This window comes from Microtetraspora malaysiensis (assembly GCF_050947145.1).
In the GTDB taxonomy this organism is placed as follows: domain Bacteria; phylum Actinomycetota; class Actinomycetes; order Streptosporangiales; family Streptosporangiaceae; genus Microtetraspora_A; species Microtetraspora_A malaysiensis.
The window spans coordinates 3,788,689-3,904,031 of the sequence record NZ_CP191998.1 but is presented as its reverse complement, the minus strand read 5'-3'; the positions used below and the strand labels follow the sequence as shown (position 1 = coordinate 3,904,031).

Genomic DNA, 115,343 nt, shown 5'->3' with positions numbered 1-115,343 from the left:
TGGCCACCCACCTCCGAACCGACCTCCGCCACCTGGCACCTGAGCTGCTGCGCTGGCACATGCCGAGGATCGCCCCCAATGGCCTGATACGTCCGGGCCTGACCCTCTCGCTGGCCCGGTACCACGAGAGGGACAACCCGGTTCACCTCGTGGCCAGGACCCCGCCGGCCTGGGCAGATGCCGGTCAGCGGATCAGCCTGGCGCTCTGGGACGGTTCCCGGTCCGGACCGCATCCGCACCCCCATCCGAACCGACGCTTCCGCCTCGACCTGCATCGCCACTTGTGGGATGCGCGCAGGGCCGGTGAGTTGCGTGCACGTTCCGAAACAGCGCCGCACGCACGGGGCTGGGCCGTCGATCGGTGGCCGGCCGAGGCCCGGTTGCTGCTCTGTGCCGAGGGGCAGGACGGGGGTACGGTCGCCGTCCGGGTCGGCGGGCGGCGTCAGGTGGTCCTCGATGTGGACGCGTCCCGGGTCAGCAACGAAGGACCCGCGCCGCCGCCGATCTTGCCTGATGCGGCGACCTGGGTGCTGCCCGACCTGGCGTTGCTGCGTGCCGGGCTGATCGAGGCCGACAGGCTGCACCCGCTCGTCGCAGCGGCGCTCGTACCCGGCCATTCGCCGGACGCCAAGCCGCACGGCCACCAGAGCGAGAACGGGCCGCGAATGGTCGAGTGCCGCGGCGAACAGCACAGGATCGCGCTCGTGAACGGCGCGCTGGTCGCCCTGGATCACGACGCGACCGAGATCCGGCGCGAGAAACTGCTGGCCGAATTGACCGGCACCCCGTTGCCCTGTTTGCAGCTGATCGAGGAGGCCCACCGCTCCCCGGAGTGCCTCCTCGACGTCCGCGCGCGACTGGAGCACGGCGACGCCGCAGGTGCTCAGGTCACGGTCGACGGTCTCCTGGGACCTGGTGCGCGGCTGCCCGAGGGCGCGCTGCGCGACGTGCTGGAGAAGGCGGCGCGGCGGCGGATCGACCACGGGCTGTTCCGTGCCGGGCTCGGGTCGGGGCCGGGACCGGCCGAGCGACCGGACCGCCGCTCCCGTGAGGGCCGGGCACGCCCTCGCCACGCCAAATTCCGCTGAGCTTTCCTCGACCTCCAAGGTGATTCATCATGCATTCGTCTGTTCACGCCTCGCGCCTTGAAATCGCCGGCGATCTGCTCTCCCTGCTTCGCGACACCACCACGGAGCCACGTACCGACACGCAGTTGGAGGCCCTGACCCTGGCCGTGGCGGCCGACCTGCCCGTCCTGCTGTGGGGGGAGCCGGGGATCGGCAAGACCGCGGCGCTGCAGCAACTCGCCGAGGCGCTCAACCTGCCGCTCACGACGGTGATCGCCAGCGTGCACGAGCCGTCCGACTTCTCCGGCCTGCCGGTGGTCGGTGACGACCCAGCCGTGCAGGGCGTCCCGATGGCGCCGCCGGATTGGGCCGTACGTCTGGCTCGCGCGGGCCGGGGGCTGCTCTTCCTTGACGAGCTGTCCACGGCACCGCCCGCCGTACAGGCCGCCCTGCTCCGCCTGGTTCTGGAACGGCGGGTCGGGACCCTGCGGCTCCCGGCAGGTGTCCGGATCGTGGCGGCCGCCAACCCGCGTTCCTCTGCCGCTGATGGCTGGGAGCTGAGCCCGCCGCTCGCGAACCGGTTCGTCCACCTGCAATGGCGCCACGATCACGATGTCGTCGTACGCGGCCTCGGTGGGACCTGGCCCCGCGCGAGCCTGCCGTGGCTCGACCCGGAGCGGCTGTCCGAGGCGGTGACGTTCGCCCGGCGTGCGGTGTGCGGGCTCCTCACCGCCCGCCCCGATCTCGTGCACCGGCTGCCGAACAACGAGGCGCACCGGGGTGGCCCGTGGCCCTCACCTCGCAGCTGGGAGATGGCGTTGTGCCTGACCGCCTTCGCCACCGCGGCCGACGCGTCCAAGGACGTGCTGTCCATGCTGGTCAGGGGCGCGGTGGGAGACGGGCCTGGGCTGGAGCTGCTTGCCGCCATGGATCGGATGGACCTCCCCGACCCCGAGGCGCTGCTGGCCGACCCGGCGGCGGCCGAGCTGCCCCAGCGGGGTGACCTGCGCCAGGCCGTACTTGACGGTGTGGTCGCGGCCGTGCGGAGGCGGCCGGAGAAGGGCCGGTGGGACGCGGCATGGGAGCTGCTGGTGCGAGCGCTGGAGACCGGCGCCCCGGACCTGGTGGTCGTGCCCGCCTCCACGCTCGCCGCGCTGCGCCGCGCGGACTGGGAGGTCCCAGCCTCGATCGAGAAGCTCGCCGGGGTGGTCTCCTTGGGCAGGAAGGCAGATGAGGTCGCGGCGCGGGTGGCGGGCTGATGGACCTTGAGAAGCTCTTCACCGCCCGGTTGTACGCCGCGCGGGCCCGGCCCTATCTGGCGACGGCGCTGTTCGCGCTGCACCCGGTGGAGTCGCGGTTCGTGCCCACGATGGCCGTGGATCGGCACTGGCGGTGTTACATCTCACCGGCGTTCGTCGCGCGGACCCCCGTTGAGGAACTGGCGAGCGTGTGGGTGCACGAGGTCTCCCACCTGCTGCGCGACCATCACGGCCGCAGCGACCGGATCGCCCGGCAGCGGGAGCTGACCGGACGGGGAGAGCGGCTGCGGATGAACATCGCCGCTGACTTCGAGATCAACGACGACGTGTACGGTGACGGGCTGGCCTGGCCTGCTGGCGCCGTCCAACCGAAGATGCTGGGGCTGCACGAAGGCGAACTCATGGAGGACTATCTGCGCCAGTTCCGGCTCGGGCCGTACACGCAGGATCTGGTCTGGCTGGACTGCGGCAGCGGCGCCGACGGACTCGAGCGGGAGTGGGATCTCGGGCCGGAGGGCGCGAACGGGCTCAGCGACCACGAGCGGGAGGCGGTCCGGTTCCGGGTGGCGCAGGGCATCAACGCCCGTCCGGGGAACGTGCCGAAGGGATGGCGGCGGTGGGCAGAGGAGGCCTTCCACCCGCCGCAGCCGTGGCGGGAACTGCTCGGCACGGCCATCCGCTCGGCGGTGTCAGGACCCGGCGTGGGCGAGGACTACACCTATGGCAGGCCGCCGCGGCGCTCTGCCGGCCTGCCCGGCGTCATCCTGCCAAGCCTGCGGCGCAGGCCGCCGCGGATCAGCGTGGTCATCGACACCTCCGCGTCGGTCAGCGACGCCGAACTGGGGAGCGCGTTGCTGGAGGTCGCCGCGATCCTCCGCGCCGTGGGCGGCCGGCGCGACCTGGTCAGCGTTCTGTCCTGCGACGCGGCGGCCCGGGTCGCGCAACCGCTGTGCCGGGCCGAGGGGATGACGCTGGTGGGTGGCGGCGGCACGGACCTGCGTGCGGGCATCGCCAAGGCGCTGCGAGCGAGCCCGCGGCCGGACGTCATCGTGGTCCTGACCGACGGACAGACCCCGTGGCCGCAGGAACGGCCGGCGTCCCGCATGGTGGTGGGGCTGTTCCCCCGGACCAAGCGGTCGTACGAGAACGATCCCGACTACGTGCCGGACACGCCCCCCTCATGGGCACGGGTGGTCGACATCGGCTAGGCAAGTCGGCCTTGGCGGTCCTACGCTCCGGCTCCGGCGCCACCGAGCTGTGGGGGGGTGCGGGCGCCGATGTGGCTGGGCGCGCTGATCCTGGCGGTGAGCTGGGTGCCGATCCTCTTCTCGCCGCTGCGCCGCGAGCCGTGACCGACCAGACCGGCGGGCCGTGCCGACCCCCGGCGGTGACGAGCGAACCAGTCTGCGGTGTCGCCGCTGTCGCTTGGTGACCGAACCACCGTGGTGACACTGCCCGTGCCTGGGTAGCTTGGGGGTTGTGGCCACCAGTGACGGTCAGGCCCACGTCGGCCCAGGGTCTGTCGCGGACCGGAGCTGACCGGGAACGCCGGCCTCGACCGGAGGGGCGAGGACCAAGGCGTGGTCATGCCACCGGCTCCTTGACTGGTCAACGGCACGAGAGATTCATCGTTGAATCTGACCACCAGTTGCGACAGGACACGACGTCCTCGATGTCTCAAGGGGGTCCGTGGCGATGTTCGATCGATTCGAAGAATTCGACATCTCTACCGCGGGTGCGTCGATCCACGGACGCCGAGGCGGCAACGGACCGCCTCTGCTGCTCCTGCACGGTATTCCGGAAACTCATCTGATGTGGCATCGGGTAGCACCCCACCTCGCCGAGCGCTACACCGTCGTCGCCACCGATTTGCGTGGATACGGCGACAGCGGCAAGCCGCCCAGCACCGCCGATCACGAGCCCTACAGCATGCGCGCGATCGGTCGCGACCAGCTCGAGGTCATGCGACATCTGGGCTACGACCAGTTCGGCATCGTGGGACACGATCGCGGGGCGCGCTGCGCCTACCGTCTCGCACTGGATCACCCGGATGCTGTTCTCCGGCTCGCCGTCATGGACGTCGTTCCCGTCGGCGACGCGTACAAGCGCGCCGACAAAGACTTCAGCCTCCTCTACTGGCAATGGTCCTTCCTCGCCGCGCCGGAACCGACGCCGGAACAGTTCATCAACGCGGCACCGGCCAACCTGGTCGACTTCATGCTCAACACGTGGTCCGAGGTGAAGGACGCGTTCCCAGCCGAGGTACGCGGCGAGTACATCGAGAAATTCACCCACCCCGATACGGTGCACGCCATCTGCGAGGAGTTCCGCGCATCCCCAACTTTGAACTACCAGCAGGACGAGGCGGATCGCGGGAACCGGAAGATCTCCTGCCCCGTGCTCTTCCTGTGGAGCCAGCGCGGTTCGGTCGCGAAACTTTACGATGATCCACTCGCAATATGGCAGGAGTGGGCCGATGACGTTCGCGGCTCCCCGGTACCAGTCGGCCACTTCATTCCAGAAGAAGCACCCGAGGAGACCGCACGCCAACTGCTGGATTTTCTGGAGTAGTGCGAGATCGGCGCGACTGCTCGACGTGTAGATGACTCATCGTCTGTCCGCGACGACCGGCTGAGCTGATCCACGCCGAGCCCGGCATGGGCTTCATTCGTCAAGGCTCCTGAGGGCCGATATCCAGGGCCAGGACTGAGTTAGGCGCAGAGGCCCGTCCCGCCCCAGCAACGCCGAGCCAAATACGTCGAAGCGTGGTCATCGCCCGAGGGTGAGAAGCCTTGGAGCGTGCCCGATGACTTCTACTTCGTCTACGGAAAGGAGCAGGACTGCGTCCATCTAAGAGAGGAGTATCTGCCTGGCACCCTTCTGGTCGGGCATGCGGGGATGGATGGGCTCGGCCTCCGGATTCCGGTTCGAGCGCCGCGCCACTATCGGCCTGGGCGGCACCCACTGCCCTTCCATTTCGCCAGAAACGAGGCCTAACCCTGAACTCCGGATGATCGCGCTACGTTGAACCCGATGATGGTGGGTGGAAAGGGGAGCACGTGGCGCAAACGGGGGCGGTTTCCGGTGCGGAGGGACGGATCGAGCGTGAAGCGGTGGATCGGCTCGTCGCCGCGCTGACCTCGGGGGAAAGCGGGCTGGTGCTGGTGGTGCCGGAGCCGGCGGGGGTTGAGGGGATGGGCGTCACCGCCGTCCTGGCGGCCGCGCTGCGGAGACCCGAGGTGATCGTATGCTTCCCGGAGGGCATCGACTGGGCGACCGTCAGCGCCACGACACACCCGGACCAGTTCGCCCAGGAGCTGACGGAGGTCATGACCGGCCTCTTCGAAGACATGGAGCCGTACTCCGGGCTCGACCCGGACGAGCTCTCCGAGGCCTTCGGGGCGGCCCCACAGGACGAGGAAGCGGTGGCCCGCCTGTTGGAGGAGCGCATCTTCCGGCCGGGCGGGCGGTTGATGGTGCTCGACGGGCCGATTGCCAACGTCGTGGTCGACCTGGCGTTCATGTGGCCGGGCTGCACGTGGCTGGTGGCGGCGGGCACCGTCGAGGAGGCGCCGCCGTTCGCGATCACGGTGCCGGTCGGGCCGATGACCCCGGCTGAGAGCACGGCCCTACTCCGGCACGACCTGCCGGTGCTGGACGAGGGGACGGCCGCGCGGCTGGCGGAGCTGACCTGCGGCTGGCCGTTCGCCATCACGCTGGTGCGCTCGGCGATCATCGCCCAGGGCGACGTGGGGATCGTCGGGCGGCTGCCGGAGGGCGTGGACCTCGCCGACCCCGATTCCCGGGCGGCGCTGATCGGCGCCGCGGTGGATCATTCAGTCGGCTGGCTGCGGACGATCGACCCCGCGGCCGCGGAGCGCTTCCTCGACCTGGGCCTGTTCGACGAGCGCGAGCCCATCCCCATCGGCGTGGCGGCCATGCTGTGGTGCTCGGACGCGGGCATGACGAGTGACGAGATCAACGCGTTGATCGCGCGGCTGGAGAGCCTGTCGCTCCTCAGGCACGACACTGACGAGCAGGTTCTCGTGCTCCCGTCCACGGTCCGCGCCCACGTACGCGGCCTCCTTGGCGAGGCGGGACTGGACCGTGCGCGGCGCAGGCTGATCGACGCCGACCCGGGCGACATCCTGGAGGTCTGGGGCGCCCTTCCGGGCACGGTCACGTGGACGCTCCGGAACATCGTCAGCTACCAGGCGGCGGCCGGCGCCACGGAGGAACTGGCCGCGACGGTGGGCGACGTGACATGGCTCGCCGGCCGGCTGCAGCTGTCCGGCGTCGAGGCCGTCCTTGGCGACCTGGACAAGGCGGGTGAGCGCGAGGTCGAGCTGCTCCGCCGCACCGTCGCCGCCTCCGCCCACCTGCTCGAGACGGCGCGCGATCTTGGGGACGCGTTCCCCACGCTCGCCTGCCGCCTGCACGCTGTACCGGGCATGGCGGAACGCGCCCACGCGTGGCGGCACGAGATCGGCAGGCCCTGGCTGGAGTCGTGCTGGACGCCGCCGGATCTGCCGCACCCCGCCCTGGTGCGTACGCTGCACGGCGACACGGGCGAGCTGACCGACGTCGCCGTCGCCCCCGACGGCACCTGGGTGGCCGCATCGAGCCGGGACAAACGGGTGCTGCGTTGGCAGCCGGACGGCACCCAACTGAACAGCCACTTAGGGCATGAGTTGGTGGTCACCGCTGTGGCCGTCTCCCCGGACGGTACCTGGCTGGCCAGCGCGGGCTGGGACGACAGCGTGCGCCTGTGGCGGGCCGACGGGAAAATGATCAACGTCCTCGATGATCACCCCGATAGCGTGTCCGCCGTCGAGATCGCTCCCGACGGCACCTGGCTGGTCTCGTCCGGTCGTGGCTTCGTCCGGTTCTGGAACGCCGACGGCACGCCGCGCGCGGCTGTGGACGGGCTGGAGGGCCACCGTGAGCGCATCGCCATCGCGCCCGACGGGTCGTGGGTCGCATTCGCCGGCTTCATGGCCGCCGAGCTGCGGAACTCCGACGGAACCCTCAGGGCGGACCTCGGCTCCACCGACGCCGTCGCCATCGCGCCCTCGGGAGAGTGGCTCGCGACGACCGACGTGAACCTCCGGTTGCTGAACCCTGACGGCAGCCTGCGCGCCGAATTCGACGACGTGGAGTGTCACGGCGGTGGCCTGGCCATCTCGCCCGGCGGTTCGTGGCTGGCGGTGGGCGAGCTCCACGACGACGTCGTCCTCCGGGACGTCGACGGCACGATCCTCGCCCGCCTCCACGGCCACGCGGACGACGTCACCGCCGTGGAGATCGCGCCGGACGGCACCTGGCTCGCGTCGTCGGGCGCAGATCGAACGGTCCGGATCTGGGACGTGGGCATCGCCCTGCGTGAAGACGTGCCGGGGCGGGCCGGCGAGCGGCAACTGTACTCCGTCGCGGTCGCCCCGGACGGCTCCTGGCTGGCCACCACCGGCCTGCGCGGCCTCACCCTGTGGAACGCCGATGGCAGCGTGCGGCACCAGGGCCCCGACCTTTTCCGTGGCAGCGTGGCCATCGCGCCTGACGGCACGTACCTGTTCACCGGCGACTGGGACGGGACCGCGCGGCTGCACGACCTCGACGGCACGGTACGCGCGAGCAGATCCATGAGGCGCCGGCCGGAGATCAGAGCGGTGACGATCTCGCCCGACGGCGCCTGGACGGCGATGGCGGTCGGCGACAGGGTGCGCATCGCGACGGCGGGCGGCAGGCACGTCACGACCACGAAGCGGCACGGCGACGACGTGCGTGCCCTCGCCATCGCCCCCGACGCGTCGTGGCTCGCCGTCGCAGCGGGCAGTGACGTGCGCAGATGGGATGCGAAGGGCCATCCGCTGGGGCCGCCCATGACCGCCGAAGCGCTGATCAACGCGCTGGCCATCGCCCCCGACGGCCGGTCCGTGGCCGCGGCGACGTACGGCGGCGTCGAGCTGTTCGATCTGGACGGCGAGCAGGTCTGGGAGGCCGCGTACGACGGGGAGCTGACGGGCGTCGCCTTCTCACCCGACGGCGTCCACCTCGCCACGACCGCGGCGCGGGGACGGCTGCGGGTCTGGGAGGCCGCCACCGGAAGGTGCCTGACCATGGTGTTCGTGGACAGCACGCTCGAGGGCTGCGCGTGGATGCCCGACGGCTCGGGGATCTACGCGGCCGGTACCGCGGGCCTGTTCGCCTTCACGTTCCATCGCTGATCTGTGCGCGTTGTCGATTCCGGGCCGCGGCGCGCAGTGGAGAGCCTCGAGTTCCAGTCACCAGGCTTTCCAAGGCCTGACGCTTGCAACTCCTGGTCGCCGTACGGCGCTGGGCCTGCACCCTCATGACGGTGCAGGCCCAGCGTGGTGGTGTCACTTAGGTGATACCAGGGTCAGTTCACTTGATGACTGCGAGGGCGTCGACGACACCAGCGCCGAAGAAGCTGTTGTCGTCGACGGTGCCGATGCACGCCGCGGTGTTCTGCGGGCACGGCTTGGATTCGGCCCGCGCCTTGAGCTCGCTGATCATCTCAGCCGGCGACCAGGACGGGTGCGCCGACTTCATCTGCGCCATGACGCCGGCGACGTGCGGGCTCGCCATCGACGTACCGCTCTTGGTGCCGTAGCCGTCGGCCCCCGTCCGGGTGTTCCACGTCGTCGAGTAGATCGACGAGCCGGGAGCCGCGACGTCGATCTTGCCAAGGCCGTAGTTGGAGAAGGACGACCGGATGCTGTCCAGCGTGGTGCCCACGCGCTGCAGGGATGCGACCGTCACGACACCGTCGAGCTCAGCCGGGATGTCGTTGCAGCGGTTGTTGATCGTGCGCACGGTCGGCCTCGGCGCGTCGTTGGGGCTGCCCGTGTCCACGGTCTTGTTGGCCATGTCGTAGTTGGAGTTGCCCGCCGCAGCGACGTGGACGACGCCCTGCTTGGTGGACCACTCCACGGCGCGCCGGACGGCCTCCTTGCTGGCGGCCTGGTCGGGCTGGTCGTCACACCAGAACTCGAACGGGTCGACATAGTAGGAGTTGTTCGTGACGTCCATGTGCTTCAGGCCCGCCCACATGAAGCCGCAGATGGCGTACTCCGGGTAGATGAAGCCGTCGTTGTTGACGACCTTGACGGCCGCCATGCGCACGTTCGGCGCGACACCGACGATGCCGATGTTGTTGCGGGCGGCGGCGATGGTGCCGGCGACGTGCGTACCGTGGTCGCTCGACGTCGGGCGCCATGCCAACGGCGTCTGATCCGGGCGGCCGACGTTAGTGCAGTTGACCGAGTTCGCGACGTCGATGTTGGCCTTGAGGTCCGGGTGCGTCGGCGAGATGCCGCTGTCGAGCACCCCGACGAGGACGTTGCGGTTGCCGTCGGAGATCGCCTGCGCCTGCGGGGCCTTGATCATTTGCATGTCCCACTGGACGCCCTCGTTGGGGTCGAGGCCCTCGCCAGGCTGCGGGTCGGACGGGATGTCGCCGTTGTCCGGCTTCTTGGCACCCTTCTTGTACCCGTTGGCGCCGGGGCCCCACGGCGGGGCCAGGTCGGTCGGCGTCCCCTCGGAGACCCCGGCCGTGCGGGTAGCGCCGACGGAGGCGACCGCGTTGGCGCCCTTGGCGGTGACGTTCGCGCGGAAGGCCGCGCGGTCAGAGTGGGCGACGACCACGCCAATCTCGGGCCAGGACTGGACGACGACACCTCCGGCGGCCTCGACCGCGCGCTCAACGAGACGAGTTTGGCCGGGGTTGGCGATCCGGGAGTTGACGACGTAGCTCATGAGCATCCCGTCGGGGATGTCCACGTTGACCGGTGTCGACGTCGGCTCATCGGTGGTGGCCGCGCTGGCCGAGTCGATCGCGCCTCCAAGGAAGGCGGCACCCACCATGGCGAACGCCGCGGCGGTGGCCGCGAGGCGTCGCTTGGGGAGGGCATGCTGCATGCGTTGCTCCTTGAACGGTCAGGCCGCGGCACCCATCGCCGCGGTCTGGCTGGCCCCGATTCCGAAAGCCCGAAATCGCCCCGAATCCAGCCTTTAAGGTTGGTTGGTGAACGTAACAGCTCGATCATGAATTGTTCAAGAGTTCACCAAGGCGCAAGGCTGACCGGATCTACCTGCCGACCGACGATCAAGCGCGCTTCGGGCTTCGTGTGGGTCCGGTGGGGGTGATCAAGCGCCGGGGCGCAGGATCGGGGTATGCGCGACACGGAGCTGTACCACCACCTGCTGGGCCCCGACCGCGGCCCACCCCGGGCACGCTGCTGTACAGCAGCGCGTACAGCAGCGCCACCCTACGCGATCACACCTCGCCGGGCCCGTATCTACCGGTCGAGCAGGGCGGCGAGCCATCTACGAGGGGCCTGCCCTTCCCTACGGATCAGAAGGTCAGGGCTCGATCCTCTCGGCCGCGGCTTTCAGGGATGAGAACACATCCAGTCAACGGCCTGTCTCCACGCCCTGAGATGCTCGGGAGGAAGGCTCCCACCACGTCAACGGCCAAAGGCAGACGGGCGAGTCTGACGGCAACGTCGGCCACCACGCACCCACGACGGGCACCGTCGACCACCCTCGACCCCAGGTCTTCGATGGGCAACAGGGCGACCGCTACAGTCGTTGATCCGGTTGAGGCTGGGAACTAACGCGGACCGGTAGTAGCGCTAACCCGGGCGGATCAGGGGACGCGACCGGGCCGGACGGGCGTCCGGTGAGGAAGGCCCGGCCGCTCAGAGCCGCATGCCCTTCGGCGGAATTCCGGCGTCTACCAGAAGCTGGCGCGCTTCCTCTTCCCGGGAATCGTCGACGAGCACCCTCCGGGGGAAGGCACCGATGCCGCCTTCAAGAATGCTCATGTTCTGGTCCGCGATCTGATAGGGGATCTCGGCTTCCAGCAGCAACGCTTCGACAGCCGAGATCAGTGCCGGATCGTTGGCACGGACCACCTCGCGCACGTTCCCTCCCCTGTTGACGCGGCAATGGAGGCCGACCTGCAAGGAAGAGACCTGGCTCGCCCAGGTCCTTCCCTTGATCCAGCGTACCTCGCGTCGGCGGCAGGGTATCGACCGCTCGCCTACCGAGCGGCCCCGGTGGTGTTCGCACAACCGATGAAAAATCAAGACACAAGATGTCGGGTTTTGAAGCGAACATGGTTCGCTGGTCGGCGCCGATGGAGGACGTGGACCGAGCCCTAGAGATAGACAAGGACCGTAATGCGCGAAACGCGAGAAGATCTCAAAGAGTTGCAGGCCCTGCTGGACGCTTCTCTCTCCCGCTCCACCTCGCATCTCCGCTCGATCATCAATACCGAGAGCACACTGACCGCAGAGGAGCTCACCGGGGTCCTCACCGGGATGTGCACCCTGGCTCTGTCCACCGTGACGGCGAAGGGCGAGCCGCGGATCAGCGGGGTGGACGGGCACTTCCTGCACGGTAAGTGGCACTTCGGCACGGCGCGCACGGCCGCCAAGGCCCGCCACCTGGCCGCCCGCCCCGCCGTCAGCGCCGCGCACATGCGCGGTGAGGACCTGGGCGTGTTCACGCACGGCATGGTGGAGATCCTCAACCCCCAGCACAGCGAGCCGGCCGCAGACTGGCCGGACCTGCTCGCCTACTTCAAGGACTTCTACGGCGACGACTTCTTCGACTGGGACAACGAAGTGGTCTACTACCGGCTGCATCCGCACTGGATGACCGTCCACGCCCCCGGCGTGGACAAGCTCACCGCGGTGTCCTGGTCTTGATCTGCGGCACGGGCCGCGTCGAGACCGGCCACGTGCTGAGAGATCTGGTGAAGCGGCCGCTCAGCGCCATTGTGACGAGCGGCCGCCGCATAGTGGCGTAATCGGTTTGTTCGGCATGGGGGTCTGTCCGCCCATGTTCTGCTGCGTTGTGAGAGGGTGGACGAAGATTGACCGCATTCATACGGGACATCGCGAGTATGGGGCGCGAGACCATCGACGTGGTGGGGGCTCGTACCAACAATCTGCGGGACGTGTCGGTGAGCATCCCCAAAGGGCGACTTGTCGCCTTCACCGGAGTGAGCGGCAGCGGCAAGACCTCGCTGGCCGTCGACACCCTGCACAACGAGGCCCAACTGCGGTATCTGGAGGGGCTTTCGCCGTTCGTACGGCAGTACATTACCCAGCGCAATCGGCCGAAGGTCGACCGCATCTTGGGACTCGGCGCGACGCTCGCGGTCGACCAGCGCCGGCTGAACCGCAACCCCCGCTCCACGGTCGCGACGATCACCGGTATCGACGGGCACCTGGGGCTGCTGTTCTCGCGCCTTCCGGGAATCGGCGCTGACCCGGCGGCGGAGAGTGGAGACGGGCATCTGACGACCACTCACTTCGACCGCAATACGCCGGAAGGGAGCTGCGCGGACTGCCACGGGGTGGGCGGGCGCTGGCAGGCGCAGGAGGACCTGGTCATCACCCATCCGGAGCTTCCGCTCTTCGAGGGGGCCTCGCCCTGGTACGCGAAGTGGCGGTCGGGGGAGCACGCGTTCGTACCGGCGCTTGCCGAGAAGCGCGGCGTGGACCTCGGTCGGCCGTGGCAGTCGCTGCCCGAGGAGTTCCGCCACTGTGTGCTGTACGGCACGGGCGAGGAGAAGGTCGAGGCGACCGTCGACATGTCCAACAAAAAGGAGACGGTTTCGGTGACCTACACCTCGAGCCAGCCGCTGCGGGGCGCGCTCGCCGAGGTGGAGCGGGTGTTCATGAACGCCCAGACCTCCAGCGCCAAGCAGCGCTACCTGCCGTACATGCGCAAGCAGCCGTGCGGCACCTGCGGCGGCAGCGGGTACGGCCAGGTGGCCCGGTCCGTGCGGCTCGGCGGGCTGACCTATCCCGACCTGCTCGAGGTGGACGTTCGGGAGGTGCACAGCTGGGCGGAGCGTGTGGCCGGCGACCTGGGCGCCCGGCAGCGCGAGGTGGGTGAGCCGCTGCTGCAGGACCTGGGCCGCAGGCTCAGGATCCTCGGCCGGCTCGGCCTAGTCCATCTCCAGCTGTCCCGGAGCGCGGCGACGCTGTCCGGGGGTGAGTTGCAGCGAACCCGCCTCGCCGCGCAGCTCAGCACCGAGCTGAGCGGCATCGTCTTCGTCCTGGACGAGCCCGGGACCGGGCTGCACCCGGCGGACAAGGCGCATCTGCTCGACATCGCTCTGGAGCTACGCAAGGCCGGCAACACCGTGCTCCTGGTCGAGCACGACCCTGAACTGATCGCCCGGGCCGACTGGGTGATCGACATGGGGCCCGGCGCGGGCCGCCTCGGCGGTGAGATCCTGGTGTCGGGGCCTCCCGCCGACGCGGCCGCCCACCCGACGTCGCTGACCGGACGCTATCTGGCCGGTGAGGGGCCGAGGCTGCGCCGGACCCGCCGTCCGGCCGGGGATGACATTGGCTGGGTGGAGCTGCACGGCCTGCGTGCGCACAACGTGACCGCAGACCTGGTGCGTTTCCCCGCCGGTCGGCTCACCTGCCTGACCGGGGTGAGCGGCAGCGGCAAGAGCAGCCTGCTCGGCGCGCTCGCGGCGAGCGTGGAGGCCGCCCTGAACGGGACGACGACCGACACGGTGCGACAGGTGACCGGCCTGGAGGGGTTCGACTGGGTCGCCGTCGTCGATCAGGAACCTCTCGGGCGGACGCCGCGGTCGAACCCGGCCACCTACAGCAAGGCGTTCGACATTGTCCGCAAGCTGTTCGCCGAAACCGACGTGGCGCGCGGACGCGGGGTCAACGCCTCCTGGTTCAGCTTCAACACTGCGGGTGGTGGCCGCTGCGAGATCTGCACCGGTTACGGCCGCAAGCTGGTCGATATGCACTTTCTGCCGGATGTGTGGGTGGTCTGCGACGCGTGCGAGGGCCGGCGCTACAAGCCGGAGGCTTTGGAGATCAAGTATCAGGGGCTGGCCATCGATCAGGTGCTGGAGCTGACCGTCGCCGAGGCCGTGGAGCAGTTCTCCGAGCCCCGGCAGCTCGCGGACACCCTGGGAGCCTTGAACCAGGTCGGGCTTGGCTATCTCCAACTCGGCCAGAGCGCCACCGAGCTGTCCGGCGGCGAGGCGCAGCGGCTGAAGCTGGCGTCCGCGATCCAACGCGGTGCGGCGAGCCGCAAGGCCGGGCTCGTCGTTCTCGACGAGCCCGTTTCGGGCCTGCACCCGTCTGACATCCAGCGTGTGGTGGATGCGCTCGATGTGTTGCTCGACTCGGGCAACACCGTCGTTGTGGCCGAACATGACATCCCCGTCGCCGCGTCCGCGGACTGGGTGATCGACCTGGGGCCGGGGGCCGGTCCGGACGGGGGTGCGGTGGTCGCGGAGGGCACTCCGGACGCCGTCGCGACGGCGGACACCCCGACGGCCGGCTTCTTCCGGAGGTACGCGGCGGGCCTGCCACTCTTGGAAGTACGAGAAGACGCGCGCTGCTGAGACGCCGGGGCTCGTGTAGATGATCTATTCCAAGGGGTCAGTGATCGTAGGCGATCAGTGAGCGTAGGACGGTTTGTCCGGTGGCGTCGTTGCGCCAGATCGCGGCGGTCAGCGCGAGGATGCGTTGCATGACGCGGGCTATGACCCCTCCGGGTGTGCGCCCTCGGTGCCGTTCGAGGTCAAGCTGTCCCTTGAAGGTCTCGTTGATCGATTCGATGACCTGCCGCAGTGGCTTGAACAGGGCTGCGCCAGGCCGTTCCCGTTCACCTTTACGGGCCGGCCGCAGCAACTGGACTCCACGCTCGGACAGTTCGCGTTCGAAACCACGGCCGAAGTAGTTCTTGTCGCCGATGAGAGTCTGTCCGTGGCGCTCTCGCAGAAGCTCGCATTCGGCGGCCAGGAGGTCGAGGAGGGTCTCGCGTTCGTTGGCCTTGGCCCCGGGTCAGGGCGAAGGCGATGGGCAGGCCCTGAAGGGTGCAGACCAGGTGCAGGCGCAGGCCCCAGAAGAAGCGCCTGTGGCTGGCGCAGTAGCCGTATTCGGCCCAGCCTGCCAGGTCGGAGCGTTTGACGGTCTCGCGGGAGCGGCCGCATTCCACCGGGGTGGAGCCCACGACCCATACGTCGTCGCTCCACACCGAGGTGGTGGTGGCCAGGATCCGGTTGACGCTTCGCATCAGACCGGCGGCCTTGCGCAGCCGCTTGTTGTAGCCGGGCTGCTGGGGCAGGTAGGGGAAGAGGTGGCGCAGGTGGGCACGGGCATGGCGGAGCCATTTGGCCTCGGAGGTGAAGCCGAGTATGGCCTGCATCATGGCGAGGGTGACCAATTCGGCATCGCTCAGGCGGGGCGTAATGCCGACCGGCGGGCGCCACGGCGCCAGGTCGGGATGCTCTTTCAGCAGGTCGTCGGTCGTCGCATAGGGTGCTGTCGCGAGGGTGTCCACGTCGTTCGCCATAAGGCGATCTTGGACACCCTCGTTCTCGTCTCCGCAGGCACTCCTTGGACCACACCACGTGGAGGAACCAGTGTCATACCCGCAACCGCTCACCCCCGAGGAGAAACTCGCCGACGCGAAGAAGCAGCTGAGCCTCCCGCGTATCGTCGTGATCTGCGGCTCCACCCGTTTCATGACCGAGATGACCGAGGCCGATCTGCTGGAGACCAAAGCCGGAAAGATTGTCGTCAAGCCGGGTTGCGACATGAAGTCGCCGCACGAACTTTGGTCCGATCCTGTCGAGGCCGAGGCGCTGAAGGTTCGACTCGACGATCTGCACCGAGCGAAGATCCGGCTCGCTGATGAGGTGCTCGTAGTCGGCGACTACATCGGAGACAGCACCCGAGCCGAAATCGCCTACGCCCGGTCGCTGGGCAAGCCCGTGCGGTTCACGCACCCCGAAGTCGACCGCGACGCCTGACCGCCCACCCCCACACCCTCCGCAGGCACCCCTTGGAATTGATCATCTGGACCAGGCCAGGGGGAATGCCCACGGGCGTGGTCCCCTCCGGCTGGGCGGTGAAGCGCATGCGGCGGAAGCCCTCGCCGCTGATCGTCAGGTCGCCGCCCGGCTCCACGCGGAGAGTGAAGGGGCCCGCCCGCCAGGCGCCCGCTGGGGCGGGCTCGGTGTCGAGTTCCAGGGTCAGGCCCATGGTGAACCTGCCGTCCTTGAGCACGGCCAGCACGTCGTATTCGTCGCTGAGCCACGCGCCGTCCGGGGCCCTGTCCTCGCCGGGAGCACGGCAGGGAGTGAAGATCATGGGAGGCTCGTCCCGAGGGGTGCTTCCCACGATGAGGGTGCCGTCCTCGACGGCCAGCCAGGTGGTGCGCGCCTCGCCCACGCCGTACCAGCGGCCGTCCGCGCCCGGGGCGAACTCGGCCTCCTGCTGCACGATGGCGACCCGGCCTTCGCCGGCCTCGGCGACGGTGATCGGGGTGTCGGTCGCCTCCTCGTACCAGTGCCCCACGACCGGCGCGGGGGCCCGGCCTCGGGCGACATTTTCGGAATCTTCCCGTTGGCCGGTGAGCTCGAGAGCCAGCCGGCGGCTGAGACCGACCGGGTCCAGGGCGCTCTGGTTGGTCAACACGGCCACGCCGAGATCAGGCCCTGGCAGGTAGAGGAGGTTGGAGACGTACCCGTGCATGCCGCCCGTGTGGCCGAACGCGTCGAGCTCGCCCACCTTCCAATGGAAGATCCCGTGCGCGTAGGACAGCACGGTCCCGTCGGCCAGCACTCCCCGCTCCAGCAGCGCGTCACGCAGCCGCGTCCCCAGCACCCGCCCGTCCGCCAGGAACCCGAACCACGGCGCGAGGTTCAGGCACTGGCCGATCGTGACCTCGCTCTCCAGGGCCAGCTCCGGCACGTGCTTCCTGATGTCGTCGTCCAGGCTCAACTTGCCCTCGTGGGCCAGCATGAGCACGCAGGCCGCGGTGAACTGCTTGGAGGCCGAGGCGATGTCGTCAGCGCGGCGCTCACCGCGTCCGCGTGCGCGAACCGTGGCACCGGAGTCGCAGCGAACCTGTACGGCGAAGGCCCACGGCGACACCGCCACACCGCCCATTGACCCTCATCCCCGCCCGAACTGCCGTACAAGGGACTTTCATGACGTACAAACATCCCAGGGCATGAGCCGACCCGTTTCCGGGGGATTGAGCGGCCACTCCCAAACAAACGGTCAAGGGACCTTCTGGGGAACCTTCGCGCTGTTCCCGCACGGTCGGCGGTTATGCGCGTCCGTCACCGTACGCCACAGCTGTATCGCGTATCCGGCTACCCGGGGGTGATTTCACCGGAGTCGTCATGCGTCCCTCTTTTCTCCCGTCTCGAATCCCGTTTCCAGCATCGCCGGAAACTCCGCCACGCCGCCGCACCCGCCAATCACATGACGGACGCCGTCGGCTCATCGGGTACGGGCAGCGCCGCCGGACCGTGGCCCGTACCTGGCGTCACCAGTTGCCGCGAGACCGACGAGCCGGTACGCGAGCGGCGCGCCCGGGGCCCGGCACGAGGCGACGGAGAACCGCGTCAGAGTCGCTCGCCCGCGTGAGCGAAGTCGGGAAGCGGGATATCGCGGCGTCGCACATTCGGGTCACGGTGACTGGCTTTCTCTCACGTCATCCCGTTGACCGGTTCGGCGCATCCCGTGAATCCGTCAACTCGCCGATGAGTTCGTCGAGAGCGCCATTCGGCCAATAGCGGTCCATCCGCACGCGATCCGTGCCGATCGCGCTCCGAAGCGGGGCCATTCTGCCCGCGAGATTATGAATTCACACCGTCAGACCGAAAGCGAGCAAACGACAAAGCCTGCAATGAATGAAGCAATATCCGATCTGATTCGACCCACTCGACGACATGCGATCGTTCCAGGGCATCTTCTCCGAATACTACGGCCAGGAAACCGTCGTTCACACTGCGGCGTTTCTTCGTGCATATCGGCACGGCGCACGCGATCCGAAATGGACGAGGAGCGACTGCCGGGAAGCCCGATCTCGCGGCGGTTCACCCGGCCTGGGGCCTCCCACGACCACATTGATCTTCCGGGCCTGACAGGAGGCCTGTGACCAGGCTTAACGCGGAGAGTGCGCAGCTCAGCGGCCATACGGCCAACGGCTGGGCCGGCCCGGGACCCACCCTCAGGACACCGGCGCCCGGGCAGCGCCCGGCTCCTCTCCCCGGCCGGAGTCCGGCGCATCCGACGCGTATGCACGGCCGCCCCGCGATCCTGCACCGAGCGGCCCGCGATATCCCCTCCGACCTGGGCGCGCGAGCGACGCCCGGCCGCCGGGACTCACCGGTCCGGTGGCGCACCAATTTGTTTCGGCCCGATCCACCCCCGGGGCCTCGCTGTAAAGCACCCATCACCGTCGACCTTCCGCGCGTGTGCGGAGAAACTGAGGGTTGACAGGTATGCATTCATCGCAGAGACTACCTGAAAATTTGCAGTCAACGGCCGATCGGGGGCGTCCAGGAGCACTCCCCAAAGAGCAGCTCGAATAAATGGACGCGTTTCTGTTTCCAGTTCGTCTGCAGCTAGAAAGGTCCCCCCATGTCTTCACGAGGCTCGCAGCCGCCCACGACTCCAAGCGCCGGGAAACGCGTTTTGACGCTTGCGTTGGGCGTCGGATTGCTCGGAAGTCTCAGCATTCCGGCGGCCACGGCCGGCTTCGCCGAGTCGGCCGACCCCGCGGCGGCCGTCCAGGAACTGGCGGCGCAGGCGGCGGCTCTGCCCAGCGGTCGCACCACCTACCGGGCGATCACGGACTACAACGACGAGATGCTCGCGTTGAGCACCCAGCACCCCGGGCTCGTCAAGCACATCACCTTGCCGCACAAGACCCGCCAGGGCCGCGAGGTGTACGGCATCGAGGTGACGCACGACGTCGACGCCTCCGACGGCAAGCCGGTCCTGTTCATGATGGGCATGCACCACGGGAACGAGTGGCCCTCGGGCGAGCACACGTTGGAGTTCGCCTACGACTTGATCAACAACGACGGGAAGGACCCGCGGATCACGCGCCTGCTCGACCAGGCACGGGTCATCTTCGTCCCGGTCGTCAACGTGGACGGGTTCATGCTCAACCGGCGGACCAGCTGCGGCGTCTCGCCGACGTGCGCCAGCAGCGCCGGGGTCGACATCAACCGCAACTACCCCTTCGGCTGGGGCAGCAACGCGGGTTCCAACGCGACGACCCGCGGCCCCGGGCCGGGCTCCGAGCCGGAGATCCAGAACATCATGGACCTGACCTCGGCCAACCAGGTCACCGTCCTGATCACGAACCACACCTCTGGTCACACCCTCCTCCGTCCGCCGCTGGAGAAGCGCGCGGGCGACGCCCCGGACGAGGCCGCCTACGCCGCCCTGACCGACGCGATGGCGGCCAAGAACGGCTACACGGGCATGAAGTCGGGGTTCGACTACGAGACGACCGGCGAGACCCCGGACTGGTCCTACTACGCCACCCGCGGCCTCGGGTTCACGTTCGAGATCATGAAGACCCAGTCGACCAACAACACCTACCCCGAGGTGATCGAGGACTACCTGGGCACCGGTCGCTACGAGGGCAAGTCGAACCGTGAGGCGTTCATGGTGGCCCTGGAGTACGCGGCGGACCCGGCGGGACACTCCGTGATCACGGGCCAGGGGCCGAAGGGCGCGGTCCTCACGATCACGAAGGACTTCGACCTGTGGACGGCGCCGATCAAGCAGGCGGGCAGCGTCATCGACCCGCCCATCGCGGTTCCGACCCACCTGGAGTCCCGCCTGATCACTCCGACCAACGGCAAGTTCACCTGGCACGTCAACCCGTCGGTGCGGCCGGCCCCGGCCTACACCGAGACCGGCGTCGTCGCCACCGGCCCTGGAAAGTTCCTCAAGGAGAGCTGGACGCTCACCTGCGCCCGGCCGACCGGCGAGGTCCTCGAGACGGTGCACGTCACCGTCGACAGGGGCGAGAAGGTCGATGTGCGACTGCAGGAGTGCAAGACCCGCTTCAACGGCAACGGCCCGAAGGACTAGGCGGACGTCACCACGCACCCGATGAGCCGGGCGGTCCCTCCAGGGGCCGCCCGGCGGCGTATGAGCCGAACGAACGCCGGCGGCTGCCCCGCAGGCACCCTGCGGCGGATGAGCCGGCAGAAATCCGGCGACGTTGTAGGCCCACGGGAACTTCGCGCCCCATGAAGTCACTTGACCATTCCGATGGCGTCGCCCGCCGGGCGGTGAGACCGTCGCTGGGTCTGTCACTCCATGGAGAAGGGAAGTGGTCGAGGATGGGGCACGCCAGGGAGACCGGCCGGCCGTTCGCTGTGCCGGACGCGGCGCGGATCTCCGCGAACCTGCGCTCGCTCTTGGGTGACCACCGGCTCTCCCCGTCGCAGCGCCGGATCGCGCGCTACCTGCTCGACCACGCGCAAGAGGCCGTCTTCTTCACCAGCACCGACATCGCCGAGCGCGTCGGAGTCAGCCAGCCGTCGGTCACCCGCTTCGCCGCCGCGCTCGGGTTCAGGGGGTTCCCCGAGTTCCGGGACGCGCTCCGCTCGTCGGTGTTCGGCGGCCCGCAACGAGCGCTGCCCGCCGAGGGTCTCAACGAGATCCAGGAACTGGTGAACTCCGAGATCCGCGACCTCGAGCGGCTGCGGGACGGTCTCGGGGATCTCAGTAAGCTTCGGCAGGTGGCCGCTCACCTGGCCAGGTCGCGTCCGCTCCTGGTGGTGGGACTGCGGATCTCCGCCCCGCTTGCGCACCTGTTCGGCTACCTCGCCGAAAAAGTGCTCCCGGACGTACGGGTACTGGACGTCGCGGGGTCGCCCATGGAGGACCGGCTGAGTCGGGCGGCCGAAGCCGGAGCCGAGTGGGTGCTTGCCATCGGATTGCCGCGCTACCCGCGCGAGCTGGCCCAGGGGCTCATATGGGCGCGGCGCGTGGGGCTGAAGGTCGCCCTCATCACCGATCAACCGGTCGGCCGGCTCACCGACCACGCGGACGAGGTCCTGCTCGCACCGGTGAGCTCGGATTTCGCGTTCGACTCCCACGCAGGTCCCACGGTTCTGTGCACGGCGCTGCTGCACACCATGCTGGACACCCTCGCCGCCGAAGGGCAGGCCCAGCTCGAAGCCTTCGACGACAGCGCCACGGAACGCCAGATCTTCCTGCCGTACTGAACGTTCCCTTTCTCACACCGGAGCTATGCGGCGGCGGACGGGGGCGGCGAGTTCGACAGTGCGCGGTCAGCGGGTGTAGGTCAACACGCCCAAGTGAGCCCGCGCTCGGCGAGGGGCGCGGCCGGGTTGCACGGCTGCTCGGGCAGAGCCGGGTCCGCGTACCCGCGGTGAACAAGGATGACCAAGGGGACCCGCGGGGAATGCGATCAACGGCTCAGCCGACAGGGACCCAGGTCGATCCAGATCAGCATGCGTCTTCGCAAGCAGGACGTCAGGAGTCTGAGCGCCCCTGGCTTCATCCACGGGTCCGGGGCCGGGAGGACACTCCCGGCCCCGGACCGGAGATCGGCGGTCAGCGCAGCCAGTCGTCCAGGTGGGCGGCGACGAAATCGTCGTCGACCAGCCAGGGGTAGGCGGCGCCTACCCGGGCGAGCTCCTCGGCCTGTCCCGGGGACAGCCCTTCATCCGGGTTGAGGCACCACGTGCCGGCCAGGAGGCCCTGCCCGCGCAGCACCTCGTGGACCCCGGCGATGCAGCCGTGGAAGCCGTTCGCCACGTCGAAGACGGCGCCGTTGGCGTCGGTGAGGTCGGCGGCGCGGGCCAGCAGGGAACGCAGGACCTCGTCGTCCCCGGCCCAGGCCCGCCGTACCTCCTCGAACATGAGCACCGCCGCGCGGGTCCACACCGCCCACTGGCCGAGCAGGCCGCCGACGACGCGGCGTCCCCCGACCGGCGTGAGCAGGTCGGCCAGGATGTTGTCGTCGTTGCCGGTGTAGAGCGCGATGTCGTCACCGCGCCCGGAGGCGGCGACCGCCCTGACCACGTCGACCGTGCGGTACCGGTCGAAGGGCGCCATCTTGATCGCGACCAGGGACTCCTGTTCGCTCAGCGACCGCCAGAAGGACGGGCTCAGCCTGCGGCCGCCCACCGCCTCCTGGAGGTAGAAGCCGATGACGGGCAGCACCTCGCCCACCGCCTTGGCACGCTCCAGCAGCTCCGGCTCGCCGGCGCCGGGCACCTTCGGCGACAGCAGCACGGCGTGGTAGCCGAGCGAGGCGGCCAGTTCCGCCTCCGCGACCGCCTGGGCGGTGTCCCCGCACGCTCCGGCGACCATGACGAAGGGGCGGCCGGCCTCCTTCGCCACCACCTCGGCGGCGAGCTCCAGCACCGGCCTGAGCAGCCCCGCGTCGCGGATCTCGAACTGCGTGGTGTGGACGGCGACGGCCGCCCCGCCCGCGCCCGAGTCGAGGTAGTAGCGGGTGAGCGCGCGCTGGCGGCGTTCGTCCAGCGTGCGCTGCTCGGTCAGCGCCAGCGGGTGGGCGGGGATCACCGTCCCCTCCCTGAGCAGGTCGATCGACATCTCAGAACCTCCCGTCGCGCACCGCGAACTTGGTCGGCTTCCCGGACAGCGGCAGCCCGCGCGAGATCCAGTCGGCCTGCCACGCGATCAGCGTGTCCAGCGGCACGTCCGGATAGCCGAAGAGACCGTGGCAGCGGGAGGCGTCGTTCAGCAGCGCGGTGCCGCTCTCCCGGCCGGTGAAGGTCGCCTCGACGCCGAGCGCGGCGGCCAGGCGGGTCGCCGTGCGCCGCACCGAGGCCGTCTCGGGCCCGGTCAGGTTGAGCGTGAACGCCTCCGGAGCGCGCGCGTGCCGCAGCGCGCGCAGCGCCACCTCGTTCGCGTAGCCCTGCCACACGACGTTGACGTGGCCGGTCGTGACGTCCACCGGCTCGCCCGCCGCCAGGGCGGCGGCGATGTCCGCGACCACGCCGTAGCGCAGGTCCACCGCGTAGTTGAGCCGCAGGATCGCGACCCGGGTGCCGTACGCGGCGGCGGCGTGCTCGAAGACGCGTTCCCTGCCGAGGCAGCTCATCGCGTACTCGCCGACCGGATCGGGCCGGTCCTCCTCCGCGCTGCCGCCGGAGGCGACGTCCACCAGCGGGTAGACGTTGCCGGTGGAGAAGGCCGCGATCGCCGAGTCGCGGTAGCGCCGCGCGACGGCCGCGGGCAGCGCCGCGTTGACCGCCCACGCCTGGTACGGCGCGGCCGACGTGCCGAACTTCGCACCGACCATGAAGACGACGTTGGCCGCGTCGGGCAGCCCGGCGAGGTCGTCGCCGTCCATCAGGTCGTGGCGTACCACGTCGACGCCCTGCTCGGTCAGAGCTTTGGCGGCGGCCTCGTCGGACCACCGCGACACCGCGTACACGCGGGCGGAGCCGCGTCCCGCGGCGTCGAGGGCGCGCCGGGCCAGCCGGACCAGGCTGGGCCCCATCTTGCCGCCGGCGCCGAGCACGACGAGGTCGCCGTCCAGTCGGCCCATGTCGGCTACCAGGTCGGCCGATGGGGTGGCCAGCCGGTCCTCGAGCTGCTGTTCAGAGGTGAACATCTCGCACTCCTTCGTCGTGGGGCCGCCGGTAACGCACGCCCATCTCGTCGAGGAGCGGCAGGTGGGCGGTCAGCCGGCGGGTGAAGTCGCCCAGGTCGCGGCCGGAGGACCAGGCGGCCTCGGCGACGGCGCAGAGGCGGGGGAAGGCGTTGTAGTCGAAGCGTTCCTTCGTGGGGAGGTACTCGCTCCAGAGCTGCGCCTGCATGCCGAGGACGCCCTCCCCCGCGTCGAATTCGTAGGCGGTTTCCAGGGACAGGAGCGGCCCCGTTATGCAGAGCGGCTCCCCCGGAGCGTCCGACTGGGCGTAGTCGAGGTAGGTGTGCGTGTGCGGGGCCGCCACCACGTCGTGCCCGGCCCGCAGGGCGGCCTCGATCCGGTCCACGCCCCGCCACGCCATGATCACCATGTCGTCGGGCGGGTCGTGGTCGAGCATGTCGTCCCAGGCCACGGCGCGGCGGCCGAGCCCACGCAGGTGGTCGGCGAGGAGCCGCCCCCACCAGCCGAGCAGGGCGGCCGGGCCGGTGAGCCCTTCGCTCGCCACGCGCCGCGCCGCCTCGGGGCTGGCGGCCCACTCGCCGCCGCGCACCTCGTCGCCGCCGATGTGGACGTACCGGGACGGGAACACGTCGCATAGCTCGTCGAGCACGTCGCGGGCGAACCCGGCGGCGCGGTCGCTCACGTTGAGGACGCGCGACGAGATGCCCCACGAGGTCCGCACCTCGACGGGCTCCGCGGGCGAGTGGCCGAGCCACGGGTAGGCCGCGAGCGCGGCCGTGGAGTGGCCGGGGAACTCGACCTCGGGGACCACGGTCACGCCGCGGGCGGCCGCGTAATCCACGAGGTCGCGCAACTCCCGCTGGGTGTAGCAGCCACCGTGCGGGGTCCCGTCGAATCTGCCATCCCGCGCCAGGCCGGCCGAGGACTCGGCCCGGTGGGCCCCGACCTCGGTGAGCCGCGGGTGCCCGCGCACCTCGAAGCGCCAGCCCTGGTCGTCGGTGAGGTGCAGGTGCAGGACGTTGAACTTGTGCAGCGCCAGCAGGTCGACGTACGTGCGCAGGAAGGACATCGGCCGCCACCAGCGCGCCACGTCGATCATGACGCCGCGCCAGGCGTACCTCGGCACGTCGCGTACGGCGCAGCACGGGACGCCGCCGGGCCCGTCGAGCTGGCGCAGCGTCTGGACGCCCCAGCGCAGCCCGGCGGCGGTCGCCGCGGCGATCCGGACCTCCTCGGGGGTGACGGTGAGGGTGTATCCCTCCTCCCCGAGGGACGGGTCGTCCACGAGGCCCAGCACGATCTCGCCGGGGCCGTCGCCGTCCGCGGCGGTGCCGAGCAGTTCGCGCGCCGTCTCGGCGTGCGGGCCGCTGACCCGCACGCCGCGATCCAGCGGGAACCGCCCCTCTCCCGGGATGAAGGAGGCGACCTGGGGGATCACCGCCCGAGCACCTCGCGGAAGACGGCGAGCGCGTCGCCGACGGGCGGCGCGTCGGGGTACCACGCGCGCTCCCATTCGAGCGCGAGATATCCGGAGTAGCCGATGCGGTCGAGCTCGGCGAGCACGCCGGCCACGCCCACGGTGCCCTGTCCGGGCAGCACCGGCGCCAGCTCGGTGGGCGTCGCCGCGTCCTTGATCTGCACGTGCCGCAGGTACGGCGCGAGCACGTCCGCGGTGGCCGCGGCGCTCTCCCCCGCCCGCCACGGGTTGACCACGTCCCACAGCGCGCCGACGCGCGGCGAGCCGACACCGGCGAGGACCCCGGCGATCGCCTCGCCGGTGAGGAAGACGTCGTGGGTCTCCAGCAGCACGTCGACGCCGTTGTCCGGCAGCCGCTCCGCCACCTCCGCGAGCCTCCGAGTCGCGGCGGCGGCCGGGTCGTCCTGCCCTTCCACTCCGCCGAAGACCCGTACGAACGGCGAGCCGAGGGCCTCGGCGATCTCCACGTGGCGCAGCACCTCGGCGACCGGGTCGCCGTCCGGTCGCGCCACCCGGGTGTAGGAGCAGACCGCGACGATCTCGACCCCGGCCGCGGCGAACGTGCGGGCGACCTCGCGCAGTTCGGCGGTGGGCGTGTCCGGCGCGATGATCTCGCCGTCGGCGCAGCGCAGTTCCACGCCGGCGCAGCCGTACCGGGAGGCGGTCTCAATGACGTCGGCGGCGGGGGCGCCCGGCATGCCGAGCGTGCTGAACGCGAGCGGGTTCACAGGAGTCCCTTCACTGTGACGGTGGAACCTTGACGGGATGACTCGTAGACCGCGAGGGCGACGTCGAGGACGGACAGCGCGTACTCGGGCGTGACCTCGGGGGTGCTCCCCTCCGCGCAGGCCCGCGCGAAGTCGGAGAGCTGCGCGGCGAACGCGGCGGCCATCTCGCCGGGCTCGGGCGCGGCCACCTGGGTGGCGGCGCCTCTGCGGAAGGACCAGACGCCCTCGCCGCGGCTGATCCGCACCGCGCCCTCGCCGCACACGATCTCGGCCTCGTCGGTGAACGGCAGGCCGGTTCCGGTGACGGAGATCGTCGAGCGGGTGCCGTCGGCGTGCCGGGCGAGCGCGACGGCCTCGGTCTCGACCGGCACGCCCTCGGGCGCGGCCGTGTGGGCGGTCACCTCGACGATCGGCGAGCCGACGAGCATCTGGAGCTTGTCGATGCTGTGGGTGCCGACGTTGAGCACGATGCCGCCGCCGGCCATGCCCGCGTCGAGGAACCAGCGGGGCCGCGCGGGGTCGGCGTAGTCGGCGGTACGCCGCTCCGAGGCCACCACGACGCCGCCCAGCTCGCCGGAGGCCAGGTAGGCGGCCGCGGCGCGCAGCGTCGGGACGAAGCGCAGGACGTGCCCGACCGCGAACACGACGCCGGCCGCGCGGCAGGCGTCGATCATGCGGATCGCGTCCTCGCGCGTGGTGGCGATCGGCTTCTCCAGCAGGACGTGCAGCCCGGCCGCGGCCGCGTCCAGGGTGATCGGGGCGTGCAGGGCGTGCGGGACGGTGATCACGACGGCGTCGAGGCCGCCCGCGTCGATCATCGCCTGGTGGTCGGTGAAGGCACGGGCCCCGGCCTCGGCGGCCAGCTTCTCCGCCGCCTCGGCCCGTACGTCGCACACCGCGACGACGTTGACCCGTCCGGCCGTCCGGCGGGCGGCGGCCACGTGGAACTCCGCGATGGTGCCCGCGCCGATAACGCCCAGGCGCAGCCCGGATGATGTGGTCACGATTTCCTTTCCAGTAGGGATGGGGGGCTTCAGCCCTTGATTCCCGCGGACATGGTTCCGCGGACGAAATAGCGCTGGGCCAGGATGAACACGACCAGCATCGGCAGCAGGCTCATCATCGCGGCGGCCGTCACAAGCTGGTCGTTCCCGACGAACTGGCCCTTCAGGCTCAGCACGCCGACCGGCAGCGTGTAGTTCTCCGGCGAGGTGAGGTAGATGGTCGGCTCCAGCACGGCCTTCCACGAGGTGGTGAACGTGAAGACCGCGAGCGTGGCCAGGGCGGGCTTGGCCAGCGGCAGGTGGATCCGCCAGAACACCTGCCACGGGTTGGCGCCGTCGAGGCCCGCGGCCTCCTCGAAGTCCTTCGGTATGCCGAGGAACGTCTGCCGCATCAGGAAGATCCCGATGGGCGTGGCCAGCCAGTACGGCGCGATGAGCGGCAGCAGGGTGTCCAGCCAGCCCAGCGAGCGGAACAGCAGGAAGTTCGGCACGATCGTGATGACGGTCGGCAGCATCATGGTCCCGAGCGCCATGGTGAGCAGCGCCTGCCTGCCGGGCAGCCGCATGCGGGCCAGGGCGTGGCCGACCATCGCGCTGGTCAGCACGTTGCCGATCACGGCGAGGATCGCGATCACCAGGCTGTTGACCAGGTAGAGCCCGAACGGGGTGCGCCGCCACACCTCCACGTAGTTGTCCCACTGGATCGGGTCGGGGATCCACGTGGGCGGCACCTGGATGTACTGCGCGAAGCTCTTGAGCGAGTTGCTGAGCGCGGCCACGAACGGCACCAGCATGACCAGCGCGCCCGCCGTGACCAGGACATAGGAGACGGTCTTACGCATAGTGGACCCACCTGCGCTGGAGCCGGAACTGCACCATGGTGAGCGCGAGCACCAGCACGAACAGCACCCACGCGATGGCCGAGGCGTAGCCCATCTGGAAGAACTGGAAACCCTGCCGGTAGAGGTGGAGCACGGTCAGCTCGCTCGCCCCGTGCGGGCCGCCGTCGGTCATGACGAAGACCTGCTCGAACGACTGCAACGTCTCGATCGAGGTGAGCACCAGCACCAGGAACGTGGTGCCGGAGATGCCGGGCAGGGTGATGTAGCGGAACCGGTTCCACGCCGACGCGCCGTCGATCTTCGCCGCCTCGTAGCGCTCCTCCGGGATGGCCTGGAGGCCGGCGAGGAAGAGCACCATCATGTAGCCGACGCCCTTCCACACCGCGACCCCCGCGAGCGTGGGGATGACCAGCGCCGGGTCCTGCAGCCAGTTCGCAGCCGGCAGCCCGAAGAAGTCGAGCACCTGATTGGCGAGGCCGGTCTGCGGGTTGAAGACGGCGTCGGCGACGTACGCGACGACCACCCACGACGAGACGACCGGGACGAAGTAGGCCGCGCGGAACAGGGCCATGCCGCGCAGCCGCTGGTTGAGCGCGATCGCCAGGCCCAGGGCCAGGGCGGTCTGGGTCGGCACGAACAGCACGGCGAAGTACGCCGTGTTGCCGAGCGTCCGCCAGAAGAGGCCGTCGCTGAACATCCGGGCGAAGTTGTCGAACCCGACGAACTTCGGCGAGGAGACCAGGTCGTAGTCGGTCATGCTGAAGTACAGCGAGGCGAGCAGCGGCCAGGCGGCCAGCGCGACCAGGTGGAGCAGGTAGGGCGAGGCGAAGGCGACCGCCCAGGCCCGCTCCCCCGCGTTCCGCTTCCGGGAAGATGGCCGCCGGTCGGCGGCCATCTTCCCGGCTCTTCCGGTGAGCACGGTCACTGCGTCTGCCCCGCGTAGAAGCGGTCGATGACCTCCTGGGCCTCCTTCTGCCCGGACGTGAGCGCCGTGTCCACGGGCGTGGCGCCGGACAGCGCCTCGTTGACCCGCTTCGCCAGGGCCTCGGTGTACTCCGACCACACGGCGTTGGCGCCGAGGTCGGTGGCCGCGTCGAGCGACTCGAGGAAGGCATGGCGGTCGGCGGGCAGGGCCGTGGAGGCGACCTTCTTGTTGATGGGGATCGCCTCGCCCAGCTCGGCCCACTTGCGCTGCGGGCCCTCGCCGGAGAAGAAGGTGATCCACTTCCACGCCGCGTCGGCCTGCGCCGCCGAGGCCTTCTTGTTGACCACCCACGAGTTGACGATCGCGACGTTGCCGCGGCCGGACGGGCCCTTCGGCAGCGGCGCCACCCCGAAGTCGACGCCCGCGCTCGTCGCGGGCAGGGTGCGGGCGTAGATGCCGTACGACATGGCGACCCGGCCGGTGGCGAACAGCGTGTGCACGACACCCTTGCCGAGGCCCTCGGTGGTCGCGAAGTCGGGGGCGAACCCGTCCTTGCCCATCGCGCCGAGCATCCAGTCGAGCGCGGCCTTCGACTGCGGGCTGTCCACGACCACCTTGCGGTTGTCGTCGGTGACGATGTCGCCGCCGTACGCCTTGATGATCGGCCACCAGCTCTCGGTGAAGCCCGGCGAGTAGGCGCGGAAGCCGTACGTGTCCGGCTTGCCGTCGCCGTTGGTGTCCTTGGTCAGCTGCTTCGCCGCCGCGGCCAGGTCGTCGTACGTCCAGTCGGCCGTCGGCTCGGAAACCTTGGCGTCGGCGAACAGCTTCTTGTTGTAGAACAGCACCGGCGTCTGGGCGCCCTGCGGGAAGCCGTAGATCCGGCCCTTGGCGTCCCGGTTCAGCTCGATGCCGGAGTAGTCGGCGGCGTTCACGGTCTTGACCCGGTCGGTCAGGTCGGCGAGGGCGCCGCGCGCGGCGAACTCCTGCACGAGCACGCCGTCCGACAGCCACACCTGCGGCGCCTGGCCGCCGGCGATCTGGGTGCGCAGCCGCTCGAAGAACTTCACGTACGGCGCGACGTCGAGCTCCACCTTGATCGTCGGGTTGGCGGCCGTGAACTCCTTGACGAGCTCGCGCATGGTCGTGTCGGCCGGGTCTCCGGCGGCGGCGTAGAAGCCGAGCCGCAGCGTGACCGCTCCCGAGTCGTCGGCGGAGCCGCCGCACGCGGCCGTGCCGGCCACGGTCAGGACGGCCACCGCGGCGGCGGCGAGCATACGCACTCTCATGAGGACCTCCAGCAGAAGGGGGGCAGGAAGGGGGTGAGGGGGTGAGGAAGACGCGGCCGGCGTCACAGGGGGACGCGGACCTCCACGAGGCTGCCGGAGGCGGCGCCGCAGGAGGCCCGTACGGCCAGGCGGGGCTGCAGCACGACGCGGCAGACGGGGGCGACCGAGCCGAGCTCGATCCGGCGGAGCAGGAGCTCCGTGGCCATGCGGCCGACCTCCGCCTTGGGCGGGGAGACGGCGGTGAGCGGCACCTCGGACAGGTCGGCGACCTCGTCGTCGTAGGCGACGATGGCGACGTCGTCCGGGACGTTCAGGCCGACCCGGCGCAGGTAGGGCAGGAGCGCGGTCGCCTCGCGGTCGCCGAGGCACACCACCGCGCGGACCTTGTGGGTGACGCAGGCGTTGGCGAACGCGAGCATGTCGTTGCCGGTCCAGACGGGCTGCCGGGCCACGGCCTCCGGGATCTCCGGCAGTCCGAGGTCGGCGATGGCCTGGCGGTATCCGGCGAAAACCTGATCGGACGTGGCGGTGCCGATCCGGCCGAGGTAGCCGATCCGGCCGCGGCCGAGCCCGTTCAGGTGCTGCACCGCGGCGTAGCCGCCGCCGTGCACGTCCGTGCAGACGTAGGAGGTGGGGTCGGCCGGGCGGGGGTCGGCCGGCCTCCGTTCCACCAGCACGTACGGCACGGACAGCTCACGCAGCTGGGCCAGGTGCGCGGCGGGGTCGGCGACCAGGTGCAGGTTGGGCACCAGCAGCAGGCCCGCGACCCCGACGTCGACGAGCTGCTGGATCTGCGCGAGCTCGACGCCGGGGTCGTAGTTGGAGCACGCGAGCACGAGCTGGACGCCGGCGGCGGTGGCCGCCCGCTCGATGCCCTGGACGACCTGGGGGAAGTAGTAGGTGTTCGACGGAACGAGCGCACCGATGAGGCGTGGCCTGGCTCCGGTGGTGGCGGAGGCGGTCACGAACGTGCCCGACCCCTGCCGCCGCCGGACGAGTCCCTCCTCGACCAGGAGGTCGACCGCGCGGCGCACCGTGTTCACGCCGACCGAGTAGGTCTGCGCCAGCTCGGCCTCGGTCGGCAGCCTGCCGCCGACCGGCCAGCGACCCTGCACGATCTCCTGCCGCAGGCGTGCGGCCAGGGTGCGGAATCGCCGTCCCCTTGGGAGGGAATTCATTCCATCGGGTGGCTCCATAACGGGATTCTTCTCGTCGTATGTCCGTAATGTCAACCCTAAATTCACCCCATATTTCGCCGCTAAAAGGAATGAATTCGTCCCAATATCCGCAGGAAAAAGGGCCGCCTCCGGCAGGGAGGCGGCCCTTCGGCGGGCACGGGTCACCGGCGGACGGTCAGGTCCGCACGGGCCCCACGCCACGGCCCCACGCCACGGCCTCAGGTCACGGCCTCAGGTCGCGGCCCCACGGCACGGTGAGGCCGCGAGAGACGGGTCACCAGCGGGCGGTGACCTCCCGGTCCCGGTCGTAGGCGGCGGCCCAGTAGTGGCCGGGGGCGGTCAGCCGGTGGCCGGCGAACCCGATCTCGCCTGTCGGCAGTTTCAGTCCCTCGGACGTCGCCGTGGCCCAGCCGTCGGCGTCCGCCGTCACCGTCACGTACCGTCCCCCGGAGAAGGTGAACCGGCCGCGCACGGTCGCGGCCACCGGCCGCCCGGTCTCCTTGTCCACGACGCGCAGCCGCACCCGCGCCGCGCCGCCCTCCAGCGTGACGGCCATCGACTCCACCACCATCGGGCGCAGGTCGGTGGTCCCGGTCGTCACGGTCACCGGGGCGGAGGCGGGGCCGCGGTTTCCCGCCACGTCCACCGGCACGATCCGGTACGTGTACGCGGTGCCGGGCAGCAGCCCGGCGTCGGTGTGGGTCAGGCCGCGCGCCCGCCCGGCGACGGTGCCCGGCCCCGGCGTGAAGTGCGGATCCGTCGATCGGTGCACCTCGTAGAACTCGACCTCGGTGTCGTCGTACGCGCGCCCGTACGTCAGATCGACGGTGGCGTGGTCGAACGCGACGGCCTTCGGCGGCGACTCGACACCCGTGGGCGGGCCGGAGTCGGCGGGCGGGTCGGGCCACCGCGCGGACTCGCCCCAGATCGTGGGCAGATCCCGGTAGGAGTCGTAGTGGTGCAGCGCCACCCCGGCGAAGGCGGGGCTGCCGGAGAACGCCTGGTAGACCTTGGCCAGCTCCGCCTCCATCACGTCCCGGCCCTCCTCGCGGAAGGTGATGCTGGACGGGTCGCCGCTGGTCGCGATGTCGAGCGTCTCCACCCCGACCACCACGGAGAGCGGCTTGCCGACGCGCTCGGCGTAGGCGAGCTCGCCGGCGGCCTGCGCGATGATCCCCGCGGAGCCGTCCGCCTGGTCCCGGTAGTCCATGATCGCGATGTAGTCCGCCATGTCCTGGACGTGCTCGGCCATCGTGCGGGTGGTCCCGCCGTACGTGATGTCCGTGCAGCAGGCGGAGGTGTCCAGCCAGCGGGGCACGGCGGGGCCGAACAGCAGCGGCTGCCCGGACGCGTCCCGGCGGGCGATCATCGCGCGCAGCGTGTCCAGCCACTGGATCTGCACGTCCGGCTTCGCGCTGTTGAACCAGGGCAGGATGTAGGGCTCGATGTCCACGTTGATCCCGTCGAAACGCTCGGCCGGCGCCGACGAGAAGTTGTAGTCGAGCACCCGCTCCATCTCCCCGACGGCCCGGTCGCGATAGCGGGCGAGCGCTCCGAGGTAGGGCGGGCGCGTTCCGCCGGCCACCGTGGCGTGCACCTTCATCCCCCGGCGGTGCGCCCAGGCGACGAGATCGCGCAACTGCGGACGCGCGTCCTCGATCATGTCGCGCCCGGCGTACGTGTCCACGCCCAGGTACATCGTCGAGCCGGGCGCGAGGACGGTCTCCAGCAGGCGGCGGGACCCGGGGTTGAGCACCAGGTTGTAGGAGGCCTTCTCCCAGATCCACATCGCCCGGTCCTGCCGGTGCGGCTCCGGACGCACCTTCTTCGCCGCGCCGAACGCCACGTACGTGCTGGCCGACCGGGACACGTGGCCGCGCGCGTCGACCGCCTCCGCCTCCAGGCTCGCCATGACGTCGCCGTACTTCGCCGGGTTCACCAGGGCGACGTACCGCGCGCCGTCCTCGGAGGCGCGCTGCCAGGGGCCGCCGTTGACCCGGACCCGCACCGAGCGCACGTCCTTTCCGGCGACGTTCACCCGTACGGGCGTGGGCCGGGTCAGCCGCGCCCCGTCGGCCGGTTCGGCGATCGACACCTTCGGCGCCCTCGCCTTCGGGTTGTCGACCGTGAGCCGCAGCGGCTCCGACCAGGCGCCGTACCGCGTCTCCGCCACCGTGGCCTTGGCGTAGACCTCGATCTCGCCGTCGATGCCGCTCGTGTCCAGGTCGTAGGACCACGTGCCGTTGTCGTCGGCGTCCGGGTCGTTCACCCGGGCGCGCTCGATCCGCTCGCCGTTCACCACGACGTTCACGTCGTACGTCCCCGTGAACCGGCCGGCGAGCCGTACGACGCCGGGCGCGGTCTCGGAGGAGTCGATCACCACCGACGGCGGCTCCGCCGCCTGAGCGGCGGCCGGAATCGCCGGCACGGCCGCCAGGGCGAGCACGAGCGCCCCGGTGATCCGCAGAAGGCCAGAAGGCACAGGAATGCCACCTCCACAGGAATGAATTGATGCCGGATTACGAAATATCCGGACACAGGAATCCGTGAGATGGCGAAACCATAGCCCCGAAATGAAGGGAGAAAAATGGCATGAATTCGTCCGCACGCCGGCGCTCGGGCCGCAGGGCGTGACCTCACAGGTCATCCACGTGCCGATAGCCAGGACAGGGGCGCGCACGGCACCGGCTGACGGCGGCGGGCGAGGCCCCCCATCGAATCCGCCCCGGGGCATGGAGCGCCGGAACCGCCCCCGCCGGCCACGACGACGCGACCGCCCCTTAAGCGAGACCCGGCCCTCGCGGCACCGGCGGCGTCGCTGTGGTGCAGCCGCGCGAACCGAATGGTGGGCATGGCGCTGAACGGCGCAGCGGCGGCAGCCTGGATCCTGCTCGCCTACACCTGGCTCACGCGAGCGATGGGCCGGCACGTGGGCACAAGCTGCCCAAACTGGGCGGCATCAATGTTGCCGGCCATAGCTGTAGGTCACCCGGCCTCGAGCCGCCAGCGATGGCGTCGACGGCAGAGCAGCTGACCTCGGTGGCGATCCACTGTGATCTTGCGGCCCACGAATGGCCACCCATCGGAATGCCGTCCACAGTGCTCACACGTAGGCCCTGGTGTCAGCGGCGCCAGTGGCCCGGCTGAATGAGACCGGACTCATAGGCGCAGATGACCGCCTGGATTCGATCCCGCAGGCCGAGTTTGGTCAGCACGTTGCTGACATGGGTCTTCACGGTGTGCTCGCTGACCACCAGAGCCGCGGCGATCTCCGGGTTGGACAGGCCCTGGCCGAGCAGGGCGAGGGTTTCTCGCTCCCGGCCGGTAAGGGTGTCCATTCCCCGCACCTCGAGCGGCGGGCGGGTGTCACGGCGGACGAGGTCGTCGATCAGCTTTCTGGCCACGGCGGGAGCCAGCAGCGACTCCCCCGCCATGACCACCCGCACGGCGTGGACGAGGTCGTCGCGGCGCACGTCCTTCAGCAGGAACCCGCTGGCCCCCGCATGCAAGGCCTCGTAGACGTACTCGTCCTGATTGAAGACGGTCAGGATGACGACCTTGGTGTCGGTCTCGGCGCAGATCGTCCTGGCGGCCTGGATGCCGTCCATGACCGGCATGTTGATGTCGAGCAGGGCGATGTCGGGGGCGTGGGCTCGTACCGCCTCGACGGCTTGGGCTCCGTCACCGGCCTCGGCCACGACCGTGATGTCGGGCTGGGTGTCGAGGATCAGGGCGAAGCCGCTGCGCACCAACTCATGGTCGTCGGCAACCACGACGCGGATCGTCACGAGGCGGCTCCCGGCAGGCGCACCGCGACGGCGAAGCCGCGCCGGCCCGGCCCTGGGCCGAAGGCCGCCGAGCCGCCGCAAGCGGCGGCTCGCTCGCGGATGCCGACCAGGCCGTGGCCGGAGCCGCCGGTGTGGCCGCGGCCGTCGTCGGTGACGCCGATCATGAGCGTGTCCTGCCTCCAGTCCAGTTCGACGGCGACCGTGGCCGCCTGGGCGTGTTTGACCGTGTTGGTAAGCGCCTCCTGCACGATCCGGTAGGCGGCGACCTCCACGTCCGCGGGAAGCGGGCGCGGCGTGCCGTGGACGGTCAGGGTGGTGCGTTGCCCGGCCCGATCCACGCTGTGGACCAGCGCTTCGATTCGGGCCACGGTGGGCGGGGCGCCTGGCGAGGACTTGCCCAGCAGGCCGAGCAAGCGGCGGAGCTGATCCATCGCCTCGCGCCCTGTCGCGGCGATCGCGTCGAAGGCGGCCTCGGCTCGGCCCGGGTCGGGGCGTACGGCCAGCGGCCCGGCCTCCGCCTGCACCACGATCAGGCTGATCGCGTGGCCGAGGACGTCGTGCATGTCCCGGGCGATCGCCGCCCGCTCCCGCTCGACCGCCCGCTCCGCCTCCCGCCGCTTGTCGCGTTCGAGCTGGTGGGCGTACGCCTGCCGATTGGCCGTCGCCCGGCCCATGGCCCAGGCCGCGACGTACATCACCAGTGCCCGCACGGTGGTGTCCGCGCTCGGCGTGTTCAAGATCAGCCCGGCGAGCTGGGCGCCAGAGCCCGCGGCGAGCAGGGCCGGTGCCCAGGCCCGGGTGCGGCGCGAGCCGTGCGCGGCCACCGTATAGATGGCGATCAGTAGTGCGTAGGGAATCGGCTGCTCGGCGGTGTCGGGATCGTTGAGCAGGTACGTGCCGGCCGCGGCCATCACCGCCGCCAGGACCGCCAGCGGTGCGCGCCGCCTCCAGATCAGCGGCAGCGCCTGGCCGAGCACAGGCAGGTACTGCGCGAGCGTGTAGCCCGTCACCGGGTCAGCCGCCCGGGTTGTCAGGAGGAAGGGCGCCGAATGGGCGGCGAGCACGACCAGCGCGATCGCGAGGTCCGCAGCCAGGGGAGGGACCCGACGAACTGAGCGGACAATGGCGGCCATAAGGGACGAAATCATAGTTCAGGTGTAGGGAGGGCCGGCGAAGTTGTAGACGATCGCGACGGCGGCGAACGCGATGATGCCCATCGTGACCAGCGTGTGGCCGATCCTGGCCCCGGTCCGCCACCAGCGCCGCCGCCAGGCGATCGTCGTGCAGACCAGCAGGGCGGCGGCCAGCGGCACCGTCAGCGAGGCCAGCACCAGCAGCGTGATCAACACAGGCGCCCCCTGCAGGACCAGCGGCAGAGCCCGTCCCTGATCGGCGAGCAGGGTACCGAACCCGGCCACGAAGACGACCACGAGAGTGCTGCCGAGCCAGGCCAGCAGGCGCGGAACCCACGGCCCGCGCGTCGTCCGCCCACGGGCCCGTCGTACGGCCAGCGCCACGGGGTACCCCAGCAGAGCGATCAACGATACGACCGTGGCCCACACCAACAGCCCGAGGTACAGCCACGGGTGATCCAGCAGGCCGATCTGGTCGAAGACGACCGTGCTGCCGCTGAGCGCCAGCTGACCAGGCTCGGGAAAGGCGATGCGGCTCCACCCGCCCTCCTTCTGGAAGACGCCGGGCTCGAACTGGGTCCAGCGCTGCTGCCCGCCGCCGAGACCGGTGGTGACGATACCTCCGTCCGCGGTAGCGGTGACGTGGACCGGTGAGTCCGTCAGCGTCCGCACCTTGAGGAGGCTGCCGTGGCTGACGCGGCTGCTTTGGTACCAGCCCTCGTACCGCAGGGAAGAGGCGTCGGGCAGCGCCTCGACCGTCGGCGGACGCGTCTCCGGCAGATATCGGTCGATGATCTTCTCGGCGAGTGCGAACCCGTCCAGCCCGTGCCCTCCGGTGCCATCGCCGTTGGCCATCACGTGCACGCCGATGCCCTGGTCGGGCAGCAGGAACATGTAGGAGTGCATACCGGGCATGTCGCCGCCCTTGAAGAGCATGCGATGGCCCTTGTACGGCCTCTGCTCCCACATGAATCCCATGCCGGACAGGCTGGGGTGCTCGGTGTACTGCTGGCGTTGCATGTCGTCGGCCACACCCCGACCGAGGCGTACGTCTCGCGACAGCTGGGCCTGCATGTAGGCGGCCATATCGGAGGCGGTGGACGACGGACCCGCTCCGGAGGCGGCGAAATCCGCGCAGTTGACCCTGGTTGGGGAGCCGTCCACCAGGTACGCCCGGGTGTCCCGCAACCCGCCGCAGGCGATGACCGAGTTCCTCATGCCGAGCGGCTCCAACACCTGCCACTCGATGTACTCCTCGAACGGCATCCGCGACGCGATCTCCACCAGGTAGCCGGCCAGGGCCACACCGTAGTTGCTGTAAGCCAGGCCGGTTCCGGGCGGGCGCACCCGCGCCGGCTGGCTTGCGGCCAGCGCCTCGCCCAGCGGCCGCACATGCGCGCCGCTGCCCACCACGTAGTCCTCGTCGAACCCGGCCGTATGCGTGAGAAGGTGCCGCAAGGTGACCGGACGCCCCGGATAGGCATCACGGATCTTGAACGTATTTAAATATGTGTTGACATCGGCGTCCAACTCCAGCTTGCCCGCACGGACGAGTTGCAGGGCCGCCTGAGCGGTGAACAATTTGGTCTCCGACCCGATGAGGAACCGGGTGCGCTCGGGATCCACCGGGATCCGCCGCTCCACATCGGCCCAGCCGTACCCTCTGTGCACCACCCGCTTGCCGCCTGCCACGACTGTCACGGCCACGCCCGGGATCTTCTCCTCGGCCATCGTCGTGGCGACGTGCTCGTCGATCAGTCCGCCGAGCCCTGGCGGGGCCGACGGATCTGCCGCCTGCGAAGGGGCGATCACCAGGACCAGGGCCGTCATGAGTTTCACCAGCATGCCGTCAAGGTTCCTGCGTCCGCCCCCGTCGGGACATCGCCGACATCACCCATTCACTCCTCCCTCACGCGACGGAGAGAAGAAGGGCCTTCACTTCACCATCACACGCCGTGCGCAGAGGCGTAGATCTCCCTTTCAGGCGGCGTGCAGCAGCTCGGCCAAGTCGGCGGGCCTCGGCATCGGCTCGGTGAGGCCGGCAGCGGCGCGGCCGGTGTTGCCCGCCGGGTCGCGGCCCAGCGCGGAGCCGGGGGCCGCTCCGGCGGTGCGGCTCATCGGACGATCTGGAGGATGCCCTGGTCGCGCGCCTGCGCCGGCTCGGCGAGCCGCTGCAGTTCCTTGCCGGACGAGTCGAGCACGACCAGGGTGTTGTGTGTGCGGCCGGCGACGCGGACCACCAGGCGGCCGTCGGCGAGGTAATACGCGCCCATCTTCAGGCCCTTCACCGAGATGGGCACCTGCTTGCCGGTGACGGTGTCGACGATCGTCGGCCTGAACTTCTCCGGCCACACCCCGTCGCCCTCCGGCTCCTCCCGTCCAAACGTGCGCACCACGACCTTCCTGCCGTCCGGTGACAGGCTCTGCACGTGGTTCACCAGCTTGTTGCCCTTGGCCCGGACGGAGGTCCCAGTCTGCATGTCGAACACGTAAACACGGGCAGTCGAGCCGGACTCCCCGGCGAGGTGTCGCCCGTCTGCGGACCAGGCGAGGTGGCAGACGCCCAGAGCCCTCCCGACCTTGCGCGTGCCCGTGCCGTCCGCGTTGGCCACCATCAGCGGCGACTTGTCGGCATTGCTCTTGGGGATGTAGGCGATCTGGGTGGAGTCGGGAGACCAGACCGGCGTGAGGCAGGGGAACCCGGCGGCCGCGCCCTTCGCCACGACCTTCTCCGTGCCCCCGTCGCCCACGTGGAGCCGGCCGTCCAGCGTGATCCAGGCGAACTTCGTGCCGTCGGGCGAGGCGGCGAACTGGAAGGTGATGCCCGGCACGCGGCCCAGCTTGACAAACCCGCTGCCGGGCTCGTAGCGGGTGACCGGATAGCCCTTGGCGTCGTAGTTCACGTAGACGGCGACCCCCTCGAGCGGCTTCGGCGCCGCGCTCGTGGATCCGCCGGCCGTGCCGACCGCACCGGCTCCCCCGACTCCGGTGGCCGGGGCGGTGCGGGCGAGCACGGCGTCGGGCGCGAGCAGCAGGGGGGCCAGCACGACGGGGACGAGAGCGAGTCCGGACAGGACACGCCGCTTCGACGCGGGCGAGTCAGGGTGCGTGGCGGCGGTCGGACCGAGTGCGGTGCGCTTCATCAGATCTCCTGAGATAACGGGCACGTCCCGGTCCGGCGCTTGGCGGTGCCTCCCGGGCTTGCGCACGCAGTGAACGCCCACCCGATTGCAGAGCACTTGAGCACCGGTTGCCGCCCCCGCCGCAAGGAGCCCGCACGGCGATCAGCCGCCGAGGCCTCCGCCAGCCACCGGCCGCGCCGCGAACAGGGCGAGGCTGTCGGCGGCGGCGCCGTACACGGCCAGGGCGCGCGCGTCCCCCACGTTCGCCTTCGGCGGGCGCCGGCGAACTGGTGGAAGAACACCGGCTCGCACGCGCGCCGACGCGACGCCGGCGGGCTCGGGAGCCGCGGGAGAGGATGTGGAGGCTGTCCGCGGTCAGCGACGCCGCAGTGACGGGTCGAGCAGCGCGGGCGGAGTGTCGAACTTCTCGTGTGCCGCGAGGTCGGTACCGGGGGCGACGATCGCGTCGATCGCGTCGAGCACGTCGGCGGGGAGCACGGTGCCGGCGGCCGCGAGTTGCGTGTGCAGGTGATCCAGCGTGCGGGGACCGATGATCGCACTGGTCACGGCGGGATGCGCGGTCACGAATCCGAGCGCGAGCTGGATCATCGTCAGGCCGGCCTCGTCGGCGATGTCGGCCAACCGCTCGACGGCGTCGAGCCTGGCCCGGTTGGACGGGATGGCGGTGTCGAAGCGTTGCGGCATGAACGTCGAGCGGTGGGTGGCGATCTCCCGGCCCTCACGAATCGCTCCCGACAGCCAGCCTGAGGCCAATGGGCTCCACACCAGCACGCCGAGCCCGTACTCCTCGGTCACGGGCAGTACGTGGCTCTCGATCCCGCGCTGCAGGATCGAGTAGCTGGGCTGTTCGGTGACGTACCGGCTCAGGCGATGCTCGCGGGCGGCCCACTGCGCTTGCACGATGCGGTACGCGGGGAAGGTCGAGGAGCCGAAGTAGCGGATCTTTCCCGCGCACTGCAGGTCGGTCAGCGCCGACAAGGTCTCCTCGTCGCTGGTGCTCGGGTCCCACCGGTGGATCTGGTAGAGATCGACGTGGTCCACGCTGAGGCGGCGCAGGCTGTCGTCCAGCGCGGTGACCAGCCAGCGGCGCGAACTGCCTCGATGGTTGCGCTCGTCGCCCATGGGCATGGTCGCCTTCGTGGCCAGCACGATGTCGTCGCGGCGACCGGCGATGGCTTTGCCGACCATCTCTTCCGACCCGCCGCCGCTGTACATGTCGGCGGTGTCGATGAGGTTGATCCCGGCCTCGAGGGCGGCGTCGACGATGGCGGTGGCCTCGTCCTGGGTGGTGCGTCCGATCGCGCCGAAGTTCATCGCGCCGAGCGCGAGGGAGCTGACCTGCACACCGGTGCGGCCCAAGGTGCGGTACTGCATGACTGTCTCCTCCGTTGCGGGTGAAGTGTGGTGGTGACGCGTGGCTTGGTCGCCCGTCCCCTGCTCTGGCATCATGAGCAAACGGAACCATGTCCCGTTTGAAGATACGGAACGTTGTCCCGTTTAGCAATCTCGATCGTGGAGGGAGCGGCGTGGTGAACGAAGGCGACCGTGGCGCGGGGCACGCGGCCCGGCCCAAACGGGCGGATGCCCGGCGCAACAAGGAGACTCTGCTCGACGCGGCCGCCGCGATCTTCGTGACGTCGGGCGTGGAAGCGCCGGTACGCGACATCGCGGCCAGGGCCGGCGTCGGGACGGCCACGATCTACCGCCACTTCCCGACGCGAGCGGATCTCATCATCGCGGTCTACCGGCACCAGGTCGAGGCCTGCGCCGAGGCCGGTCCGGCGCTGCTGGCGACCAGCGCGACTCCTTACGCCGCACTGGGGCGATGGATCGACCTCTTCGTCGACTTCCTGGTCACCAAGCACGGACTCGCCGCCGCGCTGCGGTCCGACGACGCCGGCTTCGACGCGCTACACGCCTACTTCCTCGACCGCCTCGTGCCCGCGTGCACCGAGCTGCTCGACGCCGCGGCCGGTTCCGGCGAGATCCGCTCCGACCTGGAGGCGTACGCGCTCATGCGCGGCGTCGGGAACCTCTGCATAGGCGCGGACAGCGATCCCCGCTACGACGCGCGCCGACTGGTCGAGATCCTCATCGCGGGACTCCGCCGACCGCACTGACGATCGGCCGGGCCACGACGCCAGCTCCGGTCAGGCGACGGTGTCGACGCCGCGCAGGTCAGTGGAAGGCGGGGCTGACCCGCGGGCCGCCGCCAAAGATCCGGCCGCCCATCATTAAAATGTCCTTTCTGGGACAAATCGGATTCCGGTTCAACGGGGACTCCGGAGGCGGCGGGCGGGGCTCCCGCGACGCGCGAGCGACGCCGCGGGGGAAGGGCCGGTGGGCGGCGCTCCCAACGCGCGACGGCGCCCGCGTCCCCGGGCCGGAGCACGGAGGCTCGCCGTCATGCGCACTGTCGGCTTGGTTCTGCACCCTCAGCGCGACTGCGCCGGGGCGGTCGTCGCGATCCTGGAGTGGGCCGCTCGCAGGGACGCGCTGGTCCTCGGCATCCAGGACGAGGTTCAGCGACTCGACCACGCGGTGATCCCGGTGCCGCCCGAGGAGCTCGGCCCGCGGTCGGAGCTCCTGGTCAGCCTCGGCGGTGACGGCACCATGCTGAGAACGATGCGACTGGCCGACCGGCAGTGCGCCCCCGTCCTCGGCGTGAACGTGGGCAAGCTCGGGTTCCTGGCCGAGGTCGACGTGCCCGACCTGCACGGCGCGCTGTCGGCCATCGACGCCGGGCGCTTCACGATCGAGCCCCGGCTGGCCGTGGACGCCGTCCTCGGCTCCCGGGTCGTCACCGCCTTCAACGACGTCGCGGTGGTCCGCGTCCCCGGGTGCAGGACCGCCGTCGTCGCGGTGCGCGTGGACGGCCGGCCGTTCATCGGCTACGCGGGCGACGCCGTCATCGTCGCCACCACGACCGGGTCCACCGCCTACAGCTTCTCGGCCGGGGGCCCGATCGTGAACCCCGAGGTCGAGGCCCTGCTTGTGACCCCGGCCGCCCCGCACTCCGCGCACAACCGCGGGGTGGTGCTGTCGCTGCGGGACACCGTCGAGCTGGCCGTGCTTCCGACCAGCGGGCGACTCGCCGTCGAGGTGGACGGGAACGTGGCGGGCTACGTCGAGCCCGGCGACCGCATCGGCATCCGTCCCCGGCCCGCCGCCGCTCATGTCGTACGGCTCGGCCTGACCACGTTCTACGAGCGCGTACGCAGGAAGCTCAGCCTCACCGACTCGGCGGAGCTGCTGGCGGTCCACCCCGACGCGGCGGACGCCGACAGACAGGCCGACAGACAGTAGGGGCAGCCCTACCACCGAGACGGCGGAACGCCTTCTCCCGCCGGAAACCCCCTGGTCCATACGGTTGACCCCGGTAATCAGAAATCGGGACAAACGGGGGATTCAGGTGGCATCACCAGCCATTCGCATGAATGCGGTGACGAAGACGTACCGACGGGGAGCGCACGAGGTGCACGCCCTGCGCGGGGTGACGGTCGGGCTGCCCAAGGGCGGGTTCATCGCCGTGATGGGGCCGTCGGGGTCGGGCAAGAGCACGTTCCTGCACTGCGCGGCCGGGCTGGACACGCCGACGTCGGGCACGGTCCACCTGGGCGACGTGGAGCTGTCGCGGATGAACGAGACCCGGCTGACCGAGCTGCGGCGGGAGAAGGCGGGCTTCGTCTTCCAGGCGTTCAACCTGATCCCCTCGCTCAGCGTCGCCGACAACATCACGCTGCCGCTCCGGCTGGCCGGAGGACGGGCCGACCGTGCCTGGCTGGACGAGGTCGTCCGGCGGGTCGGGCTCGGCAACCGCGTCACGCACCGGCCGTCCCAGCTCTCGGGCGGCCAGCAGCAGCGGGTGGCGCTCGCCCGCGCGCTCGTGACCCGGCCCGAGGTGGTCTTCGCCGACGAGCCGACCGGCGCCCTCGACACCACGACGGCCGCCGAGGTGCTCGGCCTCCTGCGCCAGGTGGTGGACACCATGGGCCAGACCGTGGTGATGGTGACCCATGACCCGGTGGCGGCGGCCTACGCCGACCAGGTGCTCTTCCTGGCGGACGGCGTCATCGTGGACACCGTCCGCTCCGGCACCGCCGACGCCATCGCGCGGCGGATGTCCGACCTCGGCCGGTCGATGGCGGCCGCGTGATGCTCGGCCTCGCCTTCGCCACCATGCGCGGCCGCCTGCCGTCGCTGGTCGGCTCCGTCCTCGCCCTGCTGTTCGCCGCCGTCCTGGTCACCGCGTGCGGGGTGCTCATGGAGACCGGCCTGCGCGCCCAGATCCGGCCGGAGCGGTACGGCGCCGCCCCTGTCGTGGTGGCCGGGCCGCAGTCGACCTCGATACTCAAGAGGGACGACGGCCCGGCCGAGATGACCGAGAGCGTGCCGCTGCAGGAGCCCGCGACGATCCCGGCCTCGCTGGCCGGTGACCTCGCGAAGGTGCCCGGCGTACGGAACGTCGTGCCCGAGCTGACCTTCCCCGTCGGGCTGCTGGACGCGGCCGGCCGCGCCTACGGCCACGCGTGGGAGTCCGCGCGGCTCACGCCGTACACGCTGCGCGCCGGACGCGCGCCCGCCTCTCCCGACGAGATCGTCCTCGACGCCGTCCTGGCGGACGCGGCGCGGCTGAAGGTCGGCGCGACGGCGCGCGTGCTGGGCCGGGACGGCCTGCACGCCTACACGGTGGCCGGCGTCGCCGGTGCCGGTGGCTCCCGGCAGCCGGCGGTCTTCTTCTCCGCACCGCGGGCGGCCGAGCTGTTCGGCCATCGGGACCGGGTGTCCGCGTTCGGGGTGTTCGGTTCCGGCGACCCCGAACGTCTGAAGGACCGGATCGACGCCGCGCTGCCGACGTCGAAGAACACGACGGCCCGCGTCTCCCTCGATCTGAAGGACGGCCCGAAGGGCGGCGGCGCGCCGGCCGCGGCCGGTCCGGTGACGTACGTGGGCGACGAACGCGGGTTCGCCGAGGAGCCGCGGGCCTCGGCGGCCAGGGAGACGCTCGTCATGCTCAGCGGCAGCCTCGCCGGCATCTCGATCATGGTGGCGGCCTTCGTGGTCGCCGGCACGTTCGGGCTCGCCCTGCGCCAGCGCGGACGCGAGATCGCGCTGCTGCGGGCGATCGGCGCCACCCCCGCACAGGTCCGGTCGATGATCGGCAAGGAGGCGCTGCTGATCGGCGCGGTGGCGAGCGCGGCCGGCGTGCCGCTGGGCGTCGCCGTGGGCCGGTGGATGTTCGGCGAGCTCGTCTCCAAGGGGATGCTCCCGGACGTCTTCCCGCTCACGCTCGGACCGGTGCCGATGCTGATCGCCGTGGCGCTGGGGACGGCCACGGCCTGGCTGTCGGCCCGCGGGGCCGTCCGGCGGGCCACCCGGATCCGCCCGACCGAGGCGCTGGGCGAGGCGGCCGCCGAGCCCCGCGCGCTGGGCCGCGCCCGCACCGTCACCGGGCTGGTCTTCCTGGCCCTGGGCACGGCCCTGTGCGTCGTCGCGATGTCCGTGGCGGGCGAGACGGCGGCGATGAGCGCGGGCGGCATCGTGATCTTCCTCACCGTGGGCGCCGCGCTGCTGGGGCCGTGGCTGGTCCGGATCGCCGTCGCGCTGGTGGGCGGCGCGCTCGGCCGGGCGTCGCGGGTGGGCGGCTACCTCGCCGTCGCGAACACCCGTACCGGGGCCAGGAGGCTGGCCGCCGTGGTCAGCCCGCTCACCCTGATGCTCGCGTTCGCCGGCACCATCGTCTTCACCCAGTCGACGATCGGCCACGCGACCGTGCGGCAGGCCGCCGAGGGCATGCGGGCCGACTACGTGGTGGGCTCGGCCGGGCCGGGGGTGCCGGCGGACATCGCCCGCGCCGTACGAGCGCTCCCCGGGGTCGCCGGGGTGACCGAGGTGATCGACACCCGGGTGATCGGCGACTTCCACGAGCTGGGCGAGCGCACGCTGCGCCCGTACCGCGCGCTCGGGCTCACCGTCCCGGCACACGGGCTCGACCTGGACGTCCGGGCCGGGTCGCTGGACCGGCTGCGCGGGGACGCCGGGAACACCGTTGCTTTGAGCACGCTCGCCGCGGGATCCTTCGGCGCGTCGGTCGGCGACACGGTGCGACTGCGCCTGGGCGACGGCACGCCGATCACGCCGACGGTCGTGGCCGTCTACGACAGAGGGCTCGGCTTCGGCGACGTGGCCCTGCCGTACGACCTGACGCGCGCCCACACCGCCTCCGGCATGGCCGACCGGCTTCTCGTCGTGGGCGACGGATCGACCCGGGACCGCCTGGCCGCGGTGAGCCCCGCGCTGACGGTGACGGACCGCGCGGGCGCCCAGGCCGACCGGGACGCGGCGGCGGAGCTGAACGACTGGGTCAACCTGCTCGCGCTCGGCATGATCATCGTGTTCATCGCCATCTCGGTGGTCAACACGCTGGTCATGGCGACGGCCGGGCGGGTGCGGGAGTTCGCGCTGCTCCGCCTGGTCGGCGGCACCCGCCGCCAGGTGCTCGGCGTGGTCCGCTGGGAGGCGCTGCTCGTCGGCGGCGTCGCGCTGATCGTCGGCATGGCGATCGCGGTGCCCACGCTGGCGGCGGTCAGCTACGGGGTGACCGGCTCGGCGGTCCCGCACGTGCGGCCGGTGGTGCTGGCCGCGATGGTGGCCGCCACGCTGGGCCTGGCCTTCGCCGCGACCCTGCTCCCCGCCCGTGCCGCCCTCGCGGGCAGGCCGGCCGAGCGGATCCGCGGCTGAACTCCGGCCGGCGGGGGCATGTCGCGGCCCCCGCCGGCCGCGCCGGTGTGGATCATCGGGTGAGCGTGACGCCGGCGACGCCCGGCACGGTACCGGCGATGAGCTCGGCGATCCGCGCCGAGCGCTCGTCCGCGCCGCCGCCGGACAGCTCCACGAGCCCGTCGTGCACGGCCACCCGCCACCCCGCCGTCTCGGTGGAGTCGCGCAGCGCGGCGAGGACGTCGTCGCGGATCCGCTCGTCTCCCTCGGCCAGGACCCCCATCAGGTCGCGGCGGCTGGCGATGCCCACCAGGTCGTCGCCGCGCAGCACCGGCACGCTCTTCACGCCCATCGTGATCATCAGTTTCGCGAGGTCGAGGATGTCGGCGCCCTCCTGGACCACGCGCACAGCGGTCGTCATGACGTCCGCGACGCCCACGGACGGCCGCGAGCCCGGCTCGGCGGCCGGACGGCGGTAGGCCCCGGGGTCCACCTCGAACTCCGCGCGCAGCAGGTCCATCTCACTGACGATCCCGACCATGCGCCCCCGCTCGTCCACCACGGGCGCGGCCGTGATGTCCTGTTCGTACAGCAGGCGAACGGCCTGTTTCACACTCCACGTGCGAGGTACCGACACCACCGGGGTCGTCATCATCTCCGCGACGAGCATGGCGATCGCCCCACGTCTCGATCATGTTCGGATGACACTTCCGACGTTACGCCGTCCCGCGCCGGCGGGCGGACTCGGCGGGGTCGCCCGGCCGTACGGGAAGGAGCACCGGTGAAAACGGAGGTGAATCCGTGGTCCCTGGTGTACGAGGGGTTCGACCCGGACCAGGAGGGGCGCCGGGAGGCGCTGTGCACGCTGGGTAACGGCCGTTTCGCCACCCGGGGCGCGGCGCCGGAGTCGGTGGCCGACGACGTCCACTATCCGGGCACCTACGTCGCGGGCTGCTACGACCGGCTCACCTCCTCCGTCGCCGGTCACCAGGTGACCAACGAGGACATGGTGAACCTGCCGAACTGGCTGCCGCTGACCTTCGCCACCCCGGACGGCGACTGGTTCTCCCCGCGCTCGGCCGACCTGCTCGACTACCGGCAGGAGCTGGACCTGTGGCACGGCGTCCTGCACCGGCGGCTCCGCTTCCGCGACGCCGCCGGCCGCGTCACCTCGGTGCGGCAGCGCCGCCTCGTCTCCATGGCCGACCCCTTCGTGGCCGCGCTGGAGACGACCTTCACGGCGGAGGACTGGTCCGGCCCGCTGCGCGTGGCGTCCGCGCTGGACGGCAGGGTCGTCAACGGCGGCGTGCCGCGGTACCGCGACCTGCGCGGCGACCACCTGACCGGCCACGCGACGGGGATCGAGGGCGCGCTGACCTGGCTGCGCGCGCGGACCCGCTCCTCGGGCGTGGAGGTCGTCCTCGCCGCGCGCCTGCGCGTCACTCCGCGGGAGTGCGCAGGACAGCCGGAGATCGCACAGGGTGACGACCGCGTCACCGAGACGCGGGTCCTGGCGCTGGAACGGGGCCGGCCGGTGACGGTCACCAAGACCGTCTCGATGGTGACGTCCCGCGACCACGCCATCGCGGACGCCTGGTCCGGCGCGGTACGGTCGGCCCGCCGCGCGCCGGGCTTCGCCACGCTGCTGAAACGGCACGCGACCGCCTGGCGCGGGCTGTGGGGGCGGGCCCGGCTGGAGGTGTCCGACGCCCACATCCAGCGGGACATCCGGTTGAACACCCTCCACCTGCTGCAGACGCTCTCCCCCCACACCGCCGACCTCGACGTGGGCGTGCCCGCGCGCGGCCTGCACGGCGAGGCCTACCGGGGGCACGTCTTCTGGGACGAGCTGTTCGTGCTGCCGTGGCTCAGCCTGCGCTTCCCGGAGATCGTCCAAGGCCTGCTGCGCTACCGGCTGCGGCGGCTGCCGGAGGCGCGGGCGGCCGCCCGCGCGCTGGGCCTGCGCGGGGCGATGTTCCCCTGGCAGAGCGGCAGCGACGGACGGGACGAGACCCAGCGCCTCCACCTCAACCCCCGCTCCGGGCGGTGGAACCCGGACAACTCGCGGCTCCAGCGCCACGTGGGGCTGGCCGTCGGCTACAACGCCTGGCTGCACTACGCGATCACCGGCGACATGGAGTTCCTGACCGGCACGGGCGCCCGCCTGCTGGTGGAGACCGCCCGTTTCTTCGCGTCCCTGGTCCGGCTCGACCCCGTGTCCGCCCGGTACGAGATCCACGGGGTGATGGGGCCGGACGAGTACCACGACGGCTATCCGGGCGCGGCCTCCCCCGGGCTGGACAACAACGCGTACACCAACATCATGACGGTGTGGCTGCTGCTGCGCGCCCGGCAGGCGCTCGATCTGCTACCCCGCCGCGCCCGGGAGGAGCTGCGCCGCCGCCTCGATCTGACGGACGCCGAGACGGAGCGCTGGGAGGAGATCACCCGCCGGATGCGGGTGGACTTCCTCCCCGACGGCGTCATCAGCCAGTTCAGCGGCTACGAGAAGCTGGCCGAGCTGGACTGGGAGCGCTACGCGGGCGTGCGGCGGCTGGACCGGGCGCTGAACGCGGAGGGGGACAGCACCAACCGCTACCAGGCGTCCAAGCAGGCCGACGTGCTCATGCTCTTCTACCTGCTCACGGCCGGGGAGCTGCGGCGGATCCTGGAGCGGCTGGGCTATCCGGTCGCCCCGGACATGGTCCGCCGCACGGTGCGCCACTACCTCGCGCGAACCAGCCACGGCTCCACCCTGAGCGCGGTCGTCCACGCCTGGGTGCTGGCCCGTGCCGACCGCGCCGGATCGTGGCGGTTCTTCACCGAGACCCTCACCGGCGACCTGAACGACGTCCAAGGTGGGACCACCGCCGAGGGCATCCACCTGGGAGCGATGGCGGGGACGCTGGACCTGGTCGAGCGCTGCTACCTCGACCTCGAACCCCGGCCCGACGGCCTGCACCTGAACCCCGTGCTGCCCGCGCGGCTCACCACGCTGTCGCTGTGCCTGCGCTATCGCGGCGCGGAACTGGCGATCGAGGCCGGCCCCGCCCAGGTGCGGATCACCCGGGCCGACGACGGGCCGCCCACAGTGGACGTCGCCGTGACCGGCCGCCACGTGCGGCTACGGCGCGGTGAGAGCCGTACGTTCCCGTTGCCCGCGCACCGCGACGAACGATGAGCGCACCGTTCGGCACCGGCCGGTGAGCCTACCGATCAGGTGACCGCTGGTCGCGGATGAGTTCCAGCAGCGCGGCGTGCGTCTCCCGGTCGGCCGCCGCGACGAGCCCGCCTGCTCCGGTGTGCGGCGGCTCGCCGCGCAGGTCGGTCACCACGCATCCGGCGGCCTGGCACAGCGCGATCCCGCTCGCGAAGTGGACGCTGTCCCGCAGATGGCCGTCGGTGACGTACGCGGCGCGCCGGCCGGCGGCGACCCAGGCCACCGCCAGGGTGGTGGAGACGACGCGCGGGCGGAACCGCTCGCCGAACCGCGGGTCGGAGAGCAGACGGGCCGCCTGGAAGCCCGGCGCGTTCGGGAACGGCGGATCGAGGTTGACGTCCACCAGCCGGGAATCGGACGACGGCGCGAGCCTCTCGTCCACGCCGTCGCGGCGGACGTACGCGCGGTCGCCGTCCGTCCAGAACACCTCGCCGGCGAACGGGTCGGCGGAGGCCGCCGCGGTGACGTCCGAGCCCACACGTAGGGCGACGTTCACCGCGACCAGCATGTTCCGCGCGGCGTAGTTGAGCGTGCCGCACAGGGGGTCGACCAGCCACATCCGCCCCGTCCCGGCCGACCCCGTACGTCCGCTCTCCTCGCCGGTCACGGCGTCGCCCGGCCGGGCGGCCCGGATGACGTCGAGGATCGCCTTCTCCGCCTCGATGTCGGCGGCCGTGGCGAAGTCGCCGGCGGCCTTATGGACGCGTACCGGCGCCGAACCGTACATGGCGCGCACGACGGCCGCTCCCGCCTCCGCCACCGCGAGGGCCAGCTCCTCATCCGTGATGATCATGGACCGAAGGATAGACACGGCCGCCGGGCGGCCCGCGTCCGGGGGCTCCCGCCTTTAGCGTGCGATCACCCTCCGCCAATGGTCACTCAATGTATCTTCATGAACACACAAAGCGATGGGAGGTCGTATGTCTTACGAACCTGCGCACATGTCGGGCATCGAGGCGAGCCCCGGCGTGCTGGAGCGGCTGCGATTCCGGTTCCGGATGCTCGACACCGACGGCAACGGCTACCTGGAGAGTGACGACTTCGAACGGCTGGCCGCCGACGTCCTGGCGGCGATGGACGAGCCGGAGGGATCGCGGAAGGGGCAGGCGGTCCTCGTCGGCCACCGGCGCTACTGGGAGGGCCTGCTCGCGGCGCTCGACACCGACGGCGACGGGCGGATCAGCCCGCAGGAGTACATGGCGCGGCTCGGGGCGCCCGTCGAGGCCAGGGAGACCGTCGTCGACTACGCGGAGTCGCTGGCCGCCCTGGCCGACCGGAACGACGACGGGTTCATCGAGCTCGACGGCTTCCTCGCCGTCATGACCGCGATCGGGTTCTCCAAGGCGAACGTCGAGAGGCTCTTCGCCGACCTGGACGAGTCGGGCGACGGCCTGGTCCCGGTGGACGTCTGGGCCGCGACCATCGTGGATTACTACACGTCGGCGCGCACCGACATCCCGGTCCACGGGTTGACGGCGCCCGGCCGCTGATGGTCCGACCGGTCGATCCCACGCCCGCTACGCCCGCCGCGCCCGGCGCGCGGCGGGCCGCGGCTGAAGGGGGCGGATGGCCCGCCCGGAGGGCGATCAGGTCGCTCCGCCCCTCGTTCCTGTTCGAGTCGCGTCCCGAGGACGAGGGCCTGGTCAACCTCAGGGACAACGAGAACCCGTTCGCCGGCCTGCACCGGCGCTATCCCGACAACACGAACCGCCCGCTGGTCGGCCTGTACGCCGACGCGCTGGACATCCTCGAAGGCCACGTCGAGGGCCACGTCGAGGGTCACGGAGCCGCCGTGGCGGCTCCGCCGGAGGGCTGGCGCTGGGGCCCGGAGACGATCCTGCTCACCCGCGGCGCCGGTGACGCCCTGGACCTGGTGTTCCGCACCTTCTTCGAACCCCATGCGGACGCGGTGGCGGTCACGCCGCCGTCCTTCGCGCTCTTCGACGAGTTGGCCGCCGTCCACGAGGTCGAGCGGCTGCGGGTGCCGCTGCTCGGTTCCGCACACGACCGGCTGGACGTCCCGACGCTGGCCCGCTCGGGGGCGGCCGGCGTCATTTTGTGCGATCCGGGCAACCCGTCAGGGACGTCGCTGCGTCCCGGCGAGGTCGAGCGGCTGCTGGCCGCCTACGACGGCCTCGTGGTGGTGGACGAGGCCTACGTGGAGTACACCGGCCGCGCCTCCCACCGGCGCCTCGTCCCCCGCCATCCGAACCTCGTCGTCGTCCGCTCCATGTCCAAGGCGCTCGGGCTGGCCGGGCTGCGGCTGGGGGCGGTGCTCGCGCAGCCCGGGATCGTCGCCGCGCTGTGGCGCGCCCGCCTGCCCTTCGCTCTCCCGGCCCCGGTGGCCGCGGAAGCGGCCGCGGCGCTGGCCGATCCGGCGGCCCTGCGCCGCGGCGTCGAGCTGTTCACGGCGGAACGCGATCGGCTCGCCGCCGGGCTGCGCCGCTGCCCCGGCATCCTCTGGGCCGGCTCGGCGGCGGGGTTCGTGACCGTGCGCACGGAGCGTCCGGCGACCGAGGTCGCGGAACGGCTCCGCGCCGCCGGCCTGGCCGTCCTGCCCGACCCGATGGGCTGGCGCGACCACCTGCGCTTCTCGGTCGGAGAACCGGCCGACAACGACCGGCTGCTCGCCGTCCTCGCCGAGAGCGGCGTCCACATAGACGAAAGAGAAGGACCCTGATGACGACACTGGCGACGGCGGACGCCGTCACATCTGTGACCACCGTCGCACGCGCCCAGATCCGGCCGATCACCTCGGTCGTGGTCGACGGGGAGGTACACCGGCTCGGGCAGCAGCGCGACTTCCGGCGCCACCCCGTCCTGTCGGCGTTCCTGCCCGATTCCGGTCGGCCGTCCTTCGCGTGGGTGCGGCTCCGCGACGGCGAGGAGCTGTCCGTGCACAGCCACCCGACGAGTTCGATGATCCTCGTCTGCCGGGGGTCGGTGCGGCTGCTGGGAGAGCGGGAACGGCCGCTCTCGGAAGGCGACGTCGTGTGTGTGCCCCCCGGGTCCGCGCACGGGTTCCGCACTGAGCCGGGCCAGGAGTTCCACGGCCTGTCCGTGCAGTTCGAGGGCGCCGGGCTGTACGAGGACGAGCTCGCGCCCCGGGTGTCGTTCGCCGACGACATGAACGACATGGACGGCACCGCCGACATCCTGGACGACGCCGTGGACGACGCCGTGGAGGCGGCCCCGGACGGCTCCGCCGTCCCGGCGTCGCTCGCGGAGCTGGAGGAGATCAACGCCTCCCTCGCCGAGCGGCACACCGGCAACGACCTGTTCCGGCTGCTGCGCACCGGCAGGTTGCGGGAGGATCCGCGGATGCGCGCCCGTTTCGTCACGGCGCTGCACGTGTGGTCGCGCAATTTCCAGCGGATGCTGCTCGCGCGCCAGGCCGTCTGCGTCGATCCCGTCCTGCGCGAGGAGTACGAGGCGCACCTGCGTGAGGAGTACGGCCACGACCGGCTGCTGCGCGACCGTTACGGCGTCCTCGACGAGGTCGACGACCCCGTGCTGGACGCGGCCTGCACCTGGTTCGTCGCCCAGATATACCAGCTGGACGAGGCCCAGAAGATCGTCCTGGTCCACATGGTCGTCGAGACCAGCGGCCATCTGTTCGGAGGGGCCGCCTCCGACGTGTACGGCCGGGACGCCGCCGCCTCCCACGTGTACGACCGCGACGCCGCAGGCGACGACTTCTTCGCCCTGCACGCCGTCGCCGACGACGAGCACCGGGAGCTCGGACGCCACCGGCTGGCCACGATGCCTCCTTCGGAGATCCCCCGGCTCGTGGCGATCTGCCGCCGGGCCTGGGACCAGATGGACCTGGTCCACAACCGCATCGCGGCCTGGGCCCTCGAAGGGCGCTGACCCATGGCCGACCGTCCGGCCGTTGCCCGCCATCCGGTGGCCGCCCTGGCCGAGGAGATCGTGGACCTGCTCGCCGGCGAGGGATACCGCGTCGCCGAGGGCCCCGAGGTCGAAGCCGAGTGGCTGAACTTCGACGCGCTCAACATGGCCGCCGACCATCCCAGCCGCTCCGCCGACGGCACCTTCTCCATCGACGGCCCCGACGGGCCATCGGGCCTGGTGCTGCGCGGCCACACCTCGCCCGTGCAGGTGCGCACGATGCTCGGGCGCGGCGCGCCGCTCCGCATGGTGACGGTCGGCCGCGTCTTCCGTCCCGATCCGCCGGACGCCACGCACAGCCCCGTCTTCCACCAGGCCGAGGGTCTGGCCGTCGCCGAAGGGCTGACGATGAACGACCTGCGCGCCACGCTCGGGCGCCTGGCCGCCGCGATGTTCGGGGACAGCACGCCGGTACGGCTGCGCCCGCACTGGTTCGCCTACACCGATCCCTCGGCGGAGGCGGACGTGCGCTGCCCGACCTGCCGGGGCGGGGGATGCGACCTGTGCGAGGACGGCTGGATCGAGTGGGCCGGCTGCGGCATAGTCCACCCGCGCGTGCTGGCCACCTGCGGCGTCGACCCGGGCCGCCATGCGGGCTTCGCCTTCGGCCTGGGGGTCGAACGCACCCTGATGCTGCGCCACGGGCTACGTGACATACGCGACGTGATCCGGCACGACCCGCCTCGCCCGGCCGGGGACCGGGCGGGCGAGCCCTCTCTCGCCCCGGCGGACCGGACAGGTGTCCCGGGCGACCGCCCTCTCGACCCGGCGGAGCCGGTGTCGCCGTTCCGGCGACGGCAGGCGGCGGCGCGCGCGCTCACCGCCGCCGGCTGGACGGAGACCCAGACCTCCCCGTTCCTGGACCCGGCCGTCTGGGACGCGTTCGGCCTGCCGCCGGACGACCCACGCCGCGCCCGGTTGCGCATCGCCAATCCCCTCGACGGGTATCCGCCCGCGCTGCGCACCTCGCTGCTCCCGGGCGTGCTCGCCGAGCTGCGGGCGCGGCGTCCTCCGGGCGGCCTCATGCTGTTCGAGCAGGGAGCCGTCTTCCCGCACCCGCCCGGCGGGCTCCGCCCGCCGCCATCGCCGCCCACCGGCGGCCCGCCGCGCCCGGAGGAGCTGGCGGCCCTGCACGCGGCGATCCCCGCCCAGCCCCATCACCTGGCGGCGGCCCTGACGGGCGGCGACTGGCACGCCGCCGTCGGCGCGGGCCACGCGATGGGGCTCCAGTGGGGTCTGCGCCTCCGGCCCGAGGACGGGCCGAGCGGCACGCGGAGCTCCTGGCCCTGGCACGGCGGGCGGTGGGCCCGCCTGACCGTGGACGGGACACCGGTCGGCGAGGCGGGCGAACTCGACCCCGCCGTCCTGCGACGCCTCCGCCTGCCCGGCGGCGTCGCCGCGCTGACCCTCGACCTCGACGCGCTGGACCGCCTCAGCGGCGGAGAAAGGACCTGACCCCCATGACTCCCAAGGAGCTCGCCGAGACCTACCTCGACGCCCTGGCACGCGGCGACCTGCCCGCCGTCCTGGCGTTGTACCGTCCCGGCGCGATCGTGCACTCGCCCCTGTACGGGCCGATCCCGGCCGCCGAGTTCTATCCCGAGCTGTTCGCGGACACGGGCCGGGCCAAGCTCAACCTCCTCGGCGCGGCCGAAGGGGCCACGACGAGCGGCGGCCGGATCGTCACCATCTGGTTCCAGTTCGACTGGACGCTGCCCTCGGGCCAGCCGGCCGACTTCGAATGCGTCGACGTCCTCGAACTCGCCGACGACGGCCGGATCGCCGCGCTGCACATCATCTACGACACCGTCACCGCGCGCCCCGCCTACGAGGCGGAGAAAGGCGAAGGCACTTCCTGGCGTCCGTCCTCCTGACCCCAGACGCCCCACGATCACCCGATCCGCGCCGGGTGATCTACTCGGTCGATCCGGAGACGCAGGATTTCCTCGCCGGCCTGCTGGAGCGACCGGCCCCGGCGGGGCTCGCGCTTCGCCGGGGATCTTGGTCGAATGGACGAACAGCTCGGCGGTCTTCGGAAAAACGGACGAATTCCCCGACCGGCCCTTCTCATACCGTGGCGGTAAACATCGACCGGAGGGCTGGTACGCGTTGTCCGTTGGTCTTCATCACCGCGCTCTGATCGCCCGGCGGGGGTCCCCGCGGTGAACCTCGACCTGATGCTCCAGGACCTGGAGGAGCTCGTCGTCTGCGAGTCCTTCTCCGCCGACCACGAGGCGGTCGCCCGCAGCGCCGCCGTGGTCGCCGAGCAGGGGGCCCGCCGACTCGGGACGCCCCCGGAGACGATCGTGATCGACGGGGTCAGCCACCTGCGGTGGACCTTCGGCCGTCCCCGCGTGCTGCTCGTCGGGCACCACGACACAGTGTGGCCGATCGGGTCGCTGCGCGAGCACCCCTGGTCGGTGCGGGACGGCGTCGCCCGGGGACCGGGCGTGTTCGACATGAAGGCCGGGCTGGTGCAGGCCTTCCACGCGCTGGCCGCGCTGCCCTCCCCGGAAGGGGTGTGCCTGCTGATCACGGGTGACGAGGAGCTCGGCTCCCCCACCTCGCGGGCGCTGATCGAGGACGCGGCGCGCGCCTGCTCGGCCGCGTTCGTGCTGGAGGCGAGCGCCGACGGCGGCGCGCTCAAGACCGGCCGCAAGGGCATCTCCGCCTATGAGCTCACCGTGCTGGGGAAGGCCGCGCACGCGGGCCTGGAACCGCACGCGGGAGCCAACGCGGCGGTCGAGCTGGCCCACCAGATCCTCGCGCTGAGCATGATGGGCGACGGCGCGACCACGGTGACGCCGACGCTGGTGTCCGCCGGGAGCACGATGAACACCGTGCCCGCCCTGGCCTCGGTCGCGGTGGACGTGCGGGTCCCCACCGTCGAGGAGCAGAAGCGGGTGGACGACCTGGTACGGGCGCTGGCCCCGCGCGTGGCCGGAACCCGGCTGCGGGTGAGCGGCGGGCCGAACCGCCCGCCGCTGGAGGAGGCCTCGTCGGCGGGGCTGTTCGAGCTGGCCCGCCGCATCGCCGACGGCCTGGGCCTGCCCCCGTTGCGAGGCGTGGCCGTGGGCGGCGCCTCCGACGGCAACATCACCGCGGGCGTCGGCTGCCCCACGCTCGACGGGCTCGGCGCGGTCGGCGGCGGCGCGCACGCGGCACACGAGCACGCGCTCGTCGCGGAGATACCCGGCCGCACCCGGCTGCTCGCGGAGCTGATCCGGGCGGTGCTCGCGTGACCGCCGCGCCGCGCGAGCTCCACAGCGTCCAGGAGTTCGAGGACGTCTTCCAGCTCTTCGACGACATCTGGCATCCCGAGCCGGGCGGGGCGCCCATCAGCGTCGAGCTGATGCGGGCGCTGTCCCACGCGGGCAACTACGTGGCCGGGGTCTACGAGGACGGCCGGCTGACCGGCGCCTCGGTGGGTTTCCTGGCGGCGCCGGCGGGGCGGGTGCTGCACTCGCACGTCACCGGCGCCGCGGCCGGCCGCGGGATCGGTTTCGCGCTCAAGACGCACCAGCGGGCCTGGGCGCTCGAACGGGGCATCGAGCGGATCACCTGGACCTACGACCCGCTGGTGCGCCGCAACGCCTACTTCAACCTGGCCAAGCTCGGCGCCCGTCCGGAGGAGTACCTGCCGTCGTTCTACGGCGTCATGGAGGACGCGATCAACGCCGGGGACGAGTCGGACCGGATGCTCGCCGTCTGGCAGCTGACCGATCCGCGTGTGCTCGCCGCCGTACGGCGGGAGCCGTACGTGCCGGTGGTCCCCGCTGACGCGGCGGTCGGGCTGGCCGACGCGGACGGACGGCCGGTCCCCGGCCGGACGGACGCGGGGACGGTCCTCGTGGCGGTGCCGGAGGACATCGAGAGCCTGCGCCGCACGGACCCCGGGCTGGCCAAGGCGTGGCGGCACGCCGTGCGCGACGTGCTCGGCGGCCTGCTGGAGGAAGGGGCCCAGGTCACCGGTTTCCACCGGAGAACGTGCTACATCGTTGAACGCACCGTCTGATCGCGGCCGAACGCGGCAGGCGGTCCTACCGGAAGGAGGCGCGGCGAGACGCCGCACACCCACCATGAAGATCACTGGAATCGAGCTGCGGCGGATCGCGATGCCGCTGGTCGCGCCGTTCCGCACCTCGTTCGGGACGGAGACGGCGCGCGACGTGCTGCTCGTGCGGGTCGTCACGCCCGAGGCCGAGGGGTGGGGCGAGTGCGTGGCCATGTCACGGCCGCTCTACTCCCCCGAGTACGTCGACGGCGCGGCCGAGGTCATGCGCCGCTTCCTCATCCCGGCGCTGCCCGCCCACGCCGACGCCCAGGCGGCCGGCCGGGCGCTCGCGCCGTTCAAGGGGCACCGGATGGCCAAGGCCGCGCTGGAAACCGCGGTCCTGGACGCCCAGCTCCGGGCCCGCGGCGAGTCGTTCGCGGCGTTCTTCGGCGCGACCCGTGAGCGGGTCCCCTGCGGGGTGTCGGTCGGCATCATGAACTCGATCCCCGAGCTGCTCGACGCCGTCGAGGGCTTCCTGGCCGAGGGCTACGTCCGGATCAAGCTGAAGATCGAACCGGGCTGGGACCTGGAGCCGGTCCGCGCCGTACGCGAGCGGTTCGGCCCTGACCTGCTGCTCCAGGTCGACGCCAACGCCGCGTACACGCTGGCTGACGCCCCACACCTGGCCAAACTGGACGCCTTCGACCTGCTGCTCATCGAGCAGCCACTGGCCAACGACGACATGGTCCAGCACGCCGCGCTCGCCCGCCGGATCTCCACCCCGATCTGCCTGGACGAGTCGATCGAGTCGGCCGAGCACGCCGCGGCCGCCATCACGCTGGGCGCGTGCTCGATCATCAACGTCAAGCCGGGCCGGATCGGGGGCTATCTGGAGGCGCGCCGCATCCACGACCTGGCCCGCGCCCACGGCGTCGCGCTGTGGTGCGGCGGGATGCTGGAGACGGGCATCGGCCGCGCCGCCAACGTCGCGCTGGCCGCCCTGCCCGGCTTCACGCTGCCGGGCGACACCTCGGCCTCGCGCCGCTACTTCGCGACGGACGTCACCGCGCCGTTCGAGCTGCGTGACGGCCACCTGGACGTCCCGACCGGGCCCGGTATCGGCGTGGACCCCATCCAGGACATCCTGGACGAGGTCACCACCTCCACCGAGTGGATCACCAGGTAGTTCCCGGACCTTCGTGGGAGTGTCTGGCAAATGCTGCCCGTAGCAGGGCTTGATTTGTCAGACACGACCTACTCCGAAGGCCGTGCCACGCGGCAGGCGCCGCTTCACGTCAGGCCCTGGAGGGCCGCTGTCTCTGGGAGCTGTCGGCCGCGAGCGGGAGACCGCGCAGCGACAGAGCACTCGGCGGAGGTAGGGCCCCGTGAGCCGCCTCGGCGCGGAACGACTGGAGCAGGTACGCCACCAGGCGCCGGGACGCAGCACTGTCACGCGGCAGCGCGGTGACCAGACCGCAGTGCGACAACAGGGCCACGGCGAGGTCGGAAGGGTGGAAATCGGCCCGCAGCGCGCCCACTGCCTGGGCTCTGCGGACCAGGGTCATGAGGTCCCGCTCCGCCCGTTCTCGGGCCTGCGCGTGTTCCACCGTCCTGTCCGGGAAGGCCGCGACGAACGCGGCCGAGAACCCCTGTTCCTCCCGCTGAAGCTCGCAGGCCGTCTCGACCAGCCGCTGGAAGCCCCGCCAGGGGTCGGGGTCGGCCAGCGCCTCGGTGAGCGCTCGGGCGCAGGTCTCCATCTGCTGCGCGAACGCGGCCCGGACCAGGGCGTCCCGGGTCGGAAAACGCCGGTACAGCGTCGCTACGCCGACCCCGGCCCGTCGGGCCACGGTCGCCATGGGCGCGTCGATCCCGTGCTCGGCGAAGACCGCACGGGCGGCGACGAGGATGCGCCCCCGGTTGCGCCGGGCGTCGGCCCGCAGCCCCGGGCCCGCGATCCGAGAGGATTCCTCCACCACTGTCTCTCACCTCCGGTCCAAACGGACGGTGCCGTCCGTTTAAGAGCCTACGCTCGGGGCCAGATCCCCGTACGGCCACTGGTGGCGAAGGTGAGAACGATGGACGACCGCACGATGAGAGCAGTACTTTTCGACCGCTTCGGCGGCCCCGAGGTGCTGTACGTGGGCCGGGTACCACGCCCCGAACCGGCGCTCGGCGAGGTACTCGTGCGGGTGCGCGCGTTCAGCGTCAACGGCGGCGAACTTGCGGCCCGTTCCGGCAGCCTCCGTCTCTTCACCGGACAGAAGTTCCCGCAACGCGTCGGGTTGGACTTCACCGGCGAGGTTGCCGCGCTCGGCGCCGGCGCGACGGACGTCGCGGTCGGCGACCGTGTGTGGGGCACGGTGGGCCGTACCGGATTCGGCAGCGCCGCCGAGTACGTGACAGTCCGGGCCGAGCGGCTCGGCCGGGTCCCGGACGGACTGGATCTGGTGGCAGCCGCCGCGCTGCCGGTGGCAACCACGGCCATCACGGCGCTGCGCGACAAGGCCAGGCTGCGCCCCGGCGAACGACTGCTCGTACGGGGCGCAGCGGGTGGCGTCGGCAACGCCGCCGTCCAGCTCGGACAGGCATATGGTGCCGAGGTCACGGCCCTGGCCCGCGCCGCCAACCTCGACTTCGTCCGCACGCTCGGCGCCCACCACGCCATCGACCACCGGGCCGTCCCGCCGAGGGAACTGGGCCTGTTCGACGTGGTCCTCGACACCGCGGGCACCGACCTGCGGGCCTTCCGGCGCCTGCTGACGCCCGGCGGACGCATGGTCACCATCGCCTTCGACGTGACACGGCCCGCCGCCTCACTCGGCTACATCGCCGCCAGCGCCGTACACGGACGCGGCCGGGTGCGCTTCTTCAGCGGCAACCCCACGCGGGCGCTCTTCGACGACCTCGCCCGCCAGGTGGCGGAGGGGGGACTGCGCCCTGCGGTGGACAGGTACTTCCCGCTGGAGGAGACAGCGGAGGCCCACCGGGCGCTGGAGGCGGGCGGGGTACGGGGCAAGTACGTGGTCAGGGTCGACTGAGCGACGGCACCCGATCCCGCCCGGGCGACGGGGCAAAGTTTGACGGGGAGGGAACTAGCTCCGGCCGAGGCGGGGAACCGCGTCGAGGAGCGAGCGGGTGTAGGCGTCCGAGGGCGCCTTCACCAGCTCCTCGGTCGGCCCCGCCTCGACCAGCCTGCCCCGGTGCATCACCGCGACCACGTCGGAGACGTACCGCACCACGGCCAGGTTGTGTGAGATGAACAGCATCGACAGCCCGATCTCCTCGCGCAGCGAGCGGATCAGGTTGAGCACCGCGCCCTGGACGGAGACGTCCAGGGCGGAGGTGATCTCGTCGGCGATCAGCAGCGCCGGCCGGACGCCGAGCGCGCGGGCGATCGCCACCCGCTGCCGCTGGCCCCCGGACAGCTCGCGCGGGTAGCGCTCCGCGAGTGCTACGGGCAGGGACACCAGGGTCAGCAGCCGCTCCACCTCCGCCTGGCGGGCGGCCCGCGGCAGGCGCAGGCCCTCGGCGACCGACGCGCCGATGGTCATGCGCGGGTCGAGGGAGGTGAGCGGGTCCTGGAACACCATCTGCACCCGGCTCGGGTCCACCCCCTCGATGACCCCCGTGTACGGCACCAGCCCGCTCACCGCACGCGCGAGCGTGGACTTGCCCGACCCGGACTCGCCCACCAGGCCGACGATCGCGCCGTCCGGGATCTCCAGGGTCACGTCGTCCACGGCGGTGAAGGCGCCGAACCGGACGGTCAGGTTCTTGATGATCACTTGGCCTCCCAGCAGGCGACGCGGTGCCCCGCGCGGTACGGGATCAGGGGCGGCAGCTCGGCGCACTTGGCGCTCGCCAGCTCGCAGCGGTCCGCGAAGGCGCATCCGCTGGGCACCTCCGCCGGCGAGGGCTGGCGGCCGGGGATGCTCGCCAGCGGCAGCGACCTGTCGGTCTCCATGTCGGGCAGCGAGGCGACCAGCGCCCGCGTGTAGGGGTGCGCGGCGCCCGAGGCCAGTTCCTCGACCGGCAGCTCCTCGACCACCCGGCCCGCGTACATCACCACGACGCGGTGGCACAGTTCGCCGATGACGGCGATGTCGTGGGAGATGAACAGGGTGGCCGCGCCGGTCTCGTCGGTCACCTCGCGCAGCAACCGGAGGATCTCCCGCTGCACGGTCACGTCGAGAGCGGTGGTCGGCTCGTCGGCGATGATCAGCCGGGGCGCGCCCATCAGGCCCATGGCGATGACGGCGCGCTGCCGCATGCCGCCGGACAGTTCGTGCGGGTGTTGCCGCGCCCGCGCGGCGGGCTCCGGGATGCGTACGTGCTCCAGCCGGTCCACCGCGCGGGCGAAGGCCTCGGCCCGGCTCGCGCCCTGGTGGACGGTCGCCACCTCGGCGAGCTGCCCGCCGACCTTCAGCGCCGGGTTGAGCGCGGCCATCGGGTCCTGGAAGACCATCGCCAGGGACGTGCCGAGCAGCTTGCGGCACTCGGCCTCCGGCAGCTCGCGGACGTCGGCGCCGCACATCCGCAGCCGGCCGGCGCTCACCTCTCCCGGGTACGGCACCAGCCCGCCGATCGCCGCGGCGGTCAGGCTCTTGCCGCTGCCGGACTCGCCCACCAGGCCGACGATCTCGCCCGGCGCGACGGTCAGCGAGAGCCCGCGCACCGGCGTGACGCCGCCGGGGAAGGTGACGGTCAGGTCCCGCACCTCCAGGACGGCGTCCGGGTCGGGCTCGCCGAGCTCGCCCGCCTCGGGTACGGCTCGCCCGGCGGCCGCATCGGTGGGCGTGGCCCGGCGCGACGCCGCCCGCGCCAGGACGTCTCCCAGCAGGTTGAACCCGATGCCCGCGAGCGCGATCGCGGCGGCCGGGCCGAGGGCGACGGCCGGGGTGGCGTAGATCCGGCCGAAGCCGTCGAAGAGCAGCCGTCCCCAGTCGAACGACGGCGGCTGCACGCCGAGACCGAGGAAGGACATCCCGGCGAGCGCGAGAAGAGCGTTGCCCAGCGCCTGGGTGAGGTTGAGGATGAGCGGCTCGGCGATGTTGGGCAGGACGTGTCTCGTCATGACACGCCACCGCGAGACGCCGAGCATGCGGGCGACCGCCACGTAGTCGGCCCCGGCGACGGAGGCCGCGAGCGTCTGGGTGATCCGGGCGAAGCCGGGGGCGATGGCGGCACCGATGCCGAGCACGGCACCGCGCGCGCCGAGCCCCGCGATCACCGCGGTGAACATCGCGAGCAACAGGCCGGGGAACGCGACCAGCGCGTTGACCGTACCGGTGACCAGGCGCGCGGCCCGGCGCGGCAGCACCGAGGGAAGCGCGCCGAGGATGACGCCGGCCGTCGCGCCGATGAGTGTGGCGATCATGGCGAGGGTGAGCGAGAGCCGCCCGGCGACCAGCACCCGGGCGAGGATGTCGCGGCCCAGGTTGTCGGTGCCGAGCGGGTGCGCGGCCGAGGATCCCTGGAGGATGACCGCGGAGTCGATCCGCTCGGCCTCCGCTCCCCAGATCAGCGGCCCGGCGATCGCCAGGATCACCATGAGCGTGACCAGGAGGGTCCCGGCGATCCCGGCGGGGGTCCGCAGCAGGTGACGCATCAGGTCTCCTTCAGCTTGGAGGTGGGATCGAGCACGCCGAGCAGCAGGTCGACGAGCAGGTTCACCACCAGCACGATCGCGCCGTAGACGAGGATCACGCCCTGGGCCACCGGATAGTCCTTCTGGGTGATGGACTCCACGACCCGCAGCCCCAGGCCCGGCCAGGCGAAGACGTACTCGACGAGCACGCTCCCGGCGATCAGCGCGCCGAGCAGCAGACCGCCCACGGTCAGCGTCGCGGTGAGCGTGTTGGGCAGGACGTGCCGGAAGTACAGCCGGGCGGCGGGCAGCCGCTTGGCCCGGGCCAGCCGGACGTAGTCCATGCCCAGTTCACGCAGGGTCTCCACCCGGGAGATACGGGCGATCATCGCCGTCGGCGAGATGGCCAGGGACAGGATCGGCAGGACGTAGGACACGGGTCCCGCCTTGCCCGCGGGAGGAAACCAGCGGAGTCCGATCGCGAACACGGTGACCAGGGCGATCGAGTAGAGGAACTCGGGCACGGCGATGGCCGCGCCGGTCGCCGAGGTGAAGGTCGCCTCGGTGCCCCTGTTGCGGCCGTTCTCGGTGCGGATCGCGGCCCACATGCCGAGCGGTACGGCCACGAGCAGGGCCACGGCGGTCGCGAGCAGGGCGAGCCCGAGGGTGTTGGGGAGCCGGGAGGCGATGATCTCCCGGACCGGCTCCCCGCTGAGGAACGACGTGCCGAAGTCCCCGCGGAACACGTTGCCCACATAGGACAGGAGCTGGGACAGGATCGGCTCGTCCAGCCCGAGCGCCGCACGCCTGGCGGCGACCAGTTCGACCGGCGCGGCCGGGCCGAGCGAGGCGCGTACGGGGTCGCCCGGGATCAGGTGCATCATCGCGAAGGACGCGACGAGCAGCACGGCCAGGGAGACGACGAACCGGACGACGCGCCGCAGCACGAACCCGCCACGGACCCGGCCGAGTGCCCGGCCGGCGAGCATCCGCCGACCGGCCCGCCCGCCCTCGGCGGTCGGGCCGGCGGCGGACGGGCGCAGAGACTCCGCCATTCAGCCCGCCTCGGTCATCCGGATCGTGGTCGGTGCGACCGAGCCCGCCACTATGCTGAACTTCGCGTTCTTGCTGGCGACCAGCACGGTGTCCTCCACGACCGGCACCAGGTCGGCGTCCTCGAACAGCGCGGACTCCGACTCCAGCCAGAGCTTGCAGCCCTCCTCGCCCGGCTTGCCGACGGCCTCGGTCACGAGCTTCTGGTAGCGGTCGTTGGCCAGGTGGGCGAAGTTGGCGCCCTTCGGCGCGGCCGGGCCGGACAGGAACCCTTCGAGCTGCGTGGGCAGCGTGACGCCGATCGGCAGCCAGACGACGTCCCAGTCCTGGGTGGCGGTCAGCGACTCCGACAGTTTGGTGTCGATGACGCCGTTCAGCGTGGCATCGGCGCCCGCCTTCTTCCACGCCGCCGCGAGGTATTCGGCCGCGGCCTGCACGCCCGCGCCCTTGGTGGTGCCGTAGAGCAGGCGCAGGGTCAGTTTGCGCCCGTCCTTGACGCGGACGCCGTCGGGGCCGGCCTTCCACCCGGCGGCGTCCAGCGCGGCGGACGCGGCGGCCTCGTCGAAGGCCGGGACATGACCGGTGACGCTGTCGCCCGGGCAGGGCCGCGGGTCCATCACCAGCCCGGTGGCGGGGCGGCCGGTGCCGCTCGAGGAGATGCCGGCGAGTTCCTTGAGGTTGACCGCCTGGGTGAGCGCCTTGCGCACCGCCGGGTCCTTGGCGGGCCGGTCCTCGCCCTGGTGGTAGAAGAACTGCCCGTTGCCCGCCGAGATGACCAGCTTGCCGATGCCCGGGGTCGCCTCGAGCCGCGCGCGGTCCGCGCCGTAGATGACCGCGCCGTTGATGTCACCGGAGATCAGCAGGTTGGCCGCGGTCTGCTCGTTCGGCACGACCTTCAGCACGATCTTGTCGGGCTGACCGGATTCCTTGGTGGTGGCTCCGCCGGGTCCCCAGGCGTAGTCCTTGCGCACCTGGAACGTGTAGTGGTCGCTGGGAGCCGCCTCGGTCAGCGTGTACGGCCCGGAACCCGAGGTGCCGCGGGCGAGGACCGAGCGGTCCTTTGCCCCCTTGCCGCAGACGACGAAGATCTGCGGGGCGTTCTCCAGGATGAAGCTGAACGGTTTCGGCGTGGAGAGTGTCACCGTTCCCGCCGCGTCGTCCGCTTCGGCCTTCATGCCGACGGGGACGGTCACACCGTTGAGCGGTGACTTCGTGGCGGGATCGGTGATGTGGTTGACGCTGCCGGCCACGTCCGAGGGGGTGAGCGGGGACCCGTCGGAGCAGGTGACGTCCTTGCGGAGGGTGAAGGTGACCGCGTCGGGTTTGACGTCCCATTTCTCGGCCAGCCCAGGGACGATCTTTCCATCGGGCCCGTAGTAGACGAGCGTGTCGTACGCGAACGACAGCACGCTGTTGGTCACAGAGAGCACGGCCATGGCCGGGTCGAGCGCGCCCGGATCGGCGCGGATCGAAAAGGTGAAGGTGCCGCCGTCGGCGGTCCGGCCGGACCCGGTGTCCGTGCTACCGCCGCATGCGGCGGCGAACAGGCTGAGTGCGCCGATCACGGCCGCCGCTCGTGTGTTTCTCATCGGGGCTCCTGGAAGCTGGGGAGATGCCCCACATTCGCCGGTTCCGGGCGAACCTTCTTCGTTGCTCCGGACGAAAAGCGGGTGATCTCTCGTGCTAAGCGCCGAAGATGCGCATCTGGAGCATCACCGCCAGCCGCGCCTCGGGATCGGCCAGGTCCAGCCCGCTGATCTGGACCAGCCGCTTGAGCCGGTACCGGAAGGTGTTGGCGTGCACGTGGATCTTGGCCGACGCGGCGTTCACGTCGCCGAAGGCGTCCAGGTACGCCCGCAGGGTGCTGACCAGTTCGCTGCCGTGCCGGGCGTCGTGCTCCAGGAGCCGCTCGTAGGGCCCGGTCGGCGTCTGCTCCTCGGCGTGGACCAGGTCCGAGACCTGGAGCAGCAGCGATTCGAAATGCACGCCTGTGTAGCCGGCGACCGCCCCGGACGTGCTCCGGGCGCGCAGCACCCTCAGCGCCCGGTCGGCGTCGGCTCGCGACCGGGACACCTCGGCCAGGTTGCGCGCCATGCGTCCCACACCGATGTTGGCCGCATGCCGGGGACCGACCCGGGCGAGGAAACTCTCCGCGACCCGGACCGCCCGGGCCTCCTCGTCTCCGCTCCCGTGCATCGGCAGCACGGCGTAGGCGACCGACCCGACCAGCGCGGCGGCGGCCTTGGGGTGGATGGCGCCGACGTGCAGGGCGAGCGCGTCGCAGAACCGCTGCCGGTCGCTCTCCCGGCGGGCCGCGTCGGCGTCGGGGCCGTCGCCGAGCTGGGCGGCGAGCACGCACAGGCGCTCGCTGGCCACGCCGAGCCGGCCCGCGGCCTCGGCGGCGTCCCCGCCGCCCGCCAGCACGGTGGACAGCAGGTCGGCGCGGAGCCGTCGCCGCGTGTCGGCCCCGGCCCGCTGGCGCAGCAACTGCAGGGCGACGATCTTGGCGGCGTCGGCGAGCGCCTGCCGGCGCTGCCCGCTCAGCGGCTCGCGCACCGCCGCCCAGATGGAGCCGAGGATCTCGTCCCCGGAGCGAACGGCGACGGCGGCCCGGTTGATGCTGTCCTCGTCCAGCTCGATGTAGATCGGCTCGCGGTTCTGGTAGAGCTGCCGGAAGAACCCACGTTCCTCCAGCATCCGCCGGTACCGTTCCGGCACCTGGCGGCCGAGCACGGTCTCGACCCGGCCCGGGTCGGCCTCGTCCTGCCGCCCCGAGTACGCCAGCACGCGGGAGGACCGGTCCTCGATGGTGATCGGCGCGTCGAGCAGCGCGCACACGGCGTTGGCCAGCGAGAACAGGTCGTCGATCGGGGTCTCCCCCGGCTCGGCGAGGTCGCCCTCGGCCAGCAGTGCGCGCAGCAACGCGGCCACCTGCGCCCAGGAGGCGGCCCGGGTGAGCCCCAGCACCGCCACCCCGGTCTCGCGGACCTTCGCGTGGACGCGGCCGTCCACGTCCACCGGCTGCTTGACGACGACACCCGCCGCCGGGCCCGCCGCGTCGAGCAGGGCGCATATCTGCTCGGCGCGATCGACCCCGACGGCGAGCACGATGCTCCCCGCGGGCAGGAGCGGCTCGTCGAGCGGATCGTAGATGTGGACTCCGGTGACCTCGGCGTCGAGGAGGTCACCCTCCGCGGCGGCAACGTCCAGGACGGTGCTGCCGAGGTCCTCCAGGATGCGGCGCAGGCTCGCGCGGGGCCGATCACTCATCCGCTCACGATAGTGAACATAAACCGACATTATTCGCGGAGGTGCCCAATTGCCATGCGGGCCGCCCGGCCGATCGCCGCGTCCGCCTGGGGCAGCCGGAACCCGAGCGAGTCCGTCCGGAGGTAAACCGCGGCGGCGTAGCGCCGCCCGTCCGGAAATTCCACGACACCGGCCTCGTTGCGCACGCCCGGGAGGGTGCCGGTCTTGCCGGAGACCTTCACCTCGTCGCCGAACCCGGAGGAGAGGCGGTGCGGCCAGACCTGGTTGCCCATGATCTTCCGTACCTCCGCGCACGCCTCCGCCGGACCGGCCTCATCCCGCCAGATCTTGCTCAGCAGGCTCGTGGTCTCACGGGGCGTCCCCGAGGTCGTCCGCTCCGGGTCGAGCACCGACAGCGCCCGCATCCGCTCCTCGGACACTCCGGAGAGATCCTCCTCGGAGACGTTCTCGACGGAGAGACCGAGCTCGATCACCATGCTGCCCAGCAGTTCGGCGCAGCCGCCGATCAGGCGCGTACGCCCGAGGCCGAGCTCGCGCAGCGTGGCGTGCAGGTTGTCCAGCCCGACCCGCCGCAGCAGCACGTCGGTGGCCGCGTTGTCGCTCATGGTCATCATGAAGTGGGCCAGGTCGCGCAAGGTCAGCGAGACGTCGTCGGCGCACCCGGAGGTGCCGATGCCTCCGTCCTTGTCGGCCGTCGTGACGGTGAGCCGCTCGGTGCGATCCAGGGTCCCCGCCGCCGCCTGCCTGGCGTACTCCAGCACTACAGGGATCTTGAACACCGAGGCGAGCACGACCGGCGCGTCGGGGTTGAGTCCGATTTCGGCGGAGCCGTCGACTTCGCGGACGTGGACGAAGCCCTCCACGTCCGCGTCGTCGAACACCTCCTTCAGGAGGTCACGCACGGCGCAGCGCCCGGCTGTTGTGAATGTAGGCGGCCCGGCCGTCCTCGACCACGAAGGTGACCGTCGGGTGCACGCCCTCCTCCGCCTCCGTCGCGATGAAGGTGTCACCGTCCAAGTGGACGTAGCGGGTGGTGACCCGTTCGCCGCCCACCTGCGCCATGAACTCGCCGGGGATCACGGTGACGTCCAGGCCGCCGTCCACCTCGGCAACCTCGTACGACATCGCCGGGCCGTCGTACCTTCCCGGGTACGGGGTGAGGTCCACCGGCCGCGGCGACGCGGGCGGGACGGGCATGTCGGGAACGGGAAGCCCGGTGGCCTCCCGGATCAGCGGCAGGGCCACGTCGGTGAGCAGGCCCATGTAGCCGGGGCCGTTCCCGCTCATCGCGATGGCGAAGTCCGCGCCGGGCACGATCCGCCAGAACGTGCTCTGCCCGATGGTGCCGCCGTCGTGGCCGAAGACCTCGCCGCCCCAGTCGAACAGCTCGAACCCGAGCCCCCAGCGGCCGGCGAGCATCCCGGCGACCCCGGGCACCTCCACCTGTGTGGTCCGCATCGCGGCGACCGCCTCCTCCGACAACACCCGGGTGCCGTCCTCGGCCACTCCCCCGGCCAGGAACATCCGGCCGAAGCGGACCAGCTCGCGCGGGGCCAGGCACATCGTGGAGCCGGCCGGAGCGTTGGAGCGCGGCATCTGCCACGAGGGGAAGACGGTGCCCTCGGGGCCGACGTGTCCGGCCGACGCCCGGAAGAGGATGGCCTCGTCGGCGAACAACGCGCCGTGGGTGACGCCGAGCGGCTTCAGCAGGCGCTCGCGCATCGCCTCCTCCCACGTGGTGCCCCGCACCCGCGCGACCAGCGCGCCCAGGACGCAGTAGCCCGCGTTGCAGTACGAGAACAGGGCGCCCGGCTCGTGCACGTGACCGGCGCCGTGCAGGAAGGCCACGAACTTGTCCAGGCAGTCGTCGCCGCGCCCGGTGTCCTCGAACAGGTCGCCGTCGAAGCCGCCCGTGTGGGTGAGCAGGTGCCGGACGGTGATGCTCTTCTCCGCGCCGTCGGCGACGGCGAACTCGGGCAGGTAGTCGCGGACCGGCCGGTCCAGCTCGACCAGCCCCTCGTCCACGAGCTGCATGACCAGGGCGGCGGTCCAGACCTTGGTGGTGGAGCCGACCTGGAAGACGCTGTCGGGGGTGGCCTCCACGCCGGTGTTCCGGTTCACCACCCCGGTGGCCACCTCGACGAGCTCGCCGCCCGTCCAGACGGCGAGCGCGGCGCCGGGCACTCCGTGCCGGCGGGCCGCCTCGTCGAAACGCTTCTGCAGATCCTCACGCATGCCGGCTCCTCAGGCGGTCTTGGGCGTGGCGCGCACGCCGAGGTGGACGTAACGCGAACCGTCGGCGAGCTCGTAGAAGACCGCCGAGGTCCACTGCGGCTCCCCTTCGGGACGGCCGACGAAGGTGGTGTCGTTCACCGGGACGAGGTCGAACTCCATCGGCGGCTGCAGCCCGGCGAGGGCGCCGGTGGGCTCGCCGTACAGCGAGAGCCGTCCGTCGCCGGCCGTCAGCGTCAGCCGGACGCCGGCCCGCTCGTACACGCCGGCGTACCGCTCGACGTCGGTCTCGTACGGCTCGGCCGGGGGGCCGAGCACGGGCGGCACGGCCAGGCCGAGCAGCTCGTCGAACAGCTCGGTGGCCAGGGCGTGCTGGAAGGCGGCGGTGTGGCCGCCGTTGGCCAGCACGCACACCACCGTCTCGGTCTCGGGGACCACCCAGAGCATGGCGGCCTGGCCGATGGTGTTGCCTCCGTGGGAGATGATCCGGCGGCCCTGCCACTCGTCCAGGATCCAGCCGAGGCCCCACTGCTTGCCGAGCGTGTGCGGGTTGGGGATGTCCACCTGGGGCTCCCACATCGCCCGCGGGTCGGCGAGCAGCTCGGTGCCGAGGTGCGCCCGCGCGAAGGCGACGACGTCCGCGGGCCGGGCGCAGATCAGTCCCGCCGGGCCGCAGGACCGCATCAGGCCCCAGGTGGGAACCGGCCGGCCGCCCATGTGGCCGATCGCGCCGCGGAAGCGCAGCACGTCTTCCGGCAGGGTCCAGGTGTGGGTCAGGCCGAGCGGCTCGATGATCTGCTCGCGCAGCGCGGCGTCCCAGACCTTGCCCGTGAGGCGCTCGATGACGCGCCCGGCGATGATGAACCCGGAGTTGCAGTACGACTGCGTGGCGCCGAGCGGATGGTTCTGCGCCAGGTCGGCGCACGCCTGCACGTACTTCTCCACGCAGTCGTCACCGCGGCCCGTGTCGAGGAACAGGTCGCCGTCGATGCCGGAGGTGTGCGTGAGCAGGTGCCGGATCGTGACGGTCTTGGTCACCTCGGGGTCGGCGACCCGGAACTCCGGCAGCACCTCGGCGACCGGGGTCTCGAGCGTCAGCTCGCCCCGCTCGACGAGGAGCATGATCTGCGTGGCGGTCCACACCTTGGTGACCGAGCCGATCTGGAAGAGGGAGTCGGTGGTCACCTCCACCCCGGTGTCCGTGTTGAGCACGCCGGCCGCGAACTCGTGCACCTCACCCTCGTGCAGGAAGGCCAGGTTCGCGCCGGGAACCTCGAACTGGGTGATCAGCTCGGCGAGACGGGAGTGCCAGCGACCGGGATCCACTGCTGCAGCCACTCGACGATCCTTTCGTTGTAGTCCACCCGGTGGGACGGGCGGCCGTTGAGGATGAACAGATGAGAGCCGCCCGGATAGCGGACCAGCCGGACCGGCACGCCCTGCTCGCGCAGGGCGGCGAACCACTGCTCGGCCTGGCCGACCGGGCACCGGTCGTCGGCGTCGCCGTGCAGGAGCAGCGTGGGCGTGGTCACCTGGGCGACGTGCGTCATCGGTGACTGTGCGGTGATGTCGCCCCGGCACTCGTACGCCTTGAGAAGGTGCCCCGCGTCCGAGGTTCCGGCCATGCTGACCAGGTCGCTGACGCACCCACCGGGGATGGCCGCCTTGAACCGGCCGGTCTGCGTCGACAGCCAGCAGGACATGTAGCCGCCGTAGCTGTAGCCGGTGACCGCGAGCCGTTCGGGGTCGGCGATCCCCTCGTCGACCAGCTCGTCGATCGGGTTCAGGAAGTCGCCGGTGTCGGCGATGCCCCAGGCGCCCACCGCGGCCGTGTAGAACGCCTCGCCGTACCCGTCGCTGGCCCGCGGGTTCATGGTGAGCACGGTCCAGCCGCGCGCGGCGAGCACCTGGTGGTAGAGGTGGGCCCCGTCGAACACCGGCGCCCAGGCGTTGTGCGGGCCGCCGTGCGCGTCCAGCAGGAGCGGCCCCGGCCCGGTGAGCGTCTCGTCCCGCAGCACGAACCCCTCCACGGGAGTCCCGTCGGGCGCGGTGAAGGTACGGCGCTTCGGCGTGAACAGTTCGACGTCGTGGAGCGCGTAGTCGGTGAGCCGTGTCGTTGCCGTGCCGTCCCGGCCGTCACCCGGGAGCGCGTCGAGGTCGGCGAGGTAGACGTCACCCGCGCTGTACGGCGTCGACGCGACATAGGCGATCCGGCCGCCCGCCGCGCTGACGCCCGACACCACCTGGTCGCCGCCGACGATCTTCTCGCCGGGGGCGCGATAGACGTGGGTGCAGCCGCCGTCCCGGGCGCAGAAGATCAGCTCGTCGCCCGCCTGCTGGGGGACGGCGCCCGGATAGCCGGGGGCGCCCACCATGATGTTGCGGTCGAGCCCCGTCTTGATCTCCACGAGGCCGTCCGGGCCGAGCTCGAACATGCGGGTGTGGCCCACCGGGTCGCCGGCGTTCCCGGCGACGATCAGCCGCTCGCCCAGCCACCAGGCCCCGCCGCAGATCACGTCGGCGCCGGTGAGCCGCTCGGGCTCGCCGCCGGAGGCGTCCACCGCGTAGACGGCGCCGCCGGCGACCAGGTCACGGTCGGCCTCCATGTTCGCGGTGAACGCGAGCCGCCGGCCGTCCGGCGACCAGGAGGGCTCGCCCGCGAAGAAGTCGCCAGAGGTGACCTGCCGGGTGTCCCCCGTCTCGACCTCCACCACGAAGACGTGCAGGGTGAGGCCGCGCAGCAGGCCGGTGCCGTCGGCCTTGTATTCCAGGCTGTCGGCCACGACCGGGGCGTGCGGGTCGACCTCGCCGCACGGCGCGCTGTACGCGATGGAACGCCCGTCGGGCGACCAGACCGCGGGGCCCGCGCCGAGGGACGCGGCGGTGAGGACGCGGGGCTCGCCCCCCTCCATGGGGAGCAGGTGAAGCTGCGGCTTCCCGTCCACGGGGCGCAGGAAGGCGAGTGAGCGCCCGTCGGGCGACCAGCGCGGGGAGGAGTCGTGCGGGCCGCCCGTCAGGCGCCGTGGCGCGCCACCGGCAGCGACGAGCCAGATCTCGGAGCGGTTCTCATCGGACTCCCGGTCGGCGGTCGTGACCGTGTACGCCACGGTGTTCCCGTCCGGGCGCAGCCGGGGGTCTCCCGGAACCGCGATTCGATAGATGTCGCTGAGGGAGAGGCGAGACATGCCCGAACCATAGGCAGCGGTGCGCCTCGCTTCATCGGCCTCCAGGACGAATCCAGCTCGATCCGTTGTGCCGTTCTCCAACCCCGCATGGCGCGCGGCCGGTCGGGCGCGTGGACGCGGCAGGCCTCCCTTCCCAGGGGTGGTTCAGGCGGGGGTCGCGGGCCGTTCCGGGGGTGCGCCCGTCCGGTCGTGGGACTGGAGCTCGGTGAGGTGGGCGGCGATGGCGTCGATCGTCGGGTGGTCCCAGGCCAGCGTCGGCTCGACCAGCAGGCCGGTGGCCTCTTCGACATCGACGCACAGGCTGAGCGCGTGGATCGATTCCAGCCCGTAGGTGCGGAGCTTGACCCTGGGATCGATCTCGGCGGGTGGCAGCTGGAGGTAGTGAGCTATCCGCTCGGTAAGCCATCGGTGCACGTCACGGTCGGGCACGGTCTCTCCTGGGTCGGATTTGTGACACGTTCATGAGCGGACCCGCAGCAGATCGTGCACCGCGGGTTCCAACTCGGCGTGCAGCGGCGTGAGCCTCCCGCCGCGGAAGAGCTCCCGCATGTACCGGCGGCGCAGCTTGCCGCTGGTGGTCTGCCGCACTCCGCCACGGGCTACCAGCATCAGACTGAGCGGGATGCCGAACTCTCTCGTCACCAGGTCCATGACCCGGTCGGCCGTTTCGCTGAGGACCACCGGATCTCCGTGGCGGACCTCCTGGATCAGGACGACGTGTTCCCTGCCGTCCGGCCGGCGGATGCCGAAGGCGGCGCTCCGTCCTCCGGCGGAGTTCGCCCGGGAGGCCGCCTCCTCCAGGTCCTGGGGGTAGAGATTGCGGCCGTTGACGATGATGACGTCCTTGATCCGCCCGGTCACGTAGAGCTGTCCGTCCAGGAGAAAGCCCAGGTCACCGGTGCGCAGCCAGCGGCCCCCACCCGCGCGGAAGGTGGCGCGGGTCTCCTCGGGACGGCCGCGGTAGCCGAGGGCCACGCTCGGGCCCGCCACCCAGATCTCCCCGATCCCGCCGTCGGGCACGGGGGCGCAACCCTCCGGGTCGACGATCCGCAGGTCGAGCCCGGCGACCGGGCCGCACGCCACCAGGGGAACTCCGTCGGGGTCGGCGATCGCCTGATGCTGTTCCAGCGCGGAGGCGGCGAACCTGCGGACCGTCACGCCCTGCCCTCGCGGCACGCAGGCGACCATCAGGGTGCACTCGGCCAGGCCGTAACCGGGATTCCAGGTGGTCGGGCGGAAGCCGGCGGGCCCGAATCTGCGCTCGAAGTCGGCGAGCGTGGCGGCTTTGATCGGCTCAGCTCCGCTGAGGGCCATGCCCAACGTGGACAGGTCCAGCCCGGCGAGCTGCTCATCGGTGATCCTGCGGGTGCACCAGGAGTATCCGAAATCCGGGGACACGGTCCAGTCCGCGCCGTACCGGCTGATCAGCTCCAGCCAGCGCACCGGCCCCGCGACGAACGCGTTCGGCGACATGAACACCAGGTCGGCACCCGCGTAGAGCGCGTGCAGCTGGAGGCCGACCAAGCCCATGTCGTGGTAGTGGGGCAGCCAGCCGGCCAGCCGCCGTGGCGGTTCCGCTCCCGCCAGGGACAGGAACGACTCAAGGTTGTGCAGCAGGTTGCCGTGTGACACCTCGACTCCGCGCGGATCGCTCGTCGAGCCGGAGGTGTACTGCAGGTACGCGATGGTGTCGGGGCGCAGATCCGGCGCGGTCCAGGCGTCGGGATCGGCGGAGGGGGCGACGACGCGGGCCGAGAGGCCGGACAGCTGGGACACGTGTGCGGGATCGGTCAGGACCAGGTGCGCCCCCGAGTCCCGCAGCAGCGCCGCTACGCGGCTCGAGTGCGGTGCGCCCGCGTCCGGCAAAGGCGCGGGGATCGCCGGGACCCGGGCGTAGAGGCAGCCGAGGAACGCGACGGTGAAGTCGAGCCCGGCCGGATAGAGCAGCAGCGCCGGCCGGTCGGTCATGCCGCGTTCGGTGAGCCACACGGCGACGGCGCGGGCCCGCCGATCCAGTTCGGCGAAAGTGAGCCGGGCCGGCTCCCCGTTGTCCTGCACGAAGACCAGTTCCCGGTCGCCGCTGAGGCGGCCCCGTACCTGCGTGACGAAATCGGTCATTCCGGTAACCCCTCACGGACGTACCACGAGACCAACCGGTCGAGGACCGCGGGAGTGACGGCCGGCGGGGCCGCCCGGTCGCGCCACTCGAAGTCGTAGTGATGCCGGAAGTAGGTCGCGGTGTACTTGGCTCGCATGTTGACCACCGCCTCGAAGCGGTTGAACGGCTCGTCCCGGATCTGCTCGGGCGTGGCCGGGACCAGCTCGATCGGCAGCCGAGCGTTGATCACCTCGAACAGGTCCCCGACGGGCACGGTCTCCCCGTTCACCACGTGGAAGACCGGACGATCGAGATCCGCGGCGGCGAGCGGAAGCAGCCGGGAGACCGTCGTGTCGATGGGCGTCAGGTGGAGGTTGGCGTCCGGATGGCACGGCAGGCGGACCCGTTCACCGGGCGTGCGCCGGGCGAAGAAGGCCATCACGCGGAGGAAGTCGTACAGGCCGTAGTCGGTCAGCGCGCGGCCGGTCCGGGAGTGGCCGACCATCACGCCCAGCCGGGCCGTCAGGACGGCACCCTCCTGGACGGACCGCGACCGGGCCAGCGCGATCTCCGCCTCGCGTTTGGAGTATTCGTAGAAATTCCGGAATCGGTCCGGCGGCGCGTGCGCGGGCCAGTCCTCGGGAACGGGACCTTCGGTGTCGTGCCCGCACTGGTAGGCCGTTCCGATGTAGATGTAGCGCGACCCCGGACGGGCCCGCCGCTCGTAGGTGGCCAGAACGTTCGCGGAACCCGCCACGTTCACGTTCATGAGTTCCTCCTCGCGGCGGGGGAAGAACGTGACGAGCGCGGCGGTGTGCCAGTAGGTGCAGGGCTCGGCGAAGACCTCGGCCACCGGCAGGCCGAGGTCCGGCTCGTTCAACGCCAGCCTCCGCACCCGGAGCCGGCCCGCCAGGGACTCCTCGAAGCCGAGGCAGCGCAGCGCGTCCGCGACCCGGCGGCGCACCACCTCCGCGGAGGCGCGGGCCAGGGCGATCACTTCGTCACCCCGGGCCAGCAGGGCGCCGATCAGATGGGAACCCACGAATCCGTTGGCTCCGTCGACCACCTGAACATTCACCAAGGAACCTTCCCACAAGCGGCAACAAACAGTAAAGTAACCGGCACTCAACGTAGTCGAAGCGGGAGGCTCCATGCTCAACGACCTGCAGCTACGCAAGATGGCCCATCTCTTCGCACTCCTGGACGTGGACGACGACGGAGCCATCGACAAGATGGACTACTCCGCCTCGGCCGACCGGCTGGTGAACGCGTTCGGGTTCGCGCCGGGCTCGCCCGAGTCGCAGCGGGTCCGGGCCCGGTACGCGCGTCTGTGGGACGAGGTGACGCTTCCCACGGACACCAACGGCGACGAGCGGGTCGATCTGACCGAGTTCACGGCCGGATTCGACCGGTTCGTCACACAGCCCGAGGAGGGCTACCTCCGGCATATCGCGCCGGTCGCCGACGCCTTCTACGACCTGATGGACACCGACGGAGACGGGCGGATCACCCGGACCGAGTATCTCCGCATGGCCGGAAGCGCGTTCCGCATGTCTGAGCCGAACAGCCTCTCCGCGTTCGAGCGCCTCGACCTGGACGGCAACGGCTCACTGAGCAGGCAGGAGCTGCACAGGGCGAACGAGCAGTTCTTCCGCAGCCCTGACGCGCAGGCCCCGGGCAACTGGCTGTTCGGCCCGCTCCCGCCGCGGATCTGAACGACGGCGGCCGGTCGGCGCCCGACCCGCCGCCGACCGGTCACGGCCGCCCGCTACCGGGTGGGCCTGGTCGTCTTCCTCGCTTCGGAGGCCGGGGATGGCGGCAGGATGCCGACACCGGTGCGGGCCTCGAAGACGAGCTGGGTCTGGGTCTGGCGTACGCCGGGATGCACGGTGATTCGTTCGAGGATCAGGTCGCGCAGGTCTTGCGGGGTGGCGACGGCGGCGTACACGAGGAAGTCGTCGTCGCCGCTGACGTGGAAGACCGTCAGGACGCCGGGTGTCTCGACCAGCCGATCGAAGAGGGTGTGGACCGGGTCGCGGTAGTGACCGCCGAGCCGGACCCGGATGATCGCGTGCAGCGGGCGGCCCAGCGCGGCGGTGTCGACGTGCGCGTGGATTGCGGTGATCACACCGGACGCGCGCAGCGCGCGCACGCGATACGCGCACGTCGACTCGGCGACCCCGACCTGAGCCGCGAGTGCGGCGTTGGTCAGGCGGCCGTCCCGCGACAAGGCCGCCAGGATCTTCAGGTCGGTGCCGTCGAGCTGCGGATCCTGCGGTACACGTCGCGACATCGACCCTCCAATTACGGAAACCGCACCAACTATCCAAAAACGGACCTTCTTTCGCAACATATCTTGAAGGTGATTGGCGATTTCGCCGACAGTCGGGCCATGACATCGCGTTCTTTTCATCCCGACACCGTCGCCGTCCACGCCGGGCGCGAGGACCTGACGGACCTCGGGGTGCATGCGCCTCCGATCGACCTCTCCTCGACCAACCCGTTGCCGGACATCGAGACCGGAGGGTCCGCCTACGAGACGTTGGCCTCCGGCGGATATCCGGAGGGAACGGCGGTCTACGCGCGGCTGTGGAACCCGACGGTGGCGCGGTTTGAGACGGGATTGGCGCGATTGGAGCACGCGGAGGCGGCGGTCGCCTTCTCGTCCGGCATGGCGGCGCTGACGGCGGCGGTGCTGGCGACGACGCGGGAGACCGGGCGACGCCATGTCGTGGCGGTCCGCCCGCTGTACGGCGGCACCGACTACCTGCTGGCCTCCGACCTGCTGGGCGTCGAGACGACGTTCTGCGAGGGCACGAGCGCGGCGGTGGCCGCGGCGATCCGCCGGGACACCGCGCTGGTCGTGCTGGAGACCCCGGCCAACCCCACGCTCGACCTGGTCGACATTCGTTCCGTCGTGATGGCGGCGGACGGGGTGCCGGTGCTGGTGGACAACACGTTCGCGACGCCCGTGCTGCAGAACCCGCTCAAGTTCGGCGCCGCGATGGTGCTGCACAGCGCGACCAAGTACCTGGGCGGGCACGGCGACGTGGTGGCGGGTGTGATCGCGTGTGACGAGGAGCGCGCCGCGGCCCTGCGCCGGGTGCGCGCGGTCACCGGTGCGCTGCTCCATCCGCTGGGCGCCTACCTGCTGCATCGCGGGCTGGCGACGTTGCCGGTGCGGGTACGCACCCAGCAGGCGAACGCGCGCGCCGTCGCCGCCTGGCTCGCCGACCACCCGGACGTGGCTCGCCTCTACTACCCCACCGACGACCATCCGCTGATCGGGCGGCAGATGGACGGCACCGGCGCGATGCTGTCGATCGAGCTGCGCGGCGGCTACGACCAGGCCGCCCGCCTCACCTCAGCCGTCCAGGTGTTCACGCACGCGGTGTCACTGGGCGGCGTCGACTCCCTGATCCAGCACCCGGCCGCGCTCACCCACCGCCCGGTGGCTCCCGAGGCCCGCCCCGACGCGGCCCTGGTGCGCCTGTCCATCGGCCTGGAGAACCCCACGGATCTCATCACCGACCTGGACCGTGCGCTGTCCGTGAACGGCCACGCGCACCCGCCCCTTACGGCGATCAGGTCCCGGATCCCGGATCTTCAGACCTGATCACGGGGCCGCGTCCCTCCGGCCGGCCGGGAAGGCCGAGGAGACGTGACCGACGCGGGGTGGGAGCGGCCGAAACGTCGCTCCCACCCCAGGGAAAGCCGGATCGGGAGGGCCTGGCCGGACCCGCCGGTTGTTCCGCGAGGTGGACTTCCTGCGTGCCGTACGCGTGTATGCCGCCCGGCGGCGCCGCTGCGTTGCTGACGCTGCCACGCCGGTGGACGAGGATGGGGTGTGAGCCGGCATGGAAAGCGAAAAACCAGTGGTGGCGCGGATCGCCCGGGGGTGCGATCCCCGGACGATCCGACCTGAGCCCGTTCCCGCATCTCATCGCTGCGTGAGCCGGAGCTGACACGTTGAATCGCAGGGATACAGATGGGATCGGCCCCGCTTTACGTCGGCCATTCTCGCCGATGTGCGCCTACTTCATCGGGTGAGCTCCTCCTCGGCTGGGGATTCGGCTGCGGGAGCCTGCCGGTTCTTCATGGTCAGGGCCAGAAGGATGGTGCAGGCGGTGAACGCGGCTGCGATGGTGAAGGCCGCGGTGACTCCCTCGGTGAGGACCTGGTGGGCCGGCCCGCGTGAAGCGCGGGTGGCGGTGCCGAACACCGTGACGAGGATGGCCAGTCCCAGCGCGCCGCCGATCTGCTGCATGACATTGAGCAGGCCGGAGGCGGCGCCGGCGTCCTCGGCTCGGATCCCGGAGGACAACACGGTGGTGGCTCCTACCAGCACGATGCCCATGCCGAGGCCGGCGATCATCATGGGGCCGAGCAGCGCCGTGGCGTAGTCGGCCTGGGGCGTCAGCCGCGTCATCCACAGAAGGGCCACGGTGATCGCCGCGGCGCCGACGGCGATCAGCGTCTTGGCGCCCAGTCGTGGCAGCAGCCGGGCCGCCGCGCCGGAGGAGACCAGGATCACGAGGGCCAGCGGCACGAAGGCGAATCCCGCCTGCAGAGGGCTGTAGCCGCGGACCTGCTGCAGGAACTGGGTGAGGAAGAAGAACATGCCGTTGCCCGCGGCCAGGACGAACAGCAGCACGACGTAGCCGCCGGCGCGGTTGCGGTCGGCGAACAGCCGCAGCGGGACGATCGGTTGCCGGGCACGGGACTCGACGGCCACGAACAGTGCCAGCAGGACGGCGGCCGCGCTGAGCGCGCCGAGGGTGACCCCGTCGCCGAAGTCCTTCTCGGCGGCGCGGATGAAGCCGTAGACGAGCGCGGTCATGCCGACCGTCGAGGTCAGCGAACCCGCCAGATCGAAGCGGCCCGGGTGGCGATCGGTCTCGGCCATGAACAGCGGGGCCAGGATCAGCAGGACGATGCCGATCGGCACGTTGATGAACAGCACCCACCGCCAGGAGATCCAGTCGGTGAGCATGCCGCCGGCGATGAGGCCGATCGCGGCGCCGGAGCCGGAGACTGCCGCGTAAGCCCCCAGCGCCCGCGCCCTGCGTGCGGGGTCCGGGAAGCCTACGGTGATGAAGGCGAGCACGGTCGGTGCGGCAATGGCGGCGCCGATCCCCTGACCTGCACGGGCCGCCAGCAGCATCTCGGCCGAGGTGGCCAGCCCTCCGGCCAGCGAAGCGACGGTGAAGATGACGACCCCGCCGATGAGAGCCCGCCGTTGGCCGAGGATGTCGCCCGCGCGACCGCCGAGCAGCAGCAGACCGCCGAAGGCCAGCATGTAGGCGTTGAGCACCCAGGACAGGCCGGCCGCAGAGAAGCCGAGGTCGTGCTGGATGTCGGGGAGGGCGATGTTCACCACGTTGGTGTCCAGGATGAACATCGTCTGACAGATCAGCACGACGGCGAGCACCAGGCCGGGGTGGCGCTGGGGGCGGGAGGCGCCGGCGGGCCCGGATCCCGCTGTCGCCATGTGCGTGCGCTGTTCGGTCATGGCACTCCTCAGTAGATACGCAACAAAACGAGGAAGCTCCTCGGTTTACGGTGAGCTAAGATATGAGGAGGTTCCTCGTTTTGGCAAACGTGTGGAGGGTCCCATGGCGGATCGATCAACGCAGACCCGGCCTGCAGGGCGCAAAGACGCACGACGCAACTACGAGCGTCTGCTGACGGCCGCCCGGACGGCTTTCGCCGAGCACGGCGTGGGCACCTCCTTGAACGACATCGCGCGCACCGCAGGCGTCGGCAACGTGACCCTCTACCGGCACTTCCCGACCCGCCAGGCACTGCTGGAGGCATTGCTGGGCGAGAGCCTGCGCGGCCTGCACACACGCTCAGATGAGCTGCTCGCCTCCCCGTCTCCGCGCCAGGCCCTGACCACCTGGCTCACAGCCGCGGTCGAGCACGCCATGGCATATCGCGGCCTGGTCGACGCCCTCGTCGACAGCCTCGGCGACCCCGCATCCGAACTCCACGCCACCTGCCAAGCCGTCAAGGCCGCCGGGGCGCAACTACTGGCCAGAGCCCAGAGCACAGGAACGGTCCGGCCCGACCTCGACGCTTCCGCCCTCTTCTCCCTGATCGCTTCGGTCGCTTGGGCGGCGGAGCGGACCCCCGCACACCGTGACCAGCTTCTGGCCGTCATGCTCGAAGGACTCCACCTGCGGGTAGATGATCCGGACTAAACCGGCTGGGCGCCGTTCCGTGCGGCGGCGCGGCCGTGGTCCGCCGTCGCGGTCCAGGGCTGCTGATAGTGAGCAGCGCGGGCGAATTCTGCGGCGTCTGCCAGCCACGCGCGCTCGGCCCAACCGTGGCCACTCAGTAGGCGGAGATTGGCGCGGCGGGACTTTCACGGCACGCGAGGGCCACTCCCGGGAAGAGCGCGGCCGGCCGGATGGTTGTACGACCTGGAGCGGGACCCCTGGCACTCCGCCGGAGAGCGCACCCCTTCCAGATGCGGACAAGTCCGTGTTTGCCACGTAAAGACTGAGCTTTCCTGCTATGAGCTGACTCAAGGAAGTTGTTATTCCCTTATGAGGGCCTTTGTCGGGGCAACGCGTCCGAACGAAGGGAGCCAGGCCGACCACCGCTCATCATGTGGAGCATCCGACCGCCGAAGGCGGTGACATCCTCCCTCGCCCTGGTGGCTCGCCTCGAAGGCGAGACATGGCGCGCGGGGACGCTGGCGGCTGCCAAGATCCGCGGATGGGTGGGTGACCTCACGGCAGCACCGTCCATGCTGGTCGCGCCATGCGGCGCGGGGCACGACGGTCCCGCCTCGGCCACGGCCGCGTGCTTCGTGGAGGCGCGCCCCGAGAGTCTGCCGCCGATCACCTTCGCCTACGAACGGCACGGGTCGGGCGAGCCGCTGGTCCTCCTGCACGGCATCGGATCGCATCGTCAGGCGTGGGACCCGATCGTGCCGTTGCTCGTGGCCGAGCACACGGTGATCACGGTGGACCTTCCGGGCTTCGGCGACTCCCCCGACCTCCCGCGCGACCTGTCCCGCGATCTGCCGACCATGGTGACCGAACTGGGCGCCATGTTCACCGCGCTCGGGCTCGACCTGCCGCACGTGGCGGGCCACTCGCTCGGAGGGCTGATCGCGTTGCGGCTGGCCCAGGCCGGTCTCGCCCGGTCCGTCACCGCGCTCGCGCCCGCCGGGTTCTGGACCGAGGCCGAGCGTCGGTACGCGTTCGCCGTCCTGACCGCGGCCCGCAACCTCGCCCGGCTGCCGTCCTGGATGGTGGTCCGCCTGGCGACGACCCCCATCGGCCGGGCCGCCCTGACCGGCACCCTCTACGGACGCCCGGATCGCTGCCCGCCGGGCGAGGTCGTGACGTCGCTGGCCATCCTGCGCCAGTCCGTGGCGTTCAACGCCACCTTGCGCGCGGGGCGGGCGTCGGACCTCTTCGTCGGCGACATTCCCGGCGTACCCGTGACGATCGCGTGGGGCAGCGCGGACCGCGTCCTCTTCGCCCGGCAGGCGGCCCGGGCGGCGGCGACGATCCCGGGGGCGCACATGGTGTGGCTGCCCGGATGCGGGCACGTGCCCATGAACGACGCGCCCGAGCTGGTCGCGGACGTCATCCTCGAGGCCACCCGCTCCTCCGGACTGGTCGGCGTGCGCGCGCCCGACCTCCTACCGGAGAGCGCCCCGAGCCCGCTCCGGCAGATCACCAGGTTTCCCGCGGCAGGGGTCGAGCGGGACAACAAATGGTTTGGGTGGCCTGCGCGCGGTTGACTACCGTAGCCCGTCGTGACATCGACCCCTTCTGCCACGGACTGGCGCGCGGTCAACCGCGCCAACTGGGACGAGCGCGTCCCCATCCATGTGGCGAGCGACTTCTACGACGTGCCCGGCTTCGTCGCGGGCAAGGACGCGCTGCGCGACTTCGAACCCGCCGAGGTGGGGGACGTCGCCGGCAAGACCCTGCTCCATCTGCAGTGCCACATCGGTTTGGACACGTTGTCGTGGGCCCGGCGCGGAGCCGTGGTCACCGGCCTCGACTTCTCCGAGCCCGCGGTGGACACGGCCAGGGACCTCGCCGAGCGGATCGGCGCCGACAGCGCCCGTTTCGTCGCCGCGGACGTCTACGACGCCGTTCAAGCGCTCGCTCCGCGGACCTTCGACATCGTCTACACCGGCCTGGGCGCCCTGTGCTGGCTGCCGGACATCAGGCGCTGGGCACAGACGGCGGCCGCCCTCGTCGCCCCGGGCGGCTTCCTCTACCTGGCCGAGTTCCACCCCTACGCCGACATCCTCGGCGAAGACGGCCGCACCGTCGCGTACGACTACTTCCGCCAGGATCCGACCGTATGGGACGAGCCCGGCACGTACACCGGCGGGGGCGCCGAGATGAGCGCGCGCGTGACGGTCGAGTGGCGGCACGGCATCGGCGACGTCGTCAGCGCTCTGGCGGCGGCCGGCCTCCGGGTGGAGTTCCTCCACGAGCACGACTTCACCCTCTTCGCGCACTTCGCGGCCCTGGAGCGGGACGGCGAGCGCTATCACTTCCCCGCAGGGCAGCCGCGGGTGCCGCTGCTGTACTCGATCCGCGCGAGCAAGCCGGAGTAGGCCGGCCCGGGGTCAGGCCGCCCGGGGGTCGGCGTACCCGCGCTCGCGAGCCCGAGCGTGGTGGCCGGCTCCCCGATGAGATGCCGCACCCGCGCGGTTTCCTGCTGGTACGGCGGTGCCGCGCGGCCGGCCAGGTGCGAGCCGCTTCCGCGGTTGTCGAAGGCGAGCATGACGGCCAGCACACCGAGCATGCCGCCCATGACGACCCGCTGCGCCCGCAGCCAGGTGGGGCGGCGGGCGAGGAACCCGGCGATGCCGCCGGCGGCGAGCACGATCGACAGGTTCACCGTGGTGGCGACGATGATTTGAAAACCGCCGAGAATGATGCCCTGAAGCAGCACATTCCCTTTGCCGAGATCGATGAACTGCGGAATGACGGATATGTAGAGGATGGCGATCTTCGGATTGAGCAGATTCGTCATCAGCCCCATCGCGAAAAGCCGGCGCGGCGGGTCCGCGGGAATGTCCTGAACGGTGAACACCGACACACCGCCCGGCCTGACCGTCTTCCAGGCGAGCCACAGCAGATATGCGGCCCCGACCAGTCTGATCGCCGTGAGGATCCGCGGGACCGCGGTGAACAGCACCGCCAGACCGAGGTTCGCCCCGACCAGATATATGAGGAATCCGGCCACGACCCCGGACAGCGATATGACTCCGGCCCGCCGCCCCTGGCTGATGCTCCGTGAAACGAGATACATCATGTTCGGGCCCGGGGAAAGCACCATCCCGAGAGCGACGGAAACCACGCCCAGAAGCGCACTCTGTTCGACCATCGGCGCCGCCTTCTTTCTGCGATCGGCCCATACGGATCAGGGCAGGCCCGCCTTTCGGAAGGTCTTTCGCGCCGAACGGGAAGGCTGATTTGAGGCTATTCCACCGATCCAACTGAGTGCAATATTCCTCATTGCACTCGGAGCAATGTTGTTTTGCCCTCGCTCGCTTCCGCGTCGCGGTACGCGTTCGTCGCCGGAAACGGCACCGCCCGGGGGCGCGGGGACGGGTGTCCTCGCACCCCCGGGCGGGGGAGGCCGGGGCGGGGGGGCTCCCCGGCTTGCTCTTACTCGTGCGCGTGCTCGTACGCGGCCGCCGCGCCGTGCTCGGGCACGTCGCTGCCGCGCACCGCCGCGTACGGGGCGTCCTTGCCCTTGGCCCGCGGGTCGGCGACGAGCTCGGCGCACTGGCCGGCGCCGGTGACCCCGTTCGCCACTCCGGCGTCGGACGGCGCGGGGGTGTTGCCGCTGCAAGCGAGGCCACCGCGCACGGAGGTGCCGGTGACGACGGGGGCGTCCACGGTGGTGTTGCCGGTCAGCCCGGCCGAGCCGCGCAGGTCGGAGCCCGCGACGATGAGCTGGCCGGTGGTGCCGTGGATCGCGACGGAGCCGTGCACGGTCGCCTTGAGCAGGTGGATCTCCGCGGCGCCGGTCGCGTTCAGCGATCCGTTGATCGTGCCGCCCTTGACGACCAGGGACGCGCCGGAGCCGACGGTCACCCCGCCGTTGATCCGGGCGTCGTCGAGGCAGGTGACGCCCGACCGCACGGACAGCGCGCCGTTCCGGGTGCCGGTGATCGTGGTGGTGCACTCGGGCGGCGCGGCGAGGGTGGTCACGGTGAAGCTCTTCGGCGTCCCGTAGTTGCCGCTGGGGTCGATCGACCGGTACTCGACGGTGTGCCCGCCGCGCGGCAGCTTGCCGTAGGTGAGGCTGTCGATGACCGTGCCGTTCTCGGTGAACAGCCACGGCTCGTCGGCGGACGTCGGCCAGCCGAAGTAGTTGAACCAGCCGTCGCCGTCCACGCGGGACTCGCGCACCACGTACCCGTCCCGGTCGTCCTCGCCGGTGAGACGCATGGTGAACGGGCCGTTGAACACGTAGCTCTCGCCGGACTTCACCAGCGGCTCCGACAGCTCGTACGCGGTGGTGGGCAGGGTGTTGTCCACCGTCCAGGTGCGCGTGTCGCCGCCCGCCGAGGCGGTCAGCGTGTGGTTGCCGGAGGCCAGGTCGAGCGCGGACAGGTCCAGGACCGGGCCGGTCTCACCGAGGGCGGTGCCATCCAGCGCCCAGGTGACCGCGGGCACGCTGTCGTCGGGGTGGGTGGTCTCGACGTACACGACCTCGTCGTGGGCCACGGCGCGCTCGGTGGGGGTGGACGAGCGCAGTCCCGGCGTGACCTGGGCGGGCGTGGTGGTCACGGCGGTGTCCACTGTCCAGGTGCGGGTCGCGGTGAGCGCGCCGCCGCGGATCGCGGGGTCGCGGACGAAGTCCGTCGGGTCGGTCACGGTCGCCTTGACCGTGTGCGTGCCGGGCGACAGCTTGAGGGTGCGCAGGTCGAGCGCGCCGCCGCGGGCGGACACGGCGGCGCCGTCCACGCTCCACGTGGTGGTCAGCGCGTGGCTGTTGGGGTGCAGCGGCTCCACCCAGAGGACCCGGTCGGCGCCGACCGCGGCCGTGGTGGGCGTGCTGTCCTGGATGAGGCTGGTCTTGGCGGAGATCCGCTGGGTCATCACCTCACGGCCGACCTGGTCGTAGTAGTAGCCCAGCGTCCGCATGATCGAGTGCTCGCTCGGGCGCCAGACCTTGCTGCTGTAGTACAGGCCGCCCTCGTACCTGCCGATGGCGCCGCCGGCCTCGCTCGGCTCGCCGAGCCAGCGCCACCACTTCTTCTGCTGGTCCCGTATCTGCTGCTCGGTGAGCAGGGTGTGGTGCGCCGAGCTGGGCTCGCCGCCGGAGTACGGGCCGCCGTCGACGCCGCGGCTGTAGTACGTGTACTCGTCCTGCAGGCCGCCGAGCGAGTGGCCGATCTCGTGCGGCGCGATGAGGGCGGACATCGAGTTGTGCCCGGAGGAGGTGGCGTAGGCGCCGCCCGCTCCGCCGTACGTCCCGCTGTTGGCGAGGGCGAGGATCTGCCGGTTGGCGCTGCTCGTCCCGGCCACCATGTTGGCGTACGTGTTGGCCGCGGTGTTGCTCATGGTGATCAGCCGCTGCACGCTGGAGGCGCTGCATCCGCCCCAGAAGGCCATGCTCAGCGGGGTGTTCTTCTTGCCGGAGGCCAGGCCGGGGTCGCAGCCGATGCCGGACTCGCCGGACACGATGTCCACCCGGTAGACGTTGAAGTAGTTCCGGTACGACTTGTACGGCTCGATGGACCACATCACGTTGAGCTGCTGGTCGGTGTCGGCCGCGAACGTGGACAGCTCGTTGTTCGTGTAGCCGTCGCCCATGATGATCAAGTTGAACCGCTTGGCGGGGTCACCGGTGACCTGGATCGGGACCACGGTGGCGCTGCCGACGTCGGCGGCCTGCGCGGGAGGGATGGTGATCAGAGCGGCGGCCAGCGGGACCGCCGCCAGGGCCGCGAGCGGCCGTCGTGCACGCATGGGGAGGGAACCTCCAGAGCGAAGAGGGGGCGTGCCATGCACTATCGGGCTTCGCCGCTCCCCACGCACATCCCATGTCGGGATAACTCCGGATTTATGGCTACGGTTGGCACGGATTCGTCCCCGCCCGGCTCCCGGCCGCGTCTCCCCCGCTGACCTGGGCGAAATCCCACGCTCCGGCGCGTTCCCACCACCCCGGCCACGTCCCGCCCGATCCGCCCGATCGCAGGGAAGCCGCGCGGAACACCCGCCGCCGCCACCTCATGCTCAGCAGCGCGACACCCCATGTCACCAGATATCACTTGATGGATGGCTATAGTGCTCGCGTTATGGCGGCGAAAGGAGGGGCCTGAGTGCAGGTGGAGCTTCGCCACCTTCGCGTCATCTGCGCCATCGCCGACGCCGGGAGCCTGAGCCGGGCGGCCAACGCCGTGGGCGTCTCGCAGCCCGCGATCACCGCCCAGTTGCAACGCGTGGAGGGCGCCCTCAACGGCCAGATCTTCCGGCGGAGCCGGCTCGGCGTCACCCCGACGCCCTTCGGCCAGTTCGTGCTCGCCCGCGCCCGGTCCATCCTGCTCGCCGTGGACGAGCTGGTCTCCGGCGCCGGTGCGTACGACAGCCGGACCGACGTCGCGCGGATCGGCGGGTACGTGACACCGGTGCTGTCCGGCCTGGTCACCCGGCTCTTCAGGCTGCCCGACCTGTCGGTCACCGTACACACCGAGTATTCGCCCCGGCTGCTGCTCGATCTGCTGGCCTCCCGCCGTCTGGACGCGGCGACCCTCGTCGACTATCCGGGCAACGAGCTGCCCGCGCCGCCCTCGGTCGGTATGCGCCTGATCGCCACCGAGCCGGTCTTCGTGCTGATGAGCAGCGAGCACCCACTGGCCGGACGGGAAGAGGTCGATCTCGGCGACCTCGCCGGGGACGACTGGGTGATCTCGCCGCCGGACGGGGTCGGCTGGCCGGAGTGCGTCTACTCCGCCTGCCGCCAGGCGGGCTTCACCCCCCGCGTCCCGCACAGCACGACCGAGCAGGCGATGATCCGGCAGCTCGTCGCCGCGGGCCACGCGATCTCCCCCTGCCAGGCCACGGTGCAGGACGGTCCCGGGATCGTCGTGCGCCCGCTCGCCGGCACCCCGCTGCGGCTCAGGCACCTGGTTGCCTGGCGGCGGGACGGGCCGCTCGCCGGCCGAGCCGAGGAGCTGGCCGAGTTCGCCGCGCAGGCCCACCGCGAGGCCATTGCCGACCGCCCGCACTACGCCGCCTGGATGGCCAGGCACGGCGCAACCTCGCTCGGCGGATAGCACGGCGTTCGCGGCCACCGCTACCCGACATTTGTCGGAAATGCCTCGATCTACACAGAACGGCCGTCCGAAGACATTCCACACCCCGCCCCCTACCATCGGGCCTTCTTGGGGCTGCCTTTACGGTCCCTTGACCCCCCAATGGGGCCGGTGCTCCGGCCCCTCCCGCCCTGATGGTTAGGGAAGGTTTGCCGATGTCTCTGCCGCACCGGATGACGGATCCCGTGGCTTCGACCGCGTTCCGTACTCGGGGATCAGCACGCCGCGGCGCCGCCGCGCTGGGCCTCGCCGCCGCCATGACCCTCGCCGCGGTCACCGCGAACCCGGCCGCGGCCGGCGCGGCCGCCCCCGTCGAACCGGTCTTCCAGAACGGCATGGCCCAGCCGGTGTTCTCGTCCAACCGCAACGACTGGATCCGTGAGGAGATCTGGATCGAGACCCCGATCGACAGTGACGGCGACGGCCGGGGCGACCGGGTGCACGCCGAGGTGACCCGGCTCAAGGAGACCGAGACGGCCGGCCTGAAGTCCCCCGTCGTGTACGAGGCCAGCCCCTACTACGCCGGAGGCAACGACGTCGCGAACCACGACGTCGACCACGAGCTCCACGAGGCGCTCCGGCCGGGCAAGGGCTGGTTGAACCGCGGCGGTCCGGTGCGGGACCCGGCGGCCGACGAGCGGCTGGCCGCCGCCGGCGTGGACGAGGCGGCCGCCGCCGACGCTGCGGCGGGCACCGGCCCGCAGCCCGCCATCAGCACCAGCCACGAGGCGAACTGGCTTCCTCGCGGCTTCGCGGTCGTCCACGCCGAGTCGCTGGGCAGCGGCAAGTCCGACGGCTGCCCGACCACCGGCGGGCGCAACGAGACGATCGGCGCGAAGTCCGTCGTCGACTGGCTGAACGGCCGCGCCAAGGCCTACAACGCCGCGGGCACGGAGGTCCACGCGACGTGGACGACCGGCAAGGTCGGCATGATCGGCACGTCGTACAACGGCACCCTGCCCAACGCGGTCGCGAGCACCGGTGTCGAGGGCCTGGAGGCCATCGTTCCGATCTCGGCGATCTCCAGCTGGTACGACTACTACCGCGCGAACGGCGCCGTGGTCGCCCCCGGTGGCTACCAGGGCGAGGACGCCGACGTGCTCGCGGAGTACGTCTACACCCGCGCGGACAAGCAGGTCTGCCGGAACGTCATCGAGGATCTCGCGAAGGCGCAGGACCGGGTCACCGGCGACTACAACGCCTTCTGGGACGAGCGCAACTACATGAACGACGTCGGCAACGTCCACGCCGCGACGCTGGTCGCGCACGGGCTCAACGACTGGAACGTCAAGACCAAGCACGCCGCGCAGTGGTACGAGGCGCTCAAGGCGCGCGGGGTGCCGCACAAGATCTACCTGCACCAGGGCGGGCACGGCGGCTCCCCCAGCGTCGACGTGCTCAACCGCTGGTTCACCCGCTACCTGTGGGGCTACGAGAACGGCGTGGAGAACGACCCGCGGGCGCTGGTCCAGCGGGAGGACAGGACGCTGGTGGAGTACCCCGAGTGGCCTGAGCCCGCCGCCGCGGACACCGAGCTCAACCTGGCGCCGGGTGTGGGCGGGGCCGCCGGTGAGCTCACCCTCGACCAGACCCGCCAGGGCAAGCCGGTGACCGAGACGATCGTCGACGACGCCACGAAGCGGGCGCAGACGCTCGCCGACGCCGCGACCTCGCCCAACCGCCTCGCGTACAAGACGGAGACGCTGACCGGCGCGGTCCGGTTCAGCGGCACGCCGCGGGTGTCGCTGCGGATGTCCTTCGGCCGGCCGGCCGCGAACGTCACGGCGCTGCTCGTCGACTACGACCAGAACGGCAAGGCGAAGATCATCACCCGGGGCTGGACGGATCCGCAGAACCGCAAGTCGATCTCGCGGACCGAGCCGGTCAAGCCGGGCACCCCGTATCGCATCGACGTCGACCTGCAGCCGCACGACTACGTCTTCGCGGCGGGACACCGCATCGGCGTCGTGCTGCTGTCGAGCGACTACGAGTACACGATCCGGCCCGCTCCCGGCACGCAGCTGTACCTCGACACGACGAAGAGCACGGTCACGCTGCCGCTCGTCGGCGGGGCGGCCGCGCTCACCGCGGCGAACGGCTGACCGGGACCGCACCGCGCGCGTGACCACCGGCCACAGCCCGCCCGCCGCGGCCCGCGGCGGGCGGGCTGTGCCGCGGGGCCTCCGGCCCGTCCCGGGGGCCCCGCGACCGGTGCACCCCCGGCGTTCCGCCACCCGGCGAACGCGCGCGTGGGCACCGCCCGGGTGGACTCAGCGCGGGCGCTCGACCCGGCCCTCGTGCCAGACCGGTTCCGGACTCTCGTAAACGGCCCCGTCCGCGCCGAAAATCAGGAACCGGTCGAAATCGGCGGCGAACCAGCGGTCATGGGTCACGGCCAGAACGGTGCCGGAGAAGGCGGACAGGCCCTGCTGCAGAGCCTCGGCGCTGGCCAGGTCCAGGTTGTCGGTCGGCTCGTCGAGCAGGAGCAGGGTGGCGCCGGACAACTCCAGCAGCAGGATCTGCAGTCGGGCCTGCTGGCCGCCGGACAGGGTCTCGAACCGCTGGCCTGCGGCGGGCGCGAGTTCGTAGCGGGCCAGAGCGGCCATCGCCTCGTTCAGGGTGAGCGCGTGACCGGCCATGACCAGGTCGGCCGGGGTACGGCCGTGCAGATCCGGCCGGGCGTGCGTCTGCACGAAGCGGCCGGGTACCACCCGCGCCCCCAGCCGCACCGTTCCGCTGTGCCGGGTGGCCGGCACCGCGCCGTCCGCGGCCTGCTCCAGCAGTTGGAGGAAGTGGGATTTGCCGGAGCCGTTGGAGCCGAGCACTCCGATGCGTTCGCCGTACCAGATCTCGGCGTCGAAGGGCCGCATCAGCCCGGTGAGTTCCAGGTTCTCGCAGACGACGGCGCGTTTGCCGGTGCGGCCGCCGCGCAGCCGGATCCGCACGTTCTGTCTCCTGGGCGGCTGTTCGGGCGGACCGACCTCCTCGAACCGGCTCAGCCGGGTGCGCGCGGCCCGGTATGAGGAGGCCACCGCGTCGTTGTTGGCCGCGGTCTGCTGGAGGGTGCGTACCAACTGCTTGAGCCTGGCGTGTTCCTCGTTCCAGCGGCGGCGGCGCTCCTCCAGCCGGGCGATGCGGTCGCGACGGCCCTGGGCGTAGGTGGCGAAACCCCCACCGTGGACCCAGACGCCCCGGGCCTCCACGGTGACGATGCGGTCGGTGACATTGGCCAGCAGCTGCCGATCATGGGAGACCAGCAGCACGGTCTTCGAGGTCGCCTTCAGCCGCTCCTCCAGCCACTCCTTGCCGGGCACGTCCAGGTAGTTGTCCGGTTCGTCCAGCAGCAGGACCTCGTCGGGGCCGCGCAGCAGCGCCTCCAGAACGAGCCGTTTCTGCTCGCCCCCCGACAGCGTGGCCACCGGGCGGTCCCGGACCGCGTCGTACGGCAGGCCCAGGGCGGCGGTGGTGCAGGTGTCCCAGACCACCTCCATGTCATAGCCGCCCGCGTCGGCGTAGTCGCTGATCGCCTGCGCGTAGGCCAGTTGCGTCGCCTCGTCGCCGCGGGCCGTCATCGCCGCCTCCGCCCGTCCCAGGGCCGCGGCGGCCGCGCGGACCCGGTCCGGCGCCACCGACAGCAGCACATCGTGCAGGGTCCGGCCATCACGGACGCTGCCGATGAACTGCCGCATCACCCCCAGGCCCCCGGAGCAGGTCACTCGGCCGTCGTCCGGTGGCAGATCCCCCGCGATCAGCCGCAGCAGGGTGGTCTTGCCCGCGCCGTTCGGCCCCACCAGCCCGGCCTTGACCCCCTCGCCGATGCGGAACGACACCTCGTGCAGGAGTAGTCGCCCGTCCGGCAGCACGTAGGTCAGCCGGTCCACGTCGACATGCCCTGCCATCGCCGCCCCTCCCCTCGACGTTCGCCCTTCTGGATCACTGTTCCATTCACCGGATCAATGATCCGGTGCTCGAACGCCATACTAGACTCGCTTTCGTGGACGAGAGCAAGGCGATATCGGGAGCAGCACGCTCAGGATCGGCGGGAGGCGTGTGGTTGCGGCCGTCCGGGCGCTCCGGGCGCGAGGGGCCCCCGCTCAGCCGGGACCGGATCGTCGAGGAGGCGCTGGCCCTCCTGGACGAGGAGGGCGCCGGGCGGCTGACCATGCGGCGGCTCGCCGAGCGCCTCGGCACCGGCTCCACCACGCTGTACTGGCATGTGAAGACCAAGGACGACGTCCTCGACCTCGCTCTTGACGCGATCTTCGCAGACGTCCGGATCCCGGGCGGGAGCGGCCAGGGCTGGCGTGCCGACCTCACCGCCCTGATCGACGGATGGCGGGCCGTTCTCCTGAGACACCCCTGGTCGTCGGCGCTTCTGGGCCGTCCGATGCTCGGCCCCAACGTGCTCGCGCGCAGCGAGTTCCTGTACGCCACGCTGCTTGAGGCGGGGGTCACCGAGCCCCACCTCACCGCCGCGGCGTTCGGGTTGTCCAACTACGTCATCGGTTCCGCGTTGATGCAGACCACCTGGTTGACCAGCGCGGAGCAGGCGGTACGGCAGGCCGCTCAGGAGCACATGCGCGTCAACCGGGAGCGCTACCCCGCGCTAGCGGCGCACGGCCCCCTTGTCGCGGGCGACGACTGGGACACCAGCTTCGCCCTCGGTCTTGCCTGGCTTCTCGACGGCATCGAGGCCAACGCCGCCACGGAGCGGGCTGCCGGCCAAGAGTCGCCCCGGGACCGGCACCTGAACGGTGCGGTCTTGGACGACTGATCACCTGGCTACCGAGTCATCACTTCTCGTTCGCAGGCGTCACCTACGCGGTCCAGTTCGTCGGCACGGCCGAGCAGTGCGCGGCGTTCGGGTTCGGAGTAGGCGACGGAGGCCGCCTGCCGGAACAGGGCGGCGGCCCGGACGCGGTCGCCGTGGCGGGCGGTGAGGTCGGCTTCCACTGCGACGGCGAGCGGGTAGTCGTCCAATGCGCCACCGGCGCGGGCCTGGGCGAGCAGGGCCAGCCCGGCCGTCGGCCCGTGCGCGTAGCCGTGCGCCACAGCGCGGTTCAGCTCGACCACCGGTGAGGGGTGGATCCACGCAAGCTTGTCGTACCATGCGGCGATCGCCGGCCAGTCGGTGGCGTCGACGGAGGCGGCGGTGGCGTGGCAGGCGGCGATCCGGGCCTGCAGTGCATACGGGCCGTCCTCTGGAGTTTCGGCAAGGATGTGCAGACCGTCGGTGATCGCAGCACGGTCCCAGCGGAGCCGGTCCTGCTTGTCCAGAGGGAGCAGGTTACCGCGCTGGTCGCGGCGGGCATCGCGCCGGGAGTGCTGGAACAGGAACAACGCCAGCAGCGCCGACACCTCGCCCTGACCGGGGATGAGCTGCCGGAGGAGCCGGGCCAGGCGGATCGCCTCGTCGGCGAACGCGGGCTGGCCGTCGGCGTTGTAGCCGTGGGTGAAAAGCAGGTACAGCACGGCCAGAACACCGGGGAGCCGCTCGGCGAGCGCCCGGCCGGTCGGCACCTGGTACGGGATGCCCGCGTCCGCGATCTTCGTTTTGGCCCGGGTGAGGCGCCGGGTCATGGTCGACTCGCTGACCAGGAAGGCCCGCGCGATGTCGGCGGTGGGCACCCCGCAGATCGTCCGCAGCGTCAGCGCCACACGCGCCTCCAGAGCGAGTGCGGGGTGACAGCAGGTGAAGATGAGCCGCAGCCGGTCGTCCACGACCTCCTCCGCCGGCGTAGGGTTCGGATCGGCAAGCGCCAGCACAGCCAGTTCTGCCAACTTGCGGCGTTCAACCGACGCGCGGCGCAGCATGTCGATCGCTCGGTTGCGGGCCACCGTCATCAGCCAGCCGCCCGGGTTGCCCGGCACGCCCTCCTGAGGCCACCGCTGCAGGGCGAGCGTCAGCGCTTCCTGGGCGCAGTCCTCCGCCAGTGTCCAGTCATCAGTGATGCGAATCAGCGCGGCGACGATCCGCGCGTAGGCATCCGTGCTGGCGGCTGCGATGGCGTCTGCCATCGCAGCCGAAGGCGCGTCGGTCACTCCGTCAGTCGTTCAGGTCGACCAGCGGGCGCAGCTCCAGCCGTCCCGCTCGAGCCATCGGGTGGGCGCGGGCCACCTCGATCGCCTCGTCCAGATCGGCGCACTCCAGCAGGTCGTAGCCCACGATCACTTCCTTGGTCTCCGCGAACGGACCGTCCGAGACGAGCAGTCGGCCGTTGCGGACCCGGACCGTCGTGGCCGCGGACGTCGGTGCCAGCGCGCTGCCCTCCAAACGGCGGCCGCACGTGTCGCTCTCCGACACCCACACATCGATGTCGGGCTCGTCAGCCTTGTCGGTGTCGGGCTCGGTGTCGGTGCACACGAACATCATGTACTTCATCTTCGCTCCTCGGTTTCGGGGACTCACCACGATGACGAACGAGCGGCCCGGTTTCGGACACAACGCGTCGACAATGTCACACCACCCCGGCATGCCGACGACAAGTGCTCGCACGCCCGCAGCAGTCACGGAAGCAGCAGGCCCCAGTAGAGGCCCCACGGGATGAGCACCAGCCCGCCGACGACCAGGAGGCCGAGCCGTCCCCTCTCCCCTCGCGGCATGGAGCCGCGGGCGCGGCGCCAGGCCAACGCGGACAGAACCGTGGCGACCACGGAAGCGACCGTGAGGGCCTGCAGCGCGAGCCAGATCAGCGGACGCCCTGCCAGTACGGGGCCGGGAGCGGCCAGCTTGCCGCCGGTCATCACCAGATAGAACAGGTAGGCGAACGACCCGAGCACCACCGTGAGCCCTGCTGCGCTGAGGAACCGCGCCGCCCTGCTCACCGGTGCCCGCGAGCCGCCGCGCAGGCGACGCACCAGCGCGATCACGGGGTAGGCGGCGAACGCGACGATGAGCAGCACCAGAGCCGCGAGCTGCGTCGGCGCCGACTCCCACCAGGCCGGCGGATCCACCGGCACGGTCGGGGACTCCTGTACGGGTGCCGGTCCGGACGTCTGCGCGAGCGGCGGTCGGCCCGCTGTCACGTCATGAACCCAGGAGCCGACCAGTTCGGCGTAGCCGGGGGCGAGTTCGGGCAGCCGGGTGACGCCGCCGTCCGGGGTCAGGTGCGCGGCGTGGTCGGCGTCGGGGAAGAAGCGGAAGGTGTAATTCCGGTTGCCGCTCTTCTCAAGTGCCTCGGCAAACCCCGGCGGGCTCTCCTGAGGCGGAGTCAGCAGGTCGTGGACGCCCCAGATGCCGAGCACCGGCTGGCGTACGGCGGCGATGGTCGGTGCCGGGTCGTAGTACGGCTCGGGGAACATGTCGCCGTCGGCCAGAGTGCGGTACAGGTTTAGCTCGGCCCGGTCGACGAGCGAGCCCGACACCCCGGCCTTGCGCAGCCCGGCCGCCACCGCCCAGGTCTGCTGGCGCAGCGGTTGCTGGCTGTTCGCGCCCACAAGCACGACGAAGGCGACGTCCTTGGAACGGGAGGCCGCGATCGGGGCGACCCAGCCGCCCTCACTCAACCCCCAGAGCCCGACCTTCGCCGGGTCGACGCCCGGCTGGGACCGCAGCGCGGCCACGCCGCCGAGCGCGTCGTCGGCGAGCTGCGAGTACGACCGATGGAAGAGAGAATAACCCTCGGACCGCTTGTCGTAGATCAGAACCGACAGCCCCTGGCGGGCGAACGCGACGGCCTCGCCCATTAGTTTCGTCCGGGGCGTGGCCGTACCCGCGCCGTGCACGAGGACGATGCCGGGCCGCGCGGGCTTCGCCGACGTGGGCGAGAGGACCGTGCCGTGCAGGGTGAGGCCTCCGTCGCCGCGGAAGCTCACCTCGGTCGCCGTCAGGTCGGACGGTACCGCGGGGGGAGTCTCGGTGGCGGCCGCGGCAGCCGCGGGAGTGGTGAGGAGGAAGAGGGCGGCGACCGCCGCCAGGAGGCTTCGTCTCATAGCTGCAGATAATATTCTGCAGAGAGACCTCGGCAGACATTCATCGGCAGAAATCGTTCTGCGGTACTAGGCTGCTCCTCATGAAGGATGACGAGTCGTTCCTGCTCGACGACCCGGCGCGACTCAAGGCGCTGGCCCATCCCATGCGGCGGCTCATGCTGCGCCACCTCAACGTGCACGGCCCCGCGACATCGACGACGCTCGGCGAGCTGCTCGGCGCCAAGACGGGCACGACCAGCTACCACCTGCGGCAACTCGAGAAGTACGGGTTCATCGAGGAGATCCCCGAGCGCTCGACCGGCAGGGAACGCTGGTGGCGCAAGGCCAAGGGGCCGAGAGACATGCGGCTGCCGACGCCCGACCAGCTCGCCCCCGAGGACCGCCCCGTGCTCGCCGAGTTCCACCGGATCGGCATGGACGAGGATCGCGTGCTGTTCGAGCGCTTTCCCGAGGCGTACCGGCGCGATCCCGACTGGGCCAAGGGGTCACGCGGTCTCGGCCGGATGACCAAGGCCGAGTTCCAGGAGTTCTTCGACGCCTACATCGCACTGCTGATGAAGTACAGCCATCCGGCGGAGGACGCTCCGCCGGATGCACGCCCCCTGCACATCCGGCTCTTCGCCCTCCCCGCCGACGAGGACTGACTCAACTCGGTCGCCCCCGCACGTCCCCGGCATCGTCCTCAATGCGACCGATCGACGTCAGTGTCGCCGTCCGCCCGTACCGAAGCGATGAGCGCCGCCACTCCGTCCAGCAGGCGTTGCAGGCCGAACTCGAAGAGCGTGTTCAGGTCGAGCGAGTCGGGAGGGATCCGCGACAGCAGCGGGAACTCCCGCATCTGGGGCAGCACGGCGGATTCGAGCCACTCGTCGTCGGTGGTGCCGCTCTGCTGGACGGCCTCGGCCTCGGCTTCCAGGTGGGCGGCGGTGCCGTGTACGTAGTTGGCCACGGTCACGTAGATGTGGACCATCGTGACCGGGTCGAGGCCGAGGCCGTCCACCACCCGCATCCCCCACTCGCCCTGGGCCATCGCGTGAGGTGTGGCCATGGGGCGGGTGAACGAGACGGCTTGCGCCAGCCACGGATGGCGGCGGTAGAGGGCCCATTGCCTTCTGGCCGACCATTCGAGGCAGGCCCGCCAGCCCGGCGGCTGCGGCTCGGGTAGCCAGCCGTCGGCCAGCACCCTGTCCGCCATGAGGGTGACCAGCTCATCCCTGCCGGACACGTACCGATAGAGCGCCATGACCGACGTGCCCAGGCTCGTGGCGATCCGGCGCATGGTCAGCGTCGCCAGGCCCTCGGCGTCGGCGATGGCGATCGCGGCCCGCACGATGCGCTCCTCGCTCAGCTCGGGAGCCGAGCGACGGGACGGGGCGGCGCCCGTTCCGGGATCGGCCACCACGGTCCCGACCCCGGGCACCGGGCGGACGAGCCCCTCCTGCTGCAGGGTGGCCAGCGCCTTGGTGGCGGTGGCCATCGCCACGCCCCATTCCCGCGTGATCTGCCGCGTCGACGGCACCCGCTCTCCGGGCCGGAGCCGGCCCGCCGTGATGCGTCGCCTCAGCTCGGTGACGATGCGCAGGTACGGAGGTGGGTCCTCGTCCATGGTTCACGCTCCCGCTGTCCTAGTGCACCAGGCCCGCTTCAGCCTGGATCGCTGCGGGACAAATTACTGCACTAGTGCCCTGTTAACAATGTACGCGCACTACGCATACGGTGGCCGTGCACGGACAAGCGAGGGAGCACGTGATGACGAATGTCCTGATCAGCGGCGGCGGCGTCGCCGGAACCGCCCTGGCCTACTGGTTGCACCGCTACGGCTTCACCATGACGGTGGTCGAGCGGGCCCCCGCGCCGCGCCTCGGCGGGCACACGGTCGACCTGCGCGGCGCCGCCCGCGAGGTGGTGGAGCGCATGGGACTTCTCCAGGACGCCCGCCGGGTGGCGGTCGACTCCAAGGGGATGTCGTACGTGAACGCGGCCGGCAGGCGCGTCGCCGACATGCCCGCCTCCTTCCTCGGCGGGGTGGGCGTGGTCGGCGAGGTGGAGATTCTCCGCGGCGACCTGGTCGAACTCCTTCATGGGGCGACCGGGGGCGGGACGGAATACGTCTTCGACGACACGATCACCGAGGTGACCCAGACGGCGGAGAACGTGCGCGTCGCCTTCGAACGGTCCGCGCCGCGCGTCTTCGACCTGGTCGTCGGGGCCGACGGCACGCATTCACTGACCCGCTCACTGGTCTTCGGCCCCGAGTCGCGCTTCCGCCGCGACCTCGGCTGTTACACGGCGTACTTCACCGCGCGCAACGTCTTCGGCATCCAGGACTGGGAGCTGTTCCACAACATGCCCGGCCAGAAGCTGGCGGCGCTGCGGCCCTCCCGGCGGCCGGAGGACGCCAAGGTCCTGTTCGGGTTCGCGTCGAAGCCGCTGGAGTACGACCACCGGGACCAGCGGCGCCAGAAGGAACTCGTGGCCGAGGTCTTCGCCGGAGCGGGCTGGCACGTACCCGCGATGCTGCGGGAGATGGAGGCGGCCACCGACTTCTACTTCGACTCGGCGACGCAGATCGTCATGGACAGTTGGTCCCACGGCAGGGTGGCGCTGCTCGGCGACGCCGGATTCAGCCCCTCGCCGCTGGGCGGCAACGGCACGGGCCTGGCCCTGGTCGGGGCGTACGTCCTGGCCGGAGAGCTGGCCGCGGCCGGAGTAGATCACACGGCGGCCTTCGCCGCCTACGAGCGGGAGATGCGCGACTTCGTCCGGCAGAACCACCAACTGCCGCCGGGCGGCGTCAACGGCTTCGTCCCCAAGTCGCGGACGGCCATCCGGATGCGCGATCTGTCCATCAGGCTGATGCCCCACCTGCCGTGGGCCGGCCTGATCGCGAAGGCGATGAACCGGGCCGACGCCGTCACCCTCAAGGACTACCCGTACAGCAGGGCCCGCGCCTGAAGACTGACGGGAGGGGCACTAGCTTCTGGTGATCACGCCGCAGGCGATGCGCCCGCCGGAGTCGCCCGCGTTCAGAGTTACAGCGTCGGGCCCCGCCTCACCCTTCTCGTTGCGGTAGCGGTCCGGGATATTCGCGTGATTGTCGGCCAGTGCGTGGATCATGATGGCGCTGCCGTCGCCGTCGAAGAGCTGTGCCACCCGGAAGCGGTCGGTCACCATCGAGGCTGCGCCGGTACCGTCCGCGCCGACGAGCAGGTTGGGCAGGTCTCCGGTGTGGTGGTCGTGGACGTGTGAGCCGACGTCGTAGTGTCCGCCGGCGCTGAAGAAGGGGCTGCCCGTAGCCGGGTCTTTCGACTGTGGATCACAGACGCCCGTGGCGTGAACGTGAAAGCCGTGAAAGCCGGCAGGCAAGTTCGTCACCGCGACTGTGATCTTGGACTTGCCGTTCCCTGCGTCCTCCACCTGAAGCGAGCCGACCGTCTGGCCGTGGGTGTTCTTGATCACTGCACCGGCGGGCGCCCCGTCTCGTCCCGGCGTCGCCTTTCCCAACGCGGTAGCACCCAGCGTCGCGACTCCCACACCCAGCACGACAAGCAGAGTCAGGCGATCCTTGCCTACCATCGGCGGCCTCCCCCATGTAGTGCCTTCCTCCCAGGGGAAGGCATCGACGGTCTCACAGGTCAGCGGACGGCACCCTGGTCAGCTGCGGCATCGCGCGGAAACAGCCGTCCCGGGGCTGGATGAAAGCGCGAAGACGGCGTGCCGCTCCGCGGTTCCGCAGGGCCCTCTCTTCGGGGATCCCCCCTGCTCTGCCCGCTTCCCCGATGCCGGAAGCAAAGGAATGGCCTCGCTCCGCTCGCGCGGGCTCGGGCCGCCCGTGTGTTCGACATCACCTGCCGGGCGGGTAATCTGTGTCGGCCTCCCGGATTCACCCCCCGACACCGACCCGGAGATCCACGTCGACCCGCGCCGACAGGCGAGGCGGACCGCCGCCTCCGGACGAACGCAGACGAACGAAGAGATCATGAGCGTCACCCACTCCGAAACGCCGCGGCGACTGACCCCGCCGGACCCCGCCGTGCTGGCGGCCGTGCAGGCCGCCGTCCCGGGGATCACCCGTTCGCGGGTGAGCGACCGCCTCGGCATGGCCCACGACGCCTCGCACTACCTGCTGACCCCGCAGGCGATCCTGGTGCCCGAGAGCGCCGAGCAGGTCGCCGCGCTGCTGCGCACCGGCCTGCCGCTGACCTTCCGTTCCGGCGGCACCAGCCTGAGCGGCCAGGCCGTGAGCGAGCACCTGCTCGTGGACACCCGGCGCAACTTCCGCGGCATCGAGGTGCTCGACGACGGCGCCCGCGTCCGGGTGCAGCCCGGAGCCGTGCTGCGCCAGGTCAACGCGCGGCTCGCCGCGTACGGCCGCAAGCTGGGGCCCGACCCGGCCAGCGAGTCGGCGTGCACGATCGGCGGCGTCGTCGCCAACAACTCCAGCGGCATGACGTGCGGCACCCACGCCAACACGTACCAGACGCTCGAATCGCTGGTGCTCGTGCTGCCCGGCGGCACGGTCGTCGACACCGGCGCCCCCGACGCCGACGCGCGGCTGCGCGCGCTCGAACCCGAGCTGGCGCGGGGCCTGGAGCGGCTGCGCGACCGGGTCCGGGGCGACGCGGAGTCGGTACGCCGGATCAAGGCCCAGTTCTCCCTCAAAAACACCATGGGTTACGGGCTCAACAGCTTCCTCGACCACGACTCGCCCGCGCAGATCCTCGCCCACCTCGTCGTCGGCAGCGAGGGAACCCTCGCGTTCGTCGCCGAGGCCGTCCTGCGTACGGTTCCGGCGAACCGGCTCGCCGCGACCGGCCTGGTCGTCTTCCCCACCCTGCGGGAGGCGATGGCCGCGATGCCCGAGATCGTCGCCGCGGGGCCCGCCGCCGTCGAGCTGCTCGACGCCGAGTCCCTGCGGGCGGCGCAGACCGACCCCAAGGCCGACGACGTGCTGCGCACGCTGTCGGTGAAGTCCCACGCCGCGCTCCTGGTGGAGTGGCAGGAGTCGGACCCCGAGCTGCTCGCCGAGCGCGAGCGGGAGGCCGAGCGGGCGTTCGGCGGGCTCTCCCTGTCCGCGCCGGCCCGGCTGAGCAGGGACACCGGCGACCGGGCGGCCCTGTGGCACATCCGCAAGGGCCTGTACGCCTCCGTCGCCGGGGCCCGCCCGAGCGGCACCACCGCTTTGCTGGAGGACGTCGCCGTCCCCGTGCCCGTCCTGGCCGACCTGTGCGACGACCTGGCCGAGCTGTTCGTCAAGTACCGCTACGAGCGCAGCGTCATCTTCGGCCACGCCAAGGACGGCAACCTGCACTTCATGCTCAACGAGCACTTCGGCACCGACCTGGAGCGCTACGCCGACTTCACCGAGGACATGGTCGACGCCGTCCTCGGCCGCGGCGGCACGCTCAAGGCCGAGCACGGCACCGGCCGCGTCATGGCCCCCTTCGTGCGCCGCCAGTACGGCGACGAGCTGTACGAGGTGATGCGCGAGGTCAAGCGGCTGTGCGACCCCGGCGGCACGCTCAACCCGGGCGTCGTGCTCACCGACGACCCGCGCGCGCACCTGCGCGACCTCAAGGCCGTCGTGACGGTGGAGCCCGAGGTCGACCGATGCGTGGAGTGTGGCTACTGCGAGCCCGTCTGCCCGAGCCGCGACCTGACCACGACCCCGCGCCAGCGCATCGTGCTGCGCCGCGAGCTGGCCGCGGCCCGCGCCGCCGGCGACCATGAGCTCGCCCGCCGGCTGGAGGAGGAGTACGGCTACGACGCCGTGGACACCTGCGCCGTGGACGGCATGTGCGCCACCGCCTGCCCGGTGTTCATCAACACCGGCGACCTGACCAAGCGCCTGCGAGCCGAGCGCCACGGGCGGGCGGCGCGGGCGGGCTGGAAGAAGGCCGCCGACCACTGGGGCACGGTCACGCGGGCGATGGACCTGGCCCTCGACGCGGCCGCCGCCGCGCCGCCCGCCCTGGTCGAGGGGGCCAGCCGGGCCGCCCGCGCGGTCGCCGGTGCGGACGCCGTCCCGCAGTGGAGCCGCGACCTGCCCCGCGGCGGGACGCCCCGCCGGCCGTCACCCGCCCCCGAGGCGGACGCCGTGTACGTGCCGTCCTGCCTGAACACGTTGTTCGCCCCCGCGGCCGGAGGCAGCGGCGTCATGGCCGCGCTACAGCGCCTCGCGGAACGCACGGGCCTGCGCCTGCGCGTCCCGGACGACATCGCCGGCCTGTGCTGCGCCACCCCGTGGTCGTCGAAGGGCTTCACCGGAGGCTACGAGGCGATGCGCCGCCGGGTGGCGAAGGCGCTCGTGGCGGCCACCGACGGCGGCCGGATCCCGGTCGTCAGCGACGCCGCCTCCTGCACCGAGGGGTTCGAGCGGCTCGTCGCCGCGGCCTCGCCCGCCGTCCAGGTGGTCGACGCGGTGACCTTCGCGGCCGAGCGCGTCCTGCCCCGGCTGCCCGCCGCCCGCCGCCTTCCCTCGCTGGCCCTGCACCCGACCTGCTCGTCCACCCGGCTCGGCCTCGACGCCGCGATCGCCAAGATCGCCGAGGCGGTCGCGGAGCAGGTCGTCGTCCCCGACGACTGGCAGTGCTGCGCGTTCGCCGGCGACCGTGGCCTGCTGCACCCGGAGCTGACGGCGTCGGCGACCCGCGCCGAGGCGGCGGCGGTCGCGGAGGGCGACTACGCGGCGCACGCCTCGGTCAACCGCACCTGCGAGATCGGGATGACCCGCGCCACCGGGAAGACCTACCACCACCTGATCGACCTGCTGGACCAGGTCACCGCCTGACGCCGAGGCCGCGGGCCGGCCGGCGGCCGGCGGCCGTCCGGGACGAGCGGCGCCCGCTCAGGGAACCCGGGTGAGGCGGACGAGGGCGCTGGCGTGGCCGGCGCCCGGCAGTTCGAGTGGGAGGCCGTGGGCCAGCAGGACGGCCCCGTGGTGGATCGTCCCCGTGTCGTCGTCGCGATAGCGGGCGTCCGGGTCCAGCGCGCGCAGCCGCAGCGGGACGGGCGGAGCGCCGAATCGGGACGAGAGCCGCCAGGCGAGCACGACCACCCGGTCGCCCGCGACATACTGCGCGCCGAGCAGCGGCGGCTCCCCCAGCCGATACTGGACGCCGTGCTGGACGACCGGGCGGATCTCCTTGTAGGTCGCGACCAGCTCCGCCGCCTCCGCGCGCTCGGCGACGCTCCAGCGGGACAGGTCGCCGCCCACGCCCAGCACCCCGGCCATCGCCACGTGGAAGCGGAACCGGAGCGGCAGCTCACGTCCGGTCAGGAAGTTCGGGCTGTCGGTTACCCAGGCCGCCATCGTCCGGGCGGGATAGATCTGCCCGTACCCGTGCTGGATCGCGATCCGGTCGACGGCGTCGGTGTTGTCGGAGATCCATGCCTCGTCGGTACGGCGGAGCACGCCGAGGTCGGCTCGGCCGCCGCCGCCGGCGCACGCCTCGATCCGCAGCCGGGGGTGGTCGGTGCGCAGCCGGCCCATCACCGCGTAGACGCCGCGCACGTGGTCGATCCACACCCGGCCCGGATCGCCGGCCCCGGGACGCCCCGCCTCCGTGAAGGCCCGGTTCATGTCCCACTTGAGGAAGTCGATCTCGTGCCCGCCCACCAGCCGGTCCAGCCAGTCGTGTGCCCACGCGGCCACCTCCGGGCGACCGAAGTCGAGCACGAGCTGGTTGCGCAGCAGCGTGCGGCGGCGGTCCGGCTGGTGCAGCACCCAGTCGGGGCGGGCGCGGTAGAGGTCGCTGTCGGGGTTGACCATCTCCGGCTCGACCCAGATCCCGAACCGCATGCCGAGCCGGTGCACCTCGGCGATCAGCCCGCCCAGCCCGGTGGGGAACTTGCCGGGGTTCGGCACCCAGTCGCCCAGCCCGGCCTCGTCGTTGTCGCGCGCGCCGAACCAGCCGTCGTCCATGACAAACAGCTCCGCGCCGACCTCGGCCGCCAGGGCCGCCAGCCGCTTCTGCCCCTCCTCGGTCACCGCCCAGCCGGTCGCCTCCCACGAGTTGTAGACCACGGGGCGCGGCTCGGACGCCGCGGGCAGCACGTGCCGCGTGATGTAGGCGTGCCAGGAGCGGCTGGTCCCGCCGAACCCGTCGGAGCGGTACAGGCCGGCGAACACCGGCGTCTCCAGCGACTCGCCCGGTTCCAGTTTCCAGGTGAGGCCCTCGTGGCCGAACCCCCCGCTCCAGCACAGGCGCTCGGCGGGCGACCGGTGCAGCGTGGCCCGCCAGCTTCCGCTCCAGGCCAGGGCCGCGCTCCACACCTCGCCGTGCTCCTCGCCCGCCGAGCCGTCGTCGATCATGAGCCAGGGATTGGCGTGGTGTCCCGACACGCCTCGCCTGCTCGTCAGCACGGTCTCGCCTCCGGGCACGGGCTCGCGGCGCAGCCGGAACTCGCTGCCCCAGGCCCCGGTCACGTGACTGAGCCGGTAGCCCGGCAGGTGGGGGACGCTCCACGACGCGGAGTCCGCGCGCAGGAGTTCGAGCGGCGCGCCGTCTCCGCTATGCCGCAGCACGGTCCAGCGTTCGATCACGTCGCCGTCCGCGGGCAGCCGGTAGTGCAGCTCGGCCGCGAGCGGGTGGCTCCGGTCGTGCAGCCGGATCGTCAGGTGGCCGCCTTCGACGGCGTGCCCGTCGTATCGCCACTCGATCTCCTGCCCGCCGTCCGGGAAGCGGACCTGGAGCGCGGACGGCCCGAACCCGGCGACGGGAAGCTCCGCCGCGTCCGCTCCGGGGTGCTCGAAGCTGCTGTCGGCGGGATCGCGGAACCGCGGTACGGCCGCGGCCTGCTCCACGGTCAGGGGACGCCCCCAGTGCACATGGCGCGGCGTGCCGTCCTCGTCCAGCCGCAGCGCGTACGCGGTCGTCGGCGTGCGCAGCAGCCAGATCCGGTTCCGGGGGTCGAACTCGATCAAGGGGGCGCTCCTCGCGGCGGGGATCGGCGTCAGCCCGGAAATCTAGCGCCGAATCGCCTCGAATTAAATTCTTGACGAAGTTAATTAGTTGACTCTACGGTAACCGCCATGCCGAGAAGCCGGGACTCCGGAGCGCCCATCACCAGCCCCGCCGCCGCCGAGGTGTTCACCATGGTCCTCACCCGGGGCCCGGTGAGCAGGGTCGACGTCTGCCGGCTCACCGGTCTCTCGTCGGCGGCCGTGACCAAGGCCGCCCGCCCGCTGATCGAGGCGGGCTACCTGCGGGAGCTGGCCCCCACCGAGCGAACGGCGCCCGGCGCGGGCCGGCCGGCCAGTCCCCTCGCGATCGCGCCGGAGCGCGAGTACTTCGTCGGGATCAAGATCACCGGTGACGATCTCATCGGTGTGGTCACCGACCTCGGCTCCCGGATCGTGGCCGCCAAGCATCACGCCGTACCCGGCTTCGACGTGCGGACCGACGCCTCCGCGTCGCCGATGGAGCCCGCCGACGTGGTCGCCGCCATCGCCGCGCTCGTCACGGAGCTGCTGGACGAGCATCCCGGATTCCGGAAGCGGGCCCATCGGCTCGGGGTCGCCATCTCCGGTGACGTCGACCGCGCCACCGGCATCGTCCGCTACTCCCCCTTCCTCGGCTGGCGGGACGTCCCGCTCGCCGTGCTCCTGGACGAGGCCACCGGGCTCACCACGACCCTGGAGAACGACGTCAAGGCCCTCGCCGTCGCCGAGCAGTGGTTCGGCGCCGGCGTCGGCGCCTCCTCCTTCGCCCTGGTCACCATCGGTACGGGCATAGGGAGTGCGTTCGTCGTCAACGGCGGTCTGGTCTCCGGCGCGTTCGGCGTGTCCGGAGAGATCGGCCATGTGCCGATCGGCGTCGAAGGACCCCGCTGTCACTGCGGCGCGTCGGGCTGCCTGGAGGCGCTGGCCTCCACCCAGGCGCTGCTCACCGAGGCTCGCCGCGCCACCGGCGTGGACGACCTCACCATCGACCGCGCGGTCACCCTGGCCCGCTCGGGCGACGAGGTGCTCCGCAAGGTCTTCGCCGCCGCCGGCCGGGCCATCGGCCTCGGCCTCGCGGTGGTCGCGAACCTCCTCGGGCCGGAGAGCCTCGTGGTCTCCGGCGAGGGACTCGACGCCTACGACCTGTTCGAGGAGTCGATCCGCGAGGCGTTCTCCGCCCAGGCCTACGGCAGCGCGGCGCGGTGCGGCCTGGTCATCCGTCCGCTTCCGTTCGAGGAATGGGCGCGCGGCGCGGCGGCCGTCGCCGTCCAGTCCCTGGTCACTTACTCAAGCTAGATCGCTCTGTCTCCGGGAACACCGGCACGCCTCGGCGGCCGGCGGGCGCCCGCCCTCAGGAAGGAACCCCCCAAATGAGCACTTCCCTGACATCTCGCCGCGCCTTCCTGGGCGGCTCGCTCCTCTTCGTCGGAGGCATGGCGCTCGCGGCGTGCGGCAAGGACGACGCCGCCACGGCCGGAGCCAAGATCACGCTGGAGCAGTGGTACCACGCCTACGGCGAGGCGGGCACCCAGCAGGCGGTGATCCGGTACGCCAAGGAGTACACCAAGGCCAACCCGGACATCGCCATCAAGGTCAACTGGATCGCGGGCGACTACTCCGCGAAGCTCCACTCGACGCTGCTCACCCCGCAGGCGCCCGACCTGTTCGAGATCGGCGACTTCCAGTACGTCGACGTCAAGAACGGCCTGCTCGCTCCGCTCGACGACATCATCAAGGGGCAGGAGGCCGAGTACTCCAAGGCGTCGCTGGACTCCGCCACGGCCGACGGGAAGCTCTACGGCCTGAAGATGATGGACGACGCGATGGTTCTGTACTACCGCAAGAGCGTCCTGGAGAAGGCCGGGATCGCCGTGCCGCAGACCTTCGCCGAGCTGGCCACCGCCGCCAAGAAGCTCACCAGCCGGGAGCAGAAGGGGCTGTTCGTCGGCTCCGACGGCATCGGCAACGCCGCGTACCTGTTGCTGTGGTCCAACGGCGGCGACCTGCTCGACCCCGAGGGTAGGAAGGTCGTCTTCAACTCGCCCGAGGGCGTCGCCGCGATATCCGGCCTCAAGCAGTTGCACGACGACAAGTCGCTGCTGCTGGACTTCACCACCGACTGGTACGACCCGGGCGCGTTCATCCAGGGCGCCGCCGCGATGCAGTGGTGCGGCCTGTGGGCCATGCCCGCCATCGAGAAGGCGCTCGGTGACGACTTCGGCGTCATCGCGTGGCCGAAGTTCGGCGACACGGGCCAGGCGGTCTCCCGCATCGGCGGCTGGTTCGCGGCCGTGAACGCCAAGGGCAAGCACGCCGACGAGGCCAAGAAGTTCCTCGAGTGGCTCTGGATCAAGCAGACGGACCTGCAGAAAGACTGGTGCGTCAGCTACGGGTTCCACGTCCCGTCGCGCAAGAGCGTCGCGGCGCAGACCACCGAGTTCAGCTCGGGCCCGGCGAAGGACGCCGCCGACATCCTGGCGAACACCAGCAGGGCCTACCCGAACCTGTGGAACACGACGATGGACTCCGCGTTCGCGCAGGCCGTCCTGAAGATCGCCAAGAGCGGCGGCGACGCCACGTCGCTACTCAACGAGGCCGCGGCGAAGGCCCAGGCCGAGCTCGGCAAGCAGTTGGCCTGAGCATGTCAGACACCGCCACGACCGGGCAGGCGGCCACCGCCGCCCGCCCGGCCGGGGTCCGGCCCGGCCGCCGCGGGCGGCGGACCGACTGGAGGGCCGTGGGCGCGTTCGCCGTGCTGACCGCTCCCATGGTCCTCGGCCTCGGCCTGTTCAAATACGTCGCCATCGGCTGGAGCTTCCTGCTCAGTTTCAGCGAGGCCCGCGGCACTGTCGATCTCGGATCCTGGGTCGGCTTCGACAACTACACGTTCCTGCTCGAGGACGAGGCGTTCCGGTCCTCGATGACCGGGATCATCCTGTTCACGATCTTCATCGTGCCGGTGACGTTCGGCATATCGCTCGGCCTCGCCGTGCTGCTGAACGGGGTGCGCCGCGGCCGGGCCTTCTTCCGCACCAGCTTCCTCATCCCGGCCGCCGTCTCCTATGTCGTCGCCGCGCTGGTCTGGAAGATGAGCCTGTTCAACGGCTTGCCGTCCGGCGTCGCCAACACCATCGGCGGGCTGTTCGGCTGGGACGTCCAGTCCTGGATCGCCAGCACCGACCCGCCCCTGTACTGGATCGTGATCATCACGGTGCGCCTGTGGCTTCAGGTCGGCCTCTACATGATCCTGTTCCTGGCGGGTCTCCAGGCCATCCCGGCCCACCTGTACGAGGCGGCCGCCCTGGACGGCGCGTCCCGGTGGGCGCAGTTCCGGCACATCACCCTGCCGATGCTGCGCAACACGTCGGTGGCGATCCTCATGCTGATCCTCATCGCCGCGTTCCAGGCCTTCGACGAGTTCTACAACGTGTTCGTGACCACCACCGGCAACTCCACCGCCCCCGTACGGCCGCCGCTGGTGTTCCTGTACGACACCGCGCTCAAGGGTCAGGACTACGGCGTGGGCTCGGCGGGCGCGTTCCTGCTGACGCTGCTGATCGTCCTGGTGACCCTGCTGCAGGGACGCCTCGTCGGATTCGGCCGGAAGGACTGACCATGCGCAAGACCACGCGCGGGACTCCGGTGACGATCCTGACCTACCTGGTCGTCGGTGTCGCCGCCGTACTGTTCCTGGCGCCTTTCTACTTCATGCTGCGCGCCGCGCTGATGACCGGGACACAGGTCACCGACCCGGATTGGCACTGGCTGCCCGCCCCCTTCACGCTGCAGGGCTTCACGGACCTGTTCGACGACCCGTCGGTGCCGATGGCGAGCGCGCTCCGGAACTCCTTCGTCATCGCGATCGTCACCGCGCCCGTCTCCACCCTGCTCGGCTCGATGGCCGGCTACGCCCTGGCCCGCATCTCGGTGCCCGGCCGTGGCGTGGTCATGTCCTTCATCGTCGTGACCCTGATGATCCCCACCTCGGCCACGTTCGTGCCCACCTTCGTGCTGGTCAGCGCGATGGGCGGGGTGGACACCCTGTGGGGTGTCATGGTGCCCGGCCTGTTCAACGCGTTCTCGGTGCTGCTGTTCCGCAACTTCTACCTGAAGTTCCCGCAGGAGATCGAGGAGGCGGGCCGCCTGGACGGCCTCGGCCATCTGGGCGTGTACTGGCGGCTCGCGCTGCCCAACTCGGGCGCCCTGCTCGCCTCGCTGGGCACGCTGTCGTTCATCGAGAGCTGGAACGCCTTCCTCTGGCCCCTCGTCATCGGCCAGGACCCGGAGTCGTGGACCGCCCAGATCGCGCTGTCCACGTTCCTGACCTCGCAGTCGATCAACCTCCCCGCGCTCTTCGCCGGCGCCGTCGTCACGATCCTCCCGCTGGTCGTGGTCTTCCTGTTCGCGCAGCGCTACATCGTCCAGGGCATCGCCGCCACTGGAGTGAAGGACTGAGTAGATGAGATTCACCGACCGCCCGGGCGGCCTGGGCTTCGGCGGCGACTACAACCCCGAGCAGTGGCCGGACGAGACCCGCGCCGAGGACCTGCGCCTGATGGCCGAGGCCGGGGTCAACCTGGTCACGCTCGGCGTCTTCGGCTGGGCCCGGGTCGAGCCCGCACCCGGCGCGTACGACTTCTCCTACTTCGACGTGGTGATGGACGAGCTGGCGGCGGCCGGGGTGACCGTGGACCTCGCCACCATGACCGCCTCGCCGCCGCCGTGGCTGGCCGCGGAGCACCCGGAGATCCTCCCGGTCACCCGGTCGGGCACCGTCCTGTCGCCGGGCGGCCGTCAGCACTACTGCCCGTCCAGCCCGGTCTACCGCGACCGGGCCGCCAAGCTGGTCGAGGCGCTCGCCGTGCACTACAAGGACCACCCCGCCCTGGGCTTCTGGCACGTGGGCAACGAGTACGGCTGCCACGTCGCCGAATGCTTCTGCGACGAGTCCGCCCGTGACTTCCGCCGCTGGCTGCGCGCGCGGTACGGCGACATCGAGAAGCTGAACGCGGCCTGGTGCACCGACTTCTGGTCCCAGCGCTACACCTCGTTCGACCAGATCCTGCCCCCGAGGCTCGCGCCGACGTACGCCAACCCGGGTCAGCAACTGGACTTCACGAGGTTCAGCAACGAGGCGCTGCGCGCGTGCTTCGACGGGGAAGCGGCGATCCTGCGGCGGGTCACACCGGACGTGCCCGTCCTGACCAACTTCCTCGCCCACCACAAACCGGTGGACGTGCACTCCTGGGCCGACCGGATGGACATCGTGGGGCTCGACAGCTACCCGGACCCGTTCTCGCCCCGTTCCCACGTGGCGGCGGGCCTCGCCTACGACCTGGCGCGCTGCGCGCGCGGCGGCGCCCCGTGGTATCTGGTCGAGCAGGCGCCCTCGGCGGTCAACTGGCGGCGGCGCAACGGCGTCAAGGAGCCCGGCCGGATGCGCCTCTGGAGCTGGCAGGCGGTCGCGCACGGAGCCGACGCCGTCCTGTATTTCCAGTGGCGGCAGTCACGCGGCGGCGCCGAGAAGTTCCACTCCGGGATGGTCCCGCACGGTGGCCCGGCCACCCGGGTGTTCCGGGAGGTCGCGGCGCTGGGCGCCGAGCTGGCCGCCGTGCCGGAGCTGGCCGGAACCCGCGTCGCCAACGAGGCGGCCGTGCTGTTCGACTGGAACAACTGGTGGGCGCTCGAACTCGACTCCCGTCCGTCGGACGGGCTGAAGGCGGTGGACCGGGCGCTGGACCACTACGGCCCGCTGTTCGACCTGGGCGTGGGCGTGGACGTGCTGCCGCCCGGCGCCGACCTGTCCGGCTACAAGCTGGTCGTGATCCCCAACCTCTACCTGCTCACGGAGGAGCACGCGAAGGGCCTGGCCCGCTACGTCGCGGCCGGAGGCCACCTCCTGGTGTCGTTCTTCACCTCCGTGGTGGACGGCGACGACCGGGTCCATGACGGAGGCTGCCCGGGGCCGTTGCGCGAGGCACTCGGCCTGCGTGTCGAGGAGTTCCTTCCCGCCGCCGAAGACGAGACGTTCCCGCTGGGAGAGGGCACCGCCGACCTGTGGCGCGAGGACGTACGCATCGAGGGCGCGGACGTCCTGCTGGCCTTCCCCGACGGCACGCCCGCGGTCACCAGGAACCGGCTCGGCACCGGCACGGTCCGTTACATCGCCACCCGTCCCGACGAGACGATCATGCGTACGGTCGTGGCCGAGGCACTGGCCGAGGCCGGCGTCACGCCGGTGCTGCCCGGCCTGCCCGACGGCGTGCAGGCCGCGGTGCGCGCGGGCGGTGGCCGGGAGTTCCTGCTGCTGCTCAACCACACCACCCAGGTCCGTACGGTCGACCTGCCGCACCGGTTCCGCCATCTGCTCGCTCCCGGGCGTCCCGAGATCGAGCAAGTCATCCTCAACCCCCGCGACGTCGCGGTTCTCGCGCGTCACCCCCTGCCTGAGGAGCCCTGATGAGAACACGAGCGTTGGTGGCGGTGCTCGCCGCCGCACTCAGCGGCCTGGCCGTGGCCCCCCGGTCCGCGGCCGCCGACGCACCCGCCACCCCCCTGGCGGCGTCCTGGGAAGGACCGCTCAGCACCCAGGGCCGCTACATCGTGGACGCCACCGACAAACGGTTCAAACTGCGGTCCGGCAACTGGCACGGTGCCAGCGGCACCTGGACCGGCAGCGGCGACGACGAGGACCCGGCGAACAACTACGCGTCGGAGACGTCCCACCGAGTCCCGCTCGGCCTGGACCGGGTCCCGATGAGCAAGCTGATGGCGGATTTCCACGCGCTCGGCATCAACAGCGTCCGGCTGCCGTTCTCCAACCAGATGATCACGGACACGCGGCCGGTGACCGACGCGGGCGTGGCGGCCAACCCGGACCTGCGTGGCCTGCTCCCCCTCCAGGTGTACGACAAGGTCGTCGAGGCGCTCACCGCCGACGGGTTCGCCGTCATCCTCAACAACCACACGACCACCACCCGCTGGTGCTGCGGCGTCGACGGGAACGAACGGTGGAACAGCAGCCAGACCACACAGAAATGGCTGGACGACTGGGTGTTCATGGCTCGGCGGTACCGGGCCAACAAGCGGGTCGTCGGCGCCGAGCTGCGCAACGAGGTACGCCGGGACACGTGGGACAACCCCAACTGGGGCCTGGGCGACGGCCACGACTGGGCCGCCGCCGCCCAGCAGGCGGGCGACCGGATCCTCACCGAGGCCGACCCGGACCTGCTGATCATGATCGAGGGGATCAACTGGTCCGGCATCCCCGTCGACGGCCTGTGGCACGACCGGCCGATGCTCAAGCCGGTCGCCGCGCTCTCACAGACCCTCGTCCGCTCGCACAAGCTCGTCTACGCGGCGCACTTCTACGGCTACACCGGCCCACAGCACACCGGCGCCGACGGGCTGGGCGAGACCCACGACCCGCGCTACCGCGACCTGAGCCGCGCCGACCTCTTCTCGGTCATGCGGGACACCGCCACCTACGTGGCGACCACCCCGGACCGGCACTTCACCGCCCCTGTGTGGATCAGCGAGTTCGGCGTCGGCAAGGTCACCACCGACAGGGACAAGGCGTGGTTCGCCAACATGGTCGACTTCCTCATCGAGAACGACGTCGACTTCGCGTACTGGCCGATGGCCGGCTTCCAGGAGAACGACCGGGGCAACACCTGGGGCCTCGTCCGCTACGCCGCCGACGGCGGTCTGCGCACCGTGCTCGACACCGACGACTGGCGGGCACCGCACTGGCGCCGCCTGATCGCCGCCACCGGGTACACCGGGCAGGTCACTCCCGTCCGTACCTGGTCCATGCTCCAGGCCATCCACGCCGACGCGAACCAGTCCGCGCGGATGCGCGCCCAGGGCGACTGGGACTCCGGTGCGCACAAGCTGTCCTGCCCGGACGACCAGCGCCTGATCGGCATCAGCCAGAAGGGCCAGGGCGGCCTGTGCACGGACGCCGGGGTGGCGGACCTGTGGGAGTCGGGCGTCGCCAAAGTGGTGAAGAGTGAGAGCGTCACCACCGACTGGGCGACCGGGTTCACCAAGTACCAGTGCCCCAACGGCCAGTTCATGAACGGCTACAGCCTGCGCGGCGACCGGGTGTCGGCCGTCTTGTGCGCCCCCGGACGCGTCCCGCTCGCCGGCGCCGGGCGGACACTGTGGGACGACCGGGGCGACAGCCGTCCCGCGTCCGGCGAGGGCGGCGACTATGCCAACGGCTACTACAAGGCGCAGTGCGCGGCCGACGAGTACGCCGCCGGGATCGCGTTCTCCACCGGCATCGGCCGCTACGGTACCCCCGACGCGCTCTACTGCCGCAAGTTCTGAAAGGTCTCCCCTCCGTTGTCTGCTCTTCCCCCGTCCCTGCGGGCGGCACTGGCCCGGCCGGTGCCGTCCGGAGGGCTCGGCTCCCTCCGGCACGTCGTGTTCTTCATGCAGGAGAACCGCTCCTTCGACCACTATTTCGGGACGCTGCGCGGCGTGCGCGGGTTCGGCGACCGCAACGCCATCACGCTGCCGGACGGCCGGTCGGTGTTCGACCAGTCCGGCGTCCTCCCCTACCCCGTACGCCACGGGACCGGCGGCCGGGAGCTGACCCACGGCGACCTCCAGTACGTCGAGGGCGTGGACCACGAATGGGAGACGGGTCAGCGGACCAGGGGCGGCGGCTGGCACGACGGCTGGATCGCGGGCAAGGGACCCGGCGCGATGGTCCACTTCGACCGCCGCGACCTGCCCGTCCAGTTCGAGCTCGCCGACACCTTCACCCTGTGCGACGCCTATCACTGCTCGATGTTCGGGCCGACGAACCCCAACCGCCTCTATCACTGGTCGGGAACCGTCGGACCCGAGCCGTCCGGGCGGCGGACCACCGCGAACGACTCCTGCGAGGAGGACACCCATCCCGGCTACCGCCACACCTCCTACCCCGAGCGGCTGACGGCGGCGGGCGAGAGCTGGCGGGTCTACCAGGAGTGGGACAACTACCAGTGCAACGCGCTGGACTACTTCACGTCCTTCAAGAGGATCGCGCGCCTGGCGCTGGCCCACACGCCCTACCGGAGCCTGCACGCCTTCTACACGTCGATCGCCTCCCTGCCCGAGGCGGAACGTCAGGAGATGCTCGCGGCGCTGGAGAAGGGAGTCGCGCAGCTTACCCCGGCCGATCTGGCCGCCTATCAGCGGGGGCTGCGGCGGGTCGCGCCGGGGCGGCTCGCCGCCGCCTTCCGGGCGGACGTGGCCGAGGGCAGGCTTCCGCGGGTCTCCTACATCGTCGCGCCGGAGGCGTACTCCGAGCACCCGGACCCGTCCAGCCCGGCGCACGGCGCCGACTTGGTCTACGAGGTCCTGGACGCGCTCGCCGCGCATCCTTCGGTGTGGGACCGGACGGCGCTCTTCCTCACCTTCGACGAGAACGACGGGTTCTACGACCATGTGCCGCCTCCGCTGCCTCCGGAGGGCACCGAGGGCGAGTTCATCGACGGGCTGCCGATCGGGCTCGGCTACCGGGTGCCGATGACGGTCGTGTCACCGTGGACTGTCGGCGGGCACGTCTGCTCGGAAGTGTTCGACCACACGTCCACGATCCGCTTCATGGAGGGCTGGCTGGGCGTCGCGGAGCCCAACATCAGCCCGTGGCGGCGGCGCGTCGCCGGAGACCTCACCTCGGCGTTCGACTTCACCGCGGGCACGGCCACCGCGCCGGCGGCGCCGGAGATCGGCACCGCGGTGACCATCCCCCCGTTCCGCGTGCGCTGGCGGGCGACGCCGCCCGCCTCGGGGCGGCTCGCCGCGCAGGAGCCCGGCACCCGGCCCGCCCGGCCGCTGCCGTACCGGCCCGAGGCCCACGCCGTCCTGACGGACGACGGGCTGACCGTCACCATGACCGACGCCGGGGCACGGGGCAGCCATTTCGCGCTGTACCCCTACGCGGGGGAGTTCGCGTTCCCCCGCCACTTCGACGTACTCGGCGCGACGACGCTCACCGTCCCGCTCGGACCGGACGGCTACCGGCTGACCCTCACCGGCCCCAACGGGTTCCGGCGCGAGTTCGCCGGGTCGCGTACGGGCCCGGCCGCCCAGGTGGCGGTGTCCTCCACCGGCGAGGACCATCGGCTCACGGTGACGATCACCAACCCCGGACCGGTGCCGCTGACGTTGACGCTCGACGCGCTCGCGTACGGCACCGGCCGGCGCGAGGCCATCGTCGCCGCCGGAGACGTGGCGGCCCTCGACTGGGAGACCGCGTCCGGCTGGTACGACCTGCGGTTGGCCGTGGCCGAGGACCCGTCCTTCCACCGCCGATTGATGGGCCACCTGGAAACCGGCCGGGCCGGCGTTTCCGGCTGACATGCTCGGGGGTCGATCGTGTTCTCCGCTGTCGCGGTGCTGTTCGCCGGGCTCCTCCACGCCACGTGGAACGCGCTCGCCAAGGCGGTGCCGGACCGGCACGCCGCCTTCGGCGTCATGGGGATCACCCAGTCGCTGATCTGCCTGCCGCTGCTGCCCTTCGTGGCTCCGCCCGCGGCCGGGTCCTGGATGTACGGCGCCGTCTCGATCGCGCTGCAACTGGTGTACATGCTGCT

At 71.3% G+C, this 115,343-nt stretch carries 88 protein-coding genes and 1 pseudogene (2 of these 89 only partly in view); 43 read left to right on the top strand and 46 right to left on the bottom strand.

Annotated features, from left to right (window positions below; translation table 11 throughout):
- The 5 genes from ACQP1V_RS18365 to ACQP1V_RS18345 form a co-directional block, all read left to right on the top strand.
- On the top strand, nucleotides 1-1,088 hold the 3' portion of the coding sequence (locus ACQP1V_RS18365; RefSeq protein ID WP_433424594.1) for a hypothetical protein. Its footprint begins 196 nt before the window's first position; 1,088 of the gene's 1,284 nt are visible here — the last part of the coding sequence; its start codon lies off the left edge, out of view; the stop codon is at nucleotides 1,086-1,088.
- Nucleotides 1,089-1,117: 29 nt separating this feature from the next.
- Nucleotides 1,118-2,326 carry an AAA family ATPase gene (locus ACQP1V_RS18360; protein ID WP_433424592.1) on the top strand — a complete coding sequence of 403 codons (1,209 nt, stop codon included), beginning with the start codon at nucleotides 1,118-1,120 and terminating at the stop codon, nucleotides 2,324-2,326.
- Nucleotides 2,326-3,534, top strand: coding sequence for a vWA domain-containing protein (locus ACQP1V_RS18355; protein ID WP_433424589.1), 1,209 nt, complete (start codon nucleotides 2,326-2,328; stop codon nucleotides 3,532-3,534). The genes ACQP1V_RS18360 and ACQP1V_RS18355 overlap by 1 nt, the downstream gene beginning before the upstream one ends.
- 487 nt (nucleotides 3,535-4,021) lie before the next feature.
- The gene (locus ACQP1V_RS18350) at nucleotides 4,022-4,897 is read left to right on the top strand and encodes an alpha/beta fold hydrolase (RefSeq protein WP_433425876.1); all 876 of its coding nucleotides are present in this window, start codon (nucleotides 4,022-4,024) and stop codon (nucleotides 4,895-4,897) included.
- A 488-nt stretch (nucleotides 4,898-5,385) separates the two neighbouring features.
- Nucleotides 5,386-8,550 carry a hypothetical protein gene (locus ACQP1V_RS18345; protein ID WP_433424587.1) on the top strand — a complete coding sequence of 1,055 codons (3,165 nt, stop codon included), beginning with the start codon at nucleotides 5,386-5,388 and terminating at the stop codon, nucleotides 8,548-8,550.
- 178 nt (nucleotides 8,551-8,728) lie between these two features.
- On the opposite strand, the gene ACQP1V_RS18340 is transcribed toward ACQP1V_RS18345, so the two are convergent.
- Nucleotides 8,729-10,264: a S8 family peptidase gene (locus tag ACQP1V_RS18340; RefSeq protein WP_433424584.1), complete on the bottom strand. Its 1,536-nt coding sequence runs from the start codon at nucleotides 10,262-10,264 to the stop codon at nucleotides 8,729-8,731.
- Nucleotides 10,265-11,046: 782 nt separating this feature from the next.
- Complete coding sequence (locus tag ACQP1V_RS18335) at nucleotides 11,047-11,271, bottom strand: DUF2007 domain-containing protein (RefSeq protein WP_433424582.1); 225 nt, start codon at nucleotides 11,269-11,271, stop codon at nucleotides 11,047-11,049.
- Between the two features lie 258 nt (nucleotides 11,272-11,529).
- On the opposite strand from ACQP1V_RS18335, the gene ACQP1V_RS18330 reads away from it, so the two are divergent.
- Both ACQP1V_RS18330 and ACQP1V_RS18325 read left to right on the top strand, forming a co-directional pair.
- Complete coding sequence (locus ACQP1V_RS18330; RefSeq protein ID WP_433424579.1) at nucleotides 11,530-12,060, top strand: pyridoxamine 5'-phosphate oxidase family protein; 531 nt, start codon at nucleotides 11,530-11,532, stop codon at nucleotides 12,058-12,060.
- Between the two features lie 167 nt (nucleotides 12,061-12,227).
- Entirely contained in the window at nucleotides 12,228-14,747 is a 2,520-nt protein-coding gene (locus tag ACQP1V_RS18325; protein WP_433424577.1) for an excinuclease ABC subunit UvrA, read from the top strand.
- Between the two features lie 37 nt (nucleotides 14,748-14,784).
- Here the strand turns inward: ACQP1V_RS18325 and ACQP1V_RS18320 are convergent.
- A pseudogene (locus ACQP1V_RS18320) lies at nucleotides 14,785-15,700 on the bottom strand (IS982 family transposase).
- Nucleotides 15,701-15,758: 58 nt separating this feature from the next.
- Between ACQP1V_RS18320 and ACQP1V_RS18315 the strand changes: the two are divergent.
- Complete coding sequence (locus ACQP1V_RS18315; RefSeq protein ID WP_433424574.1) at nucleotides 15,759-16,160, top strand: hypothetical protein; 402 nt, start codon at nucleotides 15,759-15,761, stop codon at nucleotides 16,158-16,160.
- On the opposite strand, the gene ACQP1V_RS18310 is transcribed toward ACQP1V_RS18315, so the two are convergent.
- A complete protein-coding gene (locus ACQP1V_RS18310; RefSeq protein ID WP_433424571.1) occupies nucleotides 16,129-17,301 on the bottom strand; it encodes a serine hydrolase in 1,173 nt (390 codons plus the stop codon). The genes ACQP1V_RS18315 and ACQP1V_RS18310 overlap by 32 nt on opposite strands.
- A 1,539-nt stretch (nucleotides 17,302-18,840) precedes the next feature.
- On the opposite strand from ACQP1V_RS18310, the gene ACQP1V_RS18305 reads away from it, so the two are divergent.
- Together ACQP1V_RS18305 and ACQP1V_RS18300 are read left to right on the top strand one after the other, a co-directional pair.
- Entirely contained in the window at nucleotides 18,841-20,256 is a 1,416-nt protein-coding gene (locus tag ACQP1V_RS18305; protein ID WP_433424569.1) for a M14 family zinc carboxypeptidase, read from the top strand.
- Between the two features lie 254 nt (nucleotides 20,257-20,510).
- On the top strand, nucleotides 20,511-21,401 hold the full coding sequence (locus ACQP1V_RS18300) for a MurR/RpiR family transcriptional regulator (protein ID WP_433424567.1): 891 nt from the start codon (nucleotides 20,511-20,513) through the stop codon (nucleotides 21,399-21,401).
- 352 nt (nucleotides 21,402-21,753) lie between these two features.
- Here ACQP1V_RS18300 and ACQP1V_RS18295 read toward each other — a convergent pair whose 3' ends face one another.
- The 16 genes from ACQP1V_RS18295 to ACQP1V_RS18220 all read right to left on the bottom strand — a co-directional run bounded on the left by ACQP1V_RS18295 (nucleotide 21,754) and on the right by ACQP1V_RS18220 (nucleotide 40,663).
- A complete protein-coding gene (locus tag ACQP1V_RS18295) occupies nucleotides 21,754-22,761 on the bottom strand; it encodes a dihydrodipicolinate synthase family protein (RefSeq protein ID WP_067135186.1) in 1,008 nt (335 codons plus the stop codon).
- 1 nt (nucleotide 22,762) lies between these two features.
- On the bottom strand, nucleotides 22,763-23,788 hold the full coding sequence (locus ACQP1V_RS18290) for an NAD-dependent epimerase/dehydratase family protein (protein ID WP_067135188.1): 1,026 nt from the start codon (nucleotides 23,786-23,788) through the stop codon (nucleotides 22,763-22,765).
- Entirely contained in the window at nucleotides 23,775-25,223 is a 1,449-nt protein-coding gene (locus ACQP1V_RS18285) for a beta-N-acetylhexosaminidase (RefSeq protein WP_433424563.1), read from the bottom strand. Before ACQP1V_RS18285 ends, ACQP1V_RS18290 begins: the two co-directional genes overlap by 14 nt.
- A complete protein-coding gene (locus ACQP1V_RS18280; RefSeq protein ID WP_433424560.1) occupies nucleotides 25,220-25,990 on the bottom strand; it encodes a sugar phosphate isomerase/epimerase family protein in 771 nt (256 codons plus the stop codon). The genes ACQP1V_RS18285 and ACQP1V_RS18280 overlap by 4 nt, the downstream gene beginning before the upstream one ends.
- Nucleotides 25,987-26,994 (bottom strand): Gfo/Idh/MocA family protein, encoded by a 1,008-nt coding sequence (locus tag ACQP1V_RS18275; RefSeq protein WP_084259057.1) that lies wholly within the window; start codon nucleotides 26,992-26,994, stop codon nucleotides 25,987-25,989. The genes ACQP1V_RS18280 and ACQP1V_RS18275 overlap by 4 nt, the downstream gene beginning before the upstream one ends.
- A gap of 29 nt (nucleotides 26,995-27,023) precedes the next feature.
- A complete protein-coding gene (locus tag ACQP1V_RS18270) occupies nucleotides 27,024-27,836 on the bottom strand; it encodes a carbohydrate ABC transporter permease (RefSeq protein WP_067135194.1) in 813 nt (270 codons plus the stop codon).
- Entirely contained in the window at nucleotides 27,829-28,755 is a 927-nt protein-coding gene (locus tag ACQP1V_RS18265; protein ID WP_433424557.1) for a carbohydrate ABC transporter permease, read from the bottom strand. The genes ACQP1V_RS18270 and ACQP1V_RS18265 overlap by 8 nt, the downstream gene beginning before the upstream one ends.
- A gap of 2 nt (nucleotides 28,756-28,757) precedes the next feature.
- Entirely contained in the window at nucleotides 28,758-30,047 is a 1,290-nt protein-coding gene (locus tag ACQP1V_RS18260; RefSeq protein WP_433424554.1) for an ABC transporter substrate-binding protein, read from the bottom strand.
- Nucleotides 30,048-30,109: 62 nt separating this feature from the next.
- Nucleotides 30,110-31,225: a GntR family transcriptional regulator gene (locus ACQP1V_RS18255; protein WP_433424551.1), complete on the bottom strand. Its 1,116-nt coding sequence runs from the start codon at nucleotides 31,223-31,225 to the stop codon at nucleotides 30,110-30,112.
- A 274-nt stretch (nucleotides 31,226-31,499) separates the two neighbouring features.
- Complete coding sequence (locus tag ACQP1V_RS18250; RefSeq protein ID WP_433424548.1) at nucleotides 31,500-33,707, bottom strand: Ig-like domain-containing protein; 2,208 nt, start codon at nucleotides 33,705-33,707, stop codon at nucleotides 31,500-31,502.
- Between the two features lie 640 nt (nucleotides 33,708-34,347).
- Entirely contained in the window at nucleotides 34,348-35,013 is a 666-nt protein-coding gene (locus ACQP1V_RS18245; RefSeq protein ID WP_387411000.1) for a response regulator, read from the bottom strand.
- Nucleotides 35,010-36,146: a sensor histidine kinase gene (locus ACQP1V_RS18240; protein WP_433424545.1), complete on the bottom strand. Its 1,137-nt coding sequence runs from the start codon at nucleotides 36,144-36,146 to the stop codon at nucleotides 35,010-35,012. Before ACQP1V_RS18240 ends, ACQP1V_RS18245 begins: the two co-directional genes overlap by 4 nt.
- A gap of 18 nt (nucleotides 36,147-36,164) precedes the next feature.
- On the bottom strand, nucleotides 36,165-37,991 hold the full coding sequence (locus ACQP1V_RS18235) for a serine hydrolase domain-containing protein (protein WP_433424543.1): 1,827 nt from the start codon (nucleotides 37,989-37,991) through the stop codon (nucleotides 36,165-36,167).
- A 135-nt stretch (nucleotides 37,992-38,126) separates the two neighbouring features.
- Nucleotides 38,127-38,264 carry a DUF3703 domain-containing protein gene (locus ACQP1V_RS18230; protein WP_433424540.1) on the bottom strand — a complete coding sequence of 46 codons (138 nt, stop codon included), beginning with the start codon at nucleotides 38,262-38,264 and terminating at the stop codon, nucleotides 38,127-38,129.
- The gene (locus tag ACQP1V_RS18225) at nucleotides 38,261-39,289 is read right to left on the bottom strand and encodes a TolB family protein (RefSeq protein ID WP_433424537.1); all 1,029 of its coding nucleotides are present in this window, start codon (nucleotides 39,287-39,289) and stop codon (nucleotides 38,261-38,263) included. The genes ACQP1V_RS18230 and ACQP1V_RS18225 overlap by 4 nt, the downstream gene beginning before the upstream one ends.
- A gap of 354 nt (nucleotides 39,290-39,643) precedes the next feature.
- Entirely contained in the window at nucleotides 39,644-40,663 is a 1,020-nt protein-coding gene (locus tag ACQP1V_RS18220; protein WP_433424534.1) for an aldo/keto reductase, read from the bottom strand.
- A gap of 155 nt (nucleotides 40,664-40,818) precedes the next feature.
- Between ACQP1V_RS18220 and ACQP1V_RS18215 the strand changes: the two genes are divergently transcribed.
- The 4 genes from ACQP1V_RS18215 to ACQP1V_RS18200 all read left to right on the top strand — a co-directional run bounded on the left by ACQP1V_RS18215 (nucleotide 40,819) and on the right by ACQP1V_RS18200 (nucleotide 46,030).
- A complete protein-coding gene (locus ACQP1V_RS18215; RefSeq protein ID WP_433424531.1) occupies nucleotides 40,819-41,409 on the top strand; it encodes a TetR/AcrR family transcriptional regulator in 591 nt (196 codons plus the stop codon).
- Nucleotides 41,410-41,695: 286 nt separating this feature from the next.
- Nucleotides 41,696-42,595 (top strand): NAD(+)/NADH kinase, encoded by a 900-nt coding sequence (locus tag ACQP1V_RS18210; protein ID WP_433424528.1) that lies wholly within the window; start codon nucleotides 41,696-41,698, stop codon nucleotides 42,593-42,595.
- A gap of 127 nt (nucleotides 42,596-42,722) precedes the next feature.
- A complete protein-coding gene (locus tag ACQP1V_RS18205; protein WP_433424526.1) occupies nucleotides 42,723-43,445 on the top strand; it encodes an ABC transporter ATP-binding protein in 723 nt (240 codons plus the stop codon).
- Entirely contained in the window at nucleotides 43,445-46,030 is a 2,586-nt protein-coding gene (locus tag ACQP1V_RS18200) for an FtsX-like permease family protein (protein ID WP_433424523.1), read from the top strand. Before ACQP1V_RS18205 ends, ACQP1V_RS18200 begins: the two co-directional genes overlap by 1 nt.
- A gap of 52 nt (nucleotides 46,031-46,082) precedes the next feature.
- On the opposite strand, the gene ACQP1V_RS18195 is transcribed toward ACQP1V_RS18200, so the two are convergent.
- Nucleotides 46,083-46,661, bottom strand: a complete 579-nt coding sequence (locus ACQP1V_RS18195) for a CBS domain-containing protein (protein ID WP_433425874.1) — start codon at nucleotides 46,659-46,661, stop codon at nucleotides 46,083-46,085.
- A gap of 141 nt (nucleotides 46,662-46,802) precedes the next feature.
- Between ACQP1V_RS18195 and ACQP1V_RS18190 the strand changes: the two genes are divergently transcribed.
- Nucleotides 46,803-49,190, top strand: coding sequence for a glycoside hydrolase family 65 protein (locus ACQP1V_RS18190; protein WP_433425872.1), 2,388 nt, complete (start codon nucleotides 46,803-46,805; stop codon nucleotides 49,188-49,190).
- Nucleotides 49,191-49,218: 28 nt separating this feature from the next.
- Here ACQP1V_RS18190 and ACQP1V_RS18185 read toward each other — a convergent pair whose 3' ends face one another.
- Nucleotides 49,219-50,022 carry an inositol monophosphatase family protein gene (locus ACQP1V_RS18185; protein ID WP_433424520.1) on the bottom strand — a complete coding sequence of 268 codons (804 nt, stop codon included), beginning with the start codon at nucleotides 50,020-50,022 and terminating at the stop codon, nucleotides 49,219-49,221.
- 127 nt (nucleotides 50,023-50,149) lie between these two features.
- Here ACQP1V_RS18185 and ACQP1V_RS18180 point away from each other — a divergent pair, with 127 nt between their 5' ends.
- The 8 genes from ACQP1V_RS18180 (at nucleotide 50,150) to menC (ending at nucleotide 58,318) form a co-directional block, all read left to right on the top strand.
- Nucleotides 50,150-50,719 (top strand): EF-hand domain-containing protein, encoded by a 570-nt coding sequence (locus ACQP1V_RS18180; protein WP_433424517.1) that lies wholly within the window; start codon nucleotides 50,150-50,152, stop codon nucleotides 50,717-50,719.
- Nucleotides 50,719-51,909, top strand: a complete 1,191-nt coding sequence (locus ACQP1V_RS18175) for an aminotransferase class I/II-fold pyridoxal phosphate-dependent enzyme (RefSeq protein WP_433424514.1) — start codon at nucleotides 50,719-50,721, stop codon at nucleotides 51,907-51,909. Before ACQP1V_RS18180 ends, ACQP1V_RS18175 begins: the two co-directional genes overlap by 1 nt.
- A complete protein-coding gene (locus ACQP1V_RS18170; RefSeq protein WP_433424511.1) occupies nucleotides 51,909-53,099 on the top strand; it encodes a cupin domain-containing protein in 1,191 nt (396 codons plus the stop codon). Before ACQP1V_RS18175 ends, ACQP1V_RS18170 begins: the two co-directional genes overlap by 1 nt.
- A 3-nt stretch (nucleotides 53,100-53,102) precedes the next feature.
- Nucleotides 53,103-54,593, top strand: a complete 1,491-nt coding sequence (locus tag ACQP1V_RS18165; RefSeq protein WP_433424509.1) for a hypothetical protein — start codon at nucleotides 53,103-53,105, stop codon at nucleotides 54,591-54,593.
- 5 nt (nucleotides 54,594-54,598) lie between these two features.
- A complete protein-coding gene (locus ACQP1V_RS18160; protein WP_433424507.1) occupies nucleotides 54,599-55,012 on the top strand; it encodes a nuclear transport factor 2 family protein in 414 nt (137 codons plus the stop codon).
- Nucleotides 55,013-55,300: 288 nt separating this feature from the next.
- Entirely contained in the window at nucleotides 55,301-56,380 is a 1,080-nt protein-coding gene (locus ACQP1V_RS18155) for a M20/M25/M40 family metallo-hydrolase (protein ID WP_433424504.1), read from the top strand.
- Nucleotides 56,377-57,153, top strand: coding sequence for a GNAT family N-acetyltransferase (locus ACQP1V_RS18150; RefSeq protein ID WP_433424502.1), 777 nt, complete (start codon nucleotides 56,377-56,379; stop codon nucleotides 57,151-57,153). The genes ACQP1V_RS18155 and ACQP1V_RS18150 overlap by 4 nt, the downstream gene beginning before the upstream one ends.
- A 64-nt stretch (nucleotides 57,154-57,217) precedes the next feature.
- Nucleotides 57,218-58,318: an o-succinylbenzoate synthase gene (gene menC / locus ACQP1V_RS18145; protein WP_433225741.1), complete on the top strand. Its 1,101-nt coding sequence runs from the start codon at nucleotides 57,218-57,220 to the stop codon at nucleotides 58,316-58,318.
- Between the two features lie 109 nt (nucleotides 58,319-58,427).
- Here the strand turns inward: menC and ACQP1V_RS18140 are convergent, their stop codons facing one another.
- On the bottom strand, nucleotides 58,428-59,105 hold the full coding sequence (locus ACQP1V_RS18140) for a TetR/AcrR family transcriptional regulator (RefSeq protein ID WP_433424500.1): 678 nt from the start codon (nucleotides 59,103-59,105) through the stop codon (nucleotides 58,428-58,430).
- A 102-nt stretch (nucleotides 59,106-59,207) separates the two neighbouring features.
- On the opposite strand from ACQP1V_RS18140, the gene ACQP1V_RS18135 reads away from it, so the two are divergent.
- Entirely contained in the window at nucleotides 59,208-60,170 is a 963-nt protein-coding gene (locus ACQP1V_RS18135; protein ID WP_433424498.1) for an NAD(P)-dependent alcohol dehydrogenase, read from the top strand.
- A gap of 54 nt (nucleotides 60,171-60,224) precedes the next feature.
- Here ACQP1V_RS18135 and ACQP1V_RS18130 read toward each other — a convergent pair whose 3' ends face one another.
- The 12 genes from ACQP1V_RS18130 to ACQP1V_RS18075 all read right to left on the bottom strand — a co-directional run bounded on the left by ACQP1V_RS18130 (nucleotide 60,225) and on the right by ACQP1V_RS18075 (nucleotide 75,635).
- Nucleotides 60,225-60,917 carry an ABC transporter ATP-binding protein gene (locus tag ACQP1V_RS18130; RefSeq protein ID WP_433424495.1) on the bottom strand — a complete coding sequence of 231 codons (693 nt, stop codon included), beginning with the start codon at nucleotides 60,915-60,917 and terminating at the stop codon, nucleotides 60,225-60,227.
- Entirely contained in the window at nucleotides 60,914-62,740 is a 1,827-nt protein-coding gene (locus ACQP1V_RS18125) for a dipeptide/oligopeptide/nickel ABC transporter permease/ATP-binding protein (RefSeq protein ID WP_433424492.1), read from the bottom strand. The genes ACQP1V_RS18130 and ACQP1V_RS18125 overlap by 4 nt, the downstream gene beginning before the upstream one ends.
- A complete protein-coding gene (locus tag ACQP1V_RS18120; RefSeq protein WP_433424489.1) occupies nucleotides 62,740-63,774 on the bottom strand; it encodes an ABC transporter permease in 1,035 nt (344 codons plus the stop codon). The genes ACQP1V_RS18125 and ACQP1V_RS18120 overlap by 1 nt, the downstream gene beginning before the upstream one ends.
- Nucleotides 63,775-65,361: an ABC transporter substrate-binding protein gene (locus ACQP1V_RS18115; RefSeq protein WP_433424486.1), complete on the bottom strand. Its 1,587-nt coding sequence runs from the start codon at nucleotides 65,359-65,361 to the stop codon at nucleotides 63,775-63,777.
- A 94-nt stretch (nucleotides 65,362-65,455) separates the two neighbouring features.
- Nucleotides 65,456-67,042 (bottom strand): PucR family transcriptional regulator, encoded by a 1,587-nt coding sequence (locus ACQP1V_RS18110; protein WP_433424483.1) that lies wholly within the window; start codon nucleotides 67,040-67,042, stop codon nucleotides 65,456-65,458.
- Nucleotides 67,043-67,071: 29 nt separating this feature from the next.
- Nucleotides 67,072-67,944 (bottom strand): serine hydrolase, encoded by an 873-nt coding sequence (locus tag ACQP1V_RS18105; RefSeq protein ID WP_433424480.1) that lies wholly within the window; start codon nucleotides 67,942-67,944, stop codon nucleotides 67,072-67,074.
- Entirely contained in the window at nucleotides 67,937-69,277 is a 1,341-nt protein-coding gene (locus ACQP1V_RS18100) for a serine hydrolase domain-containing protein (protein WP_433424477.1), read from the bottom strand. The genes ACQP1V_RS18105 and ACQP1V_RS18100 overlap by 8 nt, the downstream gene beginning before the upstream one ends.
- Nucleotides 69,278-69,286: 9 nt before the next feature.
- Nucleotides 69,287-70,612 (bottom strand): serine hydrolase domain-containing protein, encoded by a 1,326-nt coding sequence (locus ACQP1V_RS18095; protein ID WP_433424474.1) that lies wholly within the window; start codon nucleotides 70,610-70,612, stop codon nucleotides 69,287-69,289.
- Nucleotides 70,561-72,459 carry a S9 family peptidase gene (locus ACQP1V_RS18090; protein ID WP_433424471.1) on the bottom strand — a complete coding sequence of 633 codons (1,899 nt, stop codon included), beginning with the start codon at nucleotides 72,457-72,459 and terminating at the stop codon, nucleotides 70,561-70,563. The genes ACQP1V_RS18095 and ACQP1V_RS18090 overlap by 52 nt, the downstream gene beginning before the upstream one ends.
- A 144-nt stretch (nucleotides 72,460-72,603) precedes the next feature.
- A complete protein-coding gene (locus ACQP1V_RS18085) occupies nucleotides 72,604-72,888 on the bottom strand; it encodes an acyl carrier protein (protein WP_387410951.1) in 285 nt (94 codons plus the stop codon).
- A 30-nt stretch (nucleotides 72,889-72,918) separates the two neighbouring features.
- Nucleotides 72,919-74,577: a fatty acyl-AMP ligase gene (locus tag ACQP1V_RS18080; protein ID WP_433424467.1), complete on the bottom strand. Its 1,659-nt coding sequence runs from the start codon at nucleotides 74,575-74,577 to the stop codon at nucleotides 72,919-72,921.
- The gene (locus ACQP1V_RS18075) at nucleotides 74,574-75,635 is read right to left on the bottom strand and encodes an SDR family oxidoreductase (RefSeq protein ID WP_433424464.1); all 1,062 of its coding nucleotides are present in this window, start codon (nucleotides 75,633-75,635) and stop codon (nucleotides 74,574-74,576) included. Before ACQP1V_RS18075 ends, ACQP1V_RS18080 begins: the two co-directional genes overlap by 4 nt.
- Before the next feature lie 73 nt (nucleotides 75,636-75,708).
- Between ACQP1V_RS18075 and ACQP1V_RS18070 the strand changes: the two genes are divergently transcribed.
- Complete coding sequence (locus ACQP1V_RS18070; RefSeq protein ID WP_433424461.1) at nucleotides 75,709-76,272, top strand: EF-hand domain-containing protein; 564 nt, start codon at nucleotides 75,709-75,711, stop codon at nucleotides 76,270-76,272.
- A gap of 53 nt (nucleotides 76,273-76,325) precedes the next feature.
- Here the strand turns inward: ACQP1V_RS18070 and ACQP1V_RS18065 are convergent, their stop codons facing one another.
- Nucleotides 76,326-76,850 (bottom strand): Lrp/AsnC family transcriptional regulator, encoded by a 525-nt coding sequence (locus tag ACQP1V_RS18065; RefSeq protein ID WP_433424458.1) that lies wholly within the window; start codon nucleotides 76,848-76,850, stop codon nucleotides 76,326-76,328.
- Between the two features lie 99 nt (nucleotides 76,851-76,949).
- Here ACQP1V_RS18065 and ACQP1V_RS18060 point away from each other — a divergent pair, with 99 nt between their 5' ends.
- Nucleotides 76,950-78,173, top strand: a complete 1,224-nt coding sequence (locus tag ACQP1V_RS18060; protein WP_433424456.1) for a trans-sulfuration enzyme family protein — start codon at nucleotides 76,950-76,952, stop codon at nucleotides 78,171-78,173.
- A 423-nt stretch (nucleotides 78,174-78,596) separates the two neighbouring features.
- Here ACQP1V_RS18060 and ACQP1V_RS18055 read toward each other — a convergent pair whose 3' ends face one another.
- Nucleotides 78,597-80,069, bottom strand: coding sequence for an MFS transporter (locus tag ACQP1V_RS18055; protein WP_433424454.1), 1,473 nt, complete (start codon nucleotides 80,067-80,069; stop codon nucleotides 78,597-78,599).
- A 103-nt stretch (nucleotides 80,070-80,172) separates the two neighbouring features.
- Between ACQP1V_RS18055 and ACQP1V_RS18050 the strand changes: the two genes are divergently transcribed.
- From ACQP1V_RS18050 to ACQP1V_RS18040, 3 genes are all read left to right on the top strand, one after another.
- Nucleotides 80,173-80,760 carry a TetR/AcrR family transcriptional regulator gene (locus ACQP1V_RS18050; RefSeq protein WP_433424451.1) on the top strand — a complete coding sequence of 196 codons (588 nt, stop codon included), beginning with the start codon at nucleotides 80,173-80,175 and terminating at the stop codon, nucleotides 80,758-80,760.
- A 437-nt stretch (nucleotides 80,761-81,197) separates the two neighbouring features.
- A complete protein-coding gene (locus tag ACQP1V_RS18045; RefSeq protein ID WP_433424448.1) occupies nucleotides 81,198-82,319 on the top strand; it encodes an alpha/beta fold hydrolase in 1,122 nt (373 codons plus the stop codon).
- Between the two features lie 15 nt (nucleotides 82,320-82,334).
- On the top strand, nucleotides 82,335-83,153 hold the full coding sequence (locus ACQP1V_RS18040; protein ID WP_433424445.1) for a class I SAM-dependent methyltransferase: 819 nt from the start codon (nucleotides 82,335-82,337) through the stop codon (nucleotides 83,151-83,153).
- Here the strand turns inward: ACQP1V_RS18040 and ACQP1V_RS18035 are convergent.
- Together ACQP1V_RS18035 and ACQP1V_RS18030 are read right to left on the bottom strand one after the other, a co-directional pair.
- Complete coding sequence (locus ACQP1V_RS18035) at nucleotides 83,087-83,881, bottom strand: LysE family translocator (protein WP_433425870.1); 795 nt, start codon at nucleotides 83,879-83,881, stop codon at nucleotides 83,087-83,089. The two genes, ACQP1V_RS18040 and ACQP1V_RS18035, sit on opposite strands and share 67 nt — an antisense overlap.
- Nucleotides 83,882-84,213: 332 nt before the next feature.
- On the bottom strand, nucleotides 84,214-86,529 hold the full coding sequence (locus ACQP1V_RS18030) for a M64 family metallopeptidase (protein WP_433424442.1): 2,316 nt from the start codon (nucleotides 86,527-86,529) through the stop codon (nucleotides 84,214-84,216).
- Between the two features lie 353 nt (nucleotides 86,530-86,882).
- On the opposite strand from ACQP1V_RS18030, the gene ACQP1V_RS18025 reads away from it, so the two are divergent.
- Together ACQP1V_RS18025 and ACQP1V_RS18020 are read left to right on the top strand one after the other, a co-directional pair.
- The gene (locus tag ACQP1V_RS18025; protein ID WP_433424440.1) at nucleotides 86,883-87,836 is read left to right on the top strand and encodes a LysR family transcriptional regulator; all 954 of its coding nucleotides are present in this window, start codon (nucleotides 86,883-86,885) and stop codon (nucleotides 87,834-87,836) included.
- Nucleotides 87,837-88,030: 194 nt separating this feature from the next.
- Nucleotides 88,031-89,977: a Xaa-Pro dipeptidyl-peptidase gene (locus ACQP1V_RS18020; RefSeq protein WP_433424437.1), complete on the top strand. Its 1,947-nt coding sequence runs from the start codon at nucleotides 88,031-88,033 to the stop codon at nucleotides 89,975-89,977.
- Between the two features lie 168 nt (nucleotides 89,978-90,145).
- On the opposite strand, the gene ACQP1V_RS18015 is transcribed toward ACQP1V_RS18020, so the two are convergent.
- Entirely contained in the window at nucleotides 90,146-91,774 is a 1,629-nt protein-coding gene (locus ACQP1V_RS18015) for an ABC-F family ATP-binding cassette domain-containing protein (RefSeq protein ID WP_433424434.1), read from the bottom strand.
- A gap of 95 nt (nucleotides 91,775-91,869) precedes the next feature.
- Here ACQP1V_RS18015 and ACQP1V_RS18010 point away from each other — a divergent pair, with 95 nt between their 5' ends.
- Nucleotides 91,870-92,649 carry a TetR/AcrR family transcriptional regulator gene (locus ACQP1V_RS18010; RefSeq protein ID WP_433424431.1) on the top strand — a complete coding sequence of 260 codons (780 nt, stop codon included), beginning with the start codon at nucleotides 91,870-91,872 and terminating at the stop codon, nucleotides 92,647-92,649.
- Between the two features lie 8 nt (nucleotides 92,650-92,657).
- On the opposite strand, the gene ACQP1V_RS18005 is transcribed toward ACQP1V_RS18010, so the two are convergent.
- From ACQP1V_RS18005 to ACQP1V_RS17995, 3 genes are all read right to left on the bottom strand, one after another.
- Nucleotides 92,658-93,893, bottom strand: a complete 1,236-nt coding sequence (locus ACQP1V_RS18005) for an RNA polymerase sigma factor (protein ID WP_433424428.1) — start codon at nucleotides 93,891-93,893, stop codon at nucleotides 92,658-92,660.
- 28 nt (nucleotides 93,894-93,921) lie between these two features.
- Entirely contained in the window at nucleotides 93,922-94,257 is a 336-nt protein-coding gene (locus tag ACQP1V_RS18000) for a YciI family protein (protein ID WP_067139506.1), read from the bottom strand.
- A gap of 125 nt (nucleotides 94,258-94,382) precedes the next feature.
- Nucleotides 94,383-95,807: an alpha/beta hydrolase family protein gene (locus ACQP1V_RS17995; RefSeq protein ID WP_433424425.1), complete on the bottom strand. Its 1,425-nt coding sequence runs from the start codon at nucleotides 95,805-95,807 to the stop codon at nucleotides 94,383-94,385.
- 80 nt (nucleotides 95,808-95,887) lie between these two features.
- On the opposite strand from ACQP1V_RS17995, the gene ACQP1V_RS17990 reads away from it, so the two are divergent.
- Nucleotides 95,888-96,451 carry an ArsR/SmtB family transcription factor gene (locus tag ACQP1V_RS17990; protein WP_067139509.1) on the top strand — a complete coding sequence of 188 codons (564 nt, stop codon included), beginning with the start codon at nucleotides 95,888-95,890 and terminating at the stop codon, nucleotides 96,449-96,451.
- A 38-nt stretch (nucleotides 96,452-96,489) separates the two neighbouring features.
- Here the strand turns inward: ACQP1V_RS17990 and ACQP1V_RS17985 are convergent, their stop codons facing one another.
- The gene (locus ACQP1V_RS17985) at nucleotides 96,490-97,413 is read right to left on the bottom strand and encodes a TetR/AcrR family transcriptional regulator C-terminal domain-containing protein (protein ID WP_433424422.1); all 924 of its coding nucleotides are present in this window, start codon (nucleotides 97,411-97,413) and stop codon (nucleotides 96,490-96,492) included.
- A gap of 143 nt (nucleotides 97,414-97,556) precedes the next feature.
- Between ACQP1V_RS17985 and ACQP1V_RS17980 the strand changes: the two genes are divergently transcribed.
- Nucleotides 97,557-98,762, top strand: a complete 1,206-nt coding sequence (locus tag ACQP1V_RS17980; protein ID WP_433424419.1) for an FAD-dependent monooxygenase — start codon at nucleotides 97,557-97,559, stop codon at nucleotides 98,760-98,762.
- 18 nt (nucleotides 98,763-98,780) lie between these two features.
- Here ACQP1V_RS17980 and ACQP1V_RS17975 read toward each other — a convergent pair whose 3' ends face one another.
- Nucleotides 98,781-99,383, bottom strand: a complete 603-nt coding sequence (locus ACQP1V_RS17975; RefSeq protein ID WP_433424416.1) for a superoxide dismutase family protein — start codon at nucleotides 99,381-99,383, stop codon at nucleotides 98,781-98,783.
- 403 nt (nucleotides 99,384-99,786) lie between these two features.
- Here ACQP1V_RS17975 and ACQP1V_RS17970 point away from each other — a divergent pair, with 403 nt between their 5' ends.
- Nucleotides 99,787-102,597: an FAD-binding and (Fe-S)-binding domain-containing protein gene (locus ACQP1V_RS17970; RefSeq protein ID WP_433424413.1), complete on the top strand. Its 2,811-nt coding sequence runs from the start codon at nucleotides 99,787-99,789 to the stop codon at nucleotides 102,595-102,597.
- A gap of 57 nt (nucleotides 102,598-102,654) precedes the next feature.
- Here the strand turns inward: ACQP1V_RS17970 and ACQP1V_RS17965 are convergent, their stop codons facing one another.
- A complete protein-coding gene (locus ACQP1V_RS17965; RefSeq protein ID WP_433424410.1) occupies nucleotides 102,655-104,733 on the bottom strand; it encodes an alpha-galactosidase in 2,079 nt (692 codons plus the stop codon).
- 108 nt (nucleotides 104,734-104,841) lie between these two features.
- Here ACQP1V_RS17965 and ACQP1V_RS17960 point away from each other — a divergent pair, with 108 nt between their 5' ends.
- The 8 genes from ACQP1V_RS17960 to ACQP1V_RS17925 all read left to right on the top strand — a co-directional run.
- Complete coding sequence (locus ACQP1V_RS17960; protein WP_433424407.1) at nucleotides 104,842-106,047, top strand: ROK family protein; 1,206 nt, start codon at nucleotides 104,842-104,844, stop codon at nucleotides 106,045-106,047.
- A 74-nt stretch (nucleotides 106,048-106,121) separates the two neighbouring features.
- Nucleotides 106,122-107,390: an ABC transporter substrate-binding protein gene (locus tag ACQP1V_RS17955; protein WP_433424404.1), complete on the top strand. Its 1,269-nt coding sequence runs from the start codon at nucleotides 106,122-106,124 to the stop codon at nucleotides 107,388-107,390.
- 2 nt (nucleotides 107,391-107,392) lie between these two features.
- On the top strand, nucleotides 107,393-108,364 hold the full coding sequence (locus tag ACQP1V_RS17950) for a carbohydrate ABC transporter permease (protein WP_433424401.1): 972 nt from the start codon (nucleotides 107,393-107,395) through the stop codon (nucleotides 108,362-108,364).
- A gap of 2 nt (nucleotides 108,365-108,366) precedes the next feature.
- A complete protein-coding gene (locus ACQP1V_RS17945) occupies nucleotides 108,367-109,206 on the top strand; it encodes a carbohydrate ABC transporter permease (protein WP_387410907.1) in 840 nt (279 codons plus the stop codon).
- 4 nt (nucleotides 109,207-109,210) lie between these two features.
- Nucleotides 109,211-111,211 (top strand): beta-galactosidase, encoded by a 2,001-nt coding sequence (locus ACQP1V_RS17940; RefSeq protein WP_433424397.1) that lies wholly within the window; start codon nucleotides 109,211-109,213, stop codon nucleotides 111,209-111,211.
- Nucleotides 111,211-113,085, top strand: coding sequence for a glycoside hydrolase family 5 protein (locus ACQP1V_RS17935; protein WP_433424394.1), 1,875 nt, complete (start codon nucleotides 111,211-111,213; stop codon nucleotides 113,083-113,085). The genes ACQP1V_RS17940 and ACQP1V_RS17935 overlap by 1 nt, the downstream gene beginning before the upstream one ends.
- A gap of 15 nt (nucleotides 113,086-113,100) precedes the next feature.
- Nucleotides 113,101-115,107, top strand: a complete 2,007-nt coding sequence (locus tag ACQP1V_RS17930) for a phosphocholine-specific phospholipase C (RefSeq protein ID WP_433424391.1) — start codon at nucleotides 113,101-113,103, stop codon at nucleotides 115,105-115,107.
- An 18-nt stretch (nucleotides 115,108-115,125) separates the two neighbouring features.
- On the top strand, nucleotides 115,126-115,343 hold the 5' portion of the coding sequence (locus ACQP1V_RS17925; protein WP_433424388.1) for an EamA family transporter. 619 nt of this gene lie beyond the right edge of the window; the window shows 218 of its 837 coding nt (coding positions 1-218); its start codon is at nucleotides 115,126-115,128; its stop codon lies off the right edge, out of view.

What these genes read in the sequence shown, in the direction of transcription:
- ACQP1V_RS18360 (WP_433424592.1), top strand. Translation starts at nt 1,118, where the DNA reads ATGCATTCGTCTGTTCACGCCTCGCGCCTTGAAATCGCCGGCGATCTG.
- ACQP1V_RS18355 (WP_433424589.1), top strand. Translation starts at nt 2,326, where the DNA reads ATGGACCTTGAGAAGCTCTTCACCGCCCGGTTGTACGCCGCGCGGGCC.
- ACQP1V_RS18350 (WP_433425876.1), top strand. Translation starts at nt 4,022, where the DNA reads ATGTTCGATCGATTCGAAGAATTCGACATCTCTACCGCGGGTGCGTCG.
- ACQP1V_RS18340 (WP_433424584.1), bottom strand. Translation starts at nt 10,264, where the DNA reads ATGCAGCATGCCCTCCCCAAGCGACGCCTCGCGGCCACCGCCGCGGCG.
- ACQP1V_RS18330 (WP_433424579.1), top strand. Translation starts at nt 11,530, where the DNA reads ATGCGCGAAACGCGAGAAGATCTCAAAGAGTTGCAGGCCCTGCTGGAC.
- ACQP1V_RS18310 (WP_433424571.1), bottom strand. Translation starts at nt 17,301, where the DNA reads ATGGGCGGTGTGGCGGTGTCGCCGTGGGCCTTCGCCGTACAGGTTCGC.
- ACQP1V_RS18300 (WP_433424567.1), top strand. Translation starts at nt 20,511, where the DNA reads ATGGGGCACGCCAGGGAGACCGGCCGGCCGTTCGCTGTGCCGGACGCG.
- ACQP1V_RS18295 (WP_067135186.1), bottom strand. Translation starts at nt 22,761, where the DNA reads ATGTCGATCGACCTGCTCAGGGAGGGGACGGTGATCCCCGCCCACCCG.
- ACQP1V_RS18290 (WP_067135188.1), bottom strand. Translation starts at nt 23,788, where the DNA reads ATGTTCACCTCTGAACAGCAGCTCGAGGACCGGCTGGCCACCCCATCG.
- ACQP1V_RS18270 (WP_067135194.1), bottom strand. Translation starts at nt 27,836, where the DNA reads ATGCGTAAGACCGTCTCCTATGTCCTGGTCACGGCGGGCGCGCTGGTC.
- ACQP1V_RS18260 (WP_433424554.1), bottom strand. Translation starts at nt 30,047, where the DNA reads ATGAGAGTGCGTATGCTCGCCGCCGCCGCGGTGGCCGTCCTGACCGTG.
- ACQP1V_RS18255 (WP_433424551.1), bottom strand. Translation starts at nt 31,225, where the DNA reads ATGAATTCCCTCCCAAGGGGACGGCGATTCCGCACCCTGGCCGCACGC.
- ACQP1V_RS18240 (WP_433424545.1), bottom strand. Translation starts at nt 36,146, where the DNA reads ATGGCCGCCATTGTCCGCTCAGTTCGTCGGGTCCCTCCCCTGGCTGCG.
- ACQP1V_RS18235 (WP_433424543.1), bottom strand. Translation starts at nt 37,991, where the DNA reads ATGCTGGTGAAACTCATGACGGCCCTGGTCCTGGTGATCGCCCCTTCG.
- ACQP1V_RS18230 (WP_433424540.1), bottom strand. Translation starts at nt 38,264, where the DNA reads ATGAGCCGCACCGCCGGAGCGGCCCCCGGCTCCGCGCTGGGCCGCGAC.
- ACQP1V_RS18225 (WP_433424537.1), bottom strand. Translation starts at nt 39,289, where the DNA reads ATGAAGCGCACCGCACTCGGTCCGACCGCCGCCACGCACCCTGACTCG.
- ACQP1V_RS18220 (WP_433424534.1), bottom strand. Translation starts at nt 40,663, where the DNA reads ATGCAGTACCGCACCTTGGGCCGCACCGGTGTGCAGGTCAGCTCCCTC.
- ACQP1V_RS18210 (WP_433424528.1), top strand. Translation starts at nt 41,696, where the DNA reads ATGCGCACTGTCGGCTTGGTTCTGCACCCTCAGCGCGACTGCGCCGGG.
- ACQP1V_RS18205 (WP_433424526.1), top strand. Translation starts at nt 42,723, where the DNA reads ATGAATGCGGTGACGAAGACGTACCGACGGGGAGCGCACGAGGTGCAC.
- ACQP1V_RS18200 (WP_433424523.1), top strand. Translation starts at nt 43,445, where the DNA reads ATGCTCGGCCTCGCCTTCGCCACCATGCGCGGCCGCCTGCCGTCGCTG.
- ACQP1V_RS18195 (WP_433425874.1), bottom strand. Translation starts at nt 46,661, where the DNA reads ATGACGACCCCGGTGGTGTCGGTACCTCGCACGTGGAGTGTGAAACAG.
- ACQP1V_RS18185 (WP_433424520.1), bottom strand. Translation starts at nt 50,022, where the DNA reads ATGATCATCACGGATGAGGAGCTGGCCCTCGCGGTGGCGGAGGCGGGA.
- ACQP1V_RS18180 (WP_433424517.1), top strand. Translation starts at nt 50,150, where the DNA reads ATGTCTTACGAACCTGCGCACATGTCGGGCATCGAGGCGAGCCCCGGC.
- ACQP1V_RS18175 (WP_433424514.1), top strand. Translation starts at nt 50,719, where the DNA reads ATGGTCCGACCGGTCGATCCCACGCCCGCTACGCCCGCCGCGCCCGGC.
- ACQP1V_RS18170 (WP_433424511.1), top strand. Translation starts at nt 51,909, where the DNA reads ATGACGACACTGGCGACGGCGGACGCCGTCACATCTGTGACCACCGTC.
- ACQP1V_RS18165 (WP_433424509.1), top strand. Translation starts at nt 53,103, where the DNA reads ATGGCCGACCGTCCGGCCGTTGCCCGCCATCCGGTGGCCGCCCTGGCC.
- ACQP1V_RS18160 (WP_433424507.1), top strand. Translation starts at nt 54,599, where the DNA reads ATGACTCCCAAGGAGCTCGCCGAGACCTACCTCGACGCCCTGGCACGC.
- menC (WP_433225741.1), top strand. Translation starts at nt 57,218, where the DNA reads ATGAAGATCACTGGAATCGAGCTGCGGCGGATCGCGATGCCGCTGGTC.
- ACQP1V_RS18135 (WP_433424498.1), top strand. Translation starts at nt 59,208, where the DNA reads ATGGACGACCGCACGATGAGAGCAGTACTTTTCGACCGCTTCGGCGGC.
- ACQP1V_RS18125 (WP_433424492.1), bottom strand. Translation starts at nt 62,740, where the DNA reads ATGCGTCACCTGCTGCGGACCCCCGCCGGGATCGCCGGGACCCTCCTG.
- ACQP1V_RS18120 (WP_433424489.1), bottom strand. Translation starts at nt 63,774, where the DNA reads ATGGCGGAGTCTCTGCGCCCGTCCGCCGCCGGCCCGACCGCCGAGGGC.
- ACQP1V_RS18115 (WP_433424486.1), bottom strand. Translation starts at nt 65,361, where the DNA reads ATGAGAAACACACGAGCGGCGGCCGTGATCGGCGCACTCAGCCTGTTC.
- ACQP1V_RS18110 (WP_433424483.1), bottom strand. Translation starts at nt 67,042, where the DNA reads ATGAGTGATCGGCCCCGCGCGAGCCTGCGCCGCATCCTGGAGGACCTC.
- ACQP1V_RS18100 (WP_433424477.1), bottom strand. Translation starts at nt 69,277, where the DNA reads ATGCGTGAGGATCTGCAGAAGCGTTTCGACGAGGCGGCCCGCCGGCAC.
- ACQP1V_RS18090 (WP_433424471.1), bottom strand. Translation starts at nt 72,459, where the DNA reads ATGTCTCGCCTCTCCCTCAGCGACATCTATCGAATCGCGGTTCCGGGA.
- ACQP1V_RS18080 (WP_433424467.1), bottom strand. Translation starts at nt 74,577, where the DNA reads ATGACCGATTTCGTCACGCAGGTACGGGGCCGCCTCAGCGGCGACCGG.
- ACQP1V_RS18070 (WP_433424461.1), top strand. Translation starts at nt 75,709, where the DNA reads ATGCTCAACGACCTGCAGCTACGCAAGATGGCCCATCTCTTCGCACTC.
- ACQP1V_RS18065 (WP_433424458.1), bottom strand. Translation starts at nt 76,850, where the DNA reads ATGTCGCGACGTGTACCGCAGGATCCGCAGCTCGACGGCACCGACCTG.
- ACQP1V_RS18060 (WP_433424456.1), top strand. Translation starts at nt 76,950, where the DNA reads ATGACATCGCGTTCTTTTCATCCCGACACCGTCGCCGTCCACGCCGGG.
- ACQP1V_RS18055 (WP_433424454.1), bottom strand. Translation starts at nt 80,069, where the DNA reads ATGACCGAACAGCGCACGCACATGGCGACAGCGGGATCCGGGCCCGCC.
- ACQP1V_RS18050 (WP_433424451.1), top strand. Translation starts at nt 80,173, where the DNA reads ATGGCGGATCGATCAACGCAGACCCGGCCTGCAGGGCGCAAAGACGCA.
- ACQP1V_RS18035 (WP_433425870.1), bottom strand. Translation starts at nt 83,881, where the DNA reads ATGGTGCTTTCCCCGGGCCCGAACATGATGTATCTCGTTTCACGGAGC.
- ACQP1V_RS18030 (WP_433424442.1), bottom strand. Translation starts at nt 86,529, where the DNA reads ATGCGTGCACGACGGCCGCTCGCGGCCCTGGCGGCGGTCCCGCTGGCC.
- ACQP1V_RS18020 (WP_433424437.1), top strand. Translation starts at nt 88,031, where the DNA reads ATGTCTCTGCCGCACCGGATGACGGATCCCGTGGCTTCGACCGCGTTC.
- ACQP1V_RS18015 (WP_433424434.1), bottom strand. Translation starts at nt 91,774, where the DNA reads ATGGCAGGGCATGTCGACGTGGACCGGCTGACCTACGTGCTGCCGGAC.
- ACQP1V_RS18005 (WP_433424428.1), bottom strand. Translation starts at nt 93,893, where the DNA reads ATGGCAGACGCCATCGCAGCCGCCAGCACGGATGCCTACGCGCGGATC.
- ACQP1V_RS18000 (WP_067139506.1), bottom strand. Translation starts at nt 94,257, where the DNA reads ATGAAGTACATGATGTTCGTGTGCACCGACACCGAGCCCGACACCGAC.
- ACQP1V_RS17995 (WP_433424425.1), bottom strand. Translation starts at nt 95,807, where the DNA reads ATGAGACGAAGCCTCCTGGCGGCGGTCGCCGCCCTCTTCCTCCTCACC.
- ACQP1V_RS17990 (WP_067139509.1), top strand. Translation starts at nt 95,888, where the DNA reads ATGAAGGATGACGAGTCGTTCCTGCTCGACGACCCGGCGCGACTCAAG.
- ACQP1V_RS17985 (WP_433424422.1), bottom strand. Translation starts at nt 97,413, where the DNA reads ATGGACGAGGACCCACCTCCGTACCTGCGCATCGTCACCGAGCTGAGG.
- ACQP1V_RS17980 (WP_433424419.1), top strand. Translation starts at nt 97,557, where the DNA reads ATGACGAATGTCCTGATCAGCGGCGGCGGCGTCGCCGGAACCGCCCTG.
- ACQP1V_RS17975 (WP_433424416.1), bottom strand. Translation starts at nt 99,383, where the DNA reads ATGGTAGGCAAGGATCGCCTGACTCTGCTTGTCGTGCTGGGTGTGGGA.
- ACQP1V_RS17970 (WP_433424413.1), top strand. Translation starts at nt 99,787, where the DNA reads ATGAGCGTCACCCACTCCGAAACGCCGCGGCGACTGACCCCGCCGGAC.
- ACQP1V_RS17960 (WP_433424407.1), top strand. Translation starts at nt 104,842, where the DNA reads ATGCCGAGAAGCCGGGACTCCGGAGCGCCCATCACCAGCCCCGCCGCC.
- ACQP1V_RS17955 (WP_433424404.1), top strand. Translation starts at nt 106,122, where the DNA reads ATGAGCACTTCCCTGACATCTCGCCGCGCCTTCCTGGGCGGCTCGCTC.
- ACQP1V_RS17950 (WP_433424401.1), top strand. Translation starts at nt 107,393, where the DNA reads ATGTCAGACACCGCCACGACCGGGCAGGCGGCCACCGCCGCCCGCCCG.
- ACQP1V_RS17945 (WP_387410907.1), top strand. Translation starts at nt 108,367, where the DNA reads ATGCGCAAGACCACGCGCGGGACTCCGGTGACGATCCTGACCTACCTG.
- ACQP1V_RS17940 (WP_433424397.1), top strand. Translation starts at nt 109,211, where the DNA reads ATGAGATTCACCGACCGCCCGGGCGGCCTGGGCTTCGGCGGCGACTAC.
- ACQP1V_RS17935 (WP_433424394.1), top strand. Translation starts at nt 111,211, where the DNA reads ATGAGAACACGAGCGTTGGTGGCGGTGCTCGCCGCCGCACTCAGCGGC.